Here is a 115,024-nt window from a genome sequence, read left to right as displayed (position 1 = left end):
GTGCTCGACGCCCACTTCAGGGCCGAGGCCGCCAAGGACCTCGACGGGGTGCTCGCCACGCTGACCGAGGACGCCGAGCACGACGCGGTGGGCTTCCCGGTGGCGGTGCTGAACGACCACGAGGCGATCCGGGAGCGTTACGTCGAGCTGTTCGAGGGACTGGTCGACGACAAGGTCGAGCCGGTCCGCCGGTATCACGGCGACGGGTTCGTCGTCGACGAATGCGTGATCACAGGGCGGGTGGACGGGATCATGCTCGGCATACCGGGGGAGGGCCGCACGGTCTCGTTCCGGCTGCTGCACGTGTGCGAGTTCCGCGACGGCAAGATGAGCCGGGAGAACGTGTGGATGGACGCGATCGCCATCCTCGCCCAGCTAGGCGCGTTCCCCGCTGCGGCGTGACCCACGCCGACCAAGCAGGCGCGCGCGGTCACGTTCAGCCGCTCCAGCAAGCGCGGGCGCGGGCGCAAGCGCAAGCGCAGGCGCGCCGGCAGGTTCAGGCTGAGCAGCCGCCGCAGGCCGGACGAGGTGTTCTGGAGGGCGCGTTCAGCCTGCTGGATGCGGTCGCGCGGTGTGGCGGTGAGGCCGGGCTGACGGCGTTGGCGGTCGAATGCGGCCTGCCGAAGACGACCGCGTACCGCCTGCTGGAACAACTGGTCGAGCTGGGGGCGGTGGAACGATCCGGGCGCGGTTACCGGATCGGCCCCCGCATCTTCCGGCTCGGCCAGGGCTTCCAGCCTCACCCGGGCCTGAAGGCTGCGGCGGCAGGGCCTAGCCGTGCTCTGGCAAGGGCGACGGGTGCGACGGTGGGCATTTGCGTGCTCTCGCAGGGCCGGGCCCTGGTGGTCGACGGCGTGCCCGGTGAACTGGACGAACTAGCGTCCATGCGGCCGGGCGCGACGTGGCCATGGTCGACCGCCGCCGGGAAGGTGCTCGTGGCGGGATCGGGTCCGCGCGTTCCACTGGACCCGATCCCGCGCGGCTGGGCACGGGAGGCGGCGGCGATACGGGAGCGGGGTGCGGCCCTGGATCACCAGGAGCTGATTGAGGGCGTGTGCTGCGTGGCCGTTCCGGTACGTGCTCCGGGAGGAGCCACGGTGGCGGTGCTCTCGGCCCTGGTCGCGCCGGGACCACGGATGGCGTCGCTCACCCAGGCGGTGATGAGGACGGGCCGCAGCATCGACGCGCGCCTGAGCGCTCGGCGCCGGAACGGGATCAGTTAGGAGGCGAGAGGCTTCTATCATCATGAGATGGACGTCGCAGAAGAGGACGGTCACGCCGCGGGACGGGTGAACCAGAAGCTGCGGACCAGGCAGGCGATCGTCGAGGCCGCGATCCAGATGGCCCGGGAGGGCCGCCCGCTGTCGATCGCGGAGGTCGCCGAGGCGGCTCTGGTCTCGACGGCGACCGCCTACCGCTACTTCCCCAACCCGCAGTCGCTGTGGGTCGAGGTGGCCAAGGACGGCCGGCGGGAGCTGAGCGTCGCCTCGGTCATGGCGGGCGCCCCGGCCGACCCCGCCGGCCGGATGGATCATGTGGTGCGGACGACCGCCGAACTGCAGCTCGGCGACGAGGCCCTGTGGCGTGCGGTGGTGCGCTCCATCATGGACCGCTGGTTCGCGCAGCAGGACGTCCCCGAGGACGAACGCATCCCCATCCGCGGCGACCGGCGCATCACCATGACCCGCGAGGCGCTCGCCGGGCTGGCGGACGAGCTGCCGCCCGATCTGCACGAACGGCTCATCTCGGCGGTGGCCCTGGTCTTCGGTGCGGAGGCGGTCATCAGCGCGCGCGACGTGTGCGAACTCGAGCCGGACGAGGTCGTGGCGACGCTGCGCTGGTCCGCGCAGGCGCTGATCCGGGCCGCCCGCGACCAGGCCACCGAACGTAGGGACGGCGAGCTTGGGGACGGCGAGCGTAGGGACGGCGAGCGTAGGGACGGCGAGCGTAGGGACGGCGAGGGGTAGGAGGCGCCGGAGGGGCGCTTCAGGGGGAAAGGTAGCCTTCCAGGCGATATGCCTGACCTTGAATTTCTCCTGATCGGCGGGATCGCGGCGATGATCGGCGCGGTCGTGCAGGGCAGCGTCGGGCTGGGTGTGGGGCTTGTTGCCGCGCCTGTGGTCACCTTGGCGTTTCCGTCTTTGATGCCGGGCGCGATCCTTGTTGTCGCTGCTCTGCTGCCGTTGGCGACGCTCGCGCAGGAGATCCGGCACGTGGACACGCGCGGGCTTGGCTGGGCGTTCGGCGGGCGGGTGGTCGGGACCGCGGCCGGGGTGTGGGTGGTGGCCACCGTGCCCGCGCGGGCGCTGGGCGTGCTCGTGGGTGGGGTGGTGCTCGCCGCGCTGGCCATTACGGCCTGGTCGGCGTCGGTGCCGCGTAATCCGGCCACGCTGACGACGGCGGGGTTGGTCGCGGGGGCGACCGGGACGGCGTCGTCGATCGGCGGGCCGCCGCTGGCGCTGCTTTATCAGCGTGAGAACGGGCCTACGGTGCGGGCCACGCTCGCGGTGTTCTTCACGGTCGGGGCCGTACTGTCGCTGGTGATGCTGGCGGCTGCGGGGCACATGCCGCCAAGACAGCTGGCGGCGGGGCTGGAGCTGACGCCGTTCGTGTTCGTGGGGTTCCTGCTGTCGGGGCCGCTGCGCCGCTTCCTGGACGACGGGCGGATGCGCGTCGGGATCCTCGTCGTGGTCGGCATCTCGGCGGTCAGCCTGATCGTGCGTAGCCTGATCTGATGCGCCCTGCCAAGGTCGAGCTCGAGGCGGCCCGCGATCTTCTGATCCCTGACGTTCTCCCCGCGGAGGGCGCGACGCTGCGCGTGCTGTTCACCGGCATCAACCCGGGGCTGTACTCGGCCGCGACCGGTCTTCACTTCGCGAGACCGGGCAATCGGTTCTGGCCTGCGCTGCATCGCTCTGGTTTCACCGAACGGCAGCTCTCGCCTTCCGAGCAGGGACTGTTGCCTCCGCTGGGGCTTGGCATCAGCAATGTGGCACCGCGTGCGACGGCACGGGCCGATGAGCTGAGCGACGAGGAGCTGCGCGAGGGCGGCGAGCATCTGGTGGAGCTGGCCGAGACCTATCGTCCGGCGTACGTGGCGATCGCGGGCGTGACCGCTTATCGCACGGCGTTCGGCCGGCCGAAGGCGCAGATCGGGCCGCAGGACGAGAAGATCGGGCCCGCGGGGCTGTGGATCCTGCCCAACCCGAGCGGGTTGAACGCCAGCTGGCAGCTCGATCGGATCGCCGCCGAGTTCGCCCGCCTCCGCGAGCGCGCCGACCGCGTCTAGCGAGCGCCGCGTTCGAGCGCCGAGTTCAGGAGTGGTTGATGGCCGCGGCGGCGACCATGGCGTTGACCTCGGTGACGAGCGACGGCTTGGGCTCCCACAGGTCGGTGCGGCCCAGCGCCACGATCGGGCGGGGGAGGGACCGTACGTCGGCCAGCTGCCAGTGGTAGGCGTCGGGCTCGGCCCACGGGCCGCACTCGCACGGGGCGCCGGGGCAGACGTCGGTCAGCTCGGCGGTCGCGATGACCGCGCCGATGGCCGCCAGCGGGTCGGCCGGGTTCCAGCCGGCGGCCTGGATGAGCGGCGAGTCGCACGCCTTGAGGTCGACCCGCATCGAGGCGTGCACCAGCAGCGGGCCGCGATACGCGGTCGGCAGACTCTGGTTGAAGACGGCCTTGCCGCCTCGCGCAATGGCGAATGCCCAGGGCTGCTGAACGCTGATCGCCCGCACGCGGTCACCTCCGTGCTCGCCTGATCTCCATCTTGACCGGACGGCGCGCCGCCCGCTGCCCGTTTTGGTGTCGTGTACCCGACTCCGGTGGACAGATCCCCACCGGTACGCCAGGCATTCGTGTCGGTGGAGACAGGTGAAGAGTGAAACGTTGAGAGCACGGACCCGCCGCGCCCACGGTTCAAGTCTGATTTCTCATGATTTGAGCCCAAATGCAAATCAGCGCGCCGCGCGGGCGGACCGGGTTCAGCCTGTCACGAGCCGCGTGTAGGCGATGACGTTGTCCACATAATGCCCGGTCGAGGAGTCGAACGTGCCGCCGCACGTGACAAGGCGCAGCGCGGAGTAGTCCAGATCCTCCGCATAGACCTTCTGGCCGGGGAACGAGGACTTCGGCACCTGCTCCACGCTCTGTACCGCGAACGTCGCCGTACGGCCGTCCTGGCGCGTCACCTGGACCCGGTCGCCGGGCCGCAGCTCCTTGAGCCGGTAGAAGACCGCCGCGTGCCGGTTTGCGTCCACGTGCCCGAGGATGACCGAGGGGCCGCCCTCGCCGGGCGTCGGCCCGTCCTTCCACCAGCCCGCGAGGTTCGGCTTGCTGAGCGGAGGCTCCTCGATGGTGCCGTCGGGCTTGAGGCCGAGCTCGCTCATCGGGGCCGACACGTTCAGCCGCGGAATCTTGATGCCGGTCGGCTCCGAACGCGGCAGTGGTGCCGCGTAGCTCGCCGGCGCCGCGGACGGGGCGGCACTCGAGCCCGCGCTCGCGGACGCGCTGGGACCGCCGCCGACGGCGAGCCCGGGGTTCACCCGTTCGGGCCCGCCGTCATCGCTCCCGCACGCCGACGCACCCAGCAGCAGACCCAGCAGAGCACCGCACGCCACCACGCGCCGCGCCTGCACGCGCTGCGCCACCGCGCGCCGCGCCTGCACGCGCTGCGCCACCGCGCGCCGCGCCTGCACGCGCCGCGCCTGAGTCATCGGTCGAACGACGGGAGCGAGCACGTTCAGGCGCTCTCCTTACCGGCATTGCGACGCCGGCGCACCATCAGGCCGCCGCCCAGCCCGGCGCCCGCCAGCAGCGCGGCGGAACCGGCGACGGTCGGGCCGTTGAAACCACCATCGCCGCGCGCGGCCATCGTGCCGTCACCGGTCTGCGGGGAGCCCTTGGGGATCTTTCCGTCGCCGGGCTTCACGTCGCGCTCGCCCGGCTTGGTGCTGTAGCTGACCGAGCCGTGGTCCGCGCACGTGATCTTGACGCGGACGACCGAGGGCAGGTGGTCCTTGAACGTCGCGGTCGCCTTGGAGACGTCGCCGTCCTTGGTGAACTTCGGCGTCGCGGTGAACGACGCGGACGCGGCCGTCACCGTGGTCGGGCAGGTGACCGTCATGCCCAGCTTCCCGCCGGCGGTGACCGTGCGGGTGGACAGCTTCACCTTGTCGAAGCCGAACGTGAAGTCCGGCGTCTTGGGGATCGTCGTCCGCAGCTGGAAGATCGCCGACCCGTCGGTGGTCGTGCAGCCGAACTGGGTCACGTACGTCTGCTCGGGCTTCAGGTCGGACTTGGTGGCGACGACAGTGGTCCAGGCGCCGTCGGCCGTGCCCTTGCCGAACGAACTGGGCTCGCCCTTCACGAAGATCCCGTTGGTGTCGGCGGAGACCTTCGGTTCGCTCGTGCAGCCGGTGACGTTGAGGGTGACCTTCGCGCCGGGCTTGAACGGATCGGGCTTGACGGTGATGTCGGGAGCGGCGGGGGGAGCGGGCGCCGCGGAGGCGGGCACGGCGACGCCGAACAGTGCCACGCCTCCGACGGCCGCGGTCGCGGCGGCAAGTCGTGTGATGCCCATGTGGCTGAGGACGCGCCACGCCCGCCCACGGTTGTCAGCGATCAAGTATCGATCGCGATTTCCGCCGACTTTCCCGAATTTCTGAGGACCATTACCCCTTCAAGGCACCCGCCATCAGACCGCGCATGAAGAACCGGCCGAGGAGCAGATAGACCAGCAGCGTCGGGAGCGACGCCAGCAGCGCCGACGCCATCTGCACGTTGTACGGAACGGCCGTCGCGCCCGACCCCGAGGTGTTCTGCAGCAGCACGGTGACCGGCCAGCTCTCCTGCGACCCGAGGAAGACCGCGAAGAGGAAGTCGTTCCACATCGAGGTGAACTGCCAGATCAGCACCACCGCGAACGCGGGGCCCGACACCGGCGCGACGATCGACCAGTACGTGCGCAGCATCCCCGCGCCGTCGACGCGGGCCGCCTCGATCAGGTCCTCCGGAATCGTCACGTAGTAGTTCCGGAAGATGAGCGTGCAGATCGGGATGCCGTACACGACGTGCGCGAGGACAAGGCCGCGGATGCTGCCCGACAGCTCGATGTTGATGAGCAGCGACTGCAGCGGGATCATCACCGCCTGGTACGGGATGAACATCCCGAACAGGAACAGCGTGAACACCACGTCCGCGCCCGGAAAGCGCCAGCGCGACAGTACGAAGCCGTTCAGCGAGCCGAGGACCGCCGAGATCAGCGCGCCCGGGACGGCGATCTTGAAGCTGTTCTCCAGTCCGGGCTTCAGCGTGGTCCAGGCGGTGCGCCACCCGTAGGTGCTCCAGTGCTTGGGCAGGTTCCAGGCCTGGGACGGGTCGGCCTCCTGCAGCGACTTGAAGCTGGTGACCACCAGCACGTACACCGGCATCAGGAAGACGACGACGAACGCGAGGAGGATCGCGTACCGGGCGATCCGCGCGCCGCGCGCCCTGCCGCCCCGGGTGCCGGGCTTGGCGGGCTTGCCCGGGGCCGTCATGGTCGCGGTCAACTCTTGCGCTCCGTTCGTACCGACCAGACGAGATAGGGCACCACCAGCACCGCCACCGCGACGAGCAGATAGGTCGCCATGGTCGCGCCGTTGGCCGGGTCGCCCCGCTCGAAGACCTGCTGGAACATCGCCACCGCCGGCACGTAGGTGATGACCTGCGGCCCGGCGATCGCCATGATGAGGTCGAAGACCTTCAGCGAGATGTGCCCGAGGATGATGAGCGCCGACAGCGTCACCGGGCGCAGCTGCGGCAGCACCACGTGCCGGTAGACCTGGAACTCCGAGGCGCCGTCGACGCGCGCGGCCTCGCGCAGGTCCTCGGAGACGCCGCGGAAGCCCGCCAGGTACAGCGCCATCACGTAACCGGACATCTGCCACATCGCCGGCAGCGCCATCGCCGCCATGCCCCAGCGCTCGTTCTGCCACCAGTCGTTCGACAGGCCCGAGAGCCCGATCTTGTCGAACAGCTGGTTCAGGCCGACGGCGCGTTCGGCCGGCGCCGGGTTCATCAGCCAGCGCCACACGACCCCGCTGGCGATGAACGAGATCGCCATCGGGAACAGGAAGACCACGCGGAACCCGGACTCGCCCTTCAGGCCCTTCTCCATGAGGAAGGCCAGGAAGAAACCGAGGATCAGCGCCCCGATGACGAACACCGCGGTGAAGATCAGGGCGTGCCGTACGGCGGTGGGCCAGGTCGGGATGTCCCACACCTTGACGAAGTTCTTGCCCTTGTCGAAGCCGGACGGTGAGACCTGGTCGTGCTTGCCGCTGACGGCGACCTTGGTGTTCCAGAAGATCAGCCCGTAGACGAACAGCCCGATCGCCACGATCGACGGTGACATCAGCAGCAGCCCCGGCAGCCACCGGGGTGCGCGCTGACGCCACCGTCGCCGCGGGACGCTCGGCGTCCGTACGGGCTTCGTGGAGGTCGCGGTCACTGAGCGTCGTTCTTGGCCGCGCTCACCAGGCCGCTCTGGAGCTTGGCCACATCCTTGTTCTGCAGGAACAGGCCGACCGTGGTGTCGATGTCGTTGTGCCAGCGCTTGTTCGCGTTCACGCCGTGCCAGAACGAACCGGCCAGCTTGGTGCTGGGGTTGTTCCACTGGGCGAACGCGTACTCCAGGTAACCGGTGTAGAGGGCCTTGTCGGCGTCCTTACGCGCGGGCACCGAACCCTTCTTCGGGTTGAAGAGGTCCTGGCCCTCCTTGCTGGAGGCCTCCTTCAGCCACGCGAGCGCGCCTTCGCGGTGCGGTGCGCCCTTGGGGAGGGTGAAGCTGTCCGACAGCCACAGGTAGGTGCCGTCGGTGCCGGGGGACGGCGCGTACTTGAAGTCGGTGCCGTCCTTCTTGCCCAGGCCGTTCGGGGAAGGTCCGGTGAAGTAGCCGTACGCCCAGTCGCCCATGATGTTGAACGCGGCCTTGCCGTCCACGACGTCCTTGGCGGCGCCCTGCCAGTCGGTGGAGGCGGCCTCGGTCGTCGTGTACTTGATGATCTCGGCGTAGTCGGTCAGCGCCTTGGTGACGGCCGCGCTGCCCCAGTCGGCGCCGGGCTTCCACAGGGCGTTGTAGCCGTCGGTGCCGAGGTCGCCGAGCAGCACGCTCTCCAGCAGGTGGTCGGCGGTCCACTGCGCGCCGAGCGCCAGCGGCACCTTCTTGGTCTTGGACTTGACGGCCTTCAGGTCGGTGATGAACTCGGCCACCGACTTCGGCGCGTCGGTGATGCCCGCGTCCTTCAGGATGGCCGGGTTGTACCAGAGCATGTTCGAGCGGTGGATGTTCACCGGCACCGAGTAGATGTGGCCCTGGTAGGAGATCTGGTCGAGGAGCTGCTGCGGGTAGACCGACTTCAGGTTGTTCTGGTCGTAGAAGGAGTCCAGCGGCTCGATCTGGCCCTGCTTGATGTAGTCGAGGAGCTCGGCGCCCGCGTGGCCCTGGAACGAGTCCGGCGGCTTGCGGTTCTGCAGGCGGCTCGCCAGTACGGCCTGCGCCTGGGTGCCCGAACCGCCGGCGATGGCGGCGTTGATGAACTGCGTCCCGGGATTCTTCTTCTCGAAGTCGGCCTTCATGGCGTTCAGGCCGTCGGCCTCGCCGGGGCCGGTCCACCAGGAGAAGACCTCCACCTTGGACTTGTCGTTCTTGCCCTTGTCGCTGCTGTTGCCGCCGCACCCGGAAACAGCCAGCGCGCCGCTGACCGCGACAGCGGCGAGCGCCTTCCAGCCCAACCCGGCCCTGAGACTGGCCGCACGTCCACGCATCGTCCGTCCCTTCGGTTACCCCGAAGAACAAGCGTCCGTTCGGATGGTCGGACGGTCAATGCCGGTGAAGAAAACGCAATCTTCCGGTTACACCGGAAAGCGCAGAACGGTTATAACGCCCCAAAAGGCCGTCGGAGCAAAGCCTCAGGAGTTCCCAGGGCATGGCCTTGGGAGTCCTCAGGGCCGGGCCTCAAGTAGCCGCCAGGCGTGGCCTCAAAGGGTCACCAGGACAGTGCGGGCGGGAGTCCTTCGACGCCGGCGTCGGGCCAGTCGAGCGGGGCGCCCAGAGGGGTGAGCTCGGCGAGCTGAAGGCGGTACCAGGGGGAGGAGGCGGGGTCGTCGACCAGCTTCAGGCAGTCGTCCCACGTTCGCCAGTCGGCGGCGGCGACCTCGTCGGGGTTCGGCCGCAGCGCGCCGGAGGCGGTCGTCGCCCGGACGACCGGGCAGCGCTCGTACTCCACGACGCCGTCGGCGGCCTCGGCACGGTAGCGGAACGCGGGCAGGACCGGGACGAGGGTGTCGGCGATCACACCGAGCTCGTGCTCCAGGCGCCGCAGCACGGCGTCGCGCAGGCCCTCGCCGGGGCCGGGGTGGCCGCAGCAGCTGCCCGTCCAGACGCCCGGGAACGTGCGCTTGTCCAGGGCCCGCCTGGTGATGAGGACCCGGCCTTCCGGATCGACCAGATAACAGGAAAAGGCCAGGTGATACGGGGTCTGATGGTGGTGACTCTCCGCTTTCGGAGCGGTACCCACCGCTTCGTCCGCCACGTTGAGCAGCACGATCTCCTCGACACCCATGCCTCTCTTCATACCGCAATCCGGGCCGTGGAGGTTCTGTGAAGGAATTCTCGCAGGGGCATGCCGGGGGCACGCCGCCCGCAAACCGGGATTAAACTCGGAACCGCCCAGGACCCGGGGGACGGGGGAGTCCCTAATGGAGGAGTTGAAGCACGTGCTGCTTGAGTCGATCAAGGGTCCGGAGGACCTCAAGCGACTGGACGCAGAGCAGTTGCCGCAGCTGGCGGGCGAGATCAGGGAGTTCATGGTCGACGCGGTCTCCAAGACCGGCGGGCACCTGGGTCCCAGCCTGGGGGTGGTCGAGCTCACCATCGCTCTGCACCGGGTCTTCGACTCGCCGCGCGACAAGATCCTGTTCGACACGGGGCACCAGGCCTACGTGCACAAGATGCTGACCGGCCGGCACGACTGGAGCCTGCTGCGCCAGCGCGGCGGCCTGTCGGGCTACCCGAACCGCGCCGAGTCCGAGCACGACCTGGTGGAGAACTCGCACGCCTCCACCGCGCTGTCCTACGCCGACGGCCTGGCCAAGGCGTTCCAGCTGCGCGGCGAGGACGAGCGCGCGGTCATCGCGGTGGTCGGCGACGGCGCCCTCACCGGCGGCATGTGCTGGGAGGCGCTGAACAACATCGCGGCGGGCAGGGACCGTCCGGTGATCATCGTCGTGAACGACAACGGACGCTCGTACTCCCCGACCATCGGGGGCCTGGCCAGCCACCTGGCCGACCTGCGGGTCACCCAGAGCTACGAGCACGCGCTCGACCTGATCAAGAAGACCGTGCCGCGCACGCCGCTGGTCGGCCACGTCGCCTACGAGGCGCTGCACGGCATCAAGAAGGGCCTCAAGGACGTCCTGCAGCCGCAAGCGATGTTCGAGGACCTCGGCATGAAGTACGTCGGCCCGATCGACGGCCACGACGAGGACGCCGTCGAGCACGCGCTGCGCAAGGCCCGCCGGTTCGGCGCCCCGGTGATCGTGCACACGATCACCCAGAAGGGCCACGGCTACGCGCCCGCCGAGAACCACGAAGAGGACTGCTTCCACGGGCCCGGCGCGTTCGACCCGGTCACCGGCGAGCTAAAGGCCAAGGGCGGCGCCCCCGGCTGGGGCAAGCTGTTCGGCCAGGAGATGGTGTCGATCGGCGCCGAGCGCCGCGACGTGGTCGCGATCACCGCCGCGATGCTGCACCCGGTCGGGCTGGCCCCGTTCGCCGAGGCGTTCCCGGACCGCATCTACGACGTCGGCATCGCCGAGCAGCACGCGGTCACCTCGGCCGCGGGCCTGGCGATGGGCGGGCTGCACCCGGTCGTCGCGCTGTACGCCACGTTCCTCAACCGCGCCTTCGACCAGCTGCTGATGGACGTCGCGCTGCACGAGCTGCCGGTGACGTTCGCGCTGGACCGGTCCGGCGTGACCGGGCCCGATGGCGCCAGCCACCACGGCATGTGGGACCTGTCGCTCATGCAGCTGATCCCGGGCCTGCGCGTCGCCGTCCCGCGCGACGGCGCACGGGTCCGCGAGCTGCTGCGCGAGTGCGTGGCGGTGGAGGACGGGCCGACCGCGATCCGCTACCCGAAGGGCCCGGCCGCCGAGGACCTCACCGCCGTCGACACCGCCGGCGGGATGGACGTGCTGGCCCGGCACGAGGGCTCCAACGGCGTCCGCGTGCTGCTGGTCGCCGTCGGCTCGATGGCCCACACCGCGATCGAGGCCGCCGAACGGATCGCCGCGCACGGCATCGGTGTCACGGTGGTCGACCCGCGCTGGGTGAAGCCCCTGGACCCGGCCCTGGTGGGCCTCGCCGTCGACCACAGCCTGGTCGCGGTGGTCGAGGACAACGGCCGTACCGGCGCGACCGGCGACGCGGTCGCCCGGCTGCTGCGCGACGCGGCGGTGGACACGCCGGTACGCACGTTCGGCATCCCGCAGGAGTTCATCGACCACGCCTCACGCGGTGAGATCCTGGCCGACCTGCGCCTCACCCCGCAGGACCTGGCCCGCGACCTCACCGAGGCCGTCACCCGGGTCGCCAACAGGGGAGTCGGCCACCCCGCGACGACCGACTAGGCGCGAGCCGAGCCGAGCCGAGCTGAGGCGGGGCGGGGCGGGGCCTAGAGCCCCGCCGCGCCGATCGCGGACACGGCCGCCGGGCGGAGCGGCAGCCGGACCGTGAACCGGGTGTCGCCGGGCTCGGAGGTCACCTCGATCGAGCCGTTGTGGCGCTGCGTCACGATCTCGCGGCTGAGGTGTAGCCCGAGGCCGGTGCCCCGGCCGATGTCCTTGGTGGTGAAGAACGGCTGGAACACCCGGGACAGCGCCTCGGGCGGGATGCCCGCGCCGTCGTCGCGGAACTCCACGACCACCGAGCCGCCCTCCATGCGGGTGCTGATCCGCAGCTCGCCGGAGCCGCCCATGGCGTCCACGGCGTTGTTGATCAGGTTGGTCCACACCTGGTTGAGGTCGCCCGGATAGCCGGCGAGCATGGGCAGCGCCGCGTGGTCGTGGTGGACCTTGATGCCGCCCAGCCGCGGCGCCAGCATCGCGAGCGTGGCCTCCACGCCCTCGCGGACGTCGACCTCGCGTTCGGGCGCCCGGTCGAGGTTGGTGTACGACTTGGCGGAGTCGACCAGGTCCTGGATGCGCTGCCCGGCCTCGGAGACCTCCGCCGACAGCGCCCTTACGTGCAGGGACAGGGCCAGGCAGCCGACCGCCGCGCCGAGCGCCTCGGGCCGGATCCGTTCCTCGACCTCGGTGAGCGCGGCCATCGGGACCGCCTGGTCGGTCAGCACGGCGCCGAGTTCGCCCGACTCGTCCAGGCCGCGGACGGTCAGCCAGTCGACGATCTGGTCGGCGGCGTCCGCGTCCGCGAGCGCCCCTGCACCCACGCTCACGCGCGCCACGGTCACGCCCGCCGCGCCCATGCCCGCCACCCCCATGGCGGCGTGCGAGGTCCCCAGCAGGTCGCTCGACAGGGCGTCGATCACCCGGCCCAGCGCGCGCCGTTCACCGTCGCAGGACACCAGGCCCCAGCGCACCGACCAGGCGGCGAGCTCCGGCACCGCGCGCCGCAGTTCGCCGGCCGCGCGCACCGCCGCGGCGGCCGGGTTGTTCAGTTCGTGCGCCAGTCCCGCCGCCAGCCCGCCGAGCCCTGACAACAGCGCGACGCGGCTGGCCTGTACCTCGTAGCTGTGGATGCGCCAGGCGAGCACGGGGAAGAGCACCGCGCCGATCTGCGGGCAGCGGGCCAGCATGTCCAGGAAGCAGGGCCGGTCGTAGGCGAGCAATTCCACCCGGCCGACGGCCGTGGCCTTGGCCAGGTACCCCTCGCCGGTGAGCAGCGGGAGCTCACCGGTGTACTGGTCGGCGGCGCGGGGCTTGCCGTCGCGCGGCCCGTCGGGCGGATCGGCCCGGTGCCGGGCGACGACCTGCTCCCGGCCGTCGATCACCTTGGTGATCAGCAGTTCGCCGGTGAGCAGGACGTAGAAATGCCGGGCCGGCTCGCCGTCCTCGAACAGCACCTGGCGGTCGGTGAGGCGGACCGGCCGGCCCACCCGCGCCACCCAGGCGAGCTGCTCGTCGCCCAGACCGGCGAACAACTCGATCTCGCGAAGCCTTCCGGGAGCGGTCGTCATAGCCGTCGTCCTAGCCGTCGTCAAAGCCGTCGTCCTCGCCGTCGTCATGGCGACTCTTCCTCGTGCGGAGCGTTCCATCGAAATGCGCGAACCGGCCCGGTTCTCAGGCGGAGCGCGGCCGTCGCCGTTCCGCGAGGGCGTCTTCGGCGAGCCCTTGCAGGAGCCGGTGGCCGTGGGCCACGGACACGAGCGTCACGTGGTGGTGCCAGCCGCGGAACGACCGGCCCTCGAAGTGCTGCAGACCGAGCTCTTCCTTCATGACCGTGAGGTCGGTGCTCGTCCGCCGGCTGAGCCTGATCAGATCGGTCAGGCTCTGCAGTCGCGATGGGTTCAGGTTGGTGAGCCACAGGTCGGTGGGGCTCGGTTGCGAGCTCGGCCATTCGGCGAGCACGCGTCGCGGTCCCGGATGCGGCCGCGGGGGCCGGTTCACCGGGGTGCGCGCCGGGGCCAGCGGCGCCAGCACGAACCGGGCCCGGCCCGGCATCTCGGCACGGCCCTTGTGCCAGGCCAGCGCGGGCCCGCCGCGCCGGGCGACCAGGGGCGTGCCGTCCTTGACCCTGACCAGGTAGTGCAGGCCGCGCTCCTCCAGCCCCGCGAGCAGCGGCTCGGTGTTCCGCTCGTGCCGCGCGTCGACCAGGATCGGCGGCGGCGTGAGGTCCCAGTCGAGCGCCATCTCGTCGACGGCGTCGAGCAGGTGCGACCAGCGCGGCCGGTGCCGTTCCTCGTCGGGCAGGTGCGTGCGTTTGCGCCGTTCCAGGTCGTCGTTCCACGACCTGGGCAGCTGCAGCTTCCAGTTCACCGGGCAGCTGCCGAGGTCGCCGGCGACGAAGAGGGCGAGGCCCACCTGGCAGTTGAGCGTCCGGCCCCAGGTGTCCACGTACTGCTTGGCCACCCCGACCGAACTGGCCCCGTTCTTGGGAAAGATGACCTCCTTGGCCACCCACAGACGCGGCCGCAACATCGCGGACACATGCTGGGCGAGCCGGCTCCGGACGGGCCCCCACTCCCACGGGCTCTGGTTCACGAACTGCTGGAGGTTCTGGTCGGCGCGCTCGCCGAGCACGTGCTCGGAAATGCGGCGCACCGACTTGCGACCTCGTACGTCGGTCAGGCCCCGTACGTACACCTCGCCCCAGCGTCGCTGGTCGGAGCGGGCAAAGGTGCAGAACAGGTCCTGGCAGAACCGCGACAGGTCGGTGTGGAGCGACATGTCGATCGAGCTTGTCTGGCTGTAAATGGTCATCTAAGTCTCCAAGTCGGCGGACCTTCCGTGACGGTGTTCTCGACCTCGTCGTCCAGAAATGCGGGGTAGTGGTTCTCGTAGAGCAACCGCTCCGCAAGCCACGTCGCATGCGGGGCGTACTGGGCACGGAACTGCTGGAACGCCTCCCAGGCCTCCCTGTCGCCTGCCTGGGTGGGGAGCCCGGCGTCCTGCGCGAGCCGTACGGTCTCGTCGAACCCGATCTCCTCGCGTCCCTGGAGGCTGGCGACGGCGCGCAGCGGGACGACGCCGAGTTCGCGGCACAGCTCGCGCATGCAGCGGATGCCGGTGTTGAGGAACGCCCTGGTCTGCGGCGGTGCCCAGTCGGGCGCCAGCGCCAGGGTGAGCGCCGCGGCGTCGAGCGCGATGACCGCCGCCCTGATCCACGACAGCTTGCTGGTCTTGCGCATGTAGATCAGGGCCGGGTAGCCGATGTGCGTGCAGCGGATGTCGGAGATCCAGCCCGCCCACTCGGCGAAGCTGTCGTTCAGCTGCCCGCGGGAGCCGGTGCGCAGGTTGGCGGCGAGCACTTCCTCGGCGTCGCTGGGCTTGGCCACCTCGCCGTCGAGCATGGCGACCATGCGCTCGCGCCGGCTGTAGGCGTCGGTGAAGCGCACCAGGTGGCAGGTGAACGCGGTCAGCATCAGCGCGACCGAGCCCCATGCCAGGCCTTCCACCGGGGCGGAGGAGCCCGTCGCGCGGTCCAGGATCACGAACCCGGCCTCCGCCGAGGCGAGCCAGAACGCCGCCATCAGGAAGAGCGTCACCGGGGCGCACAGGTCGAGCAGCCGTTCACGCCTCGGCCCGGAGAACCCCCGGGCCACCGTCAGGAAGACGAGCGAGGTGAGCGCCAGGCCCTTGCGCGCCACCAGCGAGCTCCTGAACCTCGGCGTGAAGACGGTGCGCAGCACGCTGAGCCAGGTGGTCACGACGACGGCGACCCCGATGACCGCGAAGATCCAGTGCCAGAGCACGATTCGCCTCCCCTCAGCTCCTGGTCACCGAGCATCCGGGTTCCGACCGCCGGTGAACAGAACGCGCTTGTGCTGGTACTCCGAATGCCAGCACTGGGTTCCGGGTGCGTTTTCGCCGATTGTGGCCAGACGCTTCCGCCGGAACAGAGAAGTGATGATCATGAGGCGGGGGTGATCGTTGTCAGATGACACGTCAACCTATGGCCGAGGTACCGCGTGCCGAACGATTCCTGGAGCAGGCTGGAGCTCGCGAGATTTCTCAGAAGTCGCAGGGAGCGGATCGATCCGCGCACGTTCGGGCTGCCCGTCGGCTCGCGCCGGCGCACTCCCGGACTGCGGCGGGAGGAGGTCGCGATGCTCGCCGGGCTCGGTCCGACCTGGTACGCCTATCTCGAACAGGGGCGCAAGATACAGCCGTCACCGCAGGTGCTGGAGAGCCTCGCGCAGGTGCTGCGGCTCTCTGAGGACGAACGGCGCTATCTCCACCGGCTGGCGAACGGGGATGACGAGTGGCCTCGGCGGCCCGATGACGCCCCGGCGGCGGAAGCGGTGTTACGCCAGTTGGTGGAGCGCGGCTCGGCTTACCTTTACCCGAGCTACGCCACCGATCACCGCGGTGACCTGCTGGCCTGGAACCGGGCGGCGACCGAGTGGTACGCCGACTTCGGGAAGCTGCCGGTCTCCGAGCGCAACCTGCTGCGCTGGATGCTGACCGCGCCCGAGGCTCGGGAACGGCTCGTGGACTGGGAGCGGACCGCCCGCGAGGTGGCCGCGCGGTGGCGGGTCCAGTCGGTGCTGTGGCCCGGTGACCCGGCTTTGCAAATGCGTGTCAATGAATTCCACAACCTTAGTCCGGAATTCGCTGCGTGGTGGCGAAATCACGAGGTGTTGGAACATCGATCGCATATTCGCCGTCTGTCGCACCCCCGGTACGGACTGTGGTCATTTCGAGTGGTCATCATGCGGGTGGCGGGGTTTCCCAGGCATTTCGTCGAGTCGCATATTCGAGTGGATCCTTCGAACATGCAGAACATTCCGTCAACTCTGGATTGACCCGCCCAGCGGCCGCCGCCGATGGTTAACGGATCAATGGCGATTCGAGAAGCGAGGTGGCAGGGAATGGTTTGGGGCCTGGTGGGGTGCGGTGACCGGCTGGACGCCATTCGCCGGCTGCTGGCCGGCGGCGCGCCCGGGCCCGTGATCATCACGGGCGGTCCGGGCGCCGGGCGGACGTCGCTGCTGCGCCGGGTGTGCGAGCAGGTGGACGGCGAGAAGGACGCGGCGCTGTGGGTGAAGCCCGCGGGCCCCGACCACTTCTCGGCGCTGCGGCCCTGGCTGCCGGACGACTTCCCGTGCCACGGCCAGTTCGACGATCTGGTCGGCATCGCGGTGGCGGCGATGACGGCGTGGGCGGGTGGCCGCCGCGCGGTCGTGATGGTGGACGACGCTCATCTGGCCGATCACGCGAGCCTGCTGACGCTGCGTCTTCTCAGCCGGAGCGGAGCGGCGTTCCTTCTCGTCACGAGAGCCGAGATGACCGGGCCGGCCGCCGGGCCGGACCCGACCGAACTGCTGCGCTACGAACGCGGAGTCAAGACCGTTCGGCTGGAGCCGCTCAGCCTGGACGAGGTCGCCGCGGTGACGGCCGAGGCGGTCGGCGGGCGGCTGAGCCCGGCCACCGCGCAGGCGCTGCAGGCGCTGACGGGCGGTAACCCGCGGTCGTTGCACGATCTGGTGGTGGGGGACCGGCTCGGCGAACGGATGGTGCGGATCGAGGGGACCCGCCGCCTCGCCGAGCCGCTCGCCGTCGGCACGGTCATGACGGCGGGCGATCCGCGGCGGATGGTCGCGGCCGCCCGCGCGGCGTGGCGGGACCTGGCCTTGGACCGTGCCGGTGAGCTCTGCAAGCTGGCCATGTGGCACGGCGTGGGCGAGCCGCTCGCCGGCGTGTGGGCGAACCTGCTCCTGCTGCGCGGGCGTGCCGATCGGGGGCTGGCGTTCCTGGACTCGCTGCGGCCGGGGCGCATCGAGGGCTCGTCGGAGCTGGCGCTCGCCAAGGCGATGAGCCTGGCGTTCGGGCTGGGACGGCCGGACGCGGCGGCCGCCTTCCTGCGGACGGCGGCGACGCGCGGCCCCGGATGCCCGATGAGCCGCCTTCTGGCTTATCGCGCCTGGATCCTCGCCTCCACCGAACGAACTGGCACTGCCACCGAACGGACCGGTGCCGCCACCGAACGGACAGGCGCCGCGGCCGAGGTCCTGCAGCGCGTCGGATTGCGGGACGGAGACCGGGAAGCGGCGTTGTTCGTGCACGGGACCAGGGCGGCGCTCGCTTTCGCCGAACACCGCTACGGCGAGGCGGTCTTCCATTACCGGCGTGCGCTCGCCACCACCGACAGACTCCGCGATTCGGTGCCGTGGATGCCGCCCTATCTCACCGCGCGGCTGATCGACGCGCTGCTGATGGCGGGCAGGACGAGCGAGGCGACAACGGCCACCACCGGCTTTCACGGAGGTGAGCACTCCGCGGCCTGGGAGGTCGCGGTCGCGCTCTCGGGTCCGAGCCGCCGCCGCGAAGCGCCGGCGCCCGCACCCGAGATGGCGAGGGCCGAGTGATCCGGGGAAGCCGCCGTTATTTGTTGTGGTTGAGGGGGCCAATGCTCAGGGTTTTTCTAGCGATAGTCTTCGACTACCAATTGTGGTCAGAATGGTTGGCGCATGTAGCGCGCCGTGATCTCGTGGGAGAGTGGGAGCATCGCGGTGGGCGATCGCGCCGCAGATTGGTCAGGGGGAGGCCCCGTGCCGGGCGATGCCCAAAGACGGCGGGAACTCGCGGAATTCCTGCGCAGCCGAAGGTCGCGCATCGATCCGCGCGACCTCGGCCTGCCCGTCGGGCCGCGGCGCAGGTCGGCCGGGCTGCGCCGCGAGGAGGTGGCCGTGCTCGCCGGGCTCAGCCCGACCTGGTACACCTACCTCGAACAGGGGCGGAAGATCCAGCCGTCCCCACAGGTGCTCGACAGCCTCGCCCAGGTGCTGCGCCTGTCGGAGGACGAGCGCCGCTACCTGCACGCCCTGGTCCACGGCGAGGCGATCAGCGCGCAGGCGCTGGAGCCCGAGGCCTCGGCAGGGGACCTGCTGCGCCGGATCGTCGCCACGACCGAGCCCTCGCCCTACCCGGTGTACGCCGCCGACCGTTACGGGGACCTCATCGCGTGGAACCGGCAGGCCCTCGAGTGGTACGACGACTGGGACGCGCTCCGGCCCGGGGAGCGCAACATCCTGCGCTGGATGCTGACCGCTCCCGCGGCGCGCGAGCGCCTGGTGGACTGGGAGAGCGACACCCGCGACGCGGTCGCCAGGTGGCGGGCGGAAGCCGCCAAGTGGCCGCTGGACGCCGGTTTTCGCGAGCGAATAGAGAAACTGTCCGGCATCAGCCCTGAGTTCGCGACCTGGTGGTCGGATCAGAACGTTCAGGAACACCGCAGCAAGATTCGGCGGCTGCGCCATCCCGAGCTCGGCGTCCGCGTCATGCTCATCGTTCCTATGACCTCTCCCGAATTCACCCCGTCCGGAGTCGTTTTCCACCTGCCCGTAAATGAATCCGATGCACCGAAGAGTGCGTAGGTCCGGGTTTCGTTAAATTGCGATTGACCCTCCTCGACCGGAGAATGTTCACTCTGCAGTGAGCGGCGGAGATAATCTCTGCCACTTCGTGGAAGCGGGGTGACCCTCATGGAAATGTGGGTTGCGAGAGGGGCTCGGACATGAGCTCGCGAGTGGAACGGGATCCGGTGGCCATTATCGGGGCGGCCTGCCGGCTGCCGGGGGCGCCCGATGTCGACGCGTTCTGGGAACTGCTCGCCGAGGGCCGTGACGCCATTGGCGAGATACCGCGGGAACGGTTCGACATCGACCACTGGTACGACCCTGTCCCGCGCACCGCGGGACGCATTGTCACCCGATCGGGGGGATTCATCGGCGAGGTCGACAAGTTCGACCCCGCGTTCTTCGGCATCTCCCGGAGCGAGGCGGCACTGATCGATGTGCAGCAGCGGCTCCTGCTGGAGAGCACCTGGGAGGCGCTGGAGGACGCCGGTCAGACGGCCGAGGGCCTGGCGGGCAGCCGCACCTCGGTCTACGCGGGCTGTTCGGCGGGCACGTACTGGGATCTGCTGCGCCGCAACGGCCAGTACGACCTGCACGCCATCGCGGCGTCCAACAGCGGCGGCGCCGGGGCCGGGCGCATCGGCTATCACCTGGACCTGCGGGGGCCGGCCATCGGCATCGAGGCGACCTGCGCGACATCGTTGCTCGCGGTCCATCTCGCCTGCCAGGGACTGTGGTCGGGCGACGCGGACATGGCGATCGTCACCTCGTCCAACCTGCTGCTCACGCCCGACCTCTACCTCAGCCTGTCCGAGGCGGGGATGCTGTCGCCGACGGGGAAGTGCAGGTTCGGCGACACCTCAGCCGACGGCTACGTGCGCAGCGAGGCGGTCGTCAGCGTGATCCTCAAGCCGGTCTCGCGGGCGGTCGCCGACGGGGACAAGATCTACGCGACGATCCTCGGCAGCGCCACGACCAGCGACGGCAAGAGCGGGGGAACGTGGCAGATGCCGGGCCTTGAGGGCCAGGAGGCGATGCTGCGCGGCGCCTACCGGGACGCGGGGGTGTCGCCCGCCGAGGTCGACTACCTGGAGGCCCACGGGCCGGGCACCCCGGCCGGCGACAAGGTCGAGCTGACCGCGCTGAGCCGCGTCCTCGGGACGGGACGCGAGCCCGGCCGCCGCCGCTGCCGGGTCGGCTCGGTCAAGTCGAACGTGGGGCACTCGGAGATCACCGCGGGGCTGGTGGGCCTGCTGAAGGCCGCGCTGGTGCTCCGCAATCGCACGATCCCGCCGACCCTGCACGTGCAGGAGCAGCACGCGGCGTTCGACGCGCCCGGCAGCCCGCTGGAGCTCGCCACCCGCGCCACGCGCTGGGAGGAGGACGAACGGGACCCCAAGCCGATGATCGTCGGCGTGAACTCCTTCGGCCTCTCCGGGGTGAACGCCCATGCCGTGCTCACCGAGGCACCACGGCTCCCTGCTCCCGCCCGCGTTCCGGTTCCCGTTCCGCTGCGCGCCCGCGTCGCGCCGGTCCCGGTTCCGCGCACCGCTCCCGCCTCAGCTCCCCTCGGAACGCGCCGGCGTTCCGACCATCTGCTTCCCCTGTCGGCCCGCCAGGCCGGCGCGCTCGACACGCTGGCCGGGCGCTACGCGGACCTGCTCGACACCGGCGGTGAGGCGGGCGATCCGCTGAACGTCTGCTTCAGCGCCGGGGCCCGCCGGACCCATCACGAGCACCGGGTGGCCGTGGTGGCCTCCGGCGGGCGCGAGCTCGCCGGGGCGCTGAGGTCGGTCGCGGCCGGGACGCCCGGCGACGGCGTGCTGCGGCGGCACCGCAACGCGGGGGCCGGGCGGCCCAGGGTCGTCTTCGTGTTCCCCGGTCAGGGGGCGCAGTGGACGGGCATGGCCCGGGAGCTGCTGGAGGAGTCTCCGGCGTTCGCGAGCCGGATGGCCGAGTGCGATCGCGCGGTGCGCGAGGAGTTCGGCTGGTCGGTGATCGAGAGGCTGCTCGGCGACGAGCCCCTGGAGCGGGTGGACGAGGTCCAGCCCGTTCTGTGGGCCGTCCAGGTCGCGCTCGCGGCCCAGTGGCGGCACTGGGGGATCGAGCCCGACCTGGTCCTCGGGCACAGCATGGGCGAGGTCGCCGCGGCGACCGTCTGCGGGGCGCTCACCGTTCGCCAGGCGGCGTCGGTGATCTGCCGCCGGAGCGCGCTGCTGAACGGGACGGGCGTCGGCGGCGCGATGTGGGCCGTGCAGCTCGGCCCGGACGCCGCGCGGCGGGCGATCGGGGCGCGCGGCGACAAGGTCTGCGTCGGCGTGATCAACAGCGCCTCCTCGACCGTGCTCTCCGGTGATCGGCACGCGCTCACCGCCGTGGTCGAGGAGCTGCGGGCCCAGGGGGTGTACTGCCGGCAGGTACGGGTGGACTACGCCTCGCACGCCCCGCAGGTCGAACCGCTGCGGCCGGCCCTGCTCGACGCGCTCGACGGGCTGCGCCCCGCACCCGGCCGGGTCTCGCTGCATTCGACCACGCTCGACCGCGTCGCCGACGGCACCGAGCTCGGGGCCGAGTACTGGATGCGGAACCTGCGGCTGCCGGTGCGGTTCGCCTCGGCGGCCCGCGCGCTGATCGAGGACGGCCGGGACACGGTCTTCATCGAGATCAGCCCGCATCCCACGCTGCTGTGGGCGATCGAGGACATCGCCGAGTCGTGCGGGACGGAGGTCGCGGCCATCGGGTCGTTGAGCCGCGGCGAGCCGGAGACGCGGTCGATGCTGACCGGTCTGGGTCTGGCGTACGTGCACGGGTGCGCGCCACGATGGGATCGGGTGAACGAGGGCGGCGGCTTCGTCGACCTCCCGCACTATCCATGGCAGCGCGAGAGGTTCTGGGTGACACCACCGGAGGAGCCGGACCACGGTCTGCAGCTCGTGGAACGTGCCGCGGACGCCGAACCGATCCAGGTCCAGGTCGCCGACGATCTGGCGGGTCTCCTGCGCGACCAGGCGGCCGAGATCCTCGGCGTCGCACCCGGCGATCTGGAGCCCGACGTCCCGCTCACCGTGCACGGGCTGGACTCACTGCTCGCGCTGCGGCTCCGCAAGCGGCTGGAGCGTGACCTCGACATCCTGGTGCCGGCGCGCGAACTGCTCGGCGCCGCCTCCCTGGCCGAGCTCACGCAACGGATAGAGAGCCGGATGCAGGGAGAGGTCGCGATGGCCGGCGGCCGTCACTGATGATGCGAGACCAGCGGCGGGCCGCGGTGGTCGGCGGAAGCATCGCCGGCTGCGCGGCCGCCGTCGCGTTGCGCCGGGCGGGGTGCATGCCCGAGGTGTACGAACGGAGCGGTTCGGGCCTGCGGGCCAGAGGCGCCGGCATCGCGATGCCGGCGTCCCTGCGGGACGAGGCCATCGCCGTAGGCTACATCGACGCGGCGATGCCCGTCCTGCCCTGCCGGAGACTGGTCTTCACGGTGCGAGACGGTGAGGACCCGACCGGCAGGGTGATCGGCGTTCAGCCCTTCTCGGCGTACTACACGAACTGGGGTGTCCTGTGGCGGGAGCTGCGACGGCGCGTTCCCGACGAGATCTACCACCTGGGCACCCCGGTCGTGGACGCGAACGCGGCCGGTGAGGACGCGGTCATCGAGGTCGAGGGCCGCCGGGAACGCTTCGACGTGGTCGTCGGCGCGGACGGCTACCGTTCGATGCTGCGCGGCAAGGTCGACGCCGAGGCGGGCCTGGTCGACGCGGGATACATCCTGTGGAGGGGCGACTACCCCGAGGATCTCCTTCCGGATCCGCGCCCGTCGCTGCTCACGGGCGGCGGGGTGATGGTCGGCTTTCCCAGCGGGCACGGCGGCTTCTACCTGATTCCCGGCCTGGAGGGCGGCGGGAACCGGATGAACTGGGCGGTGTACGGCCCGGCCCCGTCCGGGCTGCGCGCCGAGAAGCCCGGGTCGATGCCGCGCGGGCGGGTGGACGACGCCATGGTCGCCGACCTCGAAAGCCTGCTCGAGTCGTTCCCGCCGTACTGGGCCGAGGTGATCCGCCGCACCCCGCGCGGCGACCTGTCCATCCAGCTGATCTATGACGTCAAGGTCGCCGCGTACGCCTCGGGCCGGGCGCTGCTGGCCGGTGACGCCGGGGCGCTCGCCCGGCCCCACACCGGGGCCGGTGCGGTGAAGGCGCTGCAGGACGCGATGGCGCTGGAGGCCGCGTGCCGCACGTACGACACCTGGGAGGACGCCCTCGCGGCCTACGACGCCGAGCGCCGGACCGCGGGGAACGCCCTCACCGACCTGGGGCGTCGGCTCGGCCGTGACCGGGTGCTGGAGACACCCGACTGGGCCGCGCTGACCCCCGAGGAGTTCGAGGCGTGGTGGCGCGGCGCGGTCCCGGACGCACGCAGGAACCCCTACGCCCTGGACCCGCCCGACACGGAGTAGGCCGCCAGGGGCCCCTCTACGGCGTCCGGTGCACGGCGAGCATGGTGATGTCGTCGAACTGCTCGGCGGCGCCGACATGGGAGCGGACGGACGCGTCCATCGCGTCGAGCATCGCGTGAGCCCCGCGTTCGGGCGCGTTGACGACGTTCAGCAGGCGCTCGTTGCCGAAGCGCTCGCCGTCGACCGCACGGGCCTCGCTGACGCCGTCGGTGTAGATGAACAGGCTGTCGCCGGGCCCGAGGGTGGCATGGCCGAGGGAGAACGTGCTGTTCGGCATCATGCCGACCGCCGGGCCGGTGGGGTACAGGAGCGTGTGCTCGCCGTCGCGGCGGGCCAGCACCGGCGGGTTGTGGCCGCTGTTGATGTAGATCATGGCGCCCGAGCCCGGGTCGAGGACACCGAAGAAGAGCGTGGCGAAGTAGCCCTGCCGCAGATGGTTGCGGGCCATGTAACGGTTGGTGCCGGTGACCGCCTGAACGAGGGGGCCCGCGCCGACCGACAGGAGCGGCGGGACCGCCGTCTCCAGACCCGCCGGGCCCGCGGCCACCGTGACCTGCTCGGCGGTGTGCAGCGAGCCGGTGTGCTCGGCGGTGTGCCGGATGAGGGTGCGGATCAGCGCCATGAACAGCGCGGCGCCGATCCCCTTGTCGCACACGTCGGCCATGACCAGGCCCAGGCGGCGCCCGTTCACCAGCTCGAAGACGTCGTAGAAGTCACCGCCGACCTGCTTGGCGGGCTGGAACCTGGCCGCCACCTCCCAGCCGGCCGGGGTGGGCAGCTCCTCGGGGAAGAACCCGGCCTGGATGTCGTGGGCGATGCTCAGCTCGCGCTCGTACTCGCGCAGGCTCGCCGAGGTCGCCATGTCCTCGACGGCCGTGGTGAGCTGCCCGCGCTCCCAGCACGAGGCCATCCGGTTGCGCAGCAGGCTGGGCCGGAACGGGGGAGTGACGTAGTCGAAGCCGGCCCGGACGCAGGTCTCCAGCGCGGCGAGGTCGTCCTCGGGGAAGACGACCACGCTCGGCGTTCGGCCGTCGCCGGTGAACCACTCGCTGACCCGGGTCAGCCCCTGCGGACCGAGCGCGGCGGAGGCCAGCAGCATGTCGGGGAGTGCGGACCCCTGGGCCAGCTCGGGGACGTCGGCCGCCGTGCCGTGCCGCACCTCGAAGCCGTCGCCGCGCAGGGTCGCTGCGAGTTCGTCGGCGGTGGCGCTCGGGTCGGCGATGATCAGGGCGTTCGTTCCGGTCATCGTCAGCCTGCTTCCTGGTCGGCCACGGGGCGGTGCATGATCAGGGTGTTGCGGTTGCGGCCGCCGACGTGGTCGTAGGCGAAATCGTCGAGTTTGTCGAGCGCCAGGAAGAGGCCGTATCCCCCTTCCGGGCGCAGGTGCGGATGGGCGGCGAGCCGGGGTGCCGGGTCGTGGTCGCGAGGGTCGAAGGGCGGCGCGTCGTCCTCGACGCGCACCCAGACCTCGCCCGGCTCCACCCCGGCCAGCAGGTCCACGATCCCGCCGGCTCCGGCGTAACCGTGCTGGGCGATGTTGGTGGTGATCTCGTCGAGCGCGAGGCGCAGGCCGTAGGCCTGCGACGGTGTGAGGCCGCCCTGTTCGGCGAGCGAACGGGCCAGCTCGGCCACCACGTCGGAGACCATGCCCCCGCAGTCGAGCCGGAGGCGGCAGGTGATCATCTATCCCTCCACGGTCTCCTGCATGACGATGCTGCGGTCAAAGCCCGTCAGCCGGATCGTCTCGGCCACCTCGGGCCGGGTGCCGATCAGCAGGATCTCCACCCCGTGGGGCAGCTTCTGGTGCGCGAAGACCAGGCAGCGCAGGCCCGCGGAGGACATGTAGGTGCATTCGGCCATGAGCAGCACGAGCCGCTCCACGGTGTGGTCGGCGGCCTCGATGATGAGGTCGTTCAGCCGCGGCGCCGAGTTGCGGTCGAGCTCGCCCACCAGCCGGATGGTCGCGACGCCGTCGTCGATGGTCATGTTCGCCTTGAGATTCATGTGCTACTCACCTTGCCGTTCGAAGGGCGGGCCACCAGGGCCAGCACGCTGCGCGGTCCGATCCGCACGCGGGCGCCGTCGGGGAGCGGCGGCTCGTGGCCGGGCTCATGGATGTCTTGCGGTGGTGCGGCGGCCGTGTCCGCGAACAGGTGCCAGGCCAGGTCGCCCGGCAGCGCCGGGAGCTCCAGGTCCTGGCTCTCCCAGTAGGCGTTGGCGGCCAGGTAGACGCAGTCGGCCTCCTCGTTCGCGCACAGCATCATCGCCAGCAGGCGGTTGTGCGGCGCCCAGTCGGGTTCCCACGCCCGGACGCCGTGCCAGCTCACCCAGGGGAACGGGCGGCGCGAGTCGTCATCGGCGCGGCGCGAGTCGTCGGGGGCGCGGCGCGAGTCGCCGGCCGGACGGCGCGGCTCGTCGTCGAGGCGGCGGCGCACGCAGCGGTGGGCCATGCGGAACGCGATGGCGTGCCGGACGAAGCGGATCAGGTCGGCGTTGTCCTCGGCGAGCGTCCAGTCGAACCAGGACAGCGGCTCGTCGTGGCAGTAGGCGTTGTTGTTGCCGTGCTGGGTGCGGCCCGCCTCGTCGCCGGCGACCAGCATCGGGATCCCGTGGCTCAGCAGCAGGAGCAGGACGGCGTTGCGGACCTGGCGGTCGCGCAGCGCGGTGATCTCGGGGTCGTCGGTGGGGCCCTCGTGACCGTGGTTCCACGAGTTGTTGGCGTTGTCGCCGTCCCGCCCGCCCTCGCCGTTGGCCTCGTTGTGCTTGCGGTCGTAGGCGACCAGGTCGTGGAGGGTGAAGCCGTCGTGCGCGGTGACGAAGTTGACCGAGGCGGCGGGGCCGCGCGCGCCGTACAGGTCGGGGGAGCCGACCAGGCAGGCGGCCAGCTCGCCGGCCATGCCCGGGTCGCCCTTGATGAAGCGCCGCAGCGTGTCGCGGTATCGACCGTTCCACTCCGACCAGCGGCGGTGGCTGGAGAAGCTGCCGACCTGCCACAGTCCGGCGGCGTCCCAGGCTTCGGCGATGAGCTTGCAGTCGCGCAGGACCGGGTCGAGCGCCAGGGACTCGATCAGCGGTGGGTTGTTCAGCGGCGTGCCGTCGGGGGCCCGGCCGAGGATCGAGGCCAGGTCGAAGCGGAAACCGTCGATGTGGAACTCCGCCGCCCAGTAGCGCAGGCAGTCCAGGACGAACGCGCGCACGACGGGGTGGTTGCAGTTGAAGGTGTTACCGGTGCCGCTGAAGTTGTAGTAGTGGCCGTCCCGCGTGAGCATGTAGTACGTCCTGTTGTCCAGGCCGCGGAAGGACAGGGTGGGGCCGCGCTCGTCGCCCTCGGCCGTGTGGTTGAAGACGACGTCGAGGATGACCTCGATGCCCGCCCGGTGGAGCTGCTTCACCAGGTTCTTGAACTCGTCGGCCTCCATCCCGTGCGAGCCGGAGGCCGCGTAGCCCGCCTTGGGGGCGAAGAACCCGACGGTGTTGTAGCCCCAGTAGTTGTAGAGGCGCCGCCCGCCCGCCGGATCGGAGTGCGGGTTGTCCAGCTCGTCGAACTCGAACACCGGCAGGAGCTCGACGCAGTTGACGCCGAGCTCGCGCAGGTAGGGGATCTTCTGCACGAGGCCGGCGTAGGTGCCGGGCGCGGTGACCCCGGCGGAGGGATGCCGGGTGAACCCGCGCACGTGCAGCTCGTAGATCACCAGGTCCTCGGGGGCCAGGCCGAGCGGCCGGTCCTCCTCCCAGTCGAAGTCCTCGTCGAGGACGCGCCCGCGGAACGGGCGGCGGTCCGGCCTGCCCCACGCCTCGCGGCCGCTCAGTGCCTTGGCGTACGGGTCGATGAGCAGCCGGTCGGGCTCGAACCGGTGGCCGCGCCCCGGCTCGTACGGCCCGTCGGCCCGGTAGCAGTACTCGATCGTCTCGGGGTCCAGCCCGAAGACCGTCATCGCGTGCACCCCGCCGATGCGGAACTCCGGCGGGATCGGGATCTCGGCCATCGGCCGGTCCGCCCCCCGCTGGAACAGCACCAGGACCAGGGACGCCGCGTGGTTGGAGAACACCGAGAAGTTGATCCCGCGAGGCACCCTGGTCGCCCCGAAGGGGAGCGTGCGGCCCGCGCCGACCGCGAACCCCCCGATCCGGTGCGTCGGATAGGCGTCGATCCGCTCGGGCATCACCATCGTCTCGGCCGTCTCGGCCATCTCGGTCATGCCGAGAGGGCCTCGACGCCGTCGTCCACGGCGTCGGTCACCGTGAAGAAGTCCAGGAAGCCGGTGGCCGCCATGACCGAGTGCACCTCGGGCGGTATCCCCGCCAGCGCCACCCGCGCCCCGTTCCCCCGTGCCTGCCGGTAGGTCAGCAGCAGCACCCGCAGGCCCGCGCTGGACATGTACGACATGCGGCTGAGGTCCAGCAGCACCCGGCCGCGCTCGGGGATCAGCTCCCTGAGGTCCTCCTGGACGGCCGGCGCGGTGCCGCTGTCCAGGCTGCCGTCCAGGACGATGACGGTGACCTCGCCTCGCATGTACTTCTCGAGTTGCATGATGGCCTGCCTTCTTCCCCGTAGTTCTGCGTGGTTCCGCGGAGCGCCTGGTCGTCGTGCCGGTCGCCGGTCGTCGCGCCGGTCGCTAGTCGTCGGTCGGGTCGGTCGGTGCGAGGTGCGCGCGCACGGTCACGGGCGACGCGGAGTCGGGCAGCCGGACCGACAGGGACGCGGCGTCGAACTCCGCGTACGGGCGGCCGTCGATCTCCACCCAGTCCAGCCGGACGCGACCGGGCGGCAGCACGTCCGGCGCTACCCGCAGGACACGTTCGCCCCCGTCGGAGAACCCGTCCGGGCGCGGCCGGAACCACAGCGTGAGCGGCTCCTGGTCGAGCAGCAGCCGCTGGTACACCGCGGCCAGGAAGCACAGCTCGGCGGCGTGGCACATGCTCATCGAGTGGCTGCCCTTGAAACGTTCCGTTCCGAGCAGGTAGGGGGTGCCGTCGGCGAGCACGTTGAAGAAGACGCCGCCCTCGTCGTGGTCGAGGAAGAAGGTGTTGTAGAACGCCGCGGACTCGCGGGCCTGCTTGCGGAACCCGGCGTCGCCCGTCGCGCCCGTCAGCACCTGGTAGGCCAGGATCGCCTGCTCCTGCTGCCACCAGGCCTTGCGGTCGTGCCAGGTGAAGCGGTGCAGGTGCTCGCCGTCGCTCAGCGCGCGTTCCATCACGTCGTACCAGCCGCCGCGCTGCCGGTCGCCGCCGAACCCCGGCATGGTCTCGCCGAGGTGGCGGGCCAGCTTCAGGTACTCGTCCTTGGGCCGCAGCCCCATCATCCGGATCAGGTTCCAGGCGATCTTGAGGTTGTGGCCGACCACCGCGCGGTTCTGCTGCCAGCCCCACGCGCGGTCGGGCGCCCAGTCGGCGTGGAAGCGCTCCTGCACGAACGGGCTCTCGTCCTCGGGCATGTGCTGCACGATGAGGTCGAAGTTCTCCTCCAGCATCGCCGCGTGCTGGGCGTCGCCGGTCGCCAGGAACAGGTTGAACAGGTACGCGGGAGCGTGGTCGCCGACCGAGTTCCAGTTCTTGCGCGAACGGTTCGCGCCGAGCGACTCGTGGTGCGGGCTCAGCAGGATCGGGTCGATGTGGGAGAAGTAGCCGCCCTGCCCCGGATCGAAGAAGAACCGGCGGAACAGCCGGAGCGTGCCCTCGATGTCGCTGCGGATCCGCGGGTCGCCGGTCAGCCGGTACAGCTGCGTCGGGCCGGCCAGCGCGTAGATCTGCTCGTACATCGGGATGGCGTCGTAGTCGTCGCCGAACTCGGAGGTGAACAGCTTGTGCTCGGTGCCGTCGCGCACGTCGACGCCGTGGTACCAGTAGACGACGTCCTCGTCGCGGTCCACGAACCGCATGTGCTCGCGCAGGTACTCCACGCCCCGGTCGGCGACCTCGAGGAAGTCCTCCTCGCCGGTCAGCATGAACGCCGAGGACATCCCGTACACCATCCGCGAGATCGTGTCGGTCTCCTGGACGCCCTCGCCGGCCTTCTCGCCCGACAGCCGCAGGTTGGTGCGGTAGTCGCTGAACTCGATCGGCCCGGACCCGAACTCGGCCCGCCGGTAGAACCGGCCGAGCTCGCGGATCTGCCGGATCCACCAGTCCGGCTCCTCGAAGTTGTACTCGCCGGTGTCGCGGCCGAGGAACGTCAGGCGCTTGGCCTCGAAGACGTAGCCGCCGTTCTCCGGGTAGTAGATCCCGTGCAGGAACAGGTGCCGGCCCGGCGTCAGCAGCTCGGGCAGGTGGCCGGACGCGTCCACGTACGGGTCGCCGAGGTTGCGCAGGAACTCGGCCGAGGTCGTCGGCGTGAGCCGGGCCAGCATCGGGCGCCCGTCGCTGGTGCGCAGGTCGATGAGCCCGCGCCCGGCGTCGAACGCGGTCACATACCCCGCCACCAGGTCGGAGAAGACGAAGTCGGGCCGGTAACCCGCGATCGACGGCCGCTCGGCCCGCTCGGCCCGCGCGGGTGCCTCGGCTGATGCCGGTGCCTCGGCGTTCGCCGGTGTCTCGTTCCTCGGTGGCTCGGCCACGTTCTGCGGTACGGGTGCCTCCGGTGCTCGCCGCGCGACGGGTGTCGCCTCCTGGCGGGGCGGCGGCACGAGGACGCGCGGCTCCGTCTTGGCCACCAGCAGGTCGATGATCATGCGGGCGAACAGGTGGCAGTGGTCGGCGCTGCGCGCGGTGACCAGGTCCCGGTCGACCACGACGTCCTGGTCGGTGTAGGCGGCGCCCATGTTGGCGATGTCGGAGACCAGGTTGTTGTGGCAGGTCACCCGGCGGCCGCGGACGGTCTCGGGGATCGGCGCGACCAGCCACATGCCGTGGCAGATGATGCCCTTCAGCAGGTCCGGGCGGGCGAACGCGCGTTCCAGCAGCCGTACGGCGGGCGCCGGCTCGCGCACGTCCTCGCTGTAGCGCAGCCGGTCGGAGACCATCCCGGACGGCACGATCAGCGCGTCGATGCCCGCCAGCCGCTCGTCGTCGATCGCCTCCAGGTCCCCGTCCACCGAGAACGGCTGCTGGTACTCGTGCCCGTGGAAGGTCAGCGAGGGCTGGCCCCACAACCGGGTCAGGAACTCGACCCGGGCGCCCTCCTCGGCGAAGCGGCGGTGGTAGTAGGCGACCTCGGGCTCGACGTAGTCGGACTCCATGAGGATCGCGACGGTGTGCCCGGCCAGCCGCCCCTCGGGGCGCCGGTTGATGTCGTTCATGGTGCTCCTTCGCGGCTCACTGGCTCACTCGGTGACGAGGTCGATGAGGAACGGTGCGCGGGCCGCCAGCATGCGGCGGACCGCGTCCTGCACCTGGGCCGGCTTGTCCACCCGCAGCGCCTCGACGCCGAGGCTGCGGGCGAGGGCGGCGAAGTCGATCTCGGGGTGGGACAGGTCGAAGCCGTCCGGCGGCTCGTGCCGGTCGATGCCCCGCTCGTGCCAGTACTGCTCGATGTTCAGGTCGAGCAGCTTGTAGCGGTGGTTGTTGCAGATGACGAACTTGGCGGCGACGCCGTAGCGGGCGGCGGTCCAGAGCGCCTGCGGCGTGTACATGCTGCCGCCGTCGCCCGCGAAGCCGACCACTTCGGCGTCCGGCCGTGCGAACTTGGCGCCGATCGCGCCCGGGAGGCCGATGCCGAGCGAGCCGCCGCGGGTCTGGAAGAACTGGCCCGTACGCCGCGGCGGGATCTGCCGCAGCAGCGGCGGGGAGCAGGTCAGCGCCTCCTCGAAGACGATCAGCGACTCCGGCGCGTGCTCGCCGAGCTCGGCGGCGAAGTGCTCGATCAACCGGCCGTCCGGCCCGGGCTCAGGGCGCGTCCACTCGGCGCTGTCGCCGTAGCGGCTCGGCGCGGGAACGCGCCGCCCGCGGCCCGAGATCCGGTCGGCCAGCGCGCGCAGCGTCGGCTTGGGATCAGCGACGAGCGCGACGTCCACCGGGAAGTTCTTGGCGATCTCGTAGTCGTCCAGGTCGATGTGCACGATGCGCGAGCCCTGGCGGAACGGGCTGTCGCGCAGCGGGAAGACCTCGGGGAACACGGCGGTCCCGACGATCAGGACCGCGTCCGCGTCGCCGACGATCCGGGCACTGACCTCGCCGAACATGTGGCCGGTCTCGCCCCGGTACAGCGGGTGGGTGGTGTCCATGTTGAGCTCGGAGGAGTTCACGCCCCACACCGGCGCGCCGAGCAGTTCGGCCACCCGGGCCAACTCGGCCTGCGCGCCCGACACCGAGACGCCGTCGCCCATGAGCACGATCGGGTTCTCGGCGTCGCGCAGCAGCGCGGCCGCGCGGGTCAGCTCGGCCGGAACGGGCAGTACCGCGCGGCTCGGCAGCGTCGACGGAACGGCAGGCTCGGCGGTGTCGTCGTCCAGCACGTCCATCGGCAGCGCGACGAACACCGGCCCGCGCGGCGGGGTCATCGCCGTCTTCACCGCCCGCCGCAGCACGCGCAGCACCGAGTCGGGGTGGGTGACCCTGGTGGCCCACTTGGTGACCGGGCGCGCCATGCCGACCAGGTCCGCCGCCATCTGCCCGTCCATGGCGTCGTAGCGGACGCCCGCGTCGCCGGCGATCACGACGAGCGGCGAGTGGCCGCGCATGGCCTGGTAGAGCATGCCCACGCCGTTGCCCAGCCCCACCCCGGTGTGGAGCTGGACGAGGGCGGGACCGCCGCTCGCGCGGGCGTACCCGTCGGCGATGCCGACCGCCACGGCCTCCTGCAGCGCCAGGACGTACTCCATCCCGGTGGCGTTCCGCAGCTCGTCCAGGAACCCCTGCTCCACGGTTCCAGGGTTGCCGAACATCCGGGTGAAGCCGTCGGCGGCGAACTGCTCGAAGATGGCCTGCTTGCCGGGTCTGGGGGCGCCGTTCGTGGGCGTGGCGTTCACAGGAGCCTCACCAGCCGTACCGGCGCAGACCCGACTCCAGCGCCTCGACCGTCTTCTCGCCGGCCAGGAAGGAGTCGGGGGTGGAGCGCGCGGTGATGAACGGGTGGTCGACGATCACCGAGGTCTCCTTGCCGACGTTGCCGTGGTAGCGGCCGTCGGGCCCGGTGGCGTCGCGCAGGATGTACTCCAGCGGGTACGGCGGCGGGCCCATGTTGAAGTCGACGCCCACGAAGCCGGTGCCGTCCTTGTAGTCGTACTCCTTGCAGTGCCCGGTGACGTGCTTGCCCCAGATGATGCTGGCGCGGTCCTCCCAGTCGCGGGCGAAGGCCAGGCAGGCGACTCCGTAGCACTCGGCGGTGACCGGCTTGCCCGTGCGGGCGAACGCCAGGATCAGCTCGTGCAGCCGCTCGTTGTTGGCCAGGTCCACGATGGGCCCGCTGCCGCCCACGATGACCAGGGCGTCGTAGGTCGCGACGACCGTCTCGTCCAGCCTGGCGATCTCGCGGTAGTAGGCCTCCGCCTTGCGCAGGAAGTCGGGCGCGCTGTTGTAGGGCCGCTCGGGGACCAGGTCCGCGATGCTGATCGGATCGTCCAGGCGGTCGCTCTCGTCCAGTTCCCTGGCGCGCAGGGCCACCTCGGGGGTGGTCACCGAGCGGCCGAGCGGCGGGTCGACGTACGCCGGGTCGAGGCTGGGCGGCAGCGCGACCGGCCGCTTCCCGCTCGGGGTCGCGAAGTGGGTCTCATATCCCTGGCGGTCGAACGCGGTCACGGGACCGAGGAGTTCCTCGCCCCAGTAGCCGTACTCGGAAAGGACGACAAGAATCTTCCGTGCCATTACTGATGCCCCTTTCCGTCCTGTATAGGCCGGTCTAAGAAAGTCAAACCATCGGCCGTGGACGGCGGCAAGGATCGGCCGCCTGTGTGCGCGTACTTCGACAGGTCCGAATTGGTGGAACGGATGTGCGTGGCCCACTACGTCAACTCCCGATGCCCATCGGCGTGAACGTGTGGCACAGTGCGACAGATCACCCCCCACCGGCGCGATTTCGCGTGCGCGTGAGAAAGGGGCGAGGGCCATGCCTGCGCTCTACCGCCCGGTCGTGCTGGCCGTGGACGACGATCCCCAGGTGCTGCGCGCCGTCCGGCGCGATCTGAACCGCGCCTACCGGGACCGCTACCGGGTGCTCGCCTCGACGTCACCGGACGAGGCGCTGCGGCTCATGGACGAGCTGAAGGAGCGGGCCGAGGAGCCGGCTCTGTTCCTGGTCGACCAGCGGATGCCCGGGATGACGGGCGTCGAGCTGCTCAAGGAGTCGCTCACCCGCTTCCCGTCCGCCCGCCGCGTGCTGCTCACCGCCTACGCCGACACCCAGGTGGCGATCGACGCCATCAACGCGGTGCGGCTCGACTACTACCTGGTCAAGCCGTGGGAGCCGCCGGAGGAACGGCTCTACCCGGTACTGGACGGCCTGCTGGAGGACTGGCGTCTCACGCATCGGCCCCCGTACGACGGAATCCAGATCGTCGGGCAGCGATTCGCGCCCGCGACCCACCGGCTGCGCGACTTCCTCACCCGGCACCAGCAGCCGTTCCGGTTCGTCGACGCAGAGGCGGACGCCGACCCGTTGACGCTGCCGACGGTCGTGCTGCCGGACGGCACCCGGCTGTCGCGGCCAGGCCCGGCCGAGCTGGCCGAGGTGCTGCGGCTGAGCGGGGAGAGCGAGCGGCAGCCGTACTACGACGTGGTGATCGTGGGCGGCGGGCCCGCCGGGTTGGCCGCCGCCGTCTACAGCTCGTCCGAGGGCCTGTCGACGCTGCTGCTGGACGAGTACGCGCCGGGCGGGCAGGCCGGGATGTCCAGCCGGATCGAGAACTACCTGGGGTTTCCCGGCGGCCTCTCGGGCTCGGAGCTCACCCACCGCGCGGTCGCGCAGGCGCGCCGCTTCGGGGCGGCGCTGCTGTCCCCGGTGTCGGCGGTGTCGCTGCGCCGGGCGGGCCGCGCCAGGGCGATCGCCCTCAGCGACGGCCGCGAGGTGATCGCCGGTGCCGTGCTGGTCGCGACCGGCCTGTCCTACCGCCGCCTGGACGCCGAGGGCGCGGCCGCCTTCGAGGGCGCCGGGATCTACTACGGCGCGGCCGTCGCCGAGACCAGCACCTGCGCCGGGCGGCACGTGTGGATCGTCGGCGGCGGCAACTCGGCGGGACAGGCGGCGCTGCACCTGGCCCGCCATGCCAAGCAGGTCACGGTGCTGGTCCGGGCGGGCTCGCTGGGCGAGACGATGTCGCACTACCTGGTCGAGGAGATCGAGGCCGCGGAGAACATCGACGTGTGCTCGGGCACCGGCCTGGTCGCGGTGGAGGGCGACGGGCGGCTGCGGCGGATCAAGCTCCGGGACCTGGCCACCGGTGAGGTGACCGTGGCGGATGCCGAGTTCGTGTTCGTCTTCATCGGCGCCTCCCCGCGTACCGACTGGCTGGGTGACGCGGTACGCCGGGACCGGCACGGCTTCATCCTGACCGGGCCTGACCTCGGCCCGGCGCCCGGGCTGCCCGGCTGGGACCTGCCCCGCGAGCCGCTCCTGCTGGAGACGAGCGTGCCGGGGGTGTTCGCCGCGGGCGACGTCCGCGCAGGCTCGATGAAGCGCATCGCCGCGGGTGTGGGGGAGGGCGCGATGGCCACCGCCCTCATCCACCGCTACCGCGCCGGCAGTTGAGTCGTGCCGTGTCAGTCGATGCGCGGCGTCAGGGGACGCGGTCGGCGCCGAGCAGGACGAAGAGCAGGAGCACGTCCCGGTCCGTGCGGTTGTGCCACGCGTGCCGGGTGCCCCGCTGAACGAGGCAGGAACCGGTGGTCAGCCGCGTCTCCGAGCCGTCGTCGAGCGTCAGCCACATCTCGCCGTCCAGGACCAGGCACCAGTCGACGGTGTCGGTCAGGTGCAGGCCATGGGCGTCGCCGATCGCGCTGAACGAGCCGGGCAGGCGCTTCTCGGCTTCGGCGGCCAGCGCCTGCGGGTCGCCTTCCGGCGGCGGGGTCGTGTCCGGTGGCCAGCGCACCAGCACCAGCCGGGTGCCGCCGCGCTCGGGGAAGTACGGGTCGAACGCCGGCTCATCGGCGCCGGTCTCGGAGCCGACGACCGGGACGCCGTCGACGCCCCAGAGCAGGGTGAACTCCGTGCCGGGCAGGGCGGCCACCGAGATCGGCGCGACCGGTTCGTCCGAGACGATCACCGACGTGCCGTTCCGCAGCCCGGTCACCACCCGGCGGACGACAGAAAGTTGAAGGGTCACCCGGCGGACGTTAACCAGCACATGCTTTCAGCTGAAGAGCGCTGCAGAAGCTGGCCTCCATTACGTGCATTCAACGTAATGAGACGGACTTAACTAATTGAGGTTCGGTGCGTTCCAATGGCCTTCCGAGGCGCCTTTTCGCCGCCATACACTCCTCAAGTCCACGACCGGAACTGAGGAGGTTCCATGTCTGGAACAACCCGCCGAGGCTTTCTGGGGCTCGGCGCGGCAGCGACCCTTTCGATCCCGTACGCCGGCCCCGCCGCCCTGGCCAGGGCGGCGGTCTCGGCGGGGCCCGGCGCCGCGACGGTGGGGCCGGACGACCCCCGCTACGGCGACCTCGTCCGGGGCAACAACTACCGGTTCGTGGGCTCGCCCGACTACGTCCGCGTGATCGACTCCGCCGGCCAGATCGAGGAGGCCGTGCAGCGGGCCCTGCGGTCGAAGAAGCGGCTCGCGGTCCGCGGCGGCGGCCACTGCATCGAGGGGTTCGTGACCGACCCCGAGGTCAAGGTGGTCCTGGATCTGTCGCAGTACGACGACATCTCGTTCGACGCCGAACGCGGCGCCATCGCCGTACAGGCGGGCGCGACCCTCGGCAAGGTCTACGACACGCTCTACAAACGATGGGACACCACCGTGCCGGGCGGGATCTGCCCGCAGGTCGGCGTGGGCGGGCACTTCAGCGGCGGCGGCTACGGGGCTCTGTCGCGGCGCTTCGGCCTGGTCGCCGACCACGTGGTGGCGGTCGAGGTCGTGGTGGTCGACGAGAAGGGGACGCCGCGCACGGTGGTCGCGACCTCCTCGCCGTCCTCGCGCGACCATGACCTGTGGTGGGCCCACACCGGCGGGGGCGGCGGCAACTTCGGCGTCATCAGCCGCTACTGGCTCCGCTCGCCGGGCGTCTCGGCGGCTGCGGGCGCCTCGGCGGACCCGCGGGCGCTGCTGCCCAGGCCGCCGAAGTCGCTGCTGATCCACCGGGTCATGTGGCCGTGGAACGACCTGGACGAGGCCGCCCACAGCAGGATCGTCAACAACTACATCCGCTGGCACGAGACCAACAGCGCGCCCGGATCGGCGGCCACCCGGCTGTTCGCCACGCTGTGGCTGATGCACGTGAAGGCGGGCAACCTGACGCTGACCGCGCAGATCGACGAGACGCAGGGCAACGCCGAGTCGCTGCTCGCCGACTTCCTCGCCGCGGTCAACGAAGGCGTGAGCGTCAAGCCCACCCCGTTGCTGCACAGGTCGCTGCCCTGGGGGGTCGGCTGGAAGTACCTGAGCATCCCCGGCTACGGGGCGAGCCTGGGCCTGCGTACGAAGGAGAAGTCGTCCTACGTGCGGCGCACCTACACCGACGCGCAGCTCGCCACGATCCACAAGTACCTGACGCAGGCGGACTTCAACGGCGGCGGCGCCGGCATCCTGCTGGCGAGCTACGGCGGCCAGATCAACGCGACCGATCCGGCGGCCCGTGCGGTGCCGCAGCGGGACTCGGTCATCAAGGCCCAGTACGCGGTCTCCTGGAACGACGCCTCCGAAGACGCGGCGCAGCTGGGCTGGGTGCGCGGCCTCTACCGAGAGCTCTTCTCCACCACCGGCGGCGTTCCGGTCTCCAACGAACGCGCGGACGGCGCGTACATCAACTATCCCGACATCGACCTCGCCGACCCGGCCTGGAACACCTCCGGAGTCCCCTGGTCGCAGCTCTACTACAAGGCGAACTACCGCCGCCTCCAGCAGGTGAAGCGGGCGTACGACCCGCTCGACACCTTCCACCACGCGCTGTCCATCCGCCCGGCGTAGACAGGGGGCCAGTTCAGGTCCGGTTAGACCAGGACCGGCTGGAGCGGGTGATCCGAACTAGGGTCCCGGGTCACCCGCTCCAGCCGGTTCGCTGTGTGCGTGGATTCGTGCGATGCGGATTCAGTCTTTCCAGTGCAGGGCCAGCATGGTGATGTCGTCCCACTGGTCGGCCGTGCCCATGTGGTGCTGGAGCGAGGCGTCGGCGCCGGTGAGGAGCTCCTCCGCCGAACTGCCGGGCGCGGTCACCACCTCGATCATGCGGTCGGTGCCGAACATCTCGCCCGCGGTGTCGCGGGCCTCCACGACACCGTCGGTGTAGGCGAACAGGGTGTCGCCCGGCTCCATCGTGGTGTGCGCGAGCATGAATTCGCTGTCGGGGACCATGCCCACGGCGGGCCCGGTCGGCTGCAGCATGATGTGCCCGCCGCGCTTGCGCAGCAGGAGCGGCGGGTTGTGGCCTCCGTTGATGTAGAGCAGCGTGCCGGACTCGGGGTCGAGGACGCCGAAGAACATCGTGGCGAAGTAGCCCTGCCGGAGGTGGTTGCGGGCCAGGTACTGGTTGGTTCCGACCACGGCCTGGACCAGCGGCTGCGCCGCCACCGACAGCGTCGGGGAGGCGGCCAGGTCGTTCCCGGCGGCGAGGATGTCTCCCGCCGTGAGGCTGCGGGCCGCGGCCTCCATGTCGCCGATGAACAGGCTCTGGCGCCCGGTGTGCTCGGCGGTGTGCCGTACGAGGGTACGGATCAGCGCCATGAACAGCGCCGCGCCGACGCCCTTGTCGCAGACGTCGGCGACCACGAAGGCCAGCCGCCGCCCGTCCAGCAGCTCGAAGACGTCGTAGAAGTCGCCGCCGACCGACTGGGCCGGCTCGAACCTGGCGGCGACCTCCCAGCCGGGCGGCGCCGGCAGCTCCTCCGGCAGGAACCCGGCCTGGATCTCGTGCGCGATGCTCAGTTCACGCTCGTACTCGCGCAGGCTCGCCGCGGCCGTCATCTCCTCGACGGTCGAGGCGAGCTCCCGGCGTTCCCAGCACGAGCTCACCCGGGTGCGCATCAGGCTCGGCAGGTAGGGCGGCACCACGTAGTCGAAGCCCGCCCGTACGCACGCCTCGAGCGCGGCCAGGTCGCCGTCGGAGAACACGACGGTCGTGGGCGGCTCGCCGGTGCTCTCGAACCGCTGGCTGACCCGCGCGAGCTGGCGCAGCCCGACCGAGGCCGCGATGAGCAGCAGGTCGGGCTGGAACCGCGGCTCGCGGCGGGCCGCCAGCTCGATGGGGGTGCAGTGGGCGACCTCGATGCCGTCGGAGCTGAGCGCGTGGCCCACCTCGTCCGCCGCCCCGCCGGTCTCACCGACGATCAGCGCCCGGGTGCCGGGCATCCGGACCTCCCTTCACGGTGATCCTCGCGGCGGCGCTAGAACAGCTCAGGGGTGTCTCCCTGCGGGACCAGGTTGTTGACGGTGTACGAGCGGATCCTGGGCCGTCCGTCGGCGCCGATGGACACCTGCCAGCTCTGGTCCGACTCGTACTCCAGGCGGGCGCTCCGCGGCTCGGGCGGGTTCCACACGCTGGTCTGCCAGTTGACGACGACGTGCACGTCGGCGGCGGCCTCGCCGGTGACGTCACCGGCGAACCGGACGTCGGCGCGGTCGACGCGGTGGGCCTCGTCGAAGAAGCGGTTGGTCACCGTGTCGTACCACTGCTTCAGGCCGTCGACCGTGCTCACGGTCGTCTCCGGGAAGACGAAGCGGATGCCGTCCTCGTCCAGGTACCGCACGACCTCGGCGTAGGGAACGTGCCGGTCCAGTGCGACATACCAGTCCGCGACGAATTGCTGAATCTGCTCGACGGTGGTTTCCGAAACACTGCTAGTCATGCGGAAATTGAACCTCCGGGTGCGTTCGGCCGCCAGCCGTCGAGGGGCATCAGCGGCCACTTCCTGTTGTGCTCACGTGCACTCCGTCAAGTTCATTCAAGTGTGAACACGGAACTGCTGAAGTACGCCCGGTCTCGCTTCCTCTTCTTGTTCTTGAACGCGTCGGGCGCGTTCACTGATATTCGGCGGGCCATGCCGTCGGGCGGACCCCTCTACCCTCGGAGGAACTGTGGAAATCAGATCCGTTGTGTCGCGCTACTACGAACTGGCCAACGCCGGTGACTGGGACGCCTGGACCGACTTGTTCGCGCCGGATCAGGTCATGGACGAGCAACTGGCGGGCCATGTCGAAGGCCGGGAGAAGCTCCGCGAGATGATGCGCGGCTTCCCCGGAATGTACGCGGCGTTCCAGAACTCCCCGAAGACGGTGGTGGTCGAGGGCGACGAGGCCGCGGTCATCTCGCACATTTCCGCGGAGACCGTCAAGGGCGTTCCGATCGAGGCCGACGTGGTCAATTACTTCCGCGTCGTGGACGGCGAGATCGTCTACATGGCCAACTACCACGACACCGTCCCGTTCGCGCCGCTCGCGGCGTCCTGACCGGCGGCCGGTGAGGGGCATGGAGGAGTTCGACTACATCGTCATCGGTGCCGGGACGGCGGGCTCGGTCATCGCCAACCGGCTCAGCGAGGACCCCGGCGCACGGGTCCTGGTGCTGGAGGCCGGCGGCAACTGGATCCCCGCCGCCGTCGACACCGCGCCGCTGTGGTTCACGTTGCTCGGCTCGCCCATCGACTGGGGCTACCAGAGCGTTCCGCAGCCCGGCCTCGGCGGCCGCGTCACCTACGAGCCGCGCGGGAAGGCGCCCGGCGGCACCAGCAACCTCTACATCATGATGCACGTCCGGGGGCATCCCTCCGACTTCGACAACTGGGCCTACCAGGGCGCGGCGGGCTGGTCGTACCAGGACCTGCTCCCGTATTTCACCAAGCTGGAGGCCCAGGAGGACCCGAGCGGTCCCGGCACCGGCACCGGCGGGCCGCAGACCGTGACGAACGCGCGCGACCACGGCCCGAACCCGATGTCGCGGACGTTCATCGACGCCTGCGCCGAGCTCGGCTACCCGAAGGTCGACGACTTCAACGGCCCGTCGATGATCGGCGCGGGCTGGCACCACCTGGACGTGAAGGACGGCACGCGGCAGGGCGCCCTGGTCTCCTACCTGGAGCCCGCGCTGGGCCGCCCCAACCTGACGCTGCGGACCGACGCGCAGGTGATGCGGCTGGTCTTCGAGGGGGACCGGTGCGTCGGCGTCCAGTACCAGCAGGGCGACGGCGGCGCTGCCGTACGTCCCGACGGGGAAGGCCGCGCCGTGCCCGCCGACGACGTGGTCGAGCCGGGGATGCGGACGCTCCGCGCGGCCCGCGAGGTCATCCTGTGCGCGGGCGCGATCGAGTCGCCGCGGCTCCTGCAGCTGTCGGGGATCGGCGACGCCGACCGGCTCCGCGAGTTCGGCATCCCGCTCGTGGCCCAGGTGCCCGGGGTGGGGGAGAACTTCCACAACCATGTCCTGGCCGGCCTGATCGCCGAGACCGTGGACCCGGTCGAGCAGGGCCGTCAGAACCTGTCGGAGTCGGCACTGTTCACCACCTCGCAGCCGGGGATGGTCGCGCCGGACCTGCAGATCGCGTTCGTGCACGTGCCGTTCGACATCATCGTCGGGCAGCAGCACCCGAACGCGGTCAGCATCCTGCCGGGCGTCGTCCGCCCGCAGTCGCGCGGCTGGGTCAGGCTGGCGAGCGCCGACCCGTTCGCCGCCCCGCTGGTCAACCCGAACTACCTCGCGGACCGTTCCGATCTCGAACGGCTCGTCGCCGCCGTCAAGCTGTCCCGGGAGATCTTCGCCGCCCCCTCGTTCCGGAGCGTGCTGAGGGGCGAGCTGATGCCGGGACCCGACGTGACGACCGATGCCGATCTCGAACGGTTCGTGCGCGAGCGCGCCGACAGCTACCACCACCAGGTCGGCTCGTGCCGGATGGGGATCGACGACCTGGCCGTGGTCGACCCCCTGCTGCGCGTGCGCGGCGTGACGGGCGTCCGGGTCGTGGACGCCAGCGTCCTGCCGAGCGTGCCGTCCGGCAACTGTCACACGGCCATCACCGCGGTCGCCGAACGGGCCGCGGATCTGATCAAGCGGACCTGATCAAGGAGTGGACGACGATGGAGCTGCGCTGGTCGCACGTCGGGTTGAACTGCCAGGACCCCGCCGTCACCGAGGACTTCTATCGCACGTGGTTCGGCTTCGAGCGCGCGCGTGCGGTGCCGATCGGCGACGGCGACCAGATCGTGTTCCTGCGGCGGGACGGTGTGTACCTCGAACTGTTCAGCTCGACCGCCCGGGCGCTGGAGGGCGTGGAGAACGACGGGCCGCAGCAGCCCGGCGTGGCCAGGCACCTGGCGTTCCAGACCGACGACCTTGAGGCGTTCCTGGACAAGGTCGGCGACGAGGTCCCGCGATCGCTCGGCCCGCTGACCTTCGACGACGTCATCCCCGGCTGGCGGACCGTGTGGTTCACCGACCCGGACGGCGTGGTCGTCGAGGTGAGCGAGGGCTACCACGACTAGGAGACCCGACCGGGGAAACAGGCCGGTGGCGCGGGCTGGAAGGCCCGCGCCACCGCTTGTGCGTTCTGCCTAGTTGCCGGCGTCCTGGATTCGGACGACCGTCTTGCCGCGTGCTCCGCCCGCCTTGCTGCGGGCGAGCGCGCCGGCGGCCGCGTCCAGCGGGACCCGCTCCTGGACCGGGACGACGACCCGGCCCGCGGAGATCTCCTCGGTGATGCGCCCCAGCAGGTCCGCCTTGCCGTCCATGAGGACGTAGTTGGACGTGCTGACGACGGAGTGCCGGGGCGGCTCGGCGGGCGCGCCGGAGTTCACCGACATGGCGGTGCCGCCGACCCGTACGCCCGCCAGACATGCGTCGAACACGGACCGGTCACCCACCAGGTCGAGCAGCGCGTCCACGCCGTCCGGGCGGGCGGCGCGCGCCCGCGCCACGATCTCGTCGGGCGCGTAGCCGGCCGTCTCGGCCGCGCCGAGCCCGGTGATCCACGCCCGCGCGTCCGGCCGGGCCGTCGCGATGACGTGCGCGCCGAGCCCGGCGGCCAGCTGCACGGCGAAGCTGCCGATGCCGCCGGTCGCGCCGACGATCACGATCGCCTGCCCGGCCTTCAGCCCGAGGGCGTCCAGCGCGCCGAGCGCGGTCATCGCCGCGGTCGGCACCGCCGCCGCGTCCGCGACGCTGATCCCGGCGGGCGCCGGCGCGATCACGCTGGTCGGCGACTCCTCGGGGACCACCGCGTACTCGGCGAACGAGCCCTGCGAGCCGACCGGGACGACGAAGAACTGCCCGTAGACGGCGTCGCCCGGCGAGAAGCGCCGCACGCCCTCGCCGACCGCCTCGACCCGGCCCGCGCCGTCGGCACCGAGCACGAGCGGGTAGGTGTGCGGGAGCACCTCGGTGAGCGCACCCTCGGCGATCTTCCAGTCCATCGGGTTGACCGACGCCGCCTCCAGCCTCACCAGGACCTCGCCCGGGCCCGGACGGGGCCGGGGGAGGTCCAGCAGCCGCGGCGAGTCGCCCGTCCTGCTCACTGCCAGTGCGCGCATTTCCACGCTCCTTTCCGACTGGAAAGTCTGGGCACCGGGCCGAAAGGCGCCGGTACCCAGACTCGTCGGCCGGTTACGACCAGAAGGCGTCGTATTCGGCGGTGCCGTTACCGAAAATCGCGCCGCGTCCCTCGACGACGCGTCCCTCGTTCCACTTCAGAACGTGGGCGACGTCGATTTCGAGGCGCCGCGACTCGTCGCCTGCCCGGTGCCCGGTGTTGTGACTGAGGTCGACGCTGGTGTCCCCGCCGATGACGGCCGGGTCGCCGCCGGTGAAGACGGCCGTGAAGTCCATGTTGAAGGAATTGCCGGAGAGTTCGCCGACGGTCGCCATGAAGTCCATGAACTCGTCCCGGCCCTTCTTCATGCCGGAGATCGGGTTGTCGCCGGGCACGAGCCAGGTCATGTCCTCGTGCCAGTACTGCTCGACCTGGTCCTGGTCGCCGCCGGCCAGGGCGGCGTAGGCGGCGCGGACCCGTTCCTCGTTCAGCCGCGTGCGGTGGTGGTGCTCGATCTGCGCGCGGCCGTCGGCGACGGTGTTCTCGTCCGGCATGACGTCGCCGAACGAGGAGAAGTACCACGCCCCGGGCTTCATCTCCTCGACCATCGAGTAGATCCAGGGGCGGCTCACCTCGCCCATGATGTTCAGGAGGGCGTCGGACAGGCCGCGGCTGATCTCCTCGCGCAGGGCCCGGTCCGTGAAGCCCTCGATGACGGTGGTACGGATGACTGGCATGTGTGTGCTCCTAGTGATCGGGCGGCGGCGAGGCGGGCCTCAGGCGCCCAGCCGCGCGGGGATGGGAGCGAGGCCGAAGACCTCCCAGAAGAAGTTGTCGGCGGCGTACTGGTCGCTCATGTAGACCTGGACCTCGGCGATCCGGCCGTCGCGGATCCGGTAGTGCGTGCAGTTCAGCGCGTCCAGGACGGCGTCGCCGCGCTGGCCCTGGCCGCGGTGCACCTCGACCACGGTGTCGTCGCCGAAGGTGTCGACCCCGATCAGGTCGACCTTGATGTCGGCCTCGCCGAGCTTGCCGAAGAACGCCAGAACCTCGTCAGGACCGTTCTTCACGCCGCCGAGCGGGTGCCGGCCGGGGAGCCGCCAGACCAGGTCCGAGGAGAAGACCTCCTCCTTGATGGTCTGCAGGTCCCCCCGGTTGAAGCACTCGTACATCCGCTCGACCAGCGCCATGTTCTCTTTCCGGACATCGTCGGCCATGGCTTGTGTTCCTCTCACTAGCCGTTTCTGATGCCAACTTCGTGACCGCGGCGATATGCGTTCGGCCGCTGTTTTACGACTACGCCATATAGGCGGACAAGAGGCAACAAATCGCCATGCGGAGCGGCAGGCTACGTGAGGTTCGCGGAGCGGTAATCAAATGAGTTGACGGGGTCTTTCGACGACTTGACGTAGTGCGCCCCGGATACCGGTACAGCATTGCGCGGCCGGTTATGCGGCATTGGACTTGTATTCAGTCCGGGCCGGCGTCTGCACCCCCGGGAGCCGAAGGATTCCCCCTGCATCCGATTGGACCATGTCCATGACAGACTCAACCGTCACTTCTTCAGCGCATGCCCGGTCCGCGGACCGGCAGAGCGCACAGACACCGCTGCTGGCGCTGCTGGTGATCGTGATGGCCCAGCTGATGGTGGTGCTCGACGCGACGATCGTCACCACCGCGCTTCCACGCATCCAGCAAGCGCTCGACTTCAGCGGGACCGGCCTGCAATGGGCGGTCACCGGCTACTCGATCACGTTCGGCGGGCTGATGCTGCTCGGCGGCCGCGCCGGCGACCTGCTCGGCCGCAAGCGGGTGTTCATCGCGGGCCTGCTGCTGTTCAGCGTCGCCTCGCTGGTCGGCGGGCTCGCGCAGACCTCCGAGACGCTGATCGCCACGCGCGCGGTGCAGGGCGCCGGCGCGGCGATGATCGCGCCGACCGCGCTGGCACTGATCAGCACCACGTTCGCGCCGGGCCCGCAGCTGAACCGGGCGATGGGCGTCTACGCCGCCGCCTCGGGCAGCGGCGCGGCGGTCGGCGTGCTCGTCGGCGGGCTGCTCACCACCTACGCCTCCTGGCGCTGGGTGATGTTCGTGAACGTCCCGATCGGCCTGATCACCGCGCTGCTCGCGCCCCGCGTGCTGCCCGAGACCCCGCGCAACCGGGGCCGCTTCGACCTGCCCGGGGCGGTCACCGGCACGCTCGGCGTGGCCGCCCTGGTGTACGGGCTGACCAGCGCCGCCACCGACCAGAACGGCGTGAACCACTGGGGCGACACCCGCGTACTGGTCTCCCTCGTCGCCGCCGCGGCTCTGCTCGCCGCGTTCGTCGTGGTCGAGCTGCGGTCGGCGCAGCCGCTGCTGCCGATCCGCATCCTGCTGCACTGCACCCGCGGCGGCACCTACCTGGCCCTGCTGTGCCTGGTCACGGGCGCGTCCGGGGTGTTCTTCTTCATGACGCTGTTCCTGCAGAACGTGCTGGGCTACACCCCGATCCAGTCCGGGCTGGCCTTCCTGCCGTACGCCGTCCTCACGGTCGGGGTGTCGGAGGTCGTCTCCCGGATCGTCGGGCGGACCGGCCCGCGCGTGCTGATGCTCGCGGGCGGCGTGCTCACGTTCATCGGCACGCTCTGGTACGCCCAGATCGACGAGAGCTCCACCTACGTCAACGGCATCCTCGGGCCGATGGTGCTGACCGCCGTCGGCTTCGGGGTGATCTTCGTTCCGATGACGCTCACCGGCACCTCCGACGTCGACCCCGAGGACGCGGGCGTCGCCGCCAGCCTCCTCAACACCAGCCAGCAGATCGGCATCGCGATCGGCCTGGCCACGCTGGGCTCGGTCGTCTGGTCGGTGGTCGCCAACAGCGTCCGCAACCAGGTCGCTGCGGCCGGCGCCGCGGCGCCGACCAAGGCGATGACCGACCACGCGCTCACGGTCGGCTTCCAGCGGGGCTTCATCGTCGCGGCGGGCATCACGGTGCTCGCGATCGTGTCGATCCTCGCCCTCGTCCGTTCCCCCAGCGCGAACGCCGGGGAGGACGGCTCGACCCAGGGCAGCTGCCCCGGCTTCCACCTCCCCGGCCACCACCGCGCGCGCCAGGGGACCGAGAGCTGACCCTCCCGCACCGTGCGGCCGCCGCCACGGCACCCAGCCGTGACGGCGGCCGCACGACCATGTCCAGGAGGCGTGCAGGTGAGGGCACGAAGGAGGACCGCCGGGCGCTGGGCGCCCGGCGGTCCTCGTGTGGTGAGGTCAGCGGCCGGTCGTGTCCTCCAGCAGCAGCCAGACCGAGCCGTCACGGACCTCTACGCCGTAGGAGCGGAGGTCCTCGGTGGCCGGGCCCTCCTCCAACTCGCCGTTGAGCAGGCAGAACCGGGAGCCGTGCCAGGGGCAGACGACCTCGCCGTCCTCGATGTAGCCCTCGGCGAGCGAGGCGCCGACGTGGGTACAGGCGTCGTCCAGGGCGTAGAACTCGCCGCCGTCGTTGAAGACCGATATGGCGCCGGTGCCGGTCTCCTCGGGCGGGACCCGCACGGCCTCACCGTCGGAGAGCTCGGCGACCGTGCACACCCGGACGGCCTGGGTGGTCTGTTGCATGCCTTCCATCTGGATCTCCTGTTCGGTTCGTCACGCGTTCGCGGTGGCGTGCGCGGGGCGCTGGGGCGGCCGGCCGCCGGAGCGCCGGTGGTGGCGCGGGCGCAGCACGAACCACTCGGCGACGAGCAGGTGCGTGATGATGGCGGTCCACGCGGCGGCCCCGTACACCTCGAGCGGCGACAGCGGGGGACTGTCGGGCATGAACGTCCTCATGAACCACTCGATCGGCTCGTTGATGACGCGCATGCTCACGATCGCCGTGGTCATGGCGATGTTGCGGACCATCCAGCGGTGGTGGTCCTCGTAGCGGTGCTGGAGCGTCGCCCGCAGGCCCGCCACGCCGCTGCCGAGCCACAGCAGGGCCAGCACGAAGAGCGCGAAGCCCGCCACTCTGGAGAAGGAGAGCATCGCGTTCGGAATGGCGAGCAGGCCGGCGGGAAAGACGCCGAGGAAGAAGTAGAAGCGCCCGGTGATCCGGTGCACCTTCGGATGGTTGTTGCGCAGCCACTGCCATACCTGCATCCAGGCCGTGGCCACCGCGACGCCGCCCAGGTTCACGTGCAGCGCGAAGAGCAGGAAATGGTAGCGCGTGTCCCGGATCGAGGCGCTCACGTAGTCGGGGTCGAACCTGATGTAGTGGTACCAGGCGTAGCCGGAGAAATAGAGACAGTAACCGGCCAGGGGCACGATCCACAGGGACCGCCACCACCCTGGCCGGTTTCTCTTTCTTGGTGCGTCGTCACGAACGGCGGATGTGCTTTTGGTCGTGGTCATTCATCAACCTCCCCGAGGGCTCTCCTAGAGCGACGCGGAGCCGGGCATCGGCGTCAGGCCGTTGATGCTGTAGGTCTTGATCCTGGCTCCCGTTCCGTCGGCGCCGGGAACGACGACCCAGGTCTGCTTCACGTCGAAGCCGATCCACTGGCTCGTCGGCCCGGACGGGTCGCGCGTGCGCGCCTGCCAGTTGACGTCGATGTCGACCGACACCTCCTCGCCCCTCTCGTCGCCGTCGGCGTCGGTGGCGAGGCCCGTGATGGTCTGCCGCTGGTCGAAGAACCTGGTCGTCGCCATTCCGTACCAGTCGGCGAATCCCGAGCTTCCGCGCAGCACGCCTTCGGGCAGGCGCATCTCGAATTCGTCGTCGTCACTGAGGAACCGCGTGACCTCCTCTAGTGGTGCGTGGCGGTCCAGCGCCTCGAACCATTCGTTCGCGAGCGTTCTGATGGTCGAATCACTGAGCGGCATGGCAGTGTCACCTCCCGGCAGCGCCGCATTTCCTGGATGGTGTCGGCGCATCGTCGGCCGTTTGATTGCACGGTAATGCGACCGCTGCGGAACTGTGAAGGATGCGGGAACGCGACCGGCGCATTCTGGCAAGTCCTCGTGAGCGGCGGCGAACGGCTTTCATCATGATCAGCGACCTGTCGCAGTCATCACCGCGACTTGCCCGAGTGCGCGTCGTGAAGCGGGCGGACATTGACCCCGGCGCCCGCATTTTCTGAGCTGGAACAAGCATCGGAAACCGTGACGTCTGATGGCGGCACCGCGACTCTGAACCTGAAGGAGAGTGCTTACCGATGACGACACCCACGGCGGGCGACGGGACCGTTCGCGCCGCCACCATGCAGCTGCTGCGCGAGCTCGGCATGACGACCGTCTTCAGCAACCCCAGCCTCACCGAGATGAAGCTGTTCGAGAACTGGCCCGACGACATCCGCTTCGTGATGGGCCTGCAGGAGGCGACCGTCGTCGCGATGGCCGACGGCTACGCGCAGGCGACCGGCGTCTCGCCGCTGGTCATCGTGAACGGCGGCGCGGGCCTGGGGAACGCGATGGGGTCGGTCTACAACGCCTCCGGCGCGCACACCCCGATGGTGATCATCGGTGGTCAGCAGGGCCGGCGGATGATGCTGGGCGAGCCGTTCCTGAAGGCGCGCGACGCGACGCTGCTGCCGCAGCCGTACGTGAAGTGGACCGGCGAGCCCGCGCGGCCGCAGGACGTGCCTGAGCTGCTGCTGAAGGCGTTCCACATCGCCAACCAGGCCCCGAAGGGCCCGGTCTTCGTCTCCATCCCCGAGGACGACTGGGTGCGGCCCGCCGCCGAGGTGCCGGTCGTTCCCCGCAGGGTCCGCAACGCCGTCAGCCCCGACCAGGAGGCGCTGACCGAGCTGGCGGCGGCGCTCAACGCGGCCGAACGGCCCGCGCTGGTCGCCGGGCCCGCCGTCGAGACCCAGGGCGCGCGGCAGGACCTGGTCGCGCTGGCCGAACGGCTGAACGCCACGGTCTACGGCAGCCCCGCCTGGCCGCGCGCCAGCTTCCCCGAGACGCACCCGCGCTTCGGCCGCCACCTGCCGCCGATCCCGGCGATGATCAGCGAGATCCTCAGCGGGCACGACGTCGTCGCGGTGCTCGGCGGGCCCGCGTTCACGCTGATCACCTCGATGGACCTGTTCGCGACGCACCCCGCCGACCTGGACTCCAAGGTCGTCTGGGACGCGCTCCCCGAGGGCACCACGATCCTGCACGTGACCGACGACCCCGAGCAGGCCTCGTGGTCGATCGCCTCGACCACCTACGTGTGCCCGCCCGGCGCGGCGGTCCGCGGGCTCGTCCCGCTGATCGAGCCCAGGGGAGAGGCCGCCGAGCCGGTGGCCCGCGAGGAGATCCCCGTTCCGGAGGCGACCGAGCCGCTCACCCAGGCCTACCTGTTCCACACGCTGGCGCAGGAGCTTCCGCCGGACGCCGCCGTGTTCGAGGAGCTGCCGATCGACCGGACGTACTTCCACGAGCAGATCCACCTGGGCCCGGGCAACGACTACTTCGCCTCCACCACCGGCGCGCTGGGCTTCCCGTTCGCCGGCGCGGTGGGTTACGCGATGGCCAGGCCCGACCGGCGCACCGTGGCGGTCGTCGGCGAGGGATCGGCCCAGTACACGCTGCACGCGCTGTGGACGGCCGCCAAGCACAACCTGCCCGTCACGTTCGTCATCCCCGACAACGCCGGCTACGTCTCGCTCAAGATCAGCATCATGGAGCAGGAGAAGTGGCGGAGCGGCTGGGACCTGACCGGCGTTGACACCGCCGCGATCGCGCAGGGCTTCGGCTGCCCGGCCGAACGCGTCGAGACCGCGAGCCAGCTGCAGGAGGCGCTCAAGCGCTCCTTCACCGTCGACGGCCCCGTCCTGCTGGACGTGATGATCGCCGGTCCCGAGGGGATCCATCTCTGACCGCAACAGCCTGGTACCCGGCCCACGTACCAGGGAGCGCGTCCGCGGCCGCCGCCGCGGGCGCGCTGTGCTGTTCATGGGGGAGCTGTGCTGTGCGCTTGTTTCGGGCGGTGCTCGTACGAATGCTTGTGCGCATACGAAAGCTGCCGCGCGACGGGAGGAGTCGCGCGGCAGCGTTGTGACTGGGGAACGGGGTCAGAGGGCGTCGTTCGGGACCCGGCGAACGGTGGTGCGGCGGTCGTCGACCTGGCGCCACTGCTCGCCGTAGATGGCCTCGGTGTTGAAGCTCAGGCGCAGGAAGTCGTGCGGGAACCCGAGCGGGATCCGGCTGACCTCGTCCAGGCGGGCCAGGTGCTCGTCCGCCAGGGTGATCTCGGCGCTGCCCAGGCAGTCGCGCAGCTGGGCCTCGCTGGTGGCGCCGATCAGGGGGATCACGGTGCCGGGCCGGGTGCGCAGCCAGGCCAGCGCGACCTGGGCGGGGCTCCAGCCACCGTCGCGCGCGACCTTGAGCACCTCGTGCACGATGTCGTCGCTGCCGGTCTGGGTCTGCGGCCACATTCCGGGCGTGAGCCGCCCGGTCTCGCCGCTCCCGTTGCCATGACCGCTCCCGTTGCCGTTCAGGTACTTGCCGGTGAGGCGGCCCTCGGCGAGCGGACCGAACGCCAGTACCGGCAGGTCGAAGCCGCGTGCCATCGGCAGCAGGTCGCGTTCGGGGCTGCGGTCCAGGAGGTTGTAGCGGATCTGCAGCCCGGCGAACGGCGACCAGCCGCGCAGGTCCGCCAGCGTGTTGGCCTGCGCGACCTCCCAGGCCGGCCAGTCCGAGACGCCGACGTACAGCAGCTTGCCGGCGCGGACCTGGTCGTCGAGCGCGCGCATGACTTCGGGGATCGGGGTGAGGGTGTCGCGGGCGTGCACCCACAGCACGTCGATGTGGTCGGTGCGGAGCCTGCGCAGGCTCCGCTCCAGCGAGCAGACCAGGTTCTTGCGGTGGTTGCCGGCGGAGTTGATGTCGCCGGGCCGGGTCTGCAGCGTGTACTTGGTCGAGACGATGAACCGGTCCCGGCGGCCCTCCAGCAGTTCGCCCAGAATCGATTCGGCGCTGCCGTTGGTGTAGTTGTTGGCCGTGTCGACGAGATTGCCGCCGGCCTCGGCGTAAACGTCGAGCAGGCGCGCGCACGTTTCCTTGGACGCGCCCCATCCCCAGTCCTCGCCGAACGTCATCGTGCCCAAGGCGATTTCGGAAACGCGCACCCCGGTCTTTCCGAGCAGCGTGTACCGCATCAGCGCAAAGCCTCGATCACCGGGACGAAGGAATCGCTGAACAGGCCGTTGACGGTCAGATGCGTGAAGCCGAACCGCTCCCGGTTGGCGCGCACGTTCTCGGCGATCTGGTCGACGGTCCCGATGAGCACGAACGGCGTCTCCAGGATGTCGTCGACGCTCAGATCGAGCCCGAACTGCGCCTTGACCTGTTCCGCGCCTGCGCGGCGGTCGCCGGTCACGACCACGGCCGCGACGAGGATGTTCCACTCGATCCGGTCGACGCGGTCACCGGCGTGCTCGCGTACGAAGCGCACCCGGTCGTCGGCGTCGGCGGCGGTGCCGATCTGCAGCGTGCCGGGCGGCCGCCCCTTCACCTGGAACAGGCCGGTGATGCCGACGATGTCGGCGTGCTCGGCGGCCAGCCGCATCATCCGGTCGCCCGTACCGCCGACGAGCAGCGGCGGGCCGTAGCCGCCGAAGCCCTGGCGCTGGACCGGCGCGATGTCTGGCAGGCCCATGTTCTCGCGCAGCGGGCGGCGCGCCTCATAGCCCTCGCCGCCGAACAGCTTCTCCATCACGGTGAGGGTCTCGGTGAGGCGGTCGACCCGCTTGCCGAACGGCTCGAACCCGATGCTCGCCTCGTCGAACTCCCACTTGGAGTAGCCGGCGCCGATGCCGACCTCCAGCCGGCCGCCGGTGAGCAGGTCGGTGGTGGCCACCTCGCGGGCGAGCAGGTGCGGGTTCCAGAACGCCGAGTTGAGCACCAGCGTGCCCACCCGGAGCCGTTCGGTCGCCGCCGCGGCGGCGACCAGGGCCGGGAACGGCGCGACCTCCCCGAGATGGTCGGGCGCGTAGACGGCGTCGAACCCTTGTCGTTCCGCCTCGCGGCACTTTTCTTTGAAGACGTCGCCGTCCTTCAAACTGATACCGAAGAGATTCAAGGAAAATCGGAACTCGGACATACTCGACAACGTCTCTCCGGGCCCGTGAGCGGGTCAACCGGGCGCCGCCGGAGAAAACGAACTTCGTTAAGACGAATGCCCTTTATCGTCGAGTGGGGTTTTGGGGGACGGGCCGTCGGTTCAGACGCCTTCGGCGGCGACCAGCTGCCAGAAATGCGTGATCGAGGCGGCGGGGGTGCCGAGGTCGCGGCCCGAGTAGGTCCACAGGCCGCTGAGGCGCCAGGGACGGCCCGCGCCGTCCTGGACGAAGACCTGGAGCGGGAAGCACGCGTCGTGGGCACGGATCACCCCGGCGGGGTCGACGGCGGCCTTCATCTCGGGCTCGCCCTCACACCGCACCCCCATCACGCACGTGCCCGTGTCCTGGCGCAGCAGGCCCTGCGTCAGGTCGTACACGAGTACGGAAACGTAGTCCGGGCCGAGCCACCTCAGGTCGGGCAGCGCGCCGGGCGGGGGGAATCCGTACAGCTCTGGACCACCGGTCACACGCGCACCGTAGCGCCCCGATCACACTCGCGTCACTGTTTCCCTCACGGCATGTCTTCGCAGGCCGGAGCTTTGCCGTGATTGGCCCGGATGGTCGTGCGATTCGGAAGGGGTTGGGTCGGAACGCCGACTCTTCGGTGGTTCGAGGGGCTACCGAGCGGTGTTCAAGAGGGCCGGATGGCGTTCCGCATGGCCTCCCAGTGAGCCAGTTTCACGCGTTCGCCACGGTTGAGGGAACGAGCCAGGGCGATCTCCGCGGCGTCCAGGTTGAGCCAGTCGGAGTAGGTCACCACCGGCAGCCCACGCGATTCCAGCAGCTCCTCGATCGTGCGTGAGGGGCGCTCGCGGTCGTCCTTGAGGTCGGCGAGGAGGTTCTTGACGGTCTCGGCCGCGTCGGACTTGTTGGTGCCGACCACGCCGGTCGGGCCGCGCTTGATCCAGCCGGCGACGTACTCGCGGAGGACCTGCGTGCCGTCGGAGTCGAGGATCCGGCCGCCCTCGTTCGGCACCACGTGGTAGCGCTCGTCGAACGGGACGCCGTCGAGCGGGACGCTCTGGTAACCGACCGAGCGCAGCACCATGCCGACCGGGAGCGTCTCGTACTCCCCGGTGCCGGCCACCCGGCCGCTGTCGTCCAGCCGCGTCCGCTCGAGCTTCAGGCCCTCGACCTGGGCGGTGCCGAGGATTTCCTCGGGGGCCAGCCAGAAGCGCACGTCGATGCGGCGCGGCGCCGCGGCGGGCTCACCGGTCCAGCCGTTCAGCACCTTGACGTTGCCGCGCACGTGCCGGTCGTTCTCGGCGACCGTCGCGCTGGCGGGGTCCAGGTCCATGTCCTGCGGCAGGACGTGGATGGAGGCGTTCGGGAGCTCGCCGAGCTCGCGGGCCTCCTTGGTGGTGAACTTGGCCTGCGCCGGGCCGCGCCGCCCGATCATGTGGATGCGCTCCACCCGGCTCTGCGCCAGCTTCTCCAGCACCTGCTCGGGAACGTCGGTGTCGCGGAGCTCCTCGGGCGTCTTGGCCAGGATCCGGACGACGTCGACGGCGACGTTGCCGACGCCGATGACCGCGACCTCGCGTGCCGTCAGGTCGAAGTCGTGGTGGGCGGCGTCGGGGTGGCCGCAGTACCAGTTGACGAAGTCGGTGGCGGCGACGCTGCCCGGCAGGTTCTCGCCCGGGATGCCGAGCTGGCGGTCGACCATCGCGCCGGTGGAGTAGATGACGGCGTCATAGCACTCCAGGAGGTCGGCGCGGCTCAGGTCGCGGCCGAGCTCCATCTCGCCGAAGAACCGGACCCCCGCGCCCTCCAGCACGCGCTGCAGGTAACGGGCGATCGACTTGATCGACTTGTGGTCGGGCGCGACCCCGTAGCGCACCAGCCCGTACGGCGTCGGCAGCCGGTCGAAGACGTCGACCTGCACGTCGCCGTCGGTCTGCTTCACCAGGGCTTCGGCGGCGTACAGCCCGGCCGGGCCGGAACCGATCACTGCAACCTGCGGAGGAGTCGCCATGCGCGCCATTCTGCCTACACGGCGTCCAAAAGGACACCGTGAGGACGATCACCCGCCGGTGCGAATCGTGCTTCTCAGCTCTTGACCTGCTGCGCCTCGGTCGCCCGCGCGACGCGGCTGTGCCGGGCGCCGTACGCGAAGTAGATCACCACGCCGATCACCATCCAGGCGAAGAACCGCAGCCACGTCTCCACCGGCAGGTTGATCATCACGAACAGGCAGGCGAGCACGGACAGGATCGGGATCACCGGCACCCACGGCGTCCGGAACGCGCGGGGCAGCTCCGGGCGGGTGCGGCGCAGGATCACCACGCCGATCGACACCACCACGAACGCGAACAGCGTGCCGATGTTGACCAGCTCGGCCAGCTTGGACAGCGGGATGAAGCCCGCCAGCGCGGCCACGATCGTGCCCATGATGATCGTCGAGCGGTACGGGGTGCCGAAGCGCGGGTGCACGGCCGACAGCCAGGACGGCAGCAGCCCGTCGCGGCCCATCGCGAAGAAGACCCGGCTCTGGCCGAGCAGCAGGATCAGCACGACGCTGGTGAGGCCGACGACGGCGCCGATGCTGATGATGGTGGCGAACGACGAATGGCCGTTGGCCTTGAAGGCGTCGGCGAGCGGTGCCTCGTCACTGAGCTTGGTGTAGTTCTGCATGCCGACGACCACCAGCGAGACCGCGGCGTACAGGATGGCCGTGACGGCCAGGGATCCGATCAGGCCGATCGGCATGTCGCGCTGCGGGCGCTTGGCCTCTTCCGCCGCGGTCGCGACGATGTCGAACCCGATGTAGGCGAAGAAGACCAGCGCGACGGCGGCGAAGATGCCGAGCCAGCCGAAGCTCACCGGCGTGATGCCGAAGAGCACCTGCATGAGCGGTGCCTGCATCCCGCTGACCGAGTCGTTGGAGACGGACTTGGGGATGAACGGGCTGTAGTTGTCGGCCTTGACGAAGAACAGGCCGGCGATGATCACCAGCAGCACGATGGCGATCTTGACCCCGACGATGACCGCGTTCACCCGCGAAGTGATCTTGATGCCGCCGACCAGCAGCGCGGTCACGGCCAGCACCAGCAGGATCGCCGGGATGTTGATCGAGCCGCCCTCGCCGGGCGGATTGCTGATCGACGCCGGGATCGTGATCCCGATGTCGTCCAGCAGCGAGACCGCGTACCCCGACCAGCCGACCGCGACCACCGCCGCGCCGAGCGCCAGCTCCAGGATCAGGTCCCAGCCGATGATCCAGGCGGGGAACTCGCCGAGCGTGGCATAGGAGAAGGTGTAGGCCGATCCGGCGACCGGCACGGTCGAGGCGAACTCGGCGTAGCAGAGCGCCGCGAGCCCGCAGACGACGGCCGCCAGCACGAACGAGATCGCCACCGCGGGCCCGGCCTTGTCCTTGGCGACCTGCCCGGTCAGCACGAAGATGCCCGTACCGACGATCACACCGACACCGAACACCGTCAGGTCCAGCGCCGACAATCGTCGTCGTAGCTGGTGGCCGGGTTCCTCGGTGTCCCGGATCGACTGCTCGACGGACTTCGTGCGGAACAGGCTCGCCACGGTTCAGGCACTCCCTCGTGCGCGGGTGACACGACGGCCAGATCATCGCCGTTTTCGCACGGTCGAAACACCAGTGTGTCGGTCTCGTCACGCAATGCACCAAAAAGAGGGGCGTTCTGCATGTCGCGGAACGCCCCTCTCTGTGGGGTTTCGTTATGCGGGCAAGCCCGGCCCTGTGCAGGCAGGCACTATGCGGGCAGGCTCGCCACGCCGGGCTCCAGGAACCGCTTGCCGGTGACCTTCTCGGCCACGCCGCTGCGGTCCAGGAACGGCGTGATGCCGCCCAGGTGGAACGGCCAGCCGGCGCCCAGGATCATGCACAGGTCGATGTCCTGCGCGGCCTGCACGACGCCCTCGTCCAGCATGAGCCCGATCTCCTCGGCGAGCGCGTTCAGCGCCCGCTCCAGGACCTGCTCCTCGGTGGACGGGCTGGTGCCGCCCGCGAAGATCTCGGCCGCCTCCGGGTCGATGGTGAAGTCGGGCAGGTAGACGCCCGTCTTGCCGGCCGCGACGAACTTGGCGAACTTCTCCGACAGCGGGAACCGCTCGGGGAAGGCGCCGTGCAGCGTCTCGTTCACGTGCAGCGCGATCGCCGGGCCGACCAGGCCCATCAGCACGAACGGCGGCATCGGCAGGCCGAGCGGCGCCGCGGCGCGCTCGGCCACCTCGATCGGGGTGCCCTCGTCCACGGTCTGGATGATCTCGGCCATCAGGCGCAGCAGGATCCGGTTGACCACGAACGCCGGGGCGTCCTTGACCAGCACGCAGGACTTCTTCAGCTGCTTGCCGGTCGCGAACGCGGTGGCGAGGGCCGCGTCGTCGGTCCGTTCGCCGCGCACGATCTCCAGCAGCGGCAGTACGGCGACCGGGTTGAAGAAGTGGAAGCCCACGACCCGCTCGGGGTGCTTCAGCTCAGAGGCCATCTCGCTGACCGACAGCGAGGAGGTGTTGGTCGCCAGGACGCACTCGGCGGAGACGTGCTCCTCCAGTTCGGCGAACACCTTCTGCTTGACCGACATCTCCTCGAACACGGCCTCGATGACGAAGTCGGCGTCGTTGAACGCGTCCTTGGTCAGTGAGCCGGAGATGAGCGACTTCAGGCGGTTGGCCTTGTCGGAGGAGACGCGGCCCCTGGCGAGCAGCTTGTCGATCTCGCCGTGGGTGTAGGCGACGCCCTTGTCCAGGCGGGCCTGGTCGAGGTCGGTCAGCACGACCGGGACCTCGAGGCGGCGGGCGAACAGCAGCGCCAGCTGACCGGCCATCAGACCCGCGCCGACGACGCCGACCTTGGTGACCTTGCGCGCCAGGCTCTTGTCCGGCGCCCCGGCGGGCCGCTTGGCGCGCTTCTGGGTGAGGTCGAACGCGTAGAGCCCGGCGCGCAGCTCGTCGCTCATGATGAGGTCGGCCAGTGCCTCGTCCTCGGCGGCGAAGCCCTCGTCGCGGGTGCGGTCCTTGGCGGCGGCGACCAGGTCCAGCGCCCGTACGTAGGACGGGGCGGCGCCGTGCAGCTTGCCGTCCACGGTCCAGCGGGCCATGTTGATCGCGTCGTCCCAGGCCTTGCCCTTGTCGACCTCGGGGCGCTCGACCTCGAGCTCGCCCTTCAGCACGCGGGCGGTCCAGGTGAGCGACTCCTCGAGGAAGTCGGCCGACTCGAAGATCGCGTCGGCGATGCCCAGGTCGTAGGCCTGCTTGCCCTTGAGCATCTTGTTCTGGGCGAGCGGGTTGTCGATGACGACCTTGAGGGCCTTCTCCGCGCCGATGAGGTTCGGCAGCAGGTAGGTGCCGCCCCAGCCGGGCACCAGGCCGAGGAACGCCTCGGGCAGCGCCAGCGCCGGGACCCCGGCGGAGATGGTGCGGTAGGAGCAGTGCAGCGCGATCTCCACGCCGCCGCCCATCGCCGCGCCGTTCACGTACGCGAACGAAGGAACGGCCAGCTCACCCAGCCGCCGGAAGACATCGTGGCCGAGCTTGCCGATGGCCAGGGCGTCCTCGCGCTGCTGGACCAGCGGCACGCCCTTGAGGTCGGCGCCGACGGCGAAGATGAACGGCTTGCCGGTCACGCCCACGGCCACGATGTCGTCGCGAGCCGCGACGGCGTCGATGGCCGCGTTGAGCTCGGTCAGGCCGTTCGGGCCGAACGTGTTGGGCTTGGTGTGGTCGAAGCCGTTGTCCAGCGTGATCAGGGCCAGCGTTCCGGCCCCGTACGGAAGCTGCACATCGCGCACCGGCGCGTGGGTGACGACCTCGTCGGAGAACAGACCCTTGATGTCAGACGTGCTCACTTGGCACCCTCCCAGTTCACGTTCTCCCAGAGGACGGTGCCGCCCATGCCCATGCCGACGCACATCGTGGTGATGCCGTAGCGGACGTCGGTGCGCTCCTCGAACAGGCGAGACAGCTGGTTCATCAGCCGTACACCCGACGACGCGAGCGGGTGCCCCACGGCGATCGCGCCGCCCCACGGGTTCACGCGCGGGTCGTCGTCGGCGATCTTGAAGTGCTCCAGGAAGGCCAGCACCTGCACGGCGAACGCCTCGTTGATCTCGATGAGGCCGATGTCGTCCATCGTCATCGAATTCCGCGCCAGCAGCTTCTCCGTCGCCGGCACGGGCCCGACGCCCATCACCTCGGGCTCGACACCGGCGAACGAGTAGTCCACCAGCCGCATCCGAGGCGTGAGCCCGAGCTCCCTTGCGACGTCCTCGGCCGCCAGCAGACAAGCCGTAGCGCCGTCGTTCAGCCCCGCCGCGTTGCCCGCCGTCACGTTCCCGTGCACCCGGAACGGCGTCTTCAGCTTCGCCAGGTCCTCCACGGTCGTGCCCGGCCGAGGCGGCTCATCCTCAGTCGCCAGCCCATAGCCCTTCTCCACCGACCGGATGGCCGTCGGCACCAGGTCCGGCTGAATCCTGCCGGCCTCATAAGCCGCGGCCAGCTTGTTCTGGCTGCGCACCGCGTAGGCGTCGGCGCGCTCCTTGGTGATCTCGGGGAACCGGTCGTGCAGGTTCTCCGCGGTCGAGCCCATCACCAGCGCGGACGGGTCGACCAGCTTGTCGGCCAGGAACCGCGGGTTCGGGTCGACGCCCTCGCCCATCGGGTGGCGCCCCATGTGCTCCACGCCGCCCGCGATGACCACGTCGTAGGACCCGAACGCGATGCCCGCGCCCGTCGTGGTCACGGCGGTCATCGCGCCCGCGCACATCCGGTCGATCGCGTAGCCCGGCACCGACTTCGGCAGCCCGGCCAGCACGGCCGCCGACCGGCCGATCGTCAGCCCCTGGTCGCCGATCTGCGTGGTGGCGGCGATCGCGACCTCGTCGACCCGCTCGGGCGGGAGGGACGGGTTGCGGCGGATCAGCTCGCGGATCGCGCGGACGACCAGGTCGTCGGCGCGGGTCTCCGCGTACAGGCCCTTCGGGCCCGCCTTGCCGAACGGCGTGCGGACGCCGTCGACGAACACGACGTCGCGTGCGGTGCGTGGCACGGGTCGTCCTCCCTGCTGGCTACGGGCCGGCGCCGGCAACCGGGCGCCGGATGAGGTGTTGAGCCCCGTGCCGCCCCCTCGCGGACGGCGGCACGAGTACCCACGAGCTCAATGCTACTCGCTAGTAACCAACATCCTACTCGTCAGTAACCACTTGCCCTGTCGGGTCATTGCCCAAGCAGGCTCGAATCCCTGACCCCACCAGCACAGACGGCGCTCCGGCTGCCGTTCCATTACGTGATTTGACTGTCACGATGCGCTACTTTCCGTGGATTTGTGCAAGCCGTGTGCAGCGAGATTGCACACGGCCCGCCTGTGGACTGCACACGACTGCACACGATCTTTGGCCGACTCGCGTGGTACTGCTATTATAGCTATAAAAGAGTGATCTGGCATGAGGATGAGCTTGATTCCGGGATGGATGTCGCGAGCGGCATGCATCGGATGTGATCCGGAGATCTTCTTTTCTCTGCATCGTCCGGGTGGGACCGCCCGAGCTCGCCAGATCTGCCGGTCGTGTTCCGTCCGGAACGAGTGCCTCGAGTACGCCCTGGCGGCAGGAGAACGGTTCGGGATCTGGGGTGGCGCGACATTCGAACAGCGCCGAACGATGCTCTGCCGCGACACGCAGATGTGGCGGCGCTGGACCTATTGGAAGGGGGTGAAGATCGTGAACACCGATGAGACCTTGATCGAGATCCGGGGGCTTGCCCGGCTGCTCTACGAGCACTGGGACAGCATCCGCATCCTGCGGCCCGATGAGTTGGCGGCCAAGGCATTTCGTCTGGCCCAGCTGATCAACGCTCTGGACGAGTCATTGTGTGACGCCGGCGAGCTGCCCGCAGCTTGGCGAGCCAGCCGGCGCCCGGCCTCGACATGATCCTTGGGGTTTTGGCTGGCAGCGGGAAGGTGTCCCTGCCGGAGAGGGGCAGCAACGTTCCCCGCACGGCGGGGCCACCGCCGCCGCTGCAGTGGCCAGGCGCGCCCTTGGCCGCCTGAACGGCGACCTGTTCGATCACATACTGGGCGGCCACGTGAGGCTGGCTCACTGGACACACCCGCACCTGATGCTGGCCATAGAACTCGCCCGTGGCGGCGCTGGATTCCCTATAACCCAGCAGTGCGACACTGCTGCGCTGCCAGTCCCGGGCGACAAGCACATAGAGACCGCCCGGCGCGACGTCGCTGAGTACGACGTCCAGATCGGACCACATCTCGATCTCTTGACGCACATTGGCCAGATAGTGGTGGCTCCTGCCGACCAACTCCCGGTGCCCGAACCGCAACTTGTCGGGGATCGTCCAGAGCGTCTTCATTCTCGTCTTCTCCGTATCCCGGATTGGGCCAGTGATGGCCTCCGGCGCGCATCGGAGACGAGCCACAAAAGGGATGCGCCCCGCGCATCGTTCTGTGCGTTCGGGGCGGGTGCGTGGCTATCCACGTCTCACGCCAGCGCGCCCGGAGGGGCCTACTGTGGGTTTTGCTTCGGATCCACAACTGGTAGGGGCGGCCTTCTCGCCGAGGACGTCCACACCGTGTCGATGAGGTAGCGGGCCGCTTTGTCCGGCCGGTCGCCGGGCGCGCCGCCCCACCCGGGCCCGACGTATCCCGACTCGCTATAGCCGAGCAGGGCCAGGCCACCGCCCGGACCGTCGGAGGCGTGCAACCGCGGCATGTGACGCGGCGTCACTTGGAACACCTCGCAGGACAGCTCCGGCCACTCGTTCAGCGCCTCGTCGCGGGCCATCTCCAGCCGAGTGCGGCACTCGGCGACACGGCGCCGAAACCGCCACCGCAGCCAAAGCGGCACCTGAGGCGGCCAAAGCCCTTCGATCATGCGCCGAAAACCAGACACCAGTTCCGTACCTTCCTCGTGGTCAGCTTCTGCAGGTGGTCGGGGCCCTCCGGGCGCGCATCACGAGTTCTTGCGGGGCTGTGCCGGCGGTCATGAGCTGTGAACCGCCAACGGGACGATCACCTTGTTTGCTGGGGAACAAAGCAGGGGTGTTCGCTGGCCCCGTGAGCCCGCCCGGAGGGAGACAGGGGCGGCGTTAGGCGGCCGGTGCTGGGGACGCACCACCCGGTTCGTTTGTGGAGCCAGCCTGCGGCCGGACCGCGAGCGATTCGGTGAACGGCGCTTCGTGGTGGTTACAACATGCCTGGCTGAACAGGTACGACCTGGGGGTCGTCTCATGCAGAGGCCACAGGTCTGGGTCAGTCAGGTAACCCGCGGAGCTGAGCACCAGGCGAGATTCCGATGGCCCGACGACGGTGGCGCCGCTGGGAGCGTTCCTGTCGACCTTCCCGGGCAGGCACGGCACGTGATAGAGCCGGTTCCGGCCCCCGCCGTAACGGATGGAGAAGATCTCCCAGTCCGCGCTGTGGAGCACGAAGGCCTCCACACCCCTGGCAACGTCACTGCTCGGTGACAGGGCGACGTTGAGGTGCGTGAGTGCGTAGTGCGCGAGGACCACGGCCTGGCCGATGATGCGAGAGGCCTTCTCACTATCGACCGCTCCCCGCTCAGCCATCAGCGTCGTCATGCGCACGTAGAGCGTGCTGTCGTCTAGCAGCGTCAATCCGGTCTTGGCCTGGCCAGGCTGATCGCTTTCGGTCATCGGAGGGGTATCCCTTCGGGAGGCGTCGGGAGTGTCGGGTCGGTGTATGGCGCTCGGCGATCAGCGGGTCAACTGGCCGGGCAGGCTGTCTAGTGGCGATACAAGGACGCGAACGGCCCCGTCGTCGGATCGACTGGCACACGCGCCGTGTTGATCTCCAGGCTCACCGGCGCGAGGTCATGGCTGGAGACAGCGGGAATGGCCACGCCTCCGGCTCGGGGAGGAGCGGAGTGAGGGGTGTCAGGTTGGATGCGGCCCTCAAGCTCCTGGGGTGTGCGGCCCGTTTCGATGCGTTCGTGCTGCACCGCGGCCCAGCTGAGCCCGTCACAAGCGGCCGGGATGTAGATGATCGCCCAGGCATCCCGGCCCCGACTGTAGGTGGCCCGTAGCCGAGTGAGCTCGATGTAGGCAATGCCCTCCAACTCACCAGCGGTGATGAGCGGCATGTCCGGCAGCACCCAGAGCTCGGGCAGGGTCTCCAGCCCAGGCAGCTCAGGCCGCACGAGCGCAGATCGTTGAGCGTTGGCCGTCATCGCTGTTGTCCCTTTCCAGGAGCTTGGGGGTGGCCATCAGAGCGGTGCGGGCTATCCGCGACCGTGCTCGGGTTTCGTGCCATCGCAGGCACCGGAGGACGCGGCGTGGCTGTGGTCGCTACGGCGGTAGGCGCCCTCGTCCTCGTCGTCGTTCTCGACCGGAGCGGCCTGCTCTTTGAGCCACACCAGGGCGGCGCGGATGTCCGAGGCTTCGGCCACCGGGGTGCCTCTGTCGGCGAAGAACCACAGACGTCCGCCGTCCATAGCCCGAGGACGGCAGAACACCCGTACTGGTGCACGGCGGCCACGGTCCATCCGTACGTAGTAGTTCTGTCCGTGGTCGCCCGTCGTGACCTCATTGGGCAACTCGTGCGCTCGGGCGGCCATATCCAGCGCGGCCAGACGCCCGTTCGCATCGTCCGCGTTGGGGGCGCCGACGATGTCATCGGGTGAGGGCTCGCGCGGCCTGTCAAGGCTGGCCATGGTCAGGACCTCCTGTCCGTCGTGTTCGGTAAGCGAGCATCCGATGGCTGGGCCGGCCTCACCATGGCGCCGTTTGCATAGCCCGTATGCGTGCAGTGCATAAGCCGCTACATCGCGATGACTAGCGGGTCTAGACTTGAGGCTCAGCTCACGCGAGGAGCGACCCTCGGCCATGTCAGCGCCAGTCCACGGCAGCAGCCGGTACTGCCGTTCATGCGGTTCGCGTCTCGCGGCTGACAGCAACGTGAGCCAATGCTCTCCGTGCCAACGCCGGGATCGCGATCTTGCGCTTACTCCGCCGGTATTGCCGGATGGATTCTGGGGCGCAGACATCGTTTCTGATGCCCTGGCTTCGTGGCATATGGGCAGAGTGATTCGCGCTTATCGCCACCACCCGTGGCATGGCGCACGTCCGTTGCCGCAAGAGATCGTGGCTGGCTGGCTGAATGTAACGCAGACACAATTGAGCCGCATCGAGAGCGGTGCGCCGCCCAGGGATCTCGACAAACTGGTGAAGTGGGCGCAAACGCTCAGCATCCCCGAACCTCTATTGTGGTTTAAGTTGCCCACCGAGAGATCTTCTAATGATCTGTCGGTGCCTCGCGCGGTGACCTCTGCGGCGCGTTTCGAGAATCCCGCACGGTCACGCATGCCCTCAAATGTCAATGGACATGCCCTCACTGAATTTGAGGGTGACTCTGATGTCAGCGTGATGCAAGCCTTTCGTCTAGCGGATCGCCAGATCGGTGGGGGGCACCTATACCCCACCGTGGTGAGTTACCTGCAAACGACGGTTGCGCCACGCCTGTTCGGCGGAACCGATGACGATAGAACCCTGTTCACGGCTGCGAGTGCGCTCACAGAGATGGCTGGCTGGATGGCGCATGATGCTGGCCAGAGTTTGGCTGCTCAGCAGCATTTCGGGCGCTCTCTCGACCTTGCCACAATCGGCGGTGACTTTCATCTCAGGGCGCACATTTATGCGAGCATGAGTCATCTTTCGATCCATGCCGGTAAGCCAAGTGCGGCTATCGACCTAGCTCGCCAAGGTCAGCAACTCTTGGCGAGCGGGCCCCCGAATCCAGGACTAAGTGCCCGACTGTTGGCCATGGAGGCGCGCAGTCTCGCCACTCTGCAGCAACAAAAGGAATGCAGCAAAGCATTGCTACATGCAGAGAAGGCGTTGGAAAAAGCGGCGAGCTATACTGGTTCACCCTGGGTGAGTCACTTTGATGAAGGCTCTCTCGCCAGCGAGGCAGCCCGCTGCATGCGACAAGTCGGGGCCCTAGGTGAGGCGGAGGCCCAGGCGCGGCAGATCATCTCGCTGCGGCCAAGCGCACACACGCGGAGTCGCGCCTTTGGGCAGCTCCTTCTCATTACGGTGCTCATCGCTCAGGACAGGCCGGATGAGGCATGCTCTGTCGGGCGTGAGGTGTTGGACGCCACTGAATCGCTCAGCTCATACCTTGTGATAGAGCAGCTTCGAGAGGTGCAGGATCTCTTGAAGCCGTACCGGGCCAGCCGGGTGGTTGCAGAGTTCCTGCGCCGTCTGCATGATGTCCTGCGTGAACGGGTGCTGCTCTACCGTCGGCTCTCGGCGGACGGCTTCTCATGACATCGGATAAGCCGCTTTATGAACGTGACCCGGCCGCCTGGGCCGCGTACCTTGCGGAAGGAAATGCGTCTCAACCGCGAAAGCGGGTAGCTGCTGACCTACTGGTTCGGGACGAACAAGGTCGGTTCTTGCTCGTTGATCCCAAGTACAAGCCCGATTGGGACTTGCCGGGTGGCATGAGCGAGGCCAACGAGCCGCCAGATGAAACCGTTCGACGCGAACTGAATGAAGAGCTCGGCTTGGAAGTGTATGTGGGTGGCCTGTTGATAGTCGACTGGGTGTCTCCACACGGTCCGTGGGATGACTCGTTGATGTTTATCTTTGACGGTGGCGTCCTCACTGCCGAGCAGGCCCAGGGCTTTCAGCTTCTCGACGGCGAGTTGCGCGCGTACGAGTTCTGCACCGAAGAACAAGCCGCAGAGCGGCTACGACCGTACGTATGGCGACGAACAAAACAAGCCATTGAGGCCCTTGCGTCGGGGCGACCACAGTATGTGCGGGACGGGAATCCAACTGACTGACTCCCCCCCCGCCAACTATCTGGTCAGCTCGCGCGAGCGCTCGCGGGACAGAGGGCAGCCGCGGTGCTGCCAGGCCGCCCAGGTGGCGGAGGTATCCGAAGGAGATCAGCAGCAGGTCGCGCCAGCCCTTCACCCCTTTCCTGGCCGGGCCTAGGGTTCGAGCAGCTTGGTCGCTTCGTTGATCTGTTCGCGGGGGAAGTGGATCGACGCCCAGGTGCACGGACCGTCAGCGGTCAGCGGGATCTGAGCCAGCCATTCGCCGGGCCGGAGGATCGGCTTGAACGCCTGCATGAGCCTGGTTCCGTCGCCGGCCGGTACCTTGAGCCAGGCTGAGCCCATGTAGAAGGCGGAGTGCCTGGGCCAGAGCGGTTCGGGGATCGCAGTTCCGCCGGTGAGGATGGATTCGCCGATGTCCTGGCAGGACATGAGGGTGGTGTAGCCGGACGCCCACATGGCCTCGATGAGCGGGATCATCTCGAGGTCGACCTCTACTGGGCCCTCGTCGGGGTCGATCAGGGTCTTGGTGGGGTGCTGCTGAGACCATCCGACGTCCTTGAGGCTCATGGGATGAAGGTAGCGGCAGACGCTTGGTCCACGATGCGAAAGGCCGAGGCCCCGCTAACGCGGGGCCTCGGCAGGACGGAACTGGTTCGGGCTAGTGCGGGTTGCTCCCGGGCGCGCACGGTGAGCACTTGGCGAAGTCGTGTGCCCACAGCGGCCAGTCGACCGCGAAGCCGCCGGCCTCGATGGTGCGGGCGGTGCGTTCCACGGTGCCATCGACCTTGCGGTCGATCTCGGGGATGTGATCGAGGAAGCGGCCGTCGAAGTGCTGCGCGCAGAACTCGCGGTAGATCTTGGTGTCGAGGATCAGGGCGTGGACGCCGTAGTCGACCAGCTGGCCGACGCCGAGCGGGACGCCCTGGTTCTCCATGGCGGTGATCAGGTAGGCGACGGCCTGCCCGAAGATGCGTTCGGCCATGACGGTGTCGAAGGGGTGGTCGCGGACCAGCAGCTGGATTTCGCGGTCCCAGATCTCTGCGGTGACGAAGGCGCGGGGGTCGCGCAGCGCGACGTCGGTACGGCTGGCTGGTGCAGCGGTGATGGGCTCCATGGGGAGCTCCCTCCTGGTGGGGTCTGTCGATTCGACGGTCGCCCGGCGCCCGGAACCAGGCCAGATGGCGGTGCAGGTGCGGCAACGGGATGTGCGGCCTGTGCACATGCCCTTGCGCTGTCGCCGCTGCGGTGTTCCGGTTAAGGGCTGGGCCGGTTCAGCTGATGCGGCAGCGGGCCGCCAGGCCGCGCAGGTCCGGCGTGGTGCGGCCCGCGACAAGGAGCCCGGTCACCAACTCCCGGACGGCGGGGCGGGCACGCGTCTCCTCGGGGGCGGCGCGTTCAGCGGCCAGCAGCGCGTGCAGGCATGCGTCGCGACGCCCCCACATGCCGTAGGCGCGGGCGACATCGGTGTAGAACCGGGCGCGGCGCTCGAGAGTGGGCAGCTGCCCCGGCCGGATCCTGCGAGCGGCTGTGATCGCTGCGGAGGGATCACCGGCGGAGTATTCGGCGGAGATCAGGTGAAGGCGTACGGCGGCAGTGGAGAAACCGCCGCCGTGGTGGCGCAGCAGGGTGGCGCCGTGGAGTTGCGTGGCGAGCGCCTCGGCCTGCCGGGTGAGTTCCCGCATCCCGGCCTGGTCGCCGGCGTGCGCGGCGGTGTAAGCAGCGGACATGACGAGCAGGCCGCGTTCGGCGGTGCGTGCCGGGTCGGCGCCTTGGAGGGCGTCGTTCTCGGCGGTGTCGAGCGCGATTTGGGTTGCTTGGGAGTACCAGCCGGCGCGGCGGGCGAGCACGGCAAGGTTGCGGGCGGCCTCGCCGCCAGCCAGCGGGTCTCCGGTGGAGCCGGCGATGCCGCGGGCGCGGTCGGCGGCGATCCAGGCGAGTTCGGTGTCGAGCTTGATGAGTAGCCGGGTCGTCAGGTTGTAGGTCTCGGCGAGGGTGTCGCCGCCGCTGGCCAACAGCCGTGGCAGGGTCTCGGCGAGGCGGCTGAGGTGGGCGTTGTCGTAGTCGCGAACTGCTGATGTGAGCGCTGCCCGCAAGCGCTCTGGGGAGATCGGGGTGGGGCGTGGCCCGGTGCCGAGCATGGCGTCGCGGATCCGAGCCACCAGGAGGCCGCCCGGCTCGCCGTGGGCGCGGGTGGCTGCGGCGTGGGCGGGGACGGCGGAGGCAGCCGCCGTCACGGCCAAGCTCTGCAACAGCTCCCTGCGCCGCACATCATCCTCCGCTGGTGGCTCACCCGTCACGGTAGTGGTGATGCCGAGATCGGCCGGGGAGATGCCCAGGACCGCCGCGAGTCGCCGAAGCGTGTCGACATCCAGCACTGCGCGGGCACCGGTCTCGATGCGCGACAGCGTGGAGCGAGAGCAGTGCAGCCGCCGCGCGGCCTCGGCCTGGGTCCACCCGTGGCCGACGCGCGCGGTTCGGACGACGATGCCGAGGCGAGTGCCCATGGGAGCCACCTGGATGCCGGAATGGGCCAGGACGGTATTCATACCCATCTGGAGACATCACGAGCTGCGGCGACGCCTGCCCGATCGTCTCCGGCAAAACGCTACGAAGACTGGACCATCGACGATTCCAAGGCCTCGAAACCGCCGACGTCCGATCCATCCGCGACGAGATCGAACGACGCGTCCGCGCCCTCCTGGCCGACCTCCATGGCCTCGCGACCGGCTGACCAGCCTTTAGCAAAGCTAGTTGGAGGTGGTCTAACAGCGTTCGGTTAAACGGTGGTGTCACGGTCGGTTGAACGGTCGGGATTGACACTCGCTCGTACGGCGGATGCGCGCCGTACGGGGGGAACGATGTCTGGTTCGAGTGTCATCTCGGAGCTCGAGGATGAGTGGGATCGTCTGCGCGAGGATCCGGAGACCGGCCGGGTCTTTGAGGAGATCCAACGTGTGGAGCCGGTCCTGGGGGAACTGACGGACCTGGCTGAGCTGGTGGTTGTGATGGCGGCTCGGGGGCGTGTGGAGGATCTGGATCGACACGATGAGATCTTGTTGGCGTTGCTGAGGCAGGCGCGGGTGCGGAGCAAGATCGGGGACTTGGCGGCGCGGGTGGTCCTGCAGCTGCTGTTGCCGGGGCTGAAGAGACTGTTCGGGCATCCGTACGTGGCCGCGTTGAGCCCGGACGAGCGGCGGGCGGCTCTGGTGGCGGCGGTGTGGGAGGAGATCCGGAGCCCGCGGTCGACGTGGAAGCCGACCAAGGTGTGCGCGCAGGTGCTGGGCCGGGCGCGTGGGAGGGTGCGGCCGCCGCGCGGGTTCGCTGCGACGGTCACGGTCGAGCCGTTTGGAGATGCGGTTCCGGAGCCTGCAGGCGGCCGGTCTCTGGACCCTTCGGAGCGGCTGGCAGAGCACGCGGGTGTGGAGGTCCTGCGGGTCCTGGCGGAGGCGGTTGCCGATGGGCTGATCAGCCAGGATCAGGCGCAATTGATCGTCCGGGCGGACCTGGAAGGTGAACCGGTGACCGCACTCGCGGCGCGGCTGGGGATCTCGGTGACAGCGGCGGCAGGTCGACTGCGCCGAGCGCGGGCGTCGCTGGTTGTCGCTGCTCGCCGGTCGGTGCCGGGTGATGCCGGAGATCGCGGAGAGCGTCGGCGCGGGAGCCGTGGAGGGTCCATACCGAGGTAGGAGCTCACTCTCATCACCTCGGGGGCGTCATGGTGTCGTGGCCAGGATGGTTCGTGCCGCAGGCAGAGCGAATGGCGGAGCGGTTGCGTCGTGTGCTGCCGGGCGGTGTGGACTTGGGGACGCAGCTGGGGCGCGCTCAACTGGTGCGAGCCGGGGTGTGGGCGGCTTTGATTGTGCTCGCGCTGTCGGCCGTGGCCGCTTTGTTCACGGCAGCGCACGCGGTTCGGCTGGCAGCGCGTCTGGCTGATGCGAACGTGTCGGGGATGGCGGCCGGGCCTACCGGATGGGCGGAGTCGTACGTCAGCACATACGTGTCGGCAGGTGAGGGAACTGAAGATCGGCTGAGGCCGTTTCTCGCCGATCCGCCGCAGCTGGAGGCCAGGCCGAATGGCTTGCGTTCCGTCCGGACGTGGGTGGTGGACGCCCAACAGGTGCGGGCCGGCTATTGGTCGGTGACGGTCGCCGCCGATCTCGAAGGCCCGAAACAGCGCGGTCGATTCGCCGCGTTGGGGACTCGGTATTTCCGGGTCGGGGTGGTCGCGGCGGGCGGCGGGTTCGCGGCAGCCGATCTTCCTGCGGTGGTGTCGGCTCCGGTTCGGGTGCCGCTTCCACCGCCGTTGTACGGGGGGCCGCCGCTGGACCTTGGTGATCCGATGGTGGATGCGGTCGCGCATTTCCTGGATGCCTACTTGGTCGGGCGCGGTGAGCTGGTGCGTTACGTGGCGGCAGAGGCCGGGTTGGCGCCGGTGGTCCCGGTGCCGTTCATCCGAGCCGAGGTCGTGCGCGTGACCGCGGCAACGAGTGTCGGAGTTGCGCGCGAGGCGAAGGCGATCTTGGCGCAGGTGCGGGCGGTGGACGCGGGTGGGCGCGTGCAGCTGCTGGCGTATGCGCTGCGCATGGCGACACGGGGTGGCCAGTGGGTGGTGGCGGCGATGGACGCCGCACCGCTGCTCGCGCAGGGAGACCGAGTCCGATGAACGGGGACGTGTTCGGGCTGCTGCAGGGGCTGGGTCACAAGCTGGTCGTGACCGTGACCGGTCTGATGATCGCGGTGGTCGTGGTGCATCTGCTGACGACGTTCTGGAAGACCCGCAACGTCATGGCGATCGTGTCGGTCCTGGTGCTCGGCGGCGCGGCGCTGTGGGGGATGGAGAACGTCGAGTCGATCAAGAACGTGATCGGGTCCACGGTCACCGGCCTGAGTGGGAGGTGACCGGCGTGAGCGTCTCCGATGAGCTGGGCGAGGGGGAGCGGATCTTGCGCTCCTACCGCCGAGCACGGACCTATCCCAAGACCATCCGCAAGCTCGCCAACCTCGATCTGCCCTACCCGGTCACGATCCCGCAGCTGGCGACATGGCTCGGCCTGTTCGCGGCGCTGTGGTACTCACGGCCACTCTGGCTCGACGTGGCGGGTCCGGTTCAGGCCTTGGTTCTGATCATTGTGCCGACCGTGGCGGCGGTCGCTCTGCGGCATCTGCGAATGGAGGGACGATCACCGGTCGCGATGCTGACCGGCCTGGTCACCTTGCTGTACGCCCCGTCGAACGGGATCCTGCACGGTCGCCCGCTGAGTTTTGGCAAGCCGGCCAGGTACGGGGCAATGCTGGTCTTCGAAGAGACAGGGACTGCCCCGTCCAGCGTCACAATGCCGATGCCTTCGGAAGGCGCCGGACGATGAGCCGCATCCAGTTTCCCGCTAGAGCGATCACTGGGCCTCTGGTGTGGACGACGGCAGGCCAGACGTGGGCGTTCTGGCTCGTTCCTTCCTACAGCTACCGCTACCTGGGCCGTCGCGCCCGCCAGGCACTCGCCGAGTCGACCCGTGCGGCGCTGCTCGCCGCAGGTACCTCCACCGGAGCGCAGGACGGTGGGGGAGAGGCCATGATTCTCTCGGTCGCCGCTCGCCTCGATCCGGTCGGCATCGCCGATTCGATGATCCGTCACGTCGACCTCGACTCCCGGGACCGCTGGGCGCAGGCCGTTGAGACCACTCTCGATCATCTGGAGGAGATCGAGCTCTACCGGCGCATGACTTTCCTCGGCGTGCGCCTTCCTACCGGGCGGACGCGTGACCTGATCGGCGCTGCCGCCACCGATCTGGCAGTTCGCTTCCTGGGCGTGCCTCCCTCGGCGGTCCGTCGCACCGAGGTCGACAAGGCTCTGGCCAAGGCCGCAACGCTGACCACGCGCCTTGCCCGGCATCTGCCCGGAATCCGGCCGGCCACCGGTGCCGAACTCCTGTGGCTGTACGAACGGGCCCCGCGACGTGGCTTTGACGAATCACCGCCGATCAACGGCGACACCGACTCCTACGGCGCGGTCCGCCTGCTCGCGGTCACCGAAGCCCTGCTGGATGAGGGCGGCAAGACCGGCCCGGACAAACGATCGTGGCTGCGACGCCAGTATCTGCGGACCGAGACAGCCGAAGGCGCCGGATATCAATGCTTCTCCGTGCTATCCGACCTACCTCGTCGCTTCACCCTGGACGGAGGTGAGTGGTTCGCCGCCGCCGACATGGTCCCGTTTCCGGTCGACTGGTGCGCCCGGGTCCGCATGGTCGACAACCGCACCGCCCAGGCCAAGGTCAAACGCCACCGCGCCGAACTCGCCGGCCAGTTCGACCAGCACGACGACGACCACGCAGGCCTGCCCGCCGGCCTCGCTGACGCGCTGGAGGACGCCGACGATGAACTCGCACGCCTGGAGGCCAACCGCGGCGAGCCCGAACTGCACACCACGCTCATCTATTCGGTCTGGGCAGAGGAGCTCGACGAGTGCGAGAGCCGCAGCACCGCATTGGCCGACCTTCTCGGTACCGACGAATACGCCCTGCATCGGCCGACAGGTGGGCAACGGGGCCTGTTCACCGCGATGCTCCCGGCAGCGCCGCTCCCGTCGGTCGTGCGCCAATACACGCAGTACTTCCTGGCCGAGGATCTGGCCGCCGGGATGCCGTTCGCCGGCACCCAGCTCGGTGATCCGTATGGAGCGTTGATCGGCTACTCGATGGACTGCGGCGCAGTCCAGCCCGTCTTGCTCGACCTGTCGTACGGGCCACGCACCAATCGCTCCGGCGCCACCGCCCTGGTCGGCGACCTCGGAGCAGGCAAGTCATACACGCTCAAGTCTCTGGTGTGGACCACGGTCACCCGCGGCGGAGCCGCCGTGCTCCTGGACCGCACCGACACGGGGGAGTACGTCACCTTCTCCGCCAGCCTGCCCGGCAAGACCCAGGTCGTGCGGCTGGCGGCCGATGCGGAGATCTCCCTGGACCCGCTCCGAGTCTTCACCGGCGATGAGCGAGTGAGGGTCACCAAGGGGTTCCTGACCATCCTGCTTGGCCACGACCCCCGGTCCCCGGAGGGCCTGGCCGTCGCCGAAGCCGTCACCGCCACGGCACGAATCCGCGAGCCCACCCTTACCGGAGTTGTCGACGAACTCACTCGCTGCGGAAGCAAGGACCCTGCCGCGCGGCTGGCAGCACGACAGCTCGCCCACCTGCTCGGCGAGGAACTCGCCCGCCTGGTCGCTGGGGACCAGCCAGCGCTCAACATCGGGACCGGCGCGGATGCGGTCATCTTCCACCTGCCCGGCCTGCGGCTACCCGACCGGGTGCAGCTGGAGAACGAGCAGCTCGCCAAACGTCTCCTCCCCGAGCAGATCCTCGCCCAGGCACTCCTCTACCTGGTCGTCGCGGTGATGCGAGCGGTCGCCTTCAGCGACCCCGGCCGGTTCGCCGTCGCGGGGCTGGACGAGGTCGGCTTCCTGACCTCCAGCATCGAAGGCCAGCAGCTGCTGTATGAGTTCGTCCGCGACTCCCGCAAACACGGAGCAGCTCCGCTCATCGGTGCGCAGACCGTCGAAGACCTGCCCCAGGAGAACCTGCGAGGCCTGATCACCAACCGGCTGCTGTTCCGCACCGACGCCACCGTCAACGTCCGCGACGGACTGGAGTTCCTGGGCGTCGAGCCCGACACCGTCCTGGTCGAGACCGCGCGACGCCTGCAGACCGGACAGGCGCTCCTCCGCGACGTCGACGGCCGTATCGGACGCGTGCTCCTCGTCCCGCCCGACCCGGGTCTGGACGCAGTCTTCAGCACCACCCCGGACTTCAGCGACTCGACCCCCCAAAGCGAAACGGAGCGCCCAGCCGACTGACCACGGCGTGACCGCGCGGAACTTCAGGGGGGAACCGATGCGCAGCCGATGCCGCCCGGAACACCGGGCCATCACCCGAATCATCCAGGGCGCCACGCTCGTGGCCGTCGTTGCGCTGCTCGTGTTCGTGCCGAGTACCGCGCAGGCCGTGCCACAACCGCCGACACCAACGCCCACGCCGAGCCAGGCGACTTCGCCGATCCAGCCGGCGAACACGCCAGCCGCCCCACCTGCGCCGCAAGACAACAAGCCGCGCGGCGACCAGCTGATCGACTCGATGCTGGGCAAACAGGCACGCCTGCCCGGGATGCAACCGCTCAGCCACTACGACGTCGGATACTCCACCGGCGGCTGGCTTGGCTCTTTCAACCCGTCCGCAATCATGGGCTGGCTCACCGACATCGTCTTCACCGTCTGCCGATGGATGACCGCGTTCGCCTCCTGGGCCATCAGCTATGCGCTCACCTTCGGCGTCGCCGACTTCCTCACCGAACCCGCTGCCAAAGCCGCCTCAGGCTTCCAACAGACCGTCGAGCGGCTGGGCCTCGGCTGGGTCTTCCTGGTCCTGGCCGTCGCTTACGCCGGGTGGCATGCTCTGCGAGGCCGAGCCGTCCACGGAGTCGGCGAGGCCGCCGTTTCGTTCCTGATCGCCACCGTGCTCGCCGGAACGCTCGCCGCCCCTGCCAGCGTCCTGCTCGGCAGAGACGGAATGCTGGGCCGCACCAGCGATCTGTCGCTCGCCCTGTCCGACATCGCCCTGGACCCCGGCCACGCCAACCACCATGGCCAGCCGATTTCGGCACCGCTCCAGGCCAAGCTCCAGCACACCCTCATCGCCGTCCCGCACCAAGTCCTCAATTGGGGCCAAGTCCTGGAAGGCTCCAAAGCCGACCCACGCTGCGTCGCCAAGTACAAAGACCTGCTGGCCCGCGGCCCCTGGGCCCAGAGCGACACACCACGCGACGAAATGACCGCAGCCGGATGCGGCAAGCTCGCCGACTTCAACAAGAACGGCTCGGCCAACCGGCTGATCGTCGCGCTCATGGTCCAACTCGCCGTGCTGCTCGCCTGCTGCCTCCTCGTGGTGATGGCCTTCACCGTCATCGGCGCACAGATACTGCTCGCCCTACTCGCCTGCTTCGCCCCCCTCGCCCTCGCCGCCGGAATCCTCCCCGGCACCGGGCGCCAGATCCTCATCCGATGGACCACCGCAGGCCTGCGCACCCTGGCCGGCGTAGTCATGAGCGTGCTCGCGCTATCGGTCATCATCATGCTCGCCGCCGCGGTCCTGAGCTCCGACGCCGACATGCCACTGATCGTGCGTCTCGGCCTACTTGACGTGTTCCTGGTCGTCGCGTTCCTGCTCCGCAAGCGACTCCTGGAAGCCGGACGACGAGCGGCCACCAACCTCGGCCACCGCCTCGAACAAGCCCGCATCGCCGGTAACCACGGACGCGGTCTGATGCCCGCCGGATCCGCCATGGCAGCCGCCGAAGCATGGGGGACCGGGCACCAGCACAGCCTCGGCAGGCGCGCCCGCTCGGAACTACGCCAGGTCACCCGCAGCCATTGGGCCGACCGCAACCTGGCCCGAACCATCCACCGCACAGCCAACAAAGGCCCCGACCAACGGGCTTCCCAACCACTGCGACAGAGGCTGGCCCGAACGCGCACGGCCCGCACAGCCAAACTCGCCGCGAAAACGACCGGCCTCGTGCTGGCTGCGACCGTGGGCGCGCCCGTCTACCTGCCCCGCGCTAGCCGCACCGCCAAAGCCGCATCCACCGCCAAATCCGCGGCCCTCCGACGGCGTCTCAACCAAGCCAAGGACACCGCCCGCAACTTCGGACACGAGTACAGCCGCAACATCACCGCCCCAGCCCGTCTGGCCGCCCGTATCGCGGTCCGCAATGGTCGCGCCCAGACCAACCCCACCCAAGAAGCCTCGCCCTCGAGCTCGCCAGCCCCGGCAAGATCTCGAAGCAAGATCGTGCAGCAGGCGCCACCACAACCCAGAAGCCCCCGGCGCACACGTACGCGCTCAACGCCGCGCCCTGCGGCCCAGCCCACCTCGGGACGCACCACCAAAACCCCACCGGCCGCGATCACCCTGTCTCCATCGGGCGCGCATCAAACGCCTGAGCCCAGCCCAGCGAACAAGCCACCGAAGACCGGACAGCGTCGCAGGCCAAGGCAGGGAAAGCCGAAGATGCCCACGGTCAAGCAGACATCACGCCGGCCCCTGCCTCCCGCCGATGGCGACCCAAGGCAGGACGGCTGAACGATGCGCCGACTCCATTTCGCCGTCGCCGCAGGTGCCGTCGGCATGCTGCTCGTGCTCGCCCAATACGCGTGCGGCGCGCAGGTCGCCAAGGTGACCACCGCGCCCGCCACGCCGGACGAGTTCCCTCAGCGCGGGCGAAGCGTGCTCGCACCCGATCCCGCTCCACCGGTAGATACCGGATCGCTACGCCAAGCCGTAAGCGTCGTACGCGAGTTCTTCACCCTCTACCCGGCCGGCAGCACTCGCGGCGATCAAGTCCCGCGTGTCCATCGCCTCGCAGAGCTCACCACACGCTTCCCTGAGGGATTGCTGGACCTGCACGCATTTCCAGGGCAGCACAGCGTCAAGACCAAGCCCGGCACGGTTGCATCCCTCGCCATCCGCCTGATGGCGCCATCCACGATCCAGTTCGTGGCCAGGGTCGACCAAACAAAAACGGCCTCTGCCGAGCCCGCCGGCCTGAGCTACGCGGTCACGGTCGTCCGCGACGGCACATGGAAGGTCGCCAGTCTCGAACCAACCCACGCTGGCGACAGCGGAGAAGCCGCCCCATGAGCGGCAGCACAACCCAACCCCAGCGCCAATCTCTCGCCTGGTGGGGACTGGCATTCGGCATCGCCCCGGTGATGATCGCTCCGATCGGGCTCGGCGTGATCGCGGTCCTCCTGACAGGAACGGGTGGGAGCAACACCACCACCTGCATACCGTCCGCGGGCGCTGAGACCGTGAGCAGCGTCGGCCGCACGGCCGGTTGGCGGCACGACCTGGCATCGACCTTCTGGGACACAGGACATTCCGGGTACGGCGACACAGGCGCTCCCGCTTCTGGCATGGCCATGCAGAAGTTCTCCGTCGCACACCGAACCCTCCCACTGCGATCCTGGATCACCGTCACCGCAGGCAACCAAGGCCGCACCGCCACACTGCAAGTGATCGACCGCGGCCCCGCCGCATGGACCGGACGAGAATTCGACCTCGACACCTACTCAGCCGCATGGTTCTTCGGCCGCGAAAATCAATGGAACCCATCCGACCCAGGCCGAGACGCCAGCCCTGGGGTCTTTCACATCTCCTGGAAACCAGGCAGGCGCCGCAGCGCAACAGCGGCACGGGGCCGAGCTCCCTCGTTCGACCACCCGAACTGCCAACCGAGAACAACCAGGCCCCCAGCCAGCAACACAGCCAGCGGTCGAGTGCTCACTTACGCGCGCGCCCAACTCGGCAAGCCCTACGTCTGGGGCGCCGTAGGCCCCGACTCATTCGACTGTTCCGGCCTCACATCACGGGCCTACCGAGCCGCAGGCATCACCATCCCCAGAATCGCAGCCGACCAAAGCCACGCGAGCAGCAAGATCCCTCGCGGGCACGAACAACCCGGCGACCTGGCCTTCTTCGCCGGCAGCGACGGAACCTTCAGCAACCCCGGACACGTCGGCATCGTCATCGACCCGGCCCACCACCGCATGATCGAAGCCGCCTGCACAGCATGCGGCCCGATCCGCATCTCCAGCTACAGGCGAGGGGACCTCGTCGGTTTCGGACGCTTCAAGAAATAGAGGCTCGTTCGTCTGCAAATCAATCGTGAAGCACTACCAGCCTTCCTCGGACCTCTGGGCGACTTCGGTGCCTACCATTGAGCGGTGATGGCCGGTCGATAATCCTCGGCCGTTTGAGCGTGGCAACCGTGCCCCCGCAGCCGGGTCGTCCCATTCACGTGCCGTTGACAAACAACGCACGCCGTGCGCACGGTTCCACGCTACGACCATTGTCGGGAGCGATCCGCTGGCAGACTCGCCGCTGGACTTGGCGACTCTGGCCCAACCGCTGAGGATCGCCGACGACTGGGTGCGCTTTGAGAACGCGATTGCTTGCGTTGAGAGGAGTGGGCGAGCAGGCGTGTCCCTTGGACATGTGCGCGACTTGTCCGAGGTGGGAGCGAGCGTGCTAATCGCACTACAGGACCTTCCGGGGCTTCGGTTGACGTTCATCTCAAGATCAAGATCTGGCGGCGGGAGTGTAGCTTGCCGGCCAGTGCGGCGTTTACCATCACCGTCACTCAGAGTTAGTGACTCTCTCGAAAACAGCCTTGACCTGGGGTGATGGCCACCTCCAAGATTGCCCCGAATGGTGCACACCCGTTGGTGTTTGCGCGTCGCACTCTCACTGACGGGTGGAAACATGCACGTCCCCTCATTTCGCCGGAACCACCCTGCGCTACATATGGCGATCGCATTGATACTGGCCGTATCGATGCTGGCGGTGCCGTCGGGGCTTGGCTGGAGTCGCGTGAATGCTGACACGCAGTCCGCTCCCGGTCAGTTCTTTCCGACGCGGGGCAGGGCGCTGGACAACGTCGAAATCGCGGCTGGGGGCACCAGCATTGTCCGCGTCATCGGTATTGGCGCGGTTCCGTGGTCGGGTGTCGGGTCGGTGGCGTTGAACGTCGCGGCCAAGGGCTCCAGCGGGACCGGCTCGGTCGTCGTCTATCCCTCGGACGGTACGGATACCGCCGCCACTGCGATGAGTTACCGAACTGAGGTGTACGCGGCGAACCTGGTGACGGTCAAGGTCGGCGCTGACGGCAACATCAAGGTGGCCAACAAGGGGGCCGGTCCCGTCAAGGTCACCCTGGACCTTCATGGTTACACCCTCACCGAGGCCGCCAGTACTGCCGGCAGCACCTTTGTGCCGCTGGCCCCGGCGCGGATCCTCAATGCCGTTTCGATTCCTGCCTTCGGCAACTATGAACTGGTGCCGTTGGACAAGGGTGGTGTTCCCGCCTCAGGTGTGGAGTCGCTGGCCTACACCCTGCGAGCCAAGGGGACCGCGGGCGGGACTCTTCGCACATACGCGGCAGGGGACGTCTTTCCAGGCGATGCGACGATCGACTACGCCAGCGGGCTGTCGCTCCAGAACTTCGCCATCACCAAACTCGGCACCGACGGAAAGATCAACATCCACAACATGGGCGCCGCAGCCGTCACTGTGTGGGTCGACGTCGCCGGGTACTTCACCAAGACCAAGGCCGACGGCCCAACGCTGCGGCCGATCCAGCCAACCCGGCTGACCACCAACGCCAGCATCGCCGCGGGAACCTCCTACACCCTCGCCCCACTGGGCAAAGGCGGCGTGCCCGCGACCGGCGTCGACGCCATCTCGGTGAGCGTGACGGCCAAGAGCACGATCGCCGGTGCCCTGACCGCCTATCCCTCAGGCACAACGGCACCCACCACCCACACCGTCGGGTTCGACGCGAACGTGCAGGCGACCGGGTCCACGATCGCTAAGCTCGGTGCCGACGGCAAGGTGCTGATCCGCAACACCGGCACCGCCGCCACGACCGTCAGCATCGACGCGTACGGCTACTTCCGGACAGGTGTGGCACTCACCGAGCTGACCGCCACACCTTTCGACCACCAGTGGGCCGAGGGCGTCCGCGTCAACGACGCCACCCCGACCCTTTCGGCCACGGCGACCAGCGTCGGCGGACCGATCACCTACACCTTCGAGGTCGCCCCCGCGCTGTCGAACACCCCCGTCGCCAGCGGAACAACAACCGCTGTCGCCAGCGGACAGCCCGCCACCTGGACAGTCCCGGCGGGCCGGTTGACCAACCCGGGTGCGTTGCGGTTCCGGGTCAAGGCCGACGATGGCGTGGATGCGCTGTGGTCGGCATGGAAGTGGCTCGCCGTGGACGCGCCACTGGTACCGACCACGTTGAGCACGGACCTCAACGACCCTGAAGCGCCCGTCCTGTCCGGCACGGTTTTCCGTCCCTCGAACGGACCTGTAACCGGACGCTTCTACCTGTTCGACTCTGACGGCAAGCAGATGGGCGCCAGCCCGTTCGGGCAGGGAACTGCTCAAGGTGGGCAGCGCGTCACTTTGCGGGTCCCCGACGATCTGGTCCAGCCCGGCCACACTTACAAATGGCAGATGGACGCCTGCGTTGGCTCCGCCTGTACCCCCAAGACCGCACTGACCACCTTCACCACACCCGCAGCCACACCCCCGCCGCAAACCCGCTCCCTGACCCTGGGGTCCGACAAGATCAGCGTCAGGACCGCCAAGGTGGGCGGCCAGGCCTGCGACGGCTCGCCATGCCCGCTGACCGACGACACCACCGTCAGAGTGGGCGGAACGGCGGACAACGCCTGGCTCTCGCAGGTCAAGGTCAACCTGACCACATTGCCCGCAGGCGCTCGCGTCACCAGCGTCACGCTTGGCTTGGGCTCCGCGTCGTGCGCTTCTACCTGCCCCGACACGGTCACCTTGTCGGCGCACGACCTGGCCGAGAACCTGTCAGCGCAGCCGACCGGCGCCGAAGCCTCGGAAAAGGTCCTCTCCGACGCGGTCGCCCAGACCAGCAGCCTGTCCAACGTCGAACTCAACCTCGGCGATATGGGCGTCCTGTGGCAGAACGCTCGCCAGAATGACGGGGTCTTCCTGCGTGCCCAGGCCCAAGACCTTCCCGATATCACCATTCCTGCGAGTTCGGTCTCGGCCACCGTCACCTATGTCCCAGCTGGGCCGCCAAGCACAGTTCAAGGTCTGGTCGGCACCGGCGGCGACGGAGCTGCACAGATCACATGGGCGCCGCCGAACGACCCCGGCGCGGCCAGCACCGTGACCAACGATGAGGACGCCACCGAGGTCTCGCCGATCACCGATTACGAAATCCAGGTCCTCGGCTCGGGCGGCCAGGTCGTCCGTACCGTCACCGCTACCGACACTCAGGTCACGATTCCTGACCTGACCAACGGCACCACCTATCGTTTCCAGGTCCGCGCCCGTTCCAGCCAAGGCACCGGGACATGGGAAACCACCACGCCGGTGACGCCGCAGACCATCCCGCTCGGCGCAGACAAGTTCGTGACGGCCGTCAAGGAATACATCGACAGCCAAAACGGCATCATGGAACGCAAGTTCAACACCGCCGACGCCGCTGCCGACGCCAGCACCCAGGGGACGACCTTCCACGACCTGCTCACCACCCAGGCCGACCCGCTCCTCCAGGTGCGTGACAATGCCGCCGCGGCCCAGGCCGCGCAGGTCAGCACGACAGCCACCTATCCCGACATCTTCGTCGGGTACTCGGCCGAAACGAGCACGATCACCGTCTCCGTCAGAGTCGAAGGCCAGACCGTCTACGCCAACGACTTCGGCACCTCCACCGAGGAACGCACCACCAACACCTTCGGCCGGGAAAACACCTTCTCCTTCTCCCTCCCCAGCGCGACCAGCGCGGCAGCCGCCCGGACCTTGCAGGCCGCCGCGCCACAGGAGCCGACCCTGACCACTGTCGGTGCCGAAGACGCTCCGGCACCGACAGAGATCAACGCCTACACTCCCGAGCAGGCACAAGAACTCCCCAAGCCACCCGAGGACGCCTTCCTCGATCCCTCCGGAGACCCTCCCGGCACACAGAAGACGGCCACCGCCCGGGCAGCCTCCGGCGTCGATGGAGAGGGCATCGCGGCCTGGGCGGTGCGCAACGCTCCGAAAGTCAAACAGGAGTACTCGGAGAACTGCACCAACTTCGTCTCCAAAGCCATCAACCGAGGCGGCGGCGCTCGCAAATACCTAGGGTGGTACCGGAGCAGGGGAGCATGGTGGGAGAACGCCCCCCGCGATTCCTGGACCTGGGCTGGTGCCGAGAACAACATGCAGCACTTCACGATGGCCAAGTTCAGCGGCAATACGCGCGGCACCTGGGAGCCACACTGGTCGTGGATCAGCAGAGGTGACACGATCTACTTCAGACGCACCAAGGGCGGCGGCATAACGCACACAGCCACCGTGTCCAAGAAGACCAAGAACAGCGTTTACGGAGTGTATATGGTTCAGCATAATCGCGTGAACCACAAAGCACACTACGACACCTACAAGCCCCTGTGGTGGGTGTACAGCGAATACAAGGGCGGCGTCGGCTTCGTGTGGGTGAGACGGTGACCCCATTCAGGAATGGCAGAAGGCGCGGTTGGCCGGCGGCACTGGTCTCGGTGATCGTGGCCGGAGCCCTGATGATGACCGGATGCTCCGACGATGACAAACCCCAGGCCCCGCCGTCCGGAGTCACCATCACTGGCCTCGACGACAACAAACTGGAGGCCCGCGTCGGAGCGGTGATCACCATGATCCGCCAACGAGACACGGACGCCCTGGCCCACCAGGACATCGACGACCGGGGACACCGAGGCGGCCCCGACGCCGAAAAAGGTGCCGGGTGGCTAGTTCGCTATTTCGCCGATCCCCTCCAAGGACCGCTCCAGGCGGAGATCTCCAGCGAGCAGAACGGGCCCCTGATCGAGGTCTGCCTCTCCTTCGGTAAACCTCAGCGCCAACTCGAACTAGACTTCAACGACTACGACAAGAACGGCGTGAACATCAACGGAGGGAGCGGCCTGTGGCCGTTCTCTGTCCGTCAGTTCGCGGAAGTCGCCGACAAGCCACCCAAAATGAGAACCGGGCGCGGCCTATTTTGTAAAGCCGGACGTGTCTGACGAGCACCACCGTATGCTCGGACTGGCGGCAAGATTAAGCGTCTCGATCAGTGACCGACGGAGACGCGACGAGCGTTATGCGCGTTGGTCGGACTCTCTATGCGCCAGAGTCACGGGGAGAGCCATGACCTCAACGCGGGGAAAGATCGAGGGGTTCTCGCACCACCGCGACGGCGGCGCTCCCGCAAGCCTCCGCGCCTGGTTCCGGTCTCGATCACAGGCTCTCGCGTGGCTCTGAGGGGCATTTGAACGCCCCGGCGGGACATCAGCAACCGGCCGGGGCGTTCTTGGCTGGTGGGGAGCGGCTCAGAGGTTCTTGAGCCTGTGCACGAGTGCTCCGAAGTCGGAGCGCTCGAATGCGAGGTAGGGGCCCTCGGGGTCCTTGCTGTCTCGTACGGCCACGGCCTTGCCGAGGCTGGCCAGCTCGACGCAGGCCCCGCCCGTGTCGTTGGAGCGGCTGGCCTTGCGCCAAACGGTCGTGCTCACGTCCATGTCTCGCTGATCACCTTTCTGATGTGGTCCCGGCTGGCCTCTGGGTTCAGAGACCTTGCTTGAAGGGCCGGGAACACCTTCTGTATGTGGAGGATCTCAGCAGGATCGTTGGATGTGACACCCCCCACCGTGGTCTCCAAGAAGAGCAGATCCTTGCCGTCCTCCTGAGTCGCCAGGTTGAACGACCCCGAGATGCCCCGGTAGTACGCGACCGGTGCCACTTGGAGGACGACGTTGTCCCGCTCCGAGAAGGCGATCAAGCTCTCACACTGCGCTCGCATCACCTCTGGGCTTCCGACGCATCTCAGTAGTACTGAGGCGCTGAGGACCACGGCGATGGTGGGTGGAGTCTCTCGTTCGAGGACGCTCTGTCGGCGCATCCGGCCGTCGAAGGTGTTGATCGACACGCCCTGTGCCCGGATGTAGTCCTCTGTCTGGACGAGGCCGAAGACATAGGTGGCCTCCCAGGCTCGCAAGAGGGAGGCGGTGGCTTCCGCCTGCGGATAGCTGGCGAAGAACGCCGGGTAGTTGCTGCGGGCCAGGCTTCGATCCCAGAGGTCTGCCAGGACCGTTCCGCTCTTGAGAGCGGAGTCCAGGCGCACGGCGTAATCTCTCCGGCATTTCGTGACACCACGTTCCACCTGGGCGACATAGCTTCGGCTGACTGCGGTCTGTTCGGCGAGAGCCAGGCGGGTTAGGCCCGTTTCGGTGCGTAGCCGAGTCACTTGCTCGCCGAACGCTCGGGTCTGGGGTGTCGGCTTCCGAGCTGCCATGGGGAGACTCCGTGACGTGGGAGTGGCGTGGAAACACTTGAAAGCACCTGGAACCCGGCTGGGTGTGTCCAGGTGCTTCCAGTAGCCAATCCTATGCCGTGCGTCACATATTGACTGGGTATTCACCCGATCACTCTCCGGTCAGTGAAGTCGGATCTCAGGCGCCCCACCGCCGCAGCCTGTGGCGACGACCTCCCTCGGCCGGAGGACGCGGGGCCCCTCCTGCGCTCGGCGCCGACGTCAGAGGAGGGGCCTCGCCCAGCCCTGGAGGTACGTCCCCGTGTTTGCGTCGATCACCGTCCCCGCGCATGCCGAGTCGGTCAAGCAGGTGCGGGACTGGGTGGGGGGCTTCAATTCCTGGGGCTTCGATTCGTACGTAGCCAGGCTCGCGGTGAGCGAGTTGGTCACCAACGCTGTCCGGCACACGTCATCGAGCGACGTGACCATACGTATCGGGCAGGCCGACTCCGGGACCGTGGTCGAGGTGCTCGACGGCTCGCCAGTACTGCCCGTCGCACGTCCCCTGGACGAGACGGCAGTCGAAGGCCGAGGGCTCGCCATGCTCGGGGCGCTTGTCAAGGACTGGGGTGCGCAGCCGCTGTCGTCTGGCGGCAAGGCGGTGTGGGCGCTGCTGCCTCAGGGGCCGAAATGACCAAACCCCAGATCCTGGCCACTCTCGCCGAGCACTTCCCCAGGTGGACGTTCGAGTACGAGCGGGGCGTGTGGCGTGCGGTCGGTCCGGTCTTGCTGACCTCAAGCGAGCTGCCCGGCCTGCTCCTGATGTTGACCGTTGCCGACCCCGAAGGCGCCGCCGGCTGGTGGCGCCAAGAGAGGACGATCGTGATCGAGGAGAACACTCCGGCCGCGTCCGAGGAGGAGACTTCGGCCCTGCTGACGGCGGCGCTCCTAGCCCGGCAGGAGTGCTTCAACCTCGCAGGCGTGGCGCGGGCCGAAGGCCTCGGGAGCATGAGTGCCAACGAGTTCGGGGGTCTCCTCGAACTGACGACCGACGCGATGCGTGGTCTTCGGGCCGCGCTGGAGGCGCTGGTCGCCGACGTTGAGGTGCGCACGTCGCCTGAACTCCGTGAACAGATCGAGGAAACGACGATCGAAGCGGGTCAGGTCGCCCAACTCCTGGAAATCGGTGCCCATCTGCTCGTCCTCGCCAGCGGGCACCTGCCCGCCTGCAATGACCCCCTCCGGCCGGACAGGGGAGTCCGGCCCCGTGTTCCCAACGATTGAGAACAAACCTGGCCCGGCCGGAGGGCTGTAGACCGGCGCGGCCTGTCCAGCCATCACAGCGCTGTCGCATGGGCAGGCCGCGTCCCGAACGACCCTCCCAGCGTTCTCGGTGCGGGAGGGCACTGAGCGCCGGGAGGGTCCTGCACCCCGGGAACCGCAGGAAAGGACCAGGACATGGTGAGCGGGCCCCTCAAGCAGGCGTCCACCCGATCACGCACTCAGCACTTCCTCAGGCACCTGGCGATCCTCCCTCTGCGGGCGCGGTACTGGCGGCGCTGGAGGATCGAGTACCAGCCGCACAACCGGATCTACTGGGCGACGGCGCGGAAGCAGCCCTGCACGTGCCCCGGCGAGCTTCGCCAGACCCTCTGGCACACAGAGGTTGATCTCGAAGACCTGCGCGCCGCCCTACGCAGGGTGCACCGGATGGCGGGCCACAATGCCTGCCCACGGTGCAGCACTTAGAACCCCTGTGCCCCGTCGCGTGGTATCCGTCGGCGGGGCACAGGGCAAGACCGGGAGCGTGGCGGCGTGCGGACCGACATCCGCCACGTTCTCCCCGGGGGGACCCCGTCACCGAGAGCAGTACGGGAGGGGCGGTGACGGGGTTTCTCCGCGCGCCGCCGGACCCGAGACCGATCCGCTGGCACGAGCAGGGGCTGGTCCTGTCAGGACCGGGCTACGGCGCTCCAGCCTTGGGTTTACCTGCGAGCCTTCCAACCAGACGCGCGTGCTCGCTATCTCCTCACGGAGGCATTCGAGGCGATTCTTGGTGATGCGATGAGGCCGTATCCAGGGTGAGCGCAGTGTTGCGGAGGCCTTGTGACGGACCATCATCCACCCAGCGAATCGCACAGATCCGGTGTTCTGCCCCCGGATACAGGCGGTCGAGCGGTCCGTGTCGGCACCGCGGGCGTCGTGATCGGGGTGGCAGTGGTGGCCGGCTACGTGTCGTATCGCCACGCCTACGAGCTCGTCCTGGCCAACGGCGAGGAGCCGACGGCGGCGGCGTTGGTCCCGTTGACAGTGGATGGTCTGATCTTCGCGGCTTCGCTCACGGCTCTGGAAACGGCGCGGCGTGGAGGTAAGACGCCGGTCCTGGCTCGGTTTGCGCTGGGACTCGGGGTTACGGCGAGCATCACCGCCAATGTGACGCATGGTCTTGGGCACGGCCTCGCCGGGGCACTGGTAGCCGGCTGGCCCGCGGTCGCTCTGATCTTGGTGTTCGAGCTGCTCTTGACAGCGGTGGCACGTCCCGTGCTGCTTCCAGGCGTCGGAACGCGAGGAGCCGACGTACCCGGGCCTGTATCCGAGGCGAGCGATGTACCTGTCGAGTCGGGTACGGAGGGTGACTCGGGTTCGCTGGGGTCGTTCGATCACCTGCTGGCACAGGCTGAGGACATATTCGGCGGCGAGTTGGCGGCGGGACACCGACCCAGCATTCGCGCGATCCGCGCGGCACTGAGCATCGGGCAGCCGAAGGCCCGGCGAGTACAGGCGTATCTGGACGCCGTACTCGCAGAGCGGAGTCAGTCCCACAAGCTCTCTTAGCCAGCCAGGACATGGCTCCTGAGCTCCTTGAGCTCTTCCAGGCCGTATCTGGCTGAGACGTCACAGACTCTTGGGGGCATGGTGAACCGTTCGCGCTGGGCGGTGGCGATGGTTGGTGTGCCGGGCGGTCTTGCTTTCGCGCACTTCTTCGCGCACTTCCGCGCTCACTTCTTCGTTCACTTCTTCGTTCAGGAGGGTGGGGCCGAGGTCCTCAATCGTCGAGCTGCACGACGATTCGATGCCCTTGCCAGAGGCCGACAAGTACTTGTCGGTGCGAGGTTCCGCCTCAGACCAATGGCCACCCTTCCGCTGTGGAGCTCGGTCGAGCGGGTGCGCCCGCCAGGTCGATCCTGGCCGAGCGGACTGAACCTTGAAGCGAGCCTGGCTGCCGCCTCTCCAGGAGTGGTGGTGGCCGCTGTGGTGCTCATGGCCGCCTGGCTCGCGGTCTCCGCGGTGCGCGGGCAGCTCAGCTCGCGGGCGCTGAGGAATCGGGTGGTGCTGCGGCTGGTGCCGACCGAGGCGTTCGATCCGTGCCTGGAGGACATCCGGAAGGTCGCGTCCGCGTGGCAGAAGGCGCGTCCGGCGGTTCTGCGCGGGTGGGCGCCGCGGCGGGCGTTTCCGCTGAGGATCAAGATTCATGTGATCCCGGGCGGGCTGGTGGCCTACGACCTGGTGGTTCCTTGCCATGCGGAGGCGGTGCTGCGAGAACTGGGATACGCCGGAGTCCAGATCGCCCGACAGGAGGAGACACCCCCTCCCCCAGCTATAGGGGAGGACCCACCCCCAGCCTGCCCGGACGGCGGCTCGGGGGGTGCCCAGGGACGAAGGTCCTCGGCGCGGGCGGAGTTGGTGCTGGCGGGCGACGACTTCCTGCCGCTCAAAGACGTGCCGCTGCAGCCCGATCCGCTGACGTCGATCTATCGGGCCCTCGCGCAGGTCGGTGAAGGCGAGCGTGCAGAGGTCGTGGTGGATCTGCTGCCGGTGACGGCGGCACAAGCACGGTCGCGCCGATCGACTCTGGCCCGTCGAGAGAGTCGCGGCGGCCGCCTCGGGCGCGGGTCGGCTGAGCCGTGGTGGCGGATTCTCCTGAACGCCGACCGCGCTACCGCACCGCGGGGAAGGAGGCAGCCACGGGGAGGACTGTCCCTGGTGGACGCCCGGGCGAGCCGTCGTTCAGTTGCGGCCAAGCTGCTCTCGGATGACCCGATGTTCGCCCTGCAGGTCCTCATCCGAGCGCACTCGTCGGCAGCAGGTAAGGCACCAGCCATCGTCTCCTCGGTGACGGCGGCGTTCGCCCAATTCAACGGCGCGGATAACCATCTGCGGGCGGCTGGCTGGAACCTCGGGCTCGCCCACGTGGGGTCGGATGTCCCTGGCTGGCGTTGGTGGTTCGACCGGCGGATGGACCGGGGGGTCTTCGCGCCCCGCTACCGCAGGCATCGCGCCGGGCCGTGGGTGACATCGTCGGAGATCGCCGGTCTCCTCAAGCCGCCCACCAAGTACTGCATCGCCGATAACGTCCTGCGGCTCCCAGCCATCCCGGCGCCGCCCAAAGGCCTCCCCGCCTACGACCTGGACGGCGACACGACCGGGCTGATCCCGCTGGGCTGGATACAGACCGCCGACGGGCCGCAGCCTGTGGGCGTGCCCAGGAGTGACACCCTTTTCACCTTCGCGGTCGGCCGTGCCGGGGCTGGCAAGACCGAGCAGGAGATCGGGAGGTTCCTCGCCCTGGTCCGTTCCGGGATTGGCGGGGCCTACCTGGACTTTCATGACGCAGCACAACGGATCCGGCCGTACCTGATCGACCAGGCCGATCGCGTGATCGATATCGATCTCGGGCGTGCCCATGGTCGTGGCGGTGAGCAGATCACCTGGAATCCGCTCGACATGTCGGGGCGACAGGTGGCCCACATTGAGCGGCAGGTCGATGCGATCGTCGATGCGGTGGGTGCGACGCTGGGGTGGACGCAGCGCAACAACCGGGCACTCACCTTGCTCACCATGGCTGCGCAGTCGCTCTGCCAACTCGGGCTGACCCTCCCCGCCGATGCGCAACCCACGATCTTCCAGATCGCCACCATCCTCTCCAACGAGGACTGGCGACAAGCCGCCCTGCCGCACCTGGACGCAGTCACCCGAGACTTCTTTGAGAATCGCTTCCCGCTGCTGGAACGCGAGGTCACCCCGGTCACCAACCTGATCGACAGACTCCGCCGGTCGAACTCGGTGGCCGCGCTCCTGGGCGCCTCGAGCTCGACCTTCCATCTGCGGACGGCCATGGACGAAGGGAGGATCGTCCTCCTCTCGTTCGGCGGCTCCGGCGCCAAGGAACGCCTCGTGGCCGCGCTGTTCGCCCAGGAACTGTTCACCGCCGCACTTTCCCGCATGGACGTTGGTGAAGAACGCCGGCGTGAGTTCCACGCCTTCCTGGATGAAGCGCAGGTCCTGGACCACTCCGGCCACCTGGCGGAGATGTTCGAACAGGTCCGCAAGTTCAAGTTGCGCGTCCACGTCGCCTGCCAGCAGCCCACCCGGCTCTCGGAGGAGACTCGCGGTGCTCTGCTCAACAACCGATCCCATCTGATCGCCGGAACGGTCGAGACCGGCGCCGCACGGCTCCTCGCGCGCGAGCTCCTCGACCAGGTCACGCCCGCCGCAATCAGCGCGTTGGATCGGTACGCCGCGATCTGCAGTGTCACCCTGCACGGCACAGTCAGCGCACCCTTCCTGATCCGCGGATTCACCGTCGAGGAACTCTTCGGCACCCCTGTCCACGGCGACTGCATCGACGGCCTCGACCGGGCATCAGGAACGCGGCCACAGTCCGCTGCGGACACTCTGGCCGCCCAGGAGACACTCGACGACCGCATCAGCGCCTATCTCGCCGCGCATCGCCCTACCCATCGCTCCGAGAGCGGACCCGCCCAGGAGGTGCCCAGCCATGGCGCGCGAACCCGACACCTGTAAGCCCATGGTGCTCACGTCGGAGATCCAGTTGGACCTTCTGCTATCGATCTACCAGCACCGGCTGATCACGCCCAGGCAACTCCACCGCCTGCACGCTCCCAACAGGGCCCTGCGTGGGACCCAGGGGCATCTGGCGGAACTCCGCGGCCGCGGCCTTGCCGCCGCCCAGCAGTCTCGCCCGTGGACCGAGGCGGTGTGGTACGCGACCGAAGCCGGCGCGCAGGTTGCCGAGCTCGCCAAAGTCCCGCACCGGCCCTACCGTGTCCAGCCCACCGTCGCGGCAGGTCAGATCGCCGCTCACACCCTGGCCGTCAACGAGGTCGGCTGCCTACTCCTCGAAGCCGCCCGCCGCCGTGACGACGACTTCGGCCCCCTCGATTGGGACCACGAGATCGCCCACCCGTACCGCACCGCCAAGCACCCCGGCACCGACCACATGGTGATAGCCGACGCGGTGATCTACTACGCCAGCCAAGCCGCCAACGGCGACCATCTGAGCCTCATTCGCTTCCTCGAGTTGGACCGCGGCACCCTCAGCGTCGAGCGCCTGGCCTGCAGGGTCCGTAACTACGGTCAAATGCACGACTACACCAGCGGAGGACGACCGGCCTGGCGGCACCGCTACCCGGTCTTCCCCAAGCTCCTCATCGTCCTGGACGGACTACCCCCGCAGCGGCTCCAACGCCGAATGCACATGCTCATCGACCTCGCGCGCCAAGACCCACACATCGTCCAGCGCGCCGAACCGGTCAGCGCTCTTGTCACCACTCTCGCCGAAATCCAGGCAGCCGGACCGTTCTCGGCGATCTTCCACCCCCTGATCCCGCACCCACAGTTCGGCGATCGTCCTCTCAACCTCCTCCTCGAGTCCAAGTAAACAATTGGTATTGAGAGATGGCAATCCGTCACCGAAGGGCTCCACTTGGAAGAGAGGGAGAGAAAGGGTGTCATTCGATGCGCGTATTGCTAGCCGTCCTGGCAGGTCTTCTGATCACATCCTGCGGATCAAACGAAGCGCCAGTCGCCAAGCCAGGTCTGGACGGTGCCCGGGATATCGCCACGGCCTGGTACGAGGCAGTGGTGGACGGCGACGCCGACGGTGCATGCCGCCTCATGTCCGCATCCATGCGTACGAAGGTCACGACGGACAATCAGGCATCCGATTGCGAGAATGGGATCCGTCAGTACTTCGCCACCGTCGACGAGACGGCGAAACGACAGATGCAGGCCAAAGACTTCACCGTTACGCCAGACGGGGCCAATCATGCCTACGTCCGCATCAATAGGTCCTGGCGGGCGCCTACGTTTGAAGAGTCCTGGGCTCAGGGGCGCTGGGGGATAAGCGGCATTATCACCTAGCCTCCTGGCTTGACGTACGTAGGGCTCTCGAGGCGCCTGATGCTGCCCTGGCCTTGCTCTGCATGGGTATCGAACGAACCGTTTACCCGGCCCTAACTATGCTCCGACCAGCGGCAGTAGATTCCACGGCCTGCTCGGTCTGCCCGAATGAGCGGGTGGAATCTAGCGGAATCTCGAGGCTGAGGTGTCGATCGAGGCCAGTTCCTCGCCAGGAGTAGCCGTCCCCCGTTCGCGCACAGAGATCCGGTGAAGCTTCCCCGAGAGCGGTGACGGGATCTCGATGTCGTACATACCGACGGGCTCGATGGAGATGGTCAGCAGCGGTTCGTCGACTTCGATGTACTCGCCCTCTTGCCTCAGCCATCGGGTCACCATGCCTTCGGTGGCGTCGCCCTCTTCCCACAACTGCGGCATGGTGACCGGCCATAGGAGGTCGACTTTCCGCCGCAGATCCTCAAGGCTCAGCTTCGTTTGCAGGCTGAGCGGGTGGTTGGGGCCCATCGTTCGTTCGTAGTCGGCGGCCACCTTCTCAAGAGTGGAGATCGCTTTCTGGTAATCACGTGCCTGCTCGTAATTGATCCCCAGCTCGAGAAGGGTCGCCAGGGTCTTGCCATGGTCGGGGCCTAGCAGCCGCTCGTAGTCCGCGGCCGCCTTCTCCAGGATTGAGACTGCTCGAGCGTAGGCGCCCGCACGAGCGTAGGTGGCTGCCAGGCTACGTTCGACGGCGATGTTGTGGGGATGGTCAGCGTCGATGTCGGACGAAGGGTTGGTCTCGGCATTCCTGTCTCTGTGCCGCGCCTGGTACCTCGCTAGCAGCTCGTCGACGGTGGGGAGTCGGTTAAACTCCTCCGCCGACGCCGTGCCGTCCGGCTGTGGACTCCACGTGGGGACGTTGTCCGTCGTATCGGCGCTGGGTGTGGGGTTGTCCGAGAATGTCCGTGGGTTGTCCTGATCATTGTCGGACCAGTCGGAGATGCCCGGCGGATCAGATCGAGCCAGCGTCGTCTGTCCTTGGCGGTCCTCGCGGCCGGTGTTGATCTGACCTTCAAGCCGGTCGAGGTCTTGCGCCGATTCGTCCAGGACGTGCTGAACGTTGTCGAGAACCTGGGCGGCTGCAGTCTGGTCGGTGTCGTCCATGAGACCCCTCGACAAACTCTGCTCAGGGCGCGGCATCTGCGAGTGGGGGTCGGTGTCACTGAGCAAATTCTCGGTGTCCATCTGCTGCACCGTGGCCTTGGAGCGCAGTAGCTGCGCTCGGCCTAGCTGCCGATGGGCCGCAGCGAGCTGCTGCTCGGCGAGAGCACGCTTCTCCTCTGCCACCTTCATGCGTTTTTCGACGTCGGCGAGCTGGCGCAGTTGCTCCTCGGCGTCGTGCCGGGCCGCTCGCTCCTCCTCAAGCCGGGCCCGCAGCAGGTCGCGATCCTTAGTCAGGACGGCGTGCGCCGTGTTCACATTGCCAAGGACGTACATCAGGGCGTTGATCAAGCGATGGTGCTGGTCGACCATTCGCTGGGCATCTTCATGTCGTCGCCTCGCCAATTCCAGGTGCCATTCATACTCCCTGATCTGTAGTTCGCTGGCCAGGCGAGATGGCGGGTCGGGTGGGGCCAGCGCGGGGGCGGTTGCTTCCCACAGTTGACGGGCTGTGGACATCAGGCTCTCGCGGGCCCGCCGATCTGCTGGTGCGCAAGCAGCGATGAATGCGGCAACAAACCGCCAGTCGTGCCGGTCAACGGGGTTCATCCGCTCGCCGATGACTGACTTGGAGTACGGCATGACCGCTTCGAGCCTCTTGAGCGTCATCTCGTGATCATCGGCGATGCCCCGCAGCCACTCGCTCAACTCCCGGATGGCAGTAGACCGCCCTTGAAGCGGCTTACGCGGCGGGCCCGGCTTACCGATCCTGCGCTCCTGCCCCGTGTTCATGGGACCAACTGTGGACCAACGGCGTCAGCCTTGTCCTAGGACATCCGGATTTTCACAGCGGTGACCTGCTGCCCTGCACAAGCGCGCTATCGGACGAGTCGCCCCGGCAGCAGGATCGGACCGCCATCTACTGTGAACGAAGGAGCTGACAGCCATGTCGCAGCCCAGCCACGCGACTCAACGGCCCACATCGCCTCGACCACATCCAGGGCCCCACCCTGGTGTTTTCGTGCCTAAGCACGTGCTCGTGACAGGTGTCTGCATGATCGTGGGGATCGTGACGGGAGTGCTTGTATGGCTGGCTCCGACCGTGTGGTTGCCAGTCAGCGCCGGAGTGACTGTGACCGGGCTCGCGGTGGCTCTTTACGGCCTGTGGCAGAGTCGTCAGGCCTAGGGAGAAGAAGGCGATCTCAGGCCAGCCGAACGGCGCGCTCTACACCTGGCGCAACTACGACCGGGTGGGTGCGCCCGACGACCCGAACACAGTCCAAAGGACGGCACGCCGTTCACAACGGCGGCCAAGGAGGTCACCGACGTGCGGGAACTGGTCGGTAGCCTGGCCGAGCACCCGCTGGACGAACTCTTCCCATCGCCCGCTTCGTGAGTGGGCGCGAGCGGGTGATTGCGCCGGGCTACCGGCACCTCGATGTGATGACCGCCGCGCCTGTCCGGGGCAATTACCGCCCCAAGGCCATCGCGGTCACGGGTTGACCCGTCCTCCACTCGTGATCATGGATTCCACCGGAAATTGCGTGATCACGGGTGGGGGCGAGGCGAAGTCTAGATGGCGGCGGATCAGTAGGTGGCGCGGCCACCGCTGATGTCGTAGACGGCGCCGGTGGAGAAGCTGACCTGGTCGGAGCAGAGGAAGGCGACGAGTTCGGCGACCTCTTCCGGGCGGCCGATGCGGCCCATCGGGATCAGGCTGGTGATGTGCGCGAGGACCTCGGGGGCGGTGTCCTCGTTCATCGGCGTCGCGATGACGGCGGGAGCGATGGCGTTGACCAGCACGCCGCTCGTGGCCAGTTCCTTGCCGATGGATTTGGTCAAGCCGATGACGGCGGCCTTCGACGCCGAGTAGGCCGCCAGATTCGGGTTGCCGTCCTTGCCGGCCATGCTGGCGAGGTTGACGACGCGGCCCCATCCGCGTTCGCACATGCCAGGGACGAACGTGCGCAGCGTGTTGACGGTGCCCAGGACGTTGACGTCGAACACCTGGCGCCATTGCTCGGGTGTGGTCTCCAGCAGCGGCTTGTTCGGGCCGACGATGCCAGCCGAGTTGACCAGAACATCGACCGGGCCGATGCGGTCGGCGACGTGCCGGAGCACCTTCTCATCGGTGACGTCGACCGAGATGTCGGCGTCGGCGAGGTCGAGGGTGGTCACTTCGAGGCCGTCCCTGCGCAGCCGTTCGGCTGCGGCGGCGCCGAGGCCTCTGGCGCCGCCGGTCACCAGCGCTGCCCTTGCCGGCATTGTTCTCCCTTCAGGCCGGACGCGTGGGTCAGTGCGATTCACGGATCACTTCCGAGCCGCTGGAGCCGACCAGGAAGTCCAGGTCGGCACCACTGTCGGCCTGCAGTACGTGGTCGACATAGAGCCGTTGCCAGCCTCGTTCCGGGCGGGCGAATCCTGCGAGGGCCGCCGCACTCGGTGCGCGCCGCGCCAGCTCCTCGTCCGGGACCTCGACGTCGATGCGGCGGTTCGCGACGTCGAGGCTGATGATGTCGCCCGTCTGGACCCGGGCGAGTGGTCCGTCGGCTGCGGCCTCGGGGACGACGTGCAGGACGACGGTGCCGTAGGCGGTGCCGCTCATGCGTCCGTCGCAGACGCGGACCATGTCACGGACGCCCTGTTCCAGGAGCTTCTTCGGCAGCGGCATGTTGGACACCTCGGGCATGCCGGGGTAGCCCTTGGGGCCGCAGCCGCGCAGCACCAGCACTGAGTCGGCGTCGACGTCGAGATCCGGGTCATCGACGCGGGCGTGGAAGTCCTCGATGCTGTCGAACACGACCGCGCGTCCGCGGTGCTGCAGGAGATGCAGGGATGCGGCCGCGGGTTTGATCAGCGCGCCACCGGGCGCGAGGCTGCCCCGCAGCACCGCGATGCCGCCCTCGGCGGCCAGCGGTGCCGAACGCGTACGGATCACCTCTGGATCCCAGATCGGGGCATCCTCCAGGTGGTCCCCAAGGGGCTGCCCGGTGACGGTCAGCGCGTCGGCGGCGAGCAGGTCGCGCACCTCGCTAAGCACGGCGAGCAGGCCGCCGGCGCGGTGGAAGTCCTCCATGAGGAACCGCCCGGCCGGGAGCAGGTCCACCAGCAGAGGCACGGACGAACCGATGCGGTCGAAGTCGTCGAGGGTCAGCTCCACGCCCAGCCGCCCGGCGATGGCCAGCAGATGGACGACGGCGTTGGTGGAGCCGCCGATAGCCGCCAGCGTCACGATCGCGTTGTGAAAGGACGCCCTGGTCAGGAAGGTGCTCGGGCGGCGGTCGGTAGCAATCATCTCCACGGCGAGCCGTCCGGTGCCGTGTGCGGCCTCCAGCAGACGGCTGTCGGGGGCGGGAATGCCGGCTGTGCCGGGCATGACCGTGCCCAGGGCCTCGGCCACCAACGCCATGGTCGAGGCGGTGCCCATCGTGTTGCAGTGTCCCCGGCTGCGGATCATCGCCGACTCCGACCGGGTGAACTGTTCCTGCGACAAGGTGCCTGCCCGGACCTCTTCTGACAGCCGCCAGACGTCGGTACCGCAGCCCAGCGGCGCGCCGCGGAAGGTGCCGGTGAGCATGGGGCCGCCTGGGACGACGACGGCGGGCAGGTCGACCGAGGCCGCGGCCATCAGCAGTGCGGGGATCGTCTTGTCGCATCCGCCGAGCAGGACGACGCCGTCGATCGGGTTGGCCCGCAACATCTCCTCGGTGGCCATGGCGGCCATGTTGCGCCACAGCATTGCGGTAGGCCGGACCTGCGTCTCGCCCAGCGACACCACGGGCAGCTCCAGCGGGACGCCGCCCGCCTCGTGGACGCCGTTCTTGACCGATTGGGCCACCTCGGCCAGGTGCGCGTTGCATGGAGTCAGGTCCGAGGCGGTGTTGGCGATGGCGATGTGTGGCCGGCCGGCGAACGCGTCGCCTGGTATGCCACGGCGCATCCATGCTCGGTGGATGTAGGCGTTGCGATCTTCACCCGCGTACCACTGCGCACTGCGGAGCTTCACTCATGGCCGCCTTCCAACAATCGACACGTTGGTCTAATGTTTGGAACGCCATGAAGGATACGCAGCTGAGCGACGAAGCGACAGCCCCAGATGAGGGCAAGGCGGACCGAGGTGAAGAGGGCCGCCTCGTGGGGGCGGACCGCGTGCTCGCGGTGCTCAAGGAGCTGGCTCGCTACTCCGACGGCGTCGGCCTGGAGGAGATGACCCGGGTCATCGCGAGCCCCAAGCCCACCGTGCACCGGGCACTCAGCACGCTGCGCCGAGCCGGGCTCGCCGACCAGGATGACCAGGGGCGCTACGTGCTCGGCGACGAGTTCCTCCGTATGGCCTTCACCCACCACGAGGCCCGCCCTGAGCACGTACGCGTGCGCCCGGTGCTGGAGACGCTGGCCGCCCGGTTCGGCGAGACCGCGCACTACGCGGTGCTCGATGGCCGGGAGGTCGTGTACCGGGCCAAGGTCGACCCTCCGACCGGAGCCGTACGGCTGACCTCCACCATCGGTGGGCGTAACCCGGCGCACGCAACAGGCGTTGGGAAACTGCTGCTGGCCTACCAGTTGGACACACTGGAGGCGGTTGAGAAGTGGATCGGCGACGTTCCGCCAGAACGCCGAACGCCGCAGACCCTCTGCACCGCCGAGGCCCTGCACGCTGAGTTCCAGACGATTCGCGGGCGGGGGTACGCCACCGATGACCAGGAGAACGAGATCGGGATCAACTGCATAGCCCTGCCGGTCTACACGACGTCCCGGATCGTCCCTTCAGGATCGGTGAGCGTCAGCGCCCTGACCTACCGGACCTCCCCACAGACGCTAATCGACGCGGTCGACGACATCCGCCGCGCTCTCGGCCACCTCGGGGTGGCCGGACGGTGAGCGGCCTCGCCCCCGCACCCGCGACCGCCGAGACCTTCCACTTGGCCGAAGGCCCGGTCTGGGACGCAGCCCGGCGGCGCCTGCTATGGGTCGACATCCTGCGCAACATGCTCCTCGAAGGAGCCCTCGATCAGGGCCACATCGAGGTCGTCCGGCGGCACGCCTTCGACAGCATGATCGGCGCGGTCGCCGTCGGCGCCGACGGAGGCCTGCTCGTCGCCGCCCAGGAACATCTGGTCCTTCTTGGGGACGACGGCAGCAGGCAGGACGGGCCACGGATCATCCCCGCCGGCGAACCTCGACGGCTCAACGATGGCGGCACCGACCCCGCTGGCCATTTCCTCGTCGGAACCCTTTCCCTTGACGGCCCCTCAGAGCGGGAGGCGCTAGTCCGGCTTGAGCCCGACGGCCGGATCACCGAGTTGGACCGCGACCTGACCTTGTCCAACGGGCTCGCCTGGTCCTCGGACGGATACCGGATGTACAGCGTCGACACCGCCCGCGGCGCCGTCTTCGTTCGCGACTACGACGTGGCGACAGGTGCGGTGGGGGAGCGGCGCGTGCATCTGCGAGTCGCAGGCGGGTTGCCGGACGGCATCGCCCTCGACGCCGCCGACCACCTCTGGGTCGCCATTTGGGGCGCGGGCGAGATCCGCCGCTACGCACCCGACGGCGCCATCACCGACCGCCTCGCGATCCCCGCTCCGCACACCTCCAGCGTCGCTTTCGCCGATGATGACCTTCGCACGCTCATCATCACCACCGCGACCGCGGAACTGAGCCGACAGCAGCGCCAAGACCATCCTGATTCGGGACGGCTGTTCACCATCCGGGTCGATGTGCCCGGCGTTCCGGTGTCCACCTGGTGCGGGTCGCGCATGACCACCACGCAATGAGCGCCACCATGCGGGCACTGGTCCTCACCGCGCCCGGCGAGTGCTCGGTGCACGAGGTTGCGGTCCCGGTGGCCGCGCCGGGCGAAGCGGTCATCGACGTCGAACGCGTCGGCGTCTGCGGCACCGACGTCGAACTCTTCACGGGGGAGATGGCCTACCTCCAACAGGGCCACTCGTCCTACCCGCTGCGACTCGGCCACGAGTGGACCGGCGTGGTATCCGAGGTCGGAGACGGGGTCGACCTCGCCTGGATCGGCCGCCGCGTCGTTGGAGACACCATGATCGGCGACGGCACGTGCCGCCGCTGCCGCCGCGGGCACCAACACGTGTGCCAGAACCGGCAGGAGGTCGGCATCCGTGACGGCCGACCCGGCGCCTTGGCCGAGCGACTGGCGATGCCGGTCTCGTCACTGCACGTTCTGCCGGACACTGTCGACCCGGTGCTCGGCGCGCTGGTCGAACCCGGAGGCAACGCCTGGCGCGCGGCACGAGCCGCCGATCTTCACCCGGACGACCGGGTTCTCGTCCTCGGACCCGGCACGATCGGGCTGCTGGTCGCGATGTTCGCCCGCGCGGCCGGCGCCGAGGTCCATCTCATGGGCGTCACACCCAACTCGCTAGCCTTCGCACGCTCTCTCGGATTCGGGCACACCTGGACCGAGCAGACCCTGCCGGACCTGCCGTTCGACGCGCTCGTCGACGCCTCGAACGCCGCTCACCTGCCTGCTCTGGCCCTCGACCTGGTCGAGCCGGCCGGTCGGGTCGTCTACATCGGCCTCGCCGGGGCCCCGAGCACCATCGACACCCGAGCGCTGGCTCTGAAGGACATCACCGCGGTCGGAGTCCTATCGGCGTCTCCTGGGCTGGACGCGACCATCCGCGCCTACGCGGACGGTGACGTCGATCCGCGGCCGCTCGTCGCCGCCACCGTCGGCTTGGACCAGGTCGCTGCGGTCCTCGGTGGCCAGCGCCCAGCAAGAGCCGGTCCCGGTCCCAAGGTGCACGTCGATCCGCGCCAGAGCTGAAGGACGGTCAGCGTGGCCGGGCGTCGGCGAGCACCGGCAACGGCGAGCCCTGCTGATCATCGGCGCAGCGTTCACCCGCCCGCGCGCTCGCGTGAAGGGCGAGAGGTCGGCCACCGCTGACGAAGGGTCCGCCAGGCGCGACGGGAGCTCAGGCGGAGTCGCGGACGACCAGGGTGATCGAGCTGGTGCGTGTTCCGCCTCCGACAGCCAGTCCCAGGCCTTTGAGTACCTGGTGGGTGAGGTTGTCGGCCACGATGCGCATGTCCTGGCGGACCGTGGTCAGCGGTGGGACGGCGAACTGGGCAAGGGGGATGTCGTCCACGCCGACGACGGCCAGGTCATCGGGGGCGGTCAGCCCGGCGGTCCGCATGCCGGCGAGGAGGGAGAAGGCGAACTCGTCGTTGAACGCGCAGACGCCCGTGACACCTGCGGCTTTCCAGGCACGAGCGATGTTCACCGCGGCTGTGCTTCCAAATGGCATCGTTCGCACGTCGGGCGCCTTGAGGCCGTGCGCGGCGCATCCCTGGCGGACGCCTTCCAGACGGAGGTCGTAGAAGTCATGGAACCGGGGGTCGTCCGGGAGGAGGTAGCCCAGGGTGCGGTGCCCGGCCCTGGCGAGGTGATCGGCCTGAAGTCTTCCGACGTCGGTTTGCCCGGAGTTGATCGAATTCCGGTCGGCGGCGTCCGACCAGTGGTGGACGATGTGCGTACCCGCGGTGCTCAACTGCGCGCGGTCGTCCTCGGCCACATTGGTGAAAAAGACGACGGCGGCCGGAGTGAGCTCGCGCCACAGCTCCGCCAGCGGTCGTTTGCGTTCCAGACGGGTGACCAATGTGAGCTCGTGCCTGCCCAGGGAATCGGTGAGCTGTTCCACGAGCTCCAGCGCGGTGAATCCCAGGGGCATGTCCTTGAGAAGGAGCAGGACGATGTCGTTACGGCCCCGCCGCAGGTCGCGGGCCGCAGACGAGGGGGTGTAGCCAAGTCTCTCGACGGCGGCGAGGACCTTGAGGCGCGTCTCCTCAGAGATCTTCTGATTGGGCACCTTGTTGAGCACATAACTGACCGTCGCCCTCGACACCCCGGCTTCCCGGGCCACATCAACCGATGTGACCCGATGTTGTCTGGCAGCCATCTGCCCAGCTCCTCGTCGGTTGTCGCGCTCAACCGTACCAAGATCCATCGTGAGGAACGGGCTCACTGGAAGTGGGCCGTGTCAGAGGTGGAGAGGTCATCGTGCGCCGATTCAAGTCGCCGCATGATCGGGTGTCAGCCCCCCGGATACCTGCGCCTTGTGGCCGTGCCCCAACCCTGGGGCCGCAGGGGCACGGCCATCAGTGGTGACCGGCTCTGTGGGGGGCGAGCCGCGCTCGGCAAACATGACGCGGTGCACAGCTCAGGCTGATCGCAGTGAAGACGGCGAAGGTGCCCCTTCAGGCCAGAGGAAGTGTGACGTCTGCGGTCAGGGAGACCTGGCCGGCGGAGCGCTGCCAGTCGAACAGGCCGGTGATGGGGATGATCTGAAGCTTGAGACGGGTGTGGCTGGTGAAGGTGTAGGAGAGGGCTTCCAGATCGCGGGTGAGGGTGCGGGACTTACCGTCGAGGATGACGGGCAAGGGGGTGGCCTGATTGCCGACGACCCGACCGGTGGCTTGGTCGACGATCTGGGCGAACAGGGCCGTGCCCGGCTTCTTGGCCACGCCCTTGTAGTGCAGGGTCAGCTTCGGAACGCCGACGGTCCGGCTGCCGGAGCGGGTGTGGATCGGGACGTTCACGGCCTTCTTGGCGGGCTTGGCGGCCAGCATGTAGTCGGGGAACGGCAGACCCTCGACCGGGGTGGTGTTCTTCCCTTCCAGGTAGGGCACGATGTCGGCGCGTGAGAACGCCAGGTGGCCAGTGCCGCGGGCACGGACCTTGCCCTTGGAGGGTGGCGGGTAGGCGGATGCAGTCCGGTAGACGCCGTACTGGTCGAGATACTCGAATCCGGGGCCGGTGTCGACCTTCTGGTTCTTCAGGTAGCGGGCGAACCACTTCAACGTGGTCTTGGCCGTGTGGTCGGCGGGGCCTTGCTTGTCGTTGCAGATGCCGTGGCCCTCGCAGGTCCAGACCATCTTGACCGGCGCCCCGTTGGCTTTGACCGTCTGGTAGTTCGCAATGCCTTGGCGCAGGGTGAACAGGGTGTCGACCGTCGCCTGGAAGATCAGGGTCGGGATCTTGATCCGCTTCACCAGGTAGTCGGGACCATGCGCGCGGAACCAGCGTTCGGTGGCCGGTGGGAGGGTGCCTTGGGCCAGCCCGGTGACGCAGGCGTCCCGGACGATCGGGGCAAGCTGGTTTCCGTTGATGACGCCGCCGAGGCATAGGGAGAGGCCCCAGCTCGCCCGGTAGATCCGGTCGGGGTAGAGGCTATTGATGAGGCTGTTGAAGGTGACCATTGGGGCGATGACATCGACTCTGCGGTCCAGCCCGGCGGCGATGAGCTGGATCGCGCCGCCGTAACTGCCGCCTGCCATGCCCATACGCGGGTCGCCCTTGCGGTCGAGCTTGACCTCGCTCTGCTTGGCCGTCCAGTCGATGATCTTCAGGATGTCGCGGCCTTCGACGCGAGGATCGTCCACGTTGGAGGCGCCGCCGGACCCGAACCCGCGGGAGTTCCAGGTGACGACGTTGTATCCGGCGCCGAGGAGGTCGGCGAGCTGGCCCTTTGTGCGATCGGTGTCACCGCGTGTGCCCCAGCCATGGCCCAGCAGAACGACGGGTCGCCGCTCGTTCTTGCGCAGCCCGGGTGCAGGGAAGAAGTGGGTGATGATCCCGACCCCGTCGAAGGACCTGATCGTGACCGTGCGGGTTTCGGGGGAGGCATGTGCCGTCCCCGGAACAAGGACCACCGCCGTGAGGGTGGAGACCGCTGCCGAAGCGGTCATCAGCGGGGTGCGGAGCATGAGAGGTCACCTCTCCTGAGGAGGACGAGACGTGAACGAAATGGCAACTCGCCGGTAACTTACACGTGCAAGTAGCGCGTTTGAAGGCCTAAAGACTGGGATTCCGGAATCGGGCGGCTGTGAACTCGCGGTTGTGTGGGCTCGAGTGGTCGGACAGCTTCTCGCCTGGAGATCGAGGGGCGTGACGCCACCTGCGTTCGAGTGCCTCTTGTCACAGGCGCCGGAGCGGAGTACCTTCCGCTGACACGTGTAAGTAAGAACTTCCGGATCTGGATTTCCCGCGGTCACGAGCCGCAGCGGGAAACGTCCCCCACCCCACGCCCACCGCCATGACCCACCCCCGGCGGCCGGGACCCATGACGCTTTCAGCAGCCGTTCGGCACCGCCCACGGTGCCCCATCACCTGGCCACGCGCGCCGCGCAAGGTGGCTGGGCCGCTCCCTCCCCACCCCTGACCGTTCCGCAAGCCGAGCGATTCGCCGGCAGTGTGCGGGATTCCGAGGAGAAGCAATGTCGTTCATTCCTGCACGCGCTCATCACGGTGCGCGAGAGCCGACGGTTGAGGCTAGAGCGCCTGCGCACTCGATCGCCGATGCCCGCAGCGAGACGCGCTCATGGCCGGCCTGACGGCCGGCGCTGTCGATGACCGCGCTGGGTGGCCGGAACTGCCCCCGATCGGGGATCGACTACGGCGTGGCTGCTACCTACGCGTTCTGACAGCAGCTCCTTCACCTCCGGTGCCTAGGCCGCTGTCTCCCCGGTAGAGGCGCGGGGACTACGTGATGCCGTCTTTCTCTATCGGCGGCACCTTCGGCCTGTGCGGGAACAGGCCGGCAGCGGCGGGCTGGTCCCGGCTTTGTGACGGCCCGCATAACCCCGCAGCATCCACACATCGTTCGGCCGTCTGCGCCCCACCCCTGCCCGGAGTCGCCCATGCCGTGCCGTCTCCTTGCCCGCGCGCCTCCTCAAAGAAAGCACCCTCTACCCCCTACACAGCTCAACCTGGAGGATCCATGTCCCATCCATCCGCAACGAACCAGCGCAAACCAGACGGTCGCGGTCTCCGCTTCCTCACCGACGCCCTAAGGAGGCGTACCGGTCGGGCGTGGCACCGTGCCACCGTCACCACACTCGCCATGGCAAGCGTCCTCGCGTTCCTCACTGCTCCTCCCGCCTCCGCCGCCCCGAGCGGCCCCGGTGGCGGTGCAGGCCGGGTCGACCAGCGGACTTACCATGCGACGACCGGCGACAACAGCTATCTCGTCTACGTACCCCAAGGATGGAATGGGGCGGAGAAGCTTCCGCTATATGTGATGTTGCACGGCTGCGGTTCGACGGCCGATCAGCAGATGAACGTCAGCCTGCTCAACCCCCTGGCGGACCGCGAACGGTTCATGGTCGCCTATCCCGACAATGGCGGGCAGTGCTGGCGCGCCGTCTCCAACGACAAGCCGAGCATCACGCGAGGCGGCGGCGGGGACGCCGACATCGTGGCCGGTATCACCCGTGAGGTCATCGCCAACTACCGCATCAACTCCGAGCGCGTGTACCTCGCGGGCTTCTCATCAGGCGCGTTTCAGACCAGCGCCACAGGCGCGGCCTACCCCGACCTGTACGCGGCCATCGGCGTGTCGGCGGGAGCCGGCTACGGGATGGACGCCCTCACCTGTCTGGGCATGACCGACTCGAATGCTCCGAGCTATGCACCACAGGCCGTCGCGCAGATGGGCTCACACGCACACGTCATGCCCTTCATCACCTTCGGAGGGACCTGGGACATCCTCGGCGAGAACCCCAACGTCGGAGGATGCACCCGGCGCGCCTACCTCGCCTGGCTGGCAACCGACAACCTCCTCAAGCCCGGTACCAACGGTGCCACCTACCGCGACGATCCTGCATCCACCACGACCGGTCAGGTCTCCGGCGGTTTCTCCTGGAGCCGGATGATGGCTCGGAACACCAGTGGCTGTCAGGTCAGCGAGCGCTGGATCGTGGACGGAATGGGACACGACTGGTCCGGCGGAACGACCGCCCCCAAGGGCCCAAGCGCCAGCGAAGCCACCTGGAGTTTCTTCCAGAAGTTCACCCTCCACGGTGGCAGCACAGCCTGCCGCCTGTAGCCCCTAGCCATCGTCCGGGCGGCGCCAATGCCGTCGCTCGCTCGGGCGGTGCGGGAGCCCAGCGCCCGGCCCGGCGAGGGCGATTGTGGTTGCGATGATGATCTTCTTCGCATGCTCTCCTCTGTATGGCCGTAAGAAGGGCCCCCCTCACCGTGCGCCCGGCGGAGCCGGGCGGTCCGGTACGCTCTGCCGCGCTGTGGACAGTGCGTCCTCGACCGCGGAGCGCAGAGCGGTCTAGGCGGCCCGCGCGCTCGCCCAGCTGGATGTCCCGGCACCGGGTTTCCTCCAAGTCGGTACAGGCAAGTCCAGCTCCACTCACGCCAGCCCCCGTCGCCACGAGTCCGGGCACGGTCCGTTGTCGGCCATGACGATGCGGACGCCCGCCTAGTCTGGTGCGTCTACGACCTAGGCCGGGCGCCTCACGTGCCGTCGCCGTGCTGGCCACGGCGAAGCGCGGTCAGCGCCGCTATGTTGGCGGGATGCTCAGAAATCCGCAGCTTGAGGCACTGTTCGGTGTCGGCCGCCTCGACCAGGTCAGCCATGCCGAGGTGCTGGCACTGGTCGGCAACACCGTGGCGGCCGAGTCCGCGGTCCTGGACTACAAGCAGCAGGTGCACGCCAAGAACCCAACGCAGAAGGCCGAGTTCTGCAAGGACGTGGCGGCGATGGCCAACTACCAAGGTGGCGTCCTGCTGCTGGGCGTCGCCGAGAACGCGGGAGCGGCGACCGCCCAGAGTGTGCCGGGGGTGGACATCAGCGACGGGGAGATACGGCGGCTTCGTCAGACTGCCCAGAGCCAGGTCTCGCCGTACCTGGATTTCGACCTCTACCCGCTGCCCGACGGTCCAGGGTCGCTACACGGCGTGCTGATGGTGGCCGTCGCGCGGAGCGCTCGCGCGCCACATGCGGTGTCGGAGTCGCCCCAACCCGGCCTGCTGGGGTATCCGGTGCGGGACGGCGCGCAGACCCGGTGGATGAGTGAACCGGAGATCTTCACCCGCTACCGGCAGCGCGACCAGGCGATCGCAGACCGGGCGGCCCGCACCGAGGACGTCGAGGTGGACGCGGTCACCGCCGTGTATGAATCGGACGTGCAGCGGACCGGCCAGCAACGCACCAGCCGACCGTTGATGGTGCTCTCGCTGGTCCCCGAGCAGCCCGGCGATCTGCGGATCACTCCGGCAGCGCTGGCCGAGGCCACCCAGGCGTTGACGGGGGGCCAGGATGTGCAGCTGGGCGATGTCGGGGTCGCCTCGGCGAGGTTCATCGCCGCCGACACCCGCCTGCACGATCACCAGGCGCCGCCGCTCGGCACTTATATGGAGCTGCACACCGACGGCGCTGGCAGCTTCGTGGCCGCCTTGGACACCGCCGGGCAGGACCAAGCCCCGATCGAGCTGGAGCAGCTCACCGTCGACATTATCCGGACCGTGGCACTGCTGGCCCGCCACGCCCGGGACCGAGTCGGAGCATCCGGTGTCGCCAACCTCAGGCTGCAACTGCTCGCCAGCCCTGACTGCCTGCAGACCTCTTCGCCGCTGATGCTCAATGCCATGGGGTTGACGGAATCCACGCTGATGATCGTCAGTACGCCGTCGCATCAGCGGATCAGTCTCCGCGCGCCCACCACTGCAGTCGGTCGCGCACAGGCCCTCCTGGACAGCCTCGTCGACGACGGGGCAGCGCTGGCCGCTGCGGCCGCGCTCGCCATCGAAGAGGCGCTGCAAGCCTTCGGGCTCGTTGAGCTCGAACTGGTCACACCCGCAGGTGCGCTCCCGGCTAGCCGATGGCGCGGCCATGACGCCGATGCTGTACGGAGGCTGGCCGCGCCCTACGGCATCCCCGTGGTCTAGTCGAATCCGCATCGCTATGCCTCCGCCTTCCCGTTGATGCAAGGCGAGGTCAAGCGGTTGCAGCGGGCCGCTCCGGTGCCCGCCCACGACCACCATCGACGGCGAAGACCCAGCCCTGCCAACCATCATCGATGGCCAGCTCCTCGGGCGCTGTCGGCCGCGCTGCCTGAACGCGAACGCACGGCGCGGCTGCTGCTCGGGCGCAGATCCACCTCGGAGCGGTCAGCGGCAGGTGGTGTTGCCGCCGCTGAGGGTGAACCTGCGGAAGAAGCGCCAAGAAGCTTGGGAGGCGCTGGGGCCCTTGGGGTCGGTGTAGTCGGCGTACTTGGGGTCGGTCGACCCGCCGGACCAGGCGTGGTTCATGCCGTGTACGGTCCAGCGCTCGGAGATCTGGCAGCCATTGCGGTCCCCGGCCAGTTCCTTGGCCCAGGTGTAGCCGCCTGGAACCTGGCCCGTTGTGGTGGTCGGGTTGGGGCGGAAAGTGTCTCCGCGTGTGCCCGGCTTCAGGAGGTTGTTGGTAGCCAGCCACTGCTTGTAGGCGAGCCGGGTGCATCCTCCGGGCCAGGGCCTGTCGCCGAGCGGGTCGCGGTCTCCTCCGATGGTGAAGGTGGGCATGACGTGGGCGCGCCGCCCCATCTGCGCGACGGCCTGCTGCGCGTAGTACGGGGCGGCCGAGTCGAACAGGAGGATGCAGCCGACGTCCATTCCGTAGCCGCCTCCCGCGGCGACGCCGATGGCCGCGTACAGATCGGGGTAGGCCGCGCCCGTCGCGCTCGTCTGGAAGGCGCCGGACGACATGCCGGCGAGGTAGACCCGCTGGGTGTTCGCTCGGTAGTGGGAGATGACCTCACGAGTGATGCCGGCCACGATGTCGGCATCGCCGCCGCCCCGGACGGTGTTCTTCTTGTTGAAGAGCGCGCCCCAGCACTGGCCGCCGTTGTCGGGGTAGGCGACGATGAACCGTTCGCGGTCGGCGAGCGGGTTGAGCAGGCTGGCGCCCATCTGTTGGGTGGCCGTCGTGCCGCAGCCATGCACCATCACGTACAGGGGGAGCCGGTCGGTGGGCTTCCAGCCGCGCGGCACGTAGACCAGGTAGTCGTTGGTACCGGTCGAGGCTCGGTAGGTCCGGTGGTCGACGTGGCCTCCGCCCTTTGCGGTGGCGGCGGCAGTGGCGGGGGCGGCGAAGGTGAGTGCAAGGACGCTCGCTGCGGCGAGCGTGGTGCGCACGCGCCAGCGTTGGCCGTCCCTGCGGCCAAGGCGGGATCTGCCGGAGGCGTCCTGCGCCCGAGCGCTGTGTGTGGAGGGGGTGGTCATGAGCATCTCCTGTGCGGTCTTGCTGCGGGGTGGGATGTGGAACGTGGCGCCAGAGGGTTCAAGACCGCGCTGGCTCCTCACTGCGCTGCCTGCTGGCCGACAGGGAAGGAGCGGTGGTCATCCGAGGTGGCCGAGTGCGGTGAGCCAGTCCTCTAGGAGGTGCGGCCAGCCGTCGACGGCATGGCCGGTCGAAGTGAGGCCGAAGCCGTGGCCGCCCTCGGGGTAGATGTGTGCCTCCACAGGGCGTCCGGCTGCTCGCCAGGCTTGGACGAGCCTGATCGTCTCCTCGAAGCACAGCTGGTCGTCGGCCGTGACCACCGTGAACAGCGGCGGTGCCGTGTCCGGGGCGGGCCGCCCCTGTGCATAGCCGCCGTAGATACTGGCGACGAAGTCGGGACGCTCGGCCGGGTCGTGGGCGCGTGTGGCGTTGGTCGCCAGGAAGCCGCCCGCCGAGAATCCGATCATGCCGATCATGGCGGGATCGATCTCCCACTCGGCGGCGCGCGACCGTAGCAGGCTGATCGCGCGCTGGGCATCGGCCAGCGCCAGGGCGGCGGCACCGCGGTCCACGTCCGCGATGGCGGCGGCGACGGATTCGCCATTGTGAACCGGCGCGAAGACGGCTGCGACACGCTCGGCGAAGTCGGCCATGGTCTCGCCGCTGTGGGCCAGGCGGTACTTCAGGACGAACGCTGCAATCCCACGGTCGCGCAGCCACTCGGCGGCCATGGTGCCCTCGCTGTCCATCGACAGCATGACGAAGCCGCCCCCCGGAGCGACGATGGCGGCCGAGCCCGTGGCCCGGCCGAGCTCGGGCAGGTATGGGATCAGGGTCGGGACTACCACGTTGCGAATGCGGTGGCCGCCAGCCGGATCGTGGAAGGCCGACTCCCGATGTGTCCATCCCGCGCTCCCCGGGGCCGCCTGTGGCCAGAGCCGGACCTCGCCGTGAACGCAGCGGTCGGCGGCGGTCTGGGCTCGTGATGGCGCTTCACGCGCTGCGGTCGGGTCCGATCCGGTGCGCGGCATGGGCACCTCCTGAAAGTCGTCGGGATCAGGCGGGGCGGGGGGGGGAAGTGGGAGCGGGTGACGGCCGATCGGAGAAGCCGCAGCCGTGCGTCGGCGCCCTCCAGACCACTTGGCGAAACGAATCACCGCACTGGCCCGGATCTGAGGCGGCACAGGTTTCGTGCCACCCGTTTGCCGCGAGCGGGCCCGAACGGGGTGCCGACCGGTGACGGCATCGAGCAGTCGGCTGAGGGACCGAGCAGCCCGGGTTCGGCTGCACGATCTTTCGCCGTCGCTTGTCGCGTGTACTGCCCTATGCTGACTTACACGTTTCAGAGCGGGACTATAGGTTCTATCGACAGGCATCTCAATAGGGATGAGAGTGGACTTCGCGTCCGGCTCGCTGCGCCTGCCGCCCGCCCAGGCAAGGATCATGCCCCCACCAGGGACGATGCCGCCTCAACAGAAGTGATCGATACGATCGATGTGTCGGGCCAATGAGGGGAATTGGTGCATGGCAGCCAGGCAGCGGCGGGTCACGTCGGTCGATGTGGCCCGGGAGGCCGGGGTGTCGCCGGCCACCGTCAGCTATGTGCTGAACAGGGTGACCAGGCAGCGGATCTCCGAAGAGACGCGCCGCAAGGTCATGGCGGCCGTCGACAAGCTCGGCTACACCCCGTCTGCCGCGGCACGTGACCTGCGGCGGGGCCGCAGCGACATCGTCCTGCTGCTCCTCAAGGGCATTCCCCTCGGATTCACCGCCATCGAGCTGGTAGAGGAACTCACCGACGCCCTGGGGCGGCACGAGCTCACGCTGGTCACGCGGCTGGAGCGAGACCGCCCCCTCACTGAGATGTGGCGCGAGCTCACACCGGCCGCCGTGATCTTCTTTACCGAGGTGTCCGAGGAGGACCGTGCGCAGCTCAGCACTGCGGGGGCGCACATCGTGCACAACTGGCCCGATGCGAACGGCCAGGATCCGATCACCGCGGGCCAGGTCGAAATAGGACGGCTGCAGGCCGTCCACCTCGCGGCGAACGGCCACCGGCGCCTGGGCTACCTCGGCCCAGACGACGCCCGGATGCGTGACTTCGCCGGCCCGCGGCTGGAGGGTGTGCGCCAGGCATGTGCCGAGCGCGGGCTGACCCCTCCCGATGTGCGGGAGATGCCTTTCGGCAGCGCCGCGGCGGTGCGGATCGCCCGCACCTGGCAGGCCGCAGGCATCACCGGAGTGTGCGCCTTCAACGACGAGTACGCCTTCACCTTCCTGGCCGGCATGCGCGCCGCCGGCCTGGCCGCGCCGGACGACCTGGCCGTCGTCGGCGTGGACGACATCCCCCTCGCCCAGCTGGCCGCCCCGCCGCTGACCACCGTCCGTCAGGACATGCGGATCGTCGCCGCCACCCTGACCCACCAGGTCCTAAGGGGACTTGGACTATCGGACGGCCGCGCGTTGAGCACCGAGGCCAGCATCTTGGTGGTCCGCGACTCCGCCTGACCCGGGCGACTTCCCGGGACCCCTCTTGCGCGCTCGCTCCGGGCCGGGCTAGTTTCTATCTACCGCTACTTAAACGTGTAAGTAAGTCTTCGTCCGGCGCCTCGTCGCAGAACCGGCGAGTTCTTCGTCCACGGCCTCCGTGGGGGAGAGCCTCTGCGCTGACCACACCGCCTACACGCCTGGTCTCTGGCTCCTTTGCCTGCAGACGACGTGCTCGTCCGCTGTGTTCGCCGGACTCGAACCGCACGAAAGGAATCCGTTTTGACGCCACTCGACGGGTTTGACGTCCCCGGCGGTTTTCTGTGGGGGGCCTCGACCTCCGCCCACCAGACCGAGGGCAACAACACCACCAGCGACTGGTGGGCGTTGGAGCAGGAGCCCGAGAGTTTCGTGAAGGAACCCAGCAGAGACGCCGCCGACAGTTTTCACCGCTGGGAGGAGGACATGGACCTGCTGGCCGCCGCCGGGTTCACCGACTACCGGTTCAGCATCGAATGGGCGCGCATCGAGCCGGTGGACGGCCAGTTCTCACTGGCGGCGCTCGCCCACTATCGCGCCATGATCGACGGTGCGCTCGCCCGCGGGCTCCGCCCGTTGATCACTTTGCACCACTTCACGACGCCGGCCTGGTTCGCTCGCCAGGGAGGCTGGGGCGCCCCCGGCGCTGTCGACAGGTACCTGCGGTACGCCGAGGCGGTCGCACCCATTCTCCGCGACGGGGTCGAGCGGGTCTGCACGATCAATGAGCCCAACGTCGTCAGCGTCTTCGACCGGCTCCTGAACGAGGGCGTCTCGGTCTTCGAGGGCGGAATTCCCGAACCCGACGAGGTGATCGCGAACGCTCTGATCGAGGCTCACGGACGCGCCGGCGTCCTGCTGCGGGAACAGGTTCCGGGCCTCCAGATCGGCTGGTGCGTCGCGGTGATCGACGTCCAGGCGGCTCCGGACGCCCACGCCCAGGCCGAGCAGTGGGTGAGGTCGCGGCTTGATCCTTTCCTGAACGCGGCCCGCGATGACGACTGGATCGGCGTGCAGACCTACACCCGCATCCGCATCGGCAACAGGGAGGGCGAGCCGGTCAGACTCCGCGCTGAGGGCGGGGCCGCGCGCACCCTGACCGGGTGGGAGTACTACCCGTCGGCGCTGGGCGGCGCGGTCCGCTTCACCGCCGCCCGCACCGGCCTGCCCGTCATCGTCACCGAGAACGGCATCGCCACCGACGACGACGCCCAGCGCATCGCCTACACCTCCGACGCGCTTCGCTCGCTCCAGGAGGCCATGGCCGACGGGGTCGACGTACGCGGCTACTTCCACTGGAGCCTGCTCGACAACTACGAGTGGGGCGACTACGCCCCCACCTACGGCCTCGTCGCCGTCGATCCGACGACCTTCGCCCGCACCCCGAAGCCCTCCCTGGCCTGGCTGGGAGGGCTGGCCAGGAGCGCTTGAGTCGAAAACGGCGAGGTGCGCCACGCCGATCGCGGCCCAGAGACGACAGACGCATCGCTCCCTCGCTTCAGCATCCCGTTCCCCACCCCACTGGGCCTTTCCTGCGCGGCGCCACCATCCCGGACCAGCTCTAGGACGGCGCCGGCGCATCGAGACCAGAAAGAGACAGTGATGATGAAAAGAACCCGGCCGATCAGCGGGCTCGTCGTGACGGCTGCGGCTGTGCTGCTCGCGGCTGCGGCATGTGGCGGAGGGGCCAGCTCCAAGGGCGGCGGACGCACCGAGCTGAGGTTCGGCACCATTTCTGGGCCGGTGATCGCGTTCGATCCGTGGCTGGCCCCGTTCGGTGACAACGCCTCTCTGTTGCTCAACCAGATCAGCTACGACTCCCTGACGCACGTTGCGCCGGACGGGAAGATCACCCCGGGCCTGGCCACGTCGTGGCAGCTCAGCGGCTCGAACAAGGTCACGCTCAAGCTGCGCGACGACGCGAAGTTCGACGATGGCACCCCTGTCAACGCCGAGGCGGTGAAGGCCAACTTCGACTACGCGAAGAAGGCGGTGCCGGCGGGCCAGCGCACGCCCTACATCGCCGCGCTGACGACGACCGTCGTCGACCCCACCACCCTGACGCTGGAGTCCAGGACGCCGCAGCCGGACCTGCTGACGAACCTCGCGACCGGCGGAGGATTCATCGTCAATCCCAAGGCGCTGAAGAACCCGGCGTCCCTGAGGTCCAAGCCGGCCGGCAGCGGCCCGTACACGCTGACCTCGGCCGTCCCTGGCCAGGACTGGGTCTTCACTCGGCGTCAGGGCCACTGGAACCCGAGCGAGTTCCAGTACCAGAAGCTGGAGATGAAGAACTTCAGCTCGCTCCAGGCCATGGACAACGCGCTCAAGACCGGGCAGATCGACGGAGGGCTCGGCAGGCCGGAGTTCCTCGCCGGTGACCGCACGGCCGGGCTCAACATCCACCAGGCCAAGCCCACCACGCTGCAGGGCATCTGGCTGAGTGACAGGGCCGGGAAGATCGTGCCGGCGCTGGGCGAGGAGAAGGTGCGGCAGGCCCTGAACTACGCCGTTGATCGTGACGCCGTCATGAAGGCGGTCTTCTACGGTGTCGGCGCGCCCGCCTCCCTCATCATGCCCGAGGGTCTGAGTGGCAGCGGCGCCAAGGTGAAGGAGGCCTACTCCTACGATCCCGCCAAGGCCAAGAAGCTGCTGGCCGAGGCCGGCTACCCCAACGGCTTCACCCTGCCGTTCCTGGGAGCCGGCCAGGACAGCAAGCTGGAGCAGGCCGTCGCCGGCTACCTGCGCCAGGTGGGCGTGAAGATGGACATCAAGCCACACGTCGCCGACTACACCAACGAGGTCCGGTCCGGTAAGTGGGCGGCGACGTCGTTCGCCTGGACGATGACCCCGCCCGCCCAGTCGGTGAACGAGATCCTCTCGCCCAACGGCCTGGGCAATCTCAACCACTCGACCGACCCCCAGATCTCCGCCGCGCTGGACCGCACCCAGGCTCCGCTGGGAGACGCCCAGACCCGGGCGATGGAGGACCTGGTCGGGATCGTCAACGACAAGGCGTGGTTCCTGATCGTCGGCCACTCCTCGAACCTGTACGTGACGAGCAAGGGCGTGACCTGCGACATCGGCCAGCGCACCACCTGCCCGCTGTACACCTTCCGTCCCGCGAAGGCGAGCTGATGCGCGCGACCCTGCGACCGATGCTGGGACGCCTGCTTCTGGCGCTGCCGATGCTCCTCATCGTGGCCACCGCGACGTTCTTCCTGGTCCAGCTGGTGCCGGGCGATCCGGGCAGCTTCATTCTCGGCAGCGGTGCGTCCGGGGAGCAGGTGGCGGAGCTCAACGCCTCCCTCGGCCTGGACAGACCCGTGCTCGACCAGTTCCAGACCTGGCTCGGGGCCGCTGCGCGAGGTGACCTGGGCACGTCGTGGATCAACCGCGCCCCGGTGGTGGAGACGCTGGCGGCCGCGCTGCCGGTGACGCTGTCGCTGACCGGGCTGGCCATCGTGGTCATCGTGGTGGCAGGGGTCGGCCTCGGAACGTGGGCGGCACTGCGCCCGGGGTGGCTCGACCGCCTCTTGCAGGGGACCGCGGGCCTGGCGATCGCGGTGCCGAACTTCTGGCTCGGCGTCGGGCTCTTGCTGCTGTTCGCGGTCCACCTGTCCCTGTTCCCCGCGTCCGGCTACGTGCCGCTGAGCTCGCCTGGGGAATGGCTGCGGTCCCTGACGCTGCCCGTGCTCACCCTGGCCGTCGGCCCCGCCTTCGCGCTCGCGCTTCAGGTGCGCAGGGCAATGATCGACGTGCTGGCCAAGGACTACATCCGGTCGCTGCGGGCGGCCGGCCTTCCACGGCGGTCGGTTCTGTTCAAGCACGCGCTGCGCAATTGCATGGCGCCGGTGGTGACAGTGATCGGTTTCCAGGTGCTCGGCCTCATCGCGGGCGCCGTCCTCATCGAGCAGCTGTTCAACCTGCCCGGACTCGGCGGCGTGATGCTCACCAGCGTTACCCAGCACGATGTGCCCGTCGTCCAGGGGGCGGTGCTGCTGTTCGCGGTGTTCGTCGTCCTGATCAACCTGCTGATCGATGTGGGAGCGGCATTGCTCAATCCACGGGCCAGGGAGCGGGCATGACCTTCACCCGTGTGCTCGCCGCCTTCAGGTCCCCGCTGGCTGCGCTGTCGCTGCTGTGGCTGGCCGCGATCTGCCTGACCAGTGTGTTCGCCTCGGTCCTGGCACCACAGGACCCGCTGGCACAGGATCTACCGGCCGCGAACCAGGGCCCGACCGGAGCGCACCTGCTCGGCACTGACGGGTTGGGCCGCGATGAGCTGTCGCGGGTGATGTTCGGCTCCGCGACGCTGCTATGGGGCGCCGCGGAGGCGACCGTCATCGCGTTGCTGATAGGGGTGTCCGCAGGGCTGCTGGCCGGGTTCTCTGGCAAGACCGTCGACCGGGTTCTGCTGTGGCTGGCGGATCTGAGCTTCGCACTGCCCGGCTTCATCGTCATCGTGGCTCTCGCGGTCATCTACCCGCGAAACACCGCGGTCCTGATGGGCGCGCTGGGGGTGATCTCGGCAGGCGGCGTTCTGCGCTTCACCCGTAACCTCACCCGGGCGGTGCGCGAGGAGCTGTTCGTGGACGCCGCGTACACCGCCGGGCTGTCCCGCCGCCGGGTCATGACCCGGCACATCCTGCCCGTGATCACCGCACCGCTGACGGTCCAGGCCGTGCTCATGCTCTCCGCCGGAGTGATCGTCGGGGCATCACTGTCGTTCCTCGGCCTTGGAGGCAATCCCGAGAAGCCGAGCTGGGGTCAGATGATCTACGAGGCGAGCCAGCAGATGACCTCGGATCCCTGGCTGATGGTGCCCAGCGGTGCCGCGCTGATCTTCACCGTGATGGCGCTGAACTTCATCGGCGGCTCGCTCGGCGACCTCACGCCGGGAACTCGCGCCGCGCGGGGAACACGGGCCCGCGCTCGCATGCGGCCTGTGCGCTCGGTGGTCCGCCGGCCCGAGGCGCATGGAGTCGGAGCCGAGGAAGCAGCACCGCCCCAGGATGAGCCGCTGCTGTCGGTGCGCGGCCTCACCGTTTCATTCCCCGGGGCGCAGGACGGCGGTGTTCAGCCCGTCGTGGACGGGGTCGGCTTCGAGGTGCGCGAAGGGCGGGCGCTCGGCCTGGTGGGGGAGTCGGGCTGCGGCAAGTCGATCAGTGTCCTGGCCATCCCGGGACTGGTCCCGCAGCCGGGAGCGGTCACAGGAGGGTCGATCCGCTTCGCCGGCGAAGAGCTGGTCGGGCTGGGTGAGCGGCAGCTGAACCGCTTCCGCGGCTCGCGGATCGGGCTGATCTCGCAGGAGCCCATGGTGGCCCTGGACCCCTCGTTCACGGTGGGAAGCCAGCTGTGCGAGGTGCTGGCCCACACCGCAGGGGTGCCCCGCCGTCGGCGCCGCGAACGGTGTCTGGAACTGCTCGCCGAAGCAGGCATCGCCGACCCGGTCCGCACCGCTGCGAGCTACCCCCACCAGCTGTCCGGCGGCATGGCTCAGCGGGCGGCGATCGCGATGGCGCTGGCGGGATCGCCGCAGCTGCTCATCGCCGACGAGCCGACGACAGCGCTGGACGTCACCGTGCAGGCCGAGATCCTAGATCTGCTGCGCGAGCTGAAAGAGCAGCGCGGTATGGCGCTGCTGCTGGTCACGCACGACCTCGGAGTGGTGGCCGACATCTGCGACGACATGGCGGTGATGTACGCCGGGCAAGTCGTCGAGCAGGGCGCTGTCGAGGACGTCCTCGCCGCGCCCCTGCACCCGTACACGCGTGGGTTGCTGGCCTCGACCCCCGAATCGGCGGCGCACACGGGACGACTGAGCGCCATTGCCGGCACGGTGCCGCAGCCGAAGGACTGGCCGACGGGATGCCGATTCGCCGACAGGTGCCCGCACGCCCAGGAACGCTGCCGTACCGCCCCTGTCGCCCTCGAATCTCCCGTCGCGTTGAAAGCCGACGACGGGCGGGACGCCGCACGGTGCGTGCGCGCCGTCGATCTGTTCGTGGAGGCACGCTCGTGAACCGGCTGCTCGATGTGGAAGAGCTGACCGTCGCCTACCCCCGCCGTCCGCCGTCGGTGGATGGGGTCTCACTGACCGTCGGGCGCGGGGAGACGCTGGGGCTGGTCGGTGAGTCCGGCTCGGGCAAGACGACGTTGGGCCGTGCGGTCCTGGGTCTCGTCCCCGTTTCCGGAGGGCGGATCGGCTTCGACGGGCAGGAGATCGGTCATCTGCCCGCCGTGCGCCGTGGGCCCGGGCTCATTCACCGCATCCAGACCGTCTTCCAGGATCCCAACAGCTCGCTGAACCCGGCCCGCACCGTGGGCGACAGCGTCGCGGAGTCACTGCACGGCGGGGGCCGCCTGTCTCGCGCGCGACGCCGTGAAACG

General features: G+C 69.0%; 99 protein-coding genes (2 of these 99 cut by a window edge). 48 read left to right on the top strand and 51 right to left on the bottom strand.

The features are described from left to right. The 5 genes in view from J4573_RS16910 to mug are tightly spaced (at most 48 nt apart) and all read left to right on the top strand, a layout consistent with a single transcriptional unit that may run on beyond the window. Positions 1–402, top strand: partial view of an ester cyclase gene (locus tag J4573_RS16910; RefSeq protein ID WP_208256445.1) — the 3' portion only. It extends 27 nt beyond the left edge of the window; 402 of the gene's 429 nt are visible here — the last part of the coding sequence; the start codon falls outside the window, past its left edge; it ends in the stop codon at positions 400–402. Next, positions 399–1,223, top strand: coding sequence for an IclR family transcriptional regulator (locus tag J4573_RS16905; protein WP_208256444.1), 825 nt, complete (start codon positions 399–401; stop codon positions 1,221–1,223). Before J4573_RS16910 ends, J4573_RS16905 begins: the two co-directional genes overlap by 4 nt. A gap of 27 nt (positions 1,224–1,250) precedes the next feature. Then, positions 1,251–1,967: a TetR/AcrR family transcriptional regulator gene (locus J4573_RS16900; protein WP_208256443.1), complete on the top strand. Its 717-nt coding sequence runs from the start codon at positions 1,251–1,253 to the stop codon at positions 1,965–1,967. A 48-nt stretch (positions 1,968–2,015) separates the two neighbouring features. Next, positions 2,016–2,735, top strand: coding sequence for a sulfite exporter TauE/SafE family protein (locus J4573_RS16895; RefSeq protein ID WP_208256442.1), 720 nt, complete (start codon positions 2,016–2,018; stop codon positions 2,733–2,735). After that, the gene (gene mug / locus J4573_RS16890) at positions 2,735–3,289 is read left to right on the top strand and encodes a G/U mismatch-specific DNA glycosylase (RefSeq protein ID WP_208256441.1); all 555 of its coding nucleotides are present in this window, start codon (positions 2,735–2,737) and stop codon (positions 3,287–3,289) included. The genes J4573_RS16895 and mug overlap by 1 nt, the downstream gene beginning before the upstream one ends. 25 nt (positions 3,290–3,314) lie before the next feature. Here the strand turns inward: mug and J4573_RS16885 are convergent, their stop codons facing one another. The 7 genes from J4573_RS16885 to idi all read right to left on the bottom strand — a co-directional run bounded on the left by J4573_RS16885 (position 3,315) and on the right by idi (position 9,605). Next, the gene (locus J4573_RS16885; protein ID WP_208256440.1) at positions 3,315–3,737 is read right to left on the bottom strand and encodes an ASCH domain-containing protein; all 423 of its coding nucleotides are present in this window, start codon (positions 3,735–3,737) and stop codon (positions 3,315–3,317) included. Between the two features lie 246 nt (positions 3,738–3,983). Next, the gene (locus J4573_RS16880; protein WP_208256439.1) at positions 3,984–4,715 is read right to left on the bottom strand and encodes a class F sortase; all 732 of its coding nucleotides are present in this window, start codon (positions 4,713–4,715) and stop codon (positions 3,984–3,986) included. A gap of 26 nt (positions 4,716–4,741) precedes the next feature. Then, complete coding sequence (locus J4573_RS16875) at positions 4,742–5,581, bottom strand: hypothetical protein (RefSeq protein ID WP_208256438.1); 840 nt, start codon at positions 5,579–5,581, stop codon at positions 4,742–4,744. A 91-nt stretch (positions 5,582–5,672) separates the two neighbouring features. Continuing rightward, complete coding sequence (locus tag J4573_RS16870) at positions 5,673–6,539, bottom strand: carbohydrate ABC transporter permease (protein ID WP_208256633.1); 867 nt, start codon at positions 6,537–6,539, stop codon at positions 5,673–5,675. A gap of 8 nt (positions 6,540–6,547) precedes the next feature. Further along, positions 6,548–7,492 carry a carbohydrate ABC transporter permease gene (locus J4573_RS16865; protein ID WP_372442842.1) on the bottom strand — a complete coding sequence of 315 codons (945 nt, stop codon included), beginning with the start codon at positions 7,490–7,492 and terminating at the stop codon, positions 6,548–6,550. Then, positions 7,489–8,808: an ABC transporter substrate-binding protein gene (locus J4573_RS16860; RefSeq protein ID WP_208256437.1), complete on the bottom strand. Its 1,320-nt coding sequence runs from the start codon at positions 8,806–8,808 to the stop codon at positions 7,489–7,491. The genes J4573_RS16865 and J4573_RS16860 overlap by 4 nt, the downstream gene beginning before the upstream one ends. Positions 8,809–9,029: 221 nt before the next feature. Next, positions 9,030–9,605, bottom strand: coding sequence for an isopentenyl-diphosphate Delta-isomerase (gene idi / locus J4573_RS16855; RefSeq protein WP_208256436.1), 576 nt, complete (start codon positions 9,603–9,605; stop codon positions 9,030–9,032). A 136-nt stretch (positions 9,606–9,741) separates the two neighbouring features. On the opposite strand from idi, the gene dxs reads away from it, so the two are divergent. Then, a complete protein-coding gene (dxs, locus tag J4573_RS16850) occupies positions 9,742–11,673 on the top strand; it encodes a 1-deoxy-D-xylulose-5-phosphate synthase (RefSeq protein ID WP_208256435.1) in 1,932 nt (643 codons plus the stop codon). A 44-nt stretch (positions 11,674–11,717) separates the two neighbouring features. On the opposite strand, the gene J4573_RS16845 is transcribed toward dxs, so the two are convergent. The 3 genes from J4573_RS16845 to J4573_RS16835 form a co-directional block, all read right to left on the bottom strand. Next, a complete protein-coding gene (locus tag J4573_RS16845; protein WP_208256434.1) occupies positions 11,718–13,238 on the bottom strand; it encodes an ATP-binding protein in 1,521 nt (506 codons plus the stop codon). A 103-nt stretch (positions 13,239–13,341) separates the two neighbouring features. Further along, a complete protein-coding gene (locus J4573_RS16840; protein ID WP_208256433.1) occupies positions 13,342–14,481 on the bottom strand; it encodes an IS701 family transposase in 1,140 nt (379 codons plus the stop codon). Continuing rightward, positions 14,478–15,473: a hypothetical protein gene (locus J4573_RS16835; protein WP_208256432.1), complete on the bottom strand. Its 996-nt coding sequence runs from the start codon at positions 15,471–15,473 to the stop codon at positions 14,478–14,480. Before J4573_RS16835 ends, J4573_RS16840 begins: the two co-directional genes overlap by 4 nt. Before the next feature lie 216 nt (positions 15,474–15,689). On the opposite strand from J4573_RS16835, the gene J4573_RS16830 reads away from it, so the two are divergent. The 5 genes from J4573_RS16830 to J4573_RS16810 all read left to right on the top strand — a co-directional run bounded on the left by J4573_RS16830 (position 15,690) and on the right by J4573_RS16810 (position 23,529). Next, the gene (locus tag J4573_RS16830) at positions 15,690–16,526 is read left to right on the top strand and encodes a helix-turn-helix transcriptional regulator (RefSeq protein ID WP_208256431.1); all 837 of its coding nucleotides are present in this window, start codon (positions 15,690–15,692) and stop codon (positions 16,524–16,526) included. Positions 16,527–16,592: 66 nt separating this feature from the next. Further along, complete coding sequence (locus J4573_RS16825) at positions 16,593–18,089, top strand: AAA family ATPase (RefSeq protein WP_208256430.1); 1,497 nt, start codon at positions 16,593–16,595, stop codon at positions 18,087–18,089. Positions 18,090–18,272: 183 nt separating this feature from the next. Further along, positions 18,273–19,097, top strand: a complete 825-nt coding sequence (locus J4573_RS56105; protein ID WP_208256429.1) for a helix-turn-helix transcriptional regulator — start codon at positions 18,273–18,275, stop codon at positions 19,095–19,097. 140 nt (positions 19,098–19,237) lie between these two features. Beyond that, positions 19,238–22,318 carry a type I polyketide synthase gene (locus J4573_RS16815; protein ID WP_208256428.1) on the top strand — a complete coding sequence of 1,027 codons (3,081 nt, stop codon included), beginning with the start codon at positions 19,238–19,240 and terminating at the stop codon, positions 22,316–22,318. After that, the gene (locus J4573_RS16810) at positions 22,318–23,529 is read left to right on the top strand and encodes a Rossmann-fold NAD(P)-binding domain-containing protein (RefSeq protein WP_208256427.1); all 1,212 of its coding nucleotides are present in this window, start codon (positions 22,318–22,320) and stop codon (positions 23,527–23,529) included. The genes J4573_RS16815 and J4573_RS16810 overlap by 1 nt, the downstream gene beginning before the upstream one ends. A 16-nt stretch (positions 23,530–23,545) precedes the next feature. Here the strand turns inward: J4573_RS16810 and J4573_RS16805 are convergent, their stop codons facing one another. The 8 genes from J4573_RS16805 to J4573_RS16770 form a co-directional block, all read right to left on the bottom strand. Further along, positions 23,546–24,775: a PP2C family protein-serine/threonine phosphatase gene (locus J4573_RS16805; protein ID WP_208256426.1), complete on the bottom strand. Its 1,230-nt coding sequence runs from the start codon at positions 24,773–24,775 to the stop codon at positions 23,546–23,548. A 2-nt stretch (positions 24,776–24,777) separates the two neighbouring features. Then, the gene (locus J4573_RS16800; protein ID WP_208256425.1) at positions 24,778–25,212 is read right to left on the bottom strand and encodes an ATP-binding protein; all 435 of its coding nucleotides are present in this window, start codon (positions 25,210–25,212) and stop codon (positions 24,778–24,780) included. Beyond that, entirely contained in the window at positions 25,213–25,533 is a 321-nt protein-coding gene (locus J4573_RS16795) for an STAS domain-containing protein (RefSeq protein WP_208256424.1), read from the bottom strand. It abuts the gene before it with no gap. Beyond that, complete coding sequence (gene glgX, locus J4573_RS16790) at positions 25,530–27,728, bottom strand: glycogen debranching protein GlgX (protein ID WP_208256423.1); 2,199 nt, start codon at positions 27,726–27,728, stop codon at positions 25,530–25,532. Before glgX ends, J4573_RS16795 begins: the two co-directional genes overlap by 4 nt. Next, positions 27,725–28,060 (bottom strand): STAS domain-containing protein, encoded by a 336-nt coding sequence (locus J4573_RS16785; RefSeq protein WP_208256422.1) that lies wholly within the window; start codon positions 28,058–28,060, stop codon positions 27,725–27,727. The genes glgX and J4573_RS16785 overlap by 4 nt, the downstream gene beginning before the upstream one ends. Positions 28,061–28,145: 85 nt before the next feature. Then, positions 28,146–30,764 (bottom strand): AGE family epimerase/isomerase, encoded by a 2,619-nt coding sequence (locus J4573_RS16780; protein ID WP_208256421.1) that lies wholly within the window; start codon positions 30,762–30,764, stop codon positions 28,146–28,148. 24 nt (positions 30,765–30,788) lie between these two features. Then, positions 30,789–32,432, bottom strand: a complete 1,644-nt coding sequence (locus J4573_RS16775) for a thiamine pyrophosphate-binding protein (RefSeq protein WP_208256420.1) — start codon at positions 32,430–32,432, stop codon at positions 30,789–30,791. A 7-nt stretch (positions 32,433–32,439) separates the two neighbouring features. Beyond that, entirely contained in the window at positions 32,440–33,267 is an 828-nt protein-coding gene (locus J4573_RS16770) for a type 1 glutamine amidotransferase domain-containing protein (RefSeq protein ID WP_208256419.1), read from the bottom strand. 241 nt (positions 33,268–33,508) lie between these two features. Between J4573_RS16770 and J4573_RS16765 the strand changes: the two genes are divergently transcribed. Beyond that, complete coding sequence (locus J4573_RS16765; RefSeq protein ID WP_208256418.1) at positions 33,509–35,146, top strand: NAD(P)/FAD-dependent oxidoreductase; 1,638 nt, start codon at positions 33,509–33,511, stop codon at positions 35,144–35,146. 28 nt (positions 35,147–35,174) lie between these two features. Here the strand turns inward: J4573_RS16765 and J4573_RS56100 are convergent, their stop codons facing one another. Further along, positions 35,175–35,720 (bottom strand): cupin domain-containing protein, encoded by a 546-nt coding sequence (locus tag J4573_RS56100; RefSeq protein ID WP_208256417.1) that lies wholly within the window; start codon positions 35,718–35,720, stop codon positions 35,175–35,177. A gap of 186 nt (positions 35,721–35,906) precedes the next feature. On the opposite strand from J4573_RS56100, the gene J4573_RS16755 reads away from it, so the two are divergent. Then, positions 35,907–37,526, top strand: a complete 1,620-nt coding sequence (locus J4573_RS16755) for an FAD-binding oxidoreductase (RefSeq protein WP_208256416.1) — start codon at positions 35,907–35,909, stop codon at positions 37,524–37,526. Between the two features lie 120 nt (positions 37,527–37,646). On the opposite strand, the gene J4573_RS16750 is transcribed toward J4573_RS16755, so the two are convergent. Further along, positions 37,647–38,903: a PP2C family protein-serine/threonine phosphatase gene (locus J4573_RS16750; RefSeq protein ID WP_208256415.1), complete on the bottom strand. Its 1,257-nt coding sequence runs from the start codon at positions 38,901–38,903 to the stop codon at positions 37,647–37,649. Between the two features lie 35 nt (positions 38,904–38,938). After that, positions 38,939–39,400, bottom strand: coding sequence for a nuclear transport factor 2 family protein (locus tag J4573_RS16745; RefSeq protein WP_208256414.1), 462 nt, complete (start codon positions 39,398–39,400; stop codon positions 38,939–38,941). 229 nt (positions 39,401–39,629) lie between these two features. On the opposite strand from J4573_RS16745, the gene J4573_RS16740 reads away from it, so the two are divergent. From J4573_RS16740 to J4573_RS16730, 3 genes are read left to right on the top strand one after another with little or no spacing between them, the layout of a single operon-like run. Then, entirely contained in the window at positions 39,630–40,001 is a 372-nt protein-coding gene (locus J4573_RS16740) for a nuclear transport factor 2 family protein (RefSeq protein WP_208256413.1), read from the top strand. Between the two features lie 19 nt (positions 40,002–40,020). Continuing rightward, positions 40,021–41,604 carry a GMC family oxidoreductase gene (locus tag J4573_RS16735; RefSeq protein ID WP_208256412.1) on the top strand — a complete coding sequence of 528 codons (1,584 nt, stop codon included), beginning with the start codon at positions 40,021–40,023 and terminating at the stop codon, positions 41,602–41,604. A gap of 17 nt (positions 41,605–41,621) precedes the next feature. Further along, positions 41,622–42,026: a VOC family protein gene (locus tag J4573_RS16730; protein ID WP_208256411.1), complete on the top strand. Its 405-nt coding sequence runs from the start codon at positions 41,622–41,624 to the stop codon at positions 42,024–42,026. Positions 42,027–42,095: 69 nt separating this feature from the next. Here the strand turns inward: J4573_RS16730 and J4573_RS16725 are convergent, their stop codons facing one another. The 3 genes from J4573_RS16725 to J4573_RS16715 form a co-directional block, all read right to left on the bottom strand. Further along, a complete protein-coding gene (locus J4573_RS16725) occupies positions 42,096–43,070 on the bottom strand; it encodes an NADP-dependent oxidoreductase (protein WP_208256410.1) in 975 nt (324 codons plus the stop codon). 73 nt (positions 43,071–43,143) lie between these two features. Further along, on the bottom strand, positions 43,144–43,806 hold the full coding sequence (locus tag J4573_RS16720; RefSeq protein ID WP_208256409.1) for a nuclear transport factor 2 family protein: 663 nt from the start codon (positions 43,804–43,806) through the stop codon (positions 43,144–43,146). A 39-nt stretch (positions 43,807–43,845) separates the two neighbouring features. Continuing rightward, positions 43,846–44,286 (bottom strand): nuclear transport factor 2 family protein, encoded by a 441-nt coding sequence (locus tag J4573_RS16715; RefSeq protein WP_208256408.1) that lies wholly within the window; start codon positions 44,284–44,286, stop codon positions 43,846–43,848. A gap of 322 nt (positions 44,287–44,608) precedes the next feature. Here J4573_RS16715 and J4573_RS16710 point away from each other — a divergent pair, with 322 nt between their 5' ends. Beyond that, a complete protein-coding gene (locus tag J4573_RS16710; protein ID WP_208256407.1) occupies positions 44,609–46,183 on the top strand; it encodes an MFS transporter in 1,575 nt (524 codons plus the stop codon). A 138-nt stretch (positions 46,184–46,321) separates the two neighbouring features. On the opposite strand, the gene J4573_RS16705 is transcribed toward J4573_RS16710, so the two are convergent. The 3 genes from J4573_RS16705 to J4573_RS16695 all read right to left on the bottom strand — a co-directional run bounded on the left by J4573_RS16705 (position 46,322) and on the right by J4573_RS16695 (position 47,911). Then, positions 46,322–46,675, bottom strand: coding sequence for a Rieske (2Fe-2S) protein (locus tag J4573_RS16705; protein ID WP_208256406.1), 354 nt, complete (start codon positions 46,673–46,675; stop codon positions 46,322–46,324). Between the two features lie 21 nt (positions 46,676–46,696). Further along, positions 46,697–47,353: a DUF2306 domain-containing protein gene (locus tag J4573_RS16700; RefSeq protein WP_208256405.1), complete on the bottom strand. Its 657-nt coding sequence runs from the start codon at positions 47,351–47,353 to the stop codon at positions 46,697–46,699. A gap of 111 nt (positions 47,354–47,464) precedes the next feature. Next, positions 47,465–47,911 carry a hypothetical protein gene (locus J4573_RS16695; protein ID WP_208256404.1) on the bottom strand — a complete coding sequence of 149 codons (447 nt, stop codon included), beginning with the start codon at positions 47,909–47,911 and terminating at the stop codon, positions 47,465–47,467. Positions 47,912–48,243: 332 nt separating this feature from the next. Between J4573_RS16695 and mdlC the strand changes: the two genes are divergently transcribed. Next, complete coding sequence (mdlC, locus tag J4573_RS16690) at positions 48,244–49,893, top strand: benzoylformate decarboxylase (RefSeq protein ID WP_208256403.1); 1,650 nt, start codon at positions 48,244–48,246, stop codon at positions 49,891–49,893. 195 nt (positions 49,894–50,088) lie between these two features. On the opposite strand, the gene J4573_RS16685 is transcribed toward mdlC, so the two are convergent. The 7 genes from J4573_RS16685 to J4573_RS16655 form a co-directional block, all read right to left on the bottom strand. Beyond that, positions 50,089–51,174: an aldo/keto reductase gene (locus J4573_RS16685; protein WP_208256402.1), complete on the bottom strand. Its 1,086-nt coding sequence runs from the start codon at positions 51,172–51,174 to the stop codon at positions 50,089–50,091. Beyond that, on the bottom strand, positions 51,174–52,076 hold the full coding sequence (locus J4573_RS16680) for a TIGR03621 family F420-dependent LLM class oxidoreductase (protein ID WP_243773106.1): 903 nt from the start codon (positions 52,074–52,076) through the stop codon (positions 51,174–51,176). Before J4573_RS16680 ends, J4573_RS16685 begins: the two co-directional genes overlap by 1 nt. A 162-nt stretch (positions 52,077–52,238) precedes the next feature. Then, a complete protein-coding gene (locus tag J4573_RS16675; RefSeq protein ID WP_208256400.1) occupies positions 52,239–52,604 on the bottom strand; it encodes a hypothetical protein in 366 nt (121 codons plus the stop codon). Positions 52,605–52,768: 164 nt separating this feature from the next. Beyond that, on the bottom strand, positions 52,769–54,112 hold the full coding sequence (locus tag J4573_RS16670) for an FAD-dependent oxidoreductase (protein ID WP_208256399.1): 1,344 nt from the start codon (positions 54,110–54,112) through the stop codon (positions 52,769–52,771). 74 nt (positions 54,113–54,186) lie between these two features. Further along, entirely contained in the window at positions 54,187–55,677 is a 1,491-nt protein-coding gene (locus tag J4573_RS16665) for an amino acid permease (protein WP_208256398.1), read from the bottom strand. A gap of 188 nt (positions 55,678–55,865) precedes the next feature. Then, entirely contained in the window at positions 55,866–57,959 is a 2,094-nt protein-coding gene (locus tag J4573_RS16660; protein ID WP_208256397.1) for a 3-hydroxyacyl-CoA dehydrogenase NAD-binding domain-containing protein, read from the bottom strand. Continuing rightward, the gene (locus tag J4573_RS16655) at positions 57,956–59,158 is read right to left on the bottom strand and encodes a thiolase family protein (protein WP_208256396.1); all 1,203 of its coding nucleotides are present in this window, start codon (positions 59,156–59,158) and stop codon (positions 57,956–57,958) included. The genes J4573_RS16660 and J4573_RS16655 overlap by 4 nt, the downstream gene beginning before the upstream one ends. A gap of 394 nt (positions 59,159–59,552) precedes the next feature. On the opposite strand from J4573_RS16655, the gene J4573_RS55340 reads away from it, so the two are divergent. Further along, complete coding sequence (locus tag J4573_RS55340; RefSeq protein WP_208256395.1) at positions 59,553–60,038, top strand: WhiB family transcriptional regulator; 486 nt, start codon at positions 59,553–59,555, stop codon at positions 60,036–60,038. Here J4573_RS55340 and J4573_RS16645 read toward each other — a convergent pair. The 5 genes from J4573_RS16645 to J4573_RS16625 all read right to left on the bottom strand — a co-directional run bounded on the left by J4573_RS16645 (position 59,956) and on the right by J4573_RS16625 (position 62,792). Continuing rightward, positions 59,956–60,474: a hypothetical protein gene (locus J4573_RS16645; protein ID WP_208256394.1), complete on the bottom strand. Its 519-nt coding sequence runs from the start codon at positions 60,472–60,474 to the stop codon at positions 59,956–59,958. The two genes, J4573_RS55340 and J4573_RS16645, sit on opposite strands and share 83 nt — an antisense overlap. 152 nt (positions 60,475–60,626) lie before the next feature. Further along, positions 60,627–60,995: a hypothetical protein gene (locus J4573_RS16640; protein WP_208256393.1), complete on the bottom strand. Its 369-nt coding sequence runs from the start codon at positions 60,993–60,995 to the stop codon at positions 60,627–60,629. A 214-nt stretch (positions 60,996–61,209) separates the two neighbouring features. Next, positions 61,210–61,776, bottom strand: coding sequence for a hypothetical protein (locus J4573_RS16635; RefSeq protein ID WP_208256392.1), 567 nt, complete (start codon positions 61,774–61,776; stop codon positions 61,210–61,212). Positions 61,777–61,865: 89 nt separating this feature from the next. Further along, positions 61,866–62,309: a hypothetical protein gene (locus tag J4573_RS16630; RefSeq protein ID WP_208256391.1), complete on the bottom strand. Its 444-nt coding sequence runs from the start codon at positions 62,307–62,309 to the stop codon at positions 61,866–61,868. A 51-nt stretch (positions 62,310–62,360) separates the two neighbouring features. Further along, a complete protein-coding gene (locus J4573_RS16625; RefSeq protein WP_208256390.1) occupies positions 62,361–62,792 on the bottom strand; it encodes a hypothetical protein in 432 nt (143 codons plus the stop codon). A 304-nt stretch (positions 62,793–63,096) separates the two neighbouring features. Here J4573_RS16625 and J4573_RS16620 point away from each other — a divergent pair, with 304 nt between their 5' ends. Both J4573_RS16620 and J4573_RS16615 read left to right on the top strand, forming a co-directional pair. Beyond that, complete coding sequence (locus J4573_RS16620) at positions 63,097–64,407, top strand: helix-turn-helix domain-containing protein (protein ID WP_208256389.1); 1,311 nt, start codon at positions 63,097–63,099, stop codon at positions 64,405–64,407. After that, positions 64,404–64,928, top strand: a complete 525-nt coding sequence (locus tag J4573_RS16615) for an NUDIX domain-containing protein (RefSeq protein WP_208256388.1) — start codon at positions 64,404–64,406, stop codon at positions 64,926–64,928. Before J4573_RS16620 ends, J4573_RS16615 begins: the two co-directional genes overlap by 4 nt. 150 nt (positions 64,929–65,078) lie before the next feature. Here the strand turns inward: J4573_RS16615 and J4573_RS16610 are convergent, their stop codons facing one another. The 3 genes from J4573_RS16610 to J4573_RS16600 form a co-directional block, all read right to left on the bottom strand. After that, positions 65,079–65,492, bottom strand: a complete 414-nt coding sequence (locus J4573_RS16610; protein WP_208256387.1) for a hypothetical protein — start codon at positions 65,490–65,492, stop codon at positions 65,079–65,081. A gap of 91 nt (positions 65,493–65,583) precedes the next feature. Next, positions 65,584–66,039 (bottom strand): glycine-rich domain-containing protein, encoded by a 456-nt coding sequence (locus tag J4573_RS16605; RefSeq protein ID WP_208256386.1) that lies wholly within the window; start codon positions 66,037–66,039, stop codon positions 65,584–65,586. Between the two features lie 157 nt (positions 66,040–66,196). After that, complete coding sequence (locus J4573_RS16600; RefSeq protein WP_208256385.1) at positions 66,197–67,429, bottom strand: helix-turn-helix domain-containing protein; 1,233 nt, start codon at positions 67,427–67,429, stop codon at positions 66,197–66,199. Positions 67,430–67,783: 354 nt separating this feature from the next. Between J4573_RS16600 and J4573_RS16595 the strand changes: the two genes are divergently transcribed. The 10 genes from J4573_RS16595 (at position 67,784) to J4573_RS16550 (ending at position 81,558) form a co-directional block, all read left to right on the top strand. Continuing rightward, positions 67,784–68,611 (top strand): hypothetical protein, encoded by an 828-nt coding sequence (locus tag J4573_RS16595; RefSeq protein WP_208256384.1) that lies wholly within the window; start codon positions 67,784–67,786, stop codon positions 68,609–68,611. Positions 68,612–68,664: 53 nt separating this feature from the next. Further along, a complete protein-coding gene (locus tag J4573_RS16590) occupies positions 68,665–69,588 on the top strand; it encodes a conjugal transfer protein (protein WP_208256383.1) in 924 nt (307 codons plus the stop codon). Beyond that, positions 69,585–69,824 carry a hypothetical protein gene (locus J4573_RS16585; protein ID WP_208256382.1) on the top strand — a complete coding sequence of 80 codons (240 nt, stop codon included), beginning with the start codon at positions 69,585–69,587 and terminating at the stop codon, positions 69,822–69,824. Before J4573_RS16590 ends, J4573_RS16585 begins: the two co-directional genes overlap by 4 nt. A gap of 5 nt (positions 69,825–69,829) precedes the next feature. Beyond that, positions 69,830–70,291 carry a hypothetical protein gene (locus tag J4573_RS16580; protein ID WP_208256381.1) on the top strand — a complete coding sequence of 154 codons (462 nt, stop codon included), beginning with the start codon at positions 69,830–69,832 and terminating at the stop codon, positions 70,289–70,291. Positions 70,292–70,332: 41 nt separating this feature from the next. Next, entirely contained in the window at positions 70,333–72,771 is a 2,439-nt protein-coding gene (locus J4573_RS56095) for an ATP-binding protein (RefSeq protein WP_208256380.1), read from the top strand. Between the two features lie 37 nt (positions 72,772–72,808). Then, positions 72,809–75,052: a TrbL/VirB6 family protein gene (locus J4573_RS16570; RefSeq protein WP_208256379.1), complete on the top strand. Its 2,244-nt coding sequence runs from the start codon at positions 72,809–72,811 to the stop codon at positions 75,050–75,052. Positions 75,053–75,097: 45 nt separating this feature from the next. Continuing rightward, on the top strand, positions 75,098–75,610 hold the full coding sequence (locus tag J4573_RS16565; RefSeq protein ID WP_208256378.1) for a hypothetical protein: 513 nt from the start codon (positions 75,098–75,100) through the stop codon (positions 75,608–75,610). Beyond that, a complete protein-coding gene (locus J4573_RS16560) occupies positions 75,607–76,611 on the top strand; it encodes an NlpC/P60 family protein (protein WP_208256377.1) in 1,005 nt (334 codons plus the stop codon). The genes J4573_RS16565 and J4573_RS16560 overlap by 4 nt, the downstream gene beginning before the upstream one ends. Before the next feature lie 664 nt (positions 76,612–77,275). After that, entirely contained in the window at positions 77,276–81,007 is a 3,732-nt protein-coding gene (locus tag J4573_RS16555) for an amidase domain-containing protein (protein WP_208256376.1), read from the top strand. Continuing rightward, complete coding sequence (locus tag J4573_RS16550) at positions 81,004–81,558, top strand: hypothetical protein (RefSeq protein WP_208256375.1); 555 nt, start codon at positions 81,004–81,006, stop codon at positions 81,556–81,558. The genes J4573_RS16555 and J4573_RS16550 overlap by 4 nt, the downstream gene beginning before the upstream one ends. Positions 81,559–81,864: 306 nt before the next feature. On the opposite strand, the gene J4573_RS16545 is transcribed toward J4573_RS16550, so the two are convergent. Together J4573_RS16545 and J4573_RS16540 are read right to left on the bottom strand one after the other, a co-directional pair. Beyond that, complete coding sequence (locus J4573_RS16545) at positions 81,865–82,050, bottom strand: DUF397 domain-containing protein (RefSeq protein ID WP_208256374.1); 186 nt, start codon at positions 82,048–82,050, stop codon at positions 81,865–81,867. Next, positions 82,041–82,823 carry a helix-turn-helix domain-containing protein gene (locus J4573_RS16540; protein ID WP_208256373.1) on the bottom strand — a complete coding sequence of 261 codons (783 nt, stop codon included), beginning with the start codon at positions 82,821–82,823 and terminating at the stop codon, positions 82,041–82,043. The genes J4573_RS16545 and J4573_RS16540 overlap by 10 nt, the downstream gene beginning before the upstream one ends. A gap of 280 nt (positions 82,824–83,103) precedes the next feature. Here J4573_RS16540 and J4573_RS16535 point away from each other — a divergent pair, with 280 nt between their 5' ends. From J4573_RS16535 to J4573_RS16510, 6 genes are all read left to right on the top strand, one after another. After that, positions 83,104–83,475 (top strand): ATP-binding protein, encoded by a 372-nt coding sequence (locus tag J4573_RS16535; RefSeq protein ID WP_208256372.1) that lies wholly within the window; start codon positions 83,104–83,106, stop codon positions 83,473–83,475. Further along, positions 83,472–84,065, top strand: a complete 594-nt coding sequence (locus J4573_RS16530; RefSeq protein ID WP_208256371.1) for a hypothetical protein — start codon at positions 83,472–83,474, stop codon at positions 84,063–84,065. The genes J4573_RS16535 and J4573_RS16530 overlap by 4 nt, the downstream gene beginning before the upstream one ends. An 822-nt stretch (positions 84,066–84,887) precedes the next feature. Continuing rightward, positions 84,888–85,616 (top strand): DUF2637 domain-containing protein, encoded by a 729-nt coding sequence (locus J4573_RS16525; protein WP_307796660.1) that lies wholly within the window; start codon positions 84,888–84,890, stop codon positions 85,614–85,616. 78 nt (positions 85,617–85,694) lie between these two features. Next, the gene (locus tag J4573_RS16520) at positions 85,695–88,586 is read left to right on the top strand and encodes a P-loop NTPase family protein (protein WP_208256369.1); all 2,892 of its coding nucleotides are present in this window, start codon (positions 85,695–85,697) and stop codon (positions 88,584–88,586) included. Then, the gene (locus tag J4573_RS16515; RefSeq protein ID WP_208256368.1) at positions 88,561–89,463 is read left to right on the top strand and encodes a replication-relaxation family protein; all 903 of its coding nucleotides are present in this window, start codon (positions 88,561–88,563) and stop codon (positions 89,461–89,463) included. The genes J4573_RS16520 and J4573_RS16515 overlap by 26 nt, the downstream gene beginning before the upstream one ends. A 77-nt stretch (positions 89,464–89,540) precedes the next feature. After that, on the top strand, positions 89,541–89,945 hold the full coding sequence (locus J4573_RS16510; protein WP_208256367.1) for a hypothetical protein: 405 nt from the start codon (positions 89,541–89,543) through the stop codon (positions 89,943–89,945). A gap of 162 nt (positions 89,946–90,107) precedes the next feature. Here J4573_RS16510 and J4573_RS16505 read toward each other — a convergent pair whose 3' ends face one another. The 3 genes from J4573_RS16505 to J4573_RS16495 form a co-directional block, all read right to left on the bottom strand. Beyond that, the gene (locus tag J4573_RS16505; protein ID WP_208256366.1) at positions 90,108–91,787 is read right to left on the bottom strand and encodes a lipoyl domain-containing protein; all 1,680 of its coding nucleotides are present in this window, start codon (positions 91,785–91,787) and stop codon (positions 90,108–90,110) included. Between the two features lie 879 nt (positions 91,788–92,666). Beyond that, positions 92,667–93,344: an SDR family NAD(P)-dependent oxidoreductase gene (locus tag J4573_RS16500; protein WP_208256365.1), complete on the bottom strand. Its 678-nt coding sequence runs from the start codon at positions 93,342–93,344 to the stop codon at positions 92,667–92,669. A 28-nt stretch (positions 93,345–93,372) separates the two neighbouring features. After that, the gene (locus J4573_RS16495) at positions 93,373–95,085 is read right to left on the bottom strand and encodes an IlvD/Edd family dehydratase (protein WP_208256364.1); all 1,713 of its coding nucleotides are present in this window, start codon (positions 95,083–95,085) and stop codon (positions 93,373–93,375) included. Positions 95,086–95,135: 50 nt separating this feature from the next. Here J4573_RS16495 and J4573_RS16490 point away from each other — a divergent pair, with 50 nt between their 5' ends. The 3 genes from J4573_RS16490 to J4573_RS16480 are packed head-to-tail and all read left to right on the top strand — an operon-like array spanning position 95,136 to position 97,881. Then, a complete protein-coding gene (locus tag J4573_RS16490) occupies positions 95,136–95,960 on the top strand; it encodes an IclR family transcriptional regulator (protein WP_208256363.1) in 825 nt (274 codons plus the stop codon). Further along, positions 95,957–96,856 (top strand): SMP-30/gluconolactonase/LRE family protein, encoded by a 900-nt coding sequence (locus tag J4573_RS16485; protein WP_208256362.1) that lies wholly within the window; start codon positions 95,957–95,959, stop codon positions 96,854–96,856. The genes J4573_RS16490 and J4573_RS16485 overlap by 4 nt, the downstream gene beginning before the upstream one ends. Before the next feature lie 8 nt (positions 96,857–96,864). Continuing rightward, the gene (locus J4573_RS16480; protein ID WP_208256361.1) at positions 96,865–97,881 is read left to right on the top strand and encodes a zinc-dependent alcohol dehydrogenase; all 1,017 of its coding nucleotides are present in this window, start codon (positions 96,865–96,867) and stop codon (positions 97,879–97,881) included. A 148-nt stretch (positions 97,882–98,029) separates the two neighbouring features. On the opposite strand, the gene J4573_RS16475 is transcribed toward J4573_RS16480, so the two are convergent. Together J4573_RS16475 and J4573_RS16470 are read right to left on the bottom strand one after the other, a co-directional pair. Further along, entirely contained in the window at positions 98,030–99,061 is a 1,032-nt protein-coding gene (locus J4573_RS16475) for a LacI family DNA-binding transcriptional regulator (protein ID WP_208256360.1), read from the bottom strand. A gap of 250 nt (positions 99,062–99,311) precedes the next feature. Then, on the bottom strand, positions 99,312–100,820 hold the full coding sequence (locus J4573_RS16470; RefSeq protein WP_208256359.1) for an alpha/beta hydrolase family protein: 1,509 nt from the start codon (positions 100,818–100,820) through the stop codon (positions 99,312–99,314). Positions 100,821–101,956: 1,136 nt separating this feature from the next. Here J4573_RS16470 and J4573_RS16465 point away from each other — a divergent pair. Next, positions 101,957–102,940 carry an extracellular catalytic domain type 1 short-chain-length polyhydroxyalkanoate depolymerase gene (locus J4573_RS16465; RefSeq protein ID WP_208256358.1) on the top strand — a complete coding sequence of 328 codons (984 nt, stop codon included), beginning with the start codon at positions 101,957–101,959 and terminating at the stop codon, positions 102,938–102,940. 479 nt (positions 102,941–103,419) lie between these two features. Further along, complete coding sequence (locus tag J4573_RS16460; protein WP_208256357.1) at positions 103,420–104,793, top strand: AlbA family DNA-binding domain-containing protein; 1,374 nt, start codon at positions 103,420–103,422, stop codon at positions 104,791–104,793. Positions 104,794–105,015: 222 nt separating this feature from the next. Here J4573_RS16460 and J4573_RS16455 read toward each other — a convergent pair whose 3' ends face one another. Together J4573_RS16455 and J4573_RS16450 are read right to left on the bottom strand one after the other, a co-directional pair. Then, positions 105,016–106,107 carry an extracellular catalytic domain type 1 short-chain-length polyhydroxyalkanoate depolymerase gene (locus J4573_RS16455; RefSeq protein WP_208256356.1) on the bottom strand — a complete coding sequence of 364 codons (1,092 nt, stop codon included), beginning with the start codon at positions 106,105–106,107 and terminating at the stop codon, positions 105,016–105,018. 117 nt (positions 106,108–106,224) lie between these two features. Further along, a complete protein-coding gene (locus J4573_RS16450; RefSeq protein ID WP_208256355.1) occupies positions 106,225–106,953 on the bottom strand; it encodes an alpha/beta hydrolase in 729 nt (242 codons plus the stop codon). A 676-nt stretch (positions 106,954–107,629) separates the two neighbouring features. On the opposite strand from J4573_RS16450, the gene J4573_RS16445 reads away from it, so the two are divergent. From J4573_RS16445 to J4573_RS16420, 6 genes are all read left to right on the top strand, one after another. Continuing rightward, positions 107,630–108,613, top strand: coding sequence for a LacI family DNA-binding transcriptional regulator (locus J4573_RS16445; protein ID WP_208256354.1), 984 nt, complete (start codon positions 107,630–107,632; stop codon positions 108,611–108,613). Positions 108,614–108,874: 261 nt separating this feature from the next. Beyond that, positions 108,875–110,062: a glycoside hydrolase family 1 protein gene (locus tag J4573_RS16440; RefSeq protein WP_208256353.1), complete on the top strand. Its 1,188-nt coding sequence runs from the start codon at positions 108,875–108,877 to the stop codon at positions 110,060–110,062. Between the two features lie 171 nt (positions 110,063–110,233). Further along, entirely contained in the window at positions 110,234–111,769 is a 1,536-nt protein-coding gene (locus J4573_RS16435) for an ABC transporter substrate-binding protein (RefSeq protein ID WP_208256352.1), read from the top strand. A 20-nt stretch (positions 111,770–111,789) separates the two neighbouring features. Continuing rightward, positions 111,790–112,719, top strand: a complete 930-nt coding sequence (locus J4573_RS16430) for an ABC transporter permease (protein ID WP_208256351.1) — start codon at positions 111,790–111,792, stop codon at positions 112,717–112,719. After that, entirely contained in the window at positions 112,716–114,656 is a 1,941-nt protein-coding gene (locus tag J4573_RS16425; protein ID WP_208256350.1) for a dipeptide/oligopeptide/nickel ABC transporter permease/ATP-binding protein, read from the top strand. The genes J4573_RS16430 and J4573_RS16425 overlap by 4 nt, the downstream gene beginning before the upstream one ends. After that, positions 114,653–115,024, top strand: partial view of an oligopeptide/dipeptide ABC transporter ATP-binding protein gene (locus J4573_RS16420; RefSeq protein WP_307796659.1) — the beginning only. It continues 648 nt past the right edge of the window; the window shows 372 of its 1,020 coding nt (coding positions 1–372); the start codon lies at positions 114,653–114,655; its stop codon lies off the right edge, out of view. Before J4573_RS16425 ends, J4573_RS16420 begins: the two co-directional genes overlap by 4 nt.

This window comes from Actinomadura barringtoniae, from assembly GCF_017573505.1.
GTDB lineage: Bacteria > Actinomycetota > Actinomycetes > Streptosporangiales > Streptosporangiaceae > Spirillospora > Spirillospora barringtoniae.
This window is presented reverse-complemented; position numbering and strand designations above follow the sequence as displayed.

Excerpts from the sequence above, each read along its gene's own strand:
- J4573_RS16900 (WP_208256443.1), top strand. The coding sequence starts at position 1,251 with ATGGACGTCGCAGAAGAGGACGGTCACGCCGCGGGACGGGTGAACCAG.
- J4573_RS16895 (WP_208256442.1), top strand. The coding sequence starts at position 2,016 with ATGCCTGACCTTGAATTTCTCCTGATCGGCGGGATCGCGGCGATGATC.
- mug (WP_208256441.1), top strand. The coding sequence starts at position 2,735 with ATGCGCCCTGCCAAGGTCGAGCTCGAGGCGGCCCGCGATCTTCTGATC.
- J4573_RS16880 (WP_208256439.1), bottom strand. The coding sequence starts at position 4,715 with ATGACTCAGGCGCGGCGCGTGCAGGCGCGGCGCGCGGTGGCGCAGCGC.
- J4573_RS16875 (WP_208256438.1), bottom strand. The coding sequence starts at position 5,581 with ATGGGCATCACACGACTTGCCGCCGCGACCGCGGCCGTCGGAGGCGTG.
- J4573_RS16870 (WP_208256633.1), bottom strand. The coding sequence starts at position 6,539 with ATGACGGCCCCGGGCAAGCCCGCCAAGCCCGGCACCCGGGGCGGCAGG.
- J4573_RS16860 (WP_208256437.1), bottom strand. The coding sequence starts at position 8,808 with ATGCGTGGACGTGCGGCCAGTCTCAGGGCCGGGTTGGGCTGGAAGGCG.
- idi (WP_208256436.1), bottom strand. The coding sequence starts at position 9,605 with ATGGGTGTCGAGGAGATCGTGCTGCTCAACGTGGCGGACGAAGCGGTG.
- dxs (WP_208256435.1), top strand. The coding sequence starts at position 9,742 with ATGGAGGAGTTGAAGCACGTGCTGCTTGAGTCGATCAAGGGTCCGGAG.
- J4573_RS16845 (WP_208256434.1), bottom strand. The coding sequence starts at position 13,238 with ATGACGACCGCTCCCGGAAGGCTTCGCGAGATCGAGTTGTTCGCCGGT.
- J4573_RS16840 (WP_208256433.1), bottom strand. The coding sequence starts at position 14,481 with ATGACCATTTACAGCCAGACAAGCTCGATCGACATGTCGCTCCACACC.
- J4573_RS16825 (WP_208256430.1), top strand. The coding sequence starts at position 16,593 with ATGGTTTGGGGCCTGGTGGGGTGCGGTGACCGGCTGGACGCCATTCGC.
- J4573_RS16815 (WP_208256428.1), top strand. The coding sequence starts at position 19,238 with ATGAGCTCGCGAGTGGAACGGGATCCGGTGGCCATTATCGGGGCGGCC.
- J4573_RS16810 (WP_208256427.1), top strand. The coding sequence starts at position 22,318 with ATGATGCGAGACCAGCGGCGGGCCGCGGTGGTCGGCGGAAGCATCGCC.
- J4573_RS16805 (WP_208256426.1), bottom strand. The coding sequence starts at position 24,775 with ATGACCGGAACGAACGCCCTGATCATCGCCGACCCGAGCGCCACCGCC.
- J4573_RS16800 (WP_208256425.1), bottom strand. The coding sequence starts at position 25,212 with ATGATCACCTGCCGCCTCCGGCTCGACTGCGGGGGCATGGTCTCCGAC.
- J4573_RS16795 (WP_208256424.1), bottom strand. The coding sequence starts at position 25,533 with ATGAATCTCAAGGCGAACATGACCATCGACGACGGCGTCGCGACCATC.
- glgX (WP_208256423.1), bottom strand. The coding sequence starts at position 27,728 with ATGACCGAGATGGCCGAGACGGCCGAGACGATGGTGATGCCCGAGCGG.
- J4573_RS16785 (WP_208256422.1), bottom strand. The coding sequence starts at position 28,060 with ATGCAACTCGAGAAGTACATGCGAGGCGAGGTCACCGTCATCGTCCTG.
- J4573_RS16780 (WP_208256421.1), bottom strand. The coding sequence starts at position 30,764 with ATGAACGACATCAACCGGCGCCCCGAGGGGCGGCTGGCCGGGCACACC.
- J4573_RS16770 (WP_208256419.1), bottom strand. The coding sequence starts at position 33,267 with ATGGCACGGAAGATTCTTGTCGTCCTTTCCGAGTACGGCTACTGGGGC.
- J4573_RS16765 (WP_208256418.1), top strand. The coding sequence starts at position 33,509 with ATGCCTGCGCTCTACCGCCCGGTCGTGCTGGCCGTGGACGACGATCCC.
- J4573_RS16755 (WP_208256416.1), top strand. The coding sequence starts at position 35,907 with ATGTCTGGAACAACCCGCCGAGGCTTTCTGGGGCTCGGCGCGGCAGCG.
- J4573_RS16750 (WP_208256415.1), bottom strand. The coding sequence starts at position 38,903 with ATGCCCGGCACCCGGGCGCTGATCGTCGGTGAGACCGGCGGGGCGGCG.
- J4573_RS16745 (WP_208256414.1), bottom strand. The coding sequence starts at position 39,400 with ATGACTAGCAGTGTTTCGGAAACCACCGTCGAGCAGATTCAGCAATTC.
- J4573_RS16735 (WP_208256412.1), top strand. The coding sequence starts at position 40,021 with ATGGAGGAGTTCGACTACATCGTCATCGGTGCCGGGACGGCGGGCTCG.
- J4573_RS16730 (WP_208256411.1), top strand. The coding sequence starts at position 41,622 with ATGGAGCTGCGCTGGTCGCACGTCGGGTTGAACTGCCAGGACCCCGCC.
- J4573_RS16725 (WP_208256410.1), bottom strand. The coding sequence starts at position 43,070 with ATGCGCGCACTGGCAGTGAGCAGGACGGGCGACTCGCCGCGGCTGCTG.
- J4573_RS16720 (WP_208256409.1), bottom strand. The coding sequence starts at position 43,806 with ATGCCAGTCATCCGTACCACCGTCATCGAGGGCTTCACGGACCGGGCC.
- J4573_RS16715 (WP_208256408.1), bottom strand. The coding sequence starts at position 44,286 with ATGGCCGACGATGTCCGGAAAGAGAACATGGCGCTGGTCGAGCGGATG.
- J4573_RS16710 (WP_208256407.1), top strand. The coding sequence starts at position 44,609 with ATGACAGACTCAACCGTCACTTCTTCAGCGCATGCCCGGTCCGCGGAC.
- J4573_RS16705 (WP_208256406.1), bottom strand. The coding sequence starts at position 46,675 with ATGGAAGGCATGCAACAGACCACCCAGGCCGTCCGGGTGTGCACGGTC.
- J4573_RS16695 (WP_208256404.1), bottom strand. The coding sequence starts at position 47,911 with ATGCCGCTCAGTGATTCGACCATCAGAACGCTCGCGAACGAATGGTTC.
- mdlC (WP_208256403.1), top strand. The coding sequence starts at position 48,244 with ATGACGACACCCACGGCGGGCGACGGGACCGTTCGCGCCGCCACCATG.
- J4573_RS16685 (WP_208256402.1), bottom strand. The coding sequence starts at position 51,174 with ATGCGGTACACGCTGCTCGGAAAGACCGGGGTGCGCGTTTCCGAAATC.
- J4573_RS16670 (WP_208256399.1), bottom strand. The coding sequence starts at position 54,112 with ATGGCGACTCCTCCGCAGGTTGCAGTGATCGGTTCCGGCCCGGCCGGG.
- J4573_RS55340 (WP_208256395.1), top strand. The coding sequence starts at position 59,553 with ATGAGGATGAGCTTGATTCCGGGATGGATGTCGCGAGCGGCATGCATC.
- J4573_RS16645 (WP_208256394.1), bottom strand. The coding sequence starts at position 60,474 with ATGAAGACGCTCTGGACGATCCCCGACAAGTTGCGGTTCGGGCACCGG.
- J4573_RS16640 (WP_208256393.1), bottom strand. The coding sequence starts at position 60,995 with ATGATCGAAGGGCTTTGGCCGCCTCAGGTGCCGCTTTGGCTGCGGTGG.
- J4573_RS16635 (WP_208256392.1), bottom strand. The coding sequence starts at position 61,776 with ATGACCGAAAGCGATCAGCCTGGCCAGGCCAAGACCGGATTGACGCTG.
- J4573_RS16630 (WP_208256391.1), bottom strand. The coding sequence starts at position 62,309 with ATGACGGCCAACGCTCAACGATCTGCGCTCGTGCGGCCTGAGCTGCCT.
- J4573_RS16625 (WP_208256390.1), bottom strand. The coding sequence starts at position 62,792 with ATGGCCAGCCTTGACAGGCCGCGCGAGCCCTCACCCGATGACATCGTC.
- J4573_RS16615 (WP_208256388.1), top strand. The coding sequence starts at position 64,404 with ATGACATCGGATAAGCCGCTTTATGAACGTGACCCGGCCGCCTGGGCC.
- J4573_RS16610 (WP_208256387.1), bottom strand. The coding sequence starts at position 65,492 with ATGAGCCTCAAGGACGTCGGATGGTCTCAGCAGCACCCCACCAAGACC.
- J4573_RS16605 (WP_208256386.1), bottom strand. The coding sequence starts at position 66,039 with ATGGAGCCCATCACCGCTGCACCAGCCAGCCGTACCGACGTCGCGCTG.
- J4573_RS16600 (WP_208256385.1), bottom strand. The coding sequence starts at position 67,429 with ATGGGCACTCGCCTCGGCATCGTCGTCCGAACCGCGCGCGTCGGCCAC.
- J4573_RS16595 (WP_208256384.1), top strand. The coding sequence starts at position 67,784 with ATGTCTGGTTCGAGTGTCATCTCGGAGCTCGAGGATGAGTGGGATCGT.
- J4573_RS16585 (WP_208256382.1), top strand. The coding sequence starts at position 69,585 with ATGAACGGGGACGTGTTCGGGCTGCTGCAGGGGCTGGGTCACAAGCTG.
- J4573_RS16570 (WP_208256379.1), top strand. The coding sequence starts at position 72,809 with ATGCGCAGCCGATGCCGCCCGGAACACCGGGCCATCACCCGAATCATC.
- J4573_RS16565 (WP_208256378.1), top strand. The coding sequence starts at position 75,098 with ATGCTGCTCGTGCTCGCCCAATACGCGTGCGGCGCGCAGGTCGCCAAG.
- J4573_RS16560 (WP_208256377.1), top strand. The coding sequence starts at position 75,607 with ATGAGCGGCAGCACAACCCAACCCCAGCGCCAATCTCTCGCCTGGTGG.
- J4573_RS16555 (WP_208256376.1), top strand. The coding sequence starts at position 77,276 with ATGGCGATCGCATTGATACTGGCCGTATCGATGCTGGCGGTGCCGTCG.
- J4573_RS16545 (WP_208256374.1), bottom strand. The coding sequence starts at position 82,050 with ATGGACGTGAGCACGACCGTTTGGCGCAAGGCCAGCCGCTCCAACGAC.
- J4573_RS16540 (WP_208256373.1), bottom strand. The coding sequence starts at position 82,823 with ATGGCAGCTCGGAAGCCGACACCCCAGACCCGAGCGTTCGGCGAGCAA.
- J4573_RS16530 (WP_208256371.1), top strand. The coding sequence starts at position 83,472 with ATGACCAAACCCCAGATCCTGGCCACTCTCGCCGAGCACTTCCCCAGG.
- J4573_RS16520 (WP_208256369.1), top strand. The coding sequence starts at position 85,695 with ATGGTGAACCGTTCGCGCTGGGCGGTGGCGATGGTTGGTGTGCCGGGC.
- J4573_RS16515 (WP_208256368.1), top strand. The coding sequence starts at position 88,561 with ATGGCGCGCGAACCCGACACCTGTAAGCCCATGGTGCTCACGTCGGAG.
- J4573_RS16510 (WP_208256367.1), top strand. The coding sequence starts at position 89,541 with ATGCGCGTATTGCTAGCCGTCCTGGCAGGTCTTCTGATCACATCCTGC.
- J4573_RS16500 (WP_208256365.1), bottom strand. The coding sequence starts at position 93,344 with ATGCCGGCAAGGGCAGCGCTGGTGACCGGCGGCGCCAGAGGCCTCGGC.
- J4573_RS16490 (WP_208256363.1), top strand. The coding sequence starts at position 95,136 with ATGAAGGATACGCAGCTGAGCGACGAAGCGACAGCCCCAGATGAGGGC.
- J4573_RS16480 (WP_208256361.1), top strand. The coding sequence starts at position 96,865 with ATGCGGGCACTGGTCCTCACCGCGCCCGGCGAGTGCTCGGTGCACGAG.
- J4573_RS16475 (WP_208256360.1), bottom strand. The coding sequence starts at position 99,061 with ATGGATCTTGGTACGGTTGAGCGCGACAACCGACGAGGAGCTGGGCAG.
- J4573_RS16470 (WP_208256359.1), bottom strand. The coding sequence starts at position 100,820 with ATGCTCCGCACCCCGCTGATGACCGCTTCGGCAGCGGTCTCCACCCTC.
- J4573_RS16465 (WP_208256358.1), top strand. The coding sequence starts at position 101,957 with ATGGCAAGCGTCCTCGCGTTCCTCACTGCTCCTCCCGCCTCCGCCGCC.
- J4573_RS16460 (WP_208256357.1), top strand. The coding sequence starts at position 103,420 with ATGCTCAGAAATCCGCAGCTTGAGGCACTGTTCGGTGTCGGCCGCCTC.
- J4573_RS16455 (WP_208256356.1), bottom strand. The coding sequence starts at position 106,107 with ATGACCACCCCCTCCACACACAGCGCTCGGGCGCAGGACGCCTCCGGC.
- J4573_RS16445 (WP_208256354.1), top strand. The coding sequence starts at position 107,630 with ATGGCAGCCAGGCAGCGGCGGGTCACGTCGGTCGATGTGGCCCGGGAG.
- J4573_RS16435 (WP_208256352.1), top strand. The coding sequence starts at position 110,234 with ATGATGAAAAGAACCCGGCCGATCAGCGGGCTCGTCGTGACGGCTGCG.
- J4573_RS16430 (WP_208256351.1), top strand. The coding sequence starts at position 111,790 with ATGCTGGGACGCCTGCTTCTGGCGCTGCCGATGCTCCTCATCGTGGCC.
- J4573_RS16425 (WP_208256350.1), top strand. The coding sequence starts at position 112,716 with ATGACCTTCACCCGTGTGCTCGCCGCCTTCAGGTCCCCGCTGGCTGCG.